Raw genomic sequence first — 115,343 nt, forward strand, 5'->3', positions numbered from 1 at the left:
TCTTTAGCAAGGTCGTTTTATCTCGCGATTTCTTTTATTTTCTAAAAGCACCCCCTCTTTCCAGAAAACAAGGAAACGAATATGATAAATAGCATGCTGACAGAATCAGGTGTTTGCGGCTGCTCGGCCGCGTATATAAATAGCGGGGGGATGAACGATGTATAAAGTGCTGCTGGTAGATGATGAAGAAGAGACGCGCAGCGGGCTGCTGCACGAAATTGCATGGGAGCGCCATGGCTTTGAAATTGTGGATACGGCGGCGAACGGCAGGGAAGCGATGGAGCTGATTGAGCGTCTGGAGCCGGATATCGTAGCGACGGATATCAGCATGCCGTATATGAACGGCTTGGAGCTGGCGGAATGGACGAGGAAGACGTATCCGCTGACGCGCATCGTTATTTTTTCCGGCTATGATGAATTTGAATATGCGAAGCAGGCAATCGGCTTGCAGGTGGATGAGTATATTTTAAAGCCGTTTTCCGCGCAGCAGTTGCTTGAGGTGATGGACAAGGTGAAGGAGCGGCTGGACGATGAGCGCGAGAAGCGGGAAAATATGCAGCTTTTGCAGGAGCATTACCGTACGAGCCTGCCGGTCGTAAAGGAGCTGTTTCTGTCGTCGCTGCTCACCCGCAAGCTTCCGCTGCGGCATATTGAGGAGAAGGCAGAAAAATATGAGCTGGATTTAGCGGGCGAGGCGTACATGGTGTCCGTGCTGCACACGCATGTATTGGAAGCGCTTCCTGGATTGCCGCTCCGTGCAGCGGAAAGCTCGCTTGCGGCCTCCAGCGATCTCGACCTCAAGCTGTTTGCCCTGCGCAATGTGGCGGAGGAGGTGTGGGGCAGACTTGGGCTGGGCAAAGTTTTTCTGCATCAGGATCAAGTGGCACTGCTCGCAGTTGGACGGGGAAGTAGCGCGCAAGAGCTGATGGAACGGACGCTGGGCGGGCTTGCTGAAATGCTGCAAAATATTCAGAAATACTTGCGTTTTCCCGTAACGATTGGGGTCAGCTCAACGCTGGCGGATGTTGCGCAGCTAAAGCAGGGCTATGAGGAGGCGCAGCAGGCGCTCGATTATCATAATTTGGTGGGCAGCAACCGGATTATCTGCATTGACGATGTTGAGAAGCGCTATGTGGAAGAGCTGCAATTTGACGAGCTCAAGGAGCAGGCGCTCATTCGCTGCCTGCGGGTAGGCACGCATGAGGAGCTGGAGCAGCTGATGACAGCGCTGTTTGACGAGATTGAAGGCGTCCATGCCGCTTACCGGGAATACCAGCTTTACATGCTGGAGATGATGACGGCGGTCATGAAGCTGGTGAGGGAGGCAGGGCTGAACCTGTACGATATCGCGGGATACGAGCTGCAAATTTATGCGGAGCTGCAGCAGCTTAGCGGGCTGGCGGAGACGAGAAGCTGGTACATGTCGCTCTGCGAGAAAATTCGCCATCATATCGCCAGCCGCAGGCAAAGCTCCTACAAGCAGCTGGTCGAGGAAGCGGTGCGTTACACGAAAGCAAACTTCCATGACAGCGAGCTGTCGATAGCCCGGCTGTGCAGCCATCTGCATATTAGCGCGGGATATTTCAGCAGCCTGTTCAAGAAGGAGGTGAAGCTGACATTCGGCGGTTATTTGCTTCAGCTGCGGATGGAGGCGGCGAAGGAGCTGCTGCGGGCGACGGAGCTGAAGACGTTCGAAATTGCCGAGAAGGTCGGCTTCTCGGACCCGAATTATTTTTCACTGTGCTTTAAGAAAAATGTCGGCGTCTCTGCCAAGGAATACCGCAATCAGGCGATGAATGCGGATGCGCCATGAGGAAGCGCAGCATCCAGTTTCTCATTTCAGTGGCGCTGTCGGTGTTTGCCGCGGCGGCGATTATTATGGTCAGCGTGCTGCTGTTCAACAAGTTTTCGCAGACGGCAGAGACGAATGCACTGCGCAATACCCAGCAGGTCGTCGATCAGGTCAGCTACAATTTGGAGGATTATATTCAGGGCATGTCGGAAATTTACGGCGTTCTCCACGATACAATTAGCCGCAGCGGCGATGTGAACGAAGAAGAGCTGCGCAGCCAGCTGAATACGATCATCGGCATTCGGGGAGAAATTGTGTCACTGGCCGTCATTGGGCATGACGGAGAGGTGATGATGAGTATCCCCGGCGTTGCGCTCAAGGAAAATTTGAGTCTTTACAATCAGCGCTGGTTCCAGAGCGCGCTGCAAACGCCGAACCATCTCAGCTACTCGCTGCCGCATGTGCAGAACATGTACAAAATGCAGTACAAATGGGTCGTCTCGCTGAGCAAAGGCATTACCGTAGTAAGGGGCGGGAAAACGGAGCATGGCGTGCTGCTTCTGGACGTCAATTTTAACAAAATCAATCAGCTGTCCTCGCGGGTCGTGCTCGGGAAGAAGGGCTACGTCTACATTGTGGACGAAAGTGCGGGCAATATGGTGTACCATCCGCAGCAGCAGCTCATCTACGCCGGGCTGAAAAGCGAAAACGTCGAGCAGGCGCTGAAATATACGTTCGGCAGCTTTCATGACGAATCCGGCGACGAGGATAAAATGATTACCGTGCAGACGATCGGCAACATCGGCTGGAAGGTGGTCGGAGTGTCCTTTACCGATGAGATTATTACGACAAAACGCGAGCTGAACGATTATTTGCTGAATTTGCTGCTGCTTTTGCTTGTATTCGTCATTGCGATGTCATGGCTTATTTCGCGCATTATTGCCCGTCCGATCCGGCAGTTGGAGAAGTCGATGAAAAATGTCGAGCGCGGCGATTTCCATACGATGACCGCCATTCGCGGGCCGCTGGAGGTAGAGCGGCTATCCACACGCTTTAATCTGATGGTAGCGCGAATCCGCGAGCTGATGCAGCAAATTGTTGTGGAGCAGGAGGCGAAGCGCAAATATGAGTTTGAGGCGCTGCAATCGCAAATTAATCCGCATTTTTTATACAACACGCTCAATACGGTCGTGCGCATGGTCGGCATGAACCGCAACGAGGAGGTGGTGACGACGATTACCTCCTTGTCGAAGCTGTTCCGCATCAGCCTTAGCAAAGGCAAGCCGATGATTCCGCTGGCGAGCGAGCTGGAGCATGCGCGGAACTATCTCATCATTCAAAATATCCGTTTCAAAAATAAATTCGATTATGTGTTTGACGTCGAAGAGGCCGCGCTGCCCAGCTTGTCGCTCAAGCTGATTTTGCAGCCACTGCTGGAAAATGCCATTATGCACGGCATTGAGCCGTCTGTCGATAAAGGGCTGATTACTGTTCGGGCATGGATCGAGGCTGGGCAAGTGTACTTGCAGGTGAGCGACAATGGGCTCGGGATGAGCGGCGAGCAGCTGGCGGCGCTGCTCACGGGAGAGACCGACGGCAGTACCGCCAAGCCGTCTGGATATGCTGGAGACCGAAAGGCTGATCGTGACGGCACCATTGGAGGGACTGCTTCAGAGGCTCCTAAAAGGCCAACCTCCGCCAATTTTGCATCAAGTTCTGCAACCAGTGCGGCTTCCGGTGCGGGCTCCGGCGTAGGCGTGCGCAATGTGCATGAGCGGATTCGGCTGTTTTACGGCGAGCCGTATGGCTTGCAGTTTGAGAGCGAGCTGGAGGAGGGAACGACCGTAACGATACGTTTCCCGTTCAAGCAGGCCGGCGATGAAGCGGACGAGAGGAGTGAGGAAGGATGAGCGTAAAACACAAGTTGGGACGGCTCGCATTACGGAGCATGGTGGCTGTGTTTGCGCTGCTGCTGGGCTCCTGCACGACGCATCCGGCAGAGGACAGCGCCATTCAGCGGGAAAATATCGACATCAGCCTGCTGCTCAAGCGGCTGGACGGCGACTACTGGAACTCCGTCGTCATGGGCGCCGAAGCTGCATCGAAGGAGTTTAATGTGACGCTGCATATTTCCGGACCGGATAAGCAGAGCAGCCCGGAGCAGCTTTTGGAGACGGCAAAGCTTGCGCTGGTACATCATCCTGATGCGGTTGTATTTGCCTCCGGAGACGAGGCGGTTACGACCGGCATTGTCGAGGCTGGCAAGGCAGCGCGGATTCCGCTCATTGCGATTGACACGGAGACGGAGGACGCTGGCATCAGCTCGGTCATCACGATCAATCATCATCAGGCGGGACGAGCGGTTGCCCTCAAAATGAGCGAGCTGCTGGCAGGCAAAGGCAGCGTCGCCCTGCTGACGGACGGTCTTGGGGACAACAACCAGCTGCGCCGCGAGGAAGGCATTAAGGAGGCGCTTGCCGAGGAAAGCGGCATGGCGCTTATCGGCATCGAGCCCTGTGTGGAGGCTGACGGCAACTGCCGAAGCGTCGTCAGCAGCTTGCTGGACGAGCAGCAGGTGGATGGCATATTGGCGCTTAATGTCCAAGCGGCCGTATCAGCTGCCCTTGAGGTAAAGCAGCGGGGGCTCGGCGGCAAAATTAAAATTGTCGCCTTTGACAGCTCCATGGAGCTGCTTGAGCTGCTGCAGGAAGATCAGCTGCAAGCGGTGCTGGTGCAAAATCCGTTCAGCATCGGCTATCTTGGCATCAAAAACGCCGTACTCGCTTTGCGGGGCGAGGAAGTGCCGCTGCATGTAGCGATGGAAGCCAAGCTGGTGAATAGCGACACGATGTTTTGGCCTGAAAATCAGCGGGTGCTGTTTCCCTTTATCCAGAAGTAAGGAGGATTTTAATAAAAATGATGAGGATTTTACATTCGTTTCCGGCCCCGTTTCAGCCATAATGAGGACACGAAAGAGAAACAGAGCTGCACACGCTCATCAGCATGAACTAAAAATGGGGAGGTCATGATGAAATGAAAAAGGTAACGGCTGCGCTGCTGATCGGCGCATTGACGGTAGCGGCAGGCTGCTCGGCATCAAACGGCAACGCAGGGGGAAGCGAGGGCGACCAGCCGAAGGTTGGGGTCGCGATTTACAAGTTTGACGATACGTTTATGACAGGCGTCCGCAACGCGATTACGGAAGCAGCGGCAGGCAAGGTGCAGGTGGATATCGTAGACAGCCAAAACTCGCAGCCGACGCAAAATGACAAGGTTGACCTATTCATCACGAAGAAGGTCAAATCGATGATCATTAACCCGGTAGACCGCACAGCAGCGGGCGTCATTATTGATAAAGGCAAAGCTGCGGACATTCCGGTCGTCTTCGTTAACCGCGAGCCGCTTGCGGATGATATGGCGAAATGGGATAAGGTGTATTTTGTCGGAGCGAAGGCGGAGGAATCGGGCACGATGTCCGGCGATCTCATCGTTGATTACTGGAAGGCGCATCCGGAAGCGGATAAGAACGGGGACGGCGTGCTGCAATACGTCATGCTCAAAGGCGAGCCGGGCCATCAGGATGCCGAGCTGCGGACGAAATTTTCCGTGCAGGCGATTGAGGATGCAGGCATCAAGGTCGAGAAGCTGGCAGAGGATACAGCGATGTGGGACCGGGTAAAAGGCCAGGAAAAAATGGCGGCGTTCATCGCTTCCCATGGCGATAAAATCGAAGCCGTCCTCGCCAACAACGATGATATGGCGCTCGGTGCAATTGAAGCGCTGAAGGCGGCGGGCTATTTTACAGGCGATAAATATATTCCGGTTGTCGGCGTAGATGCTACCGCTCCTGCGATTCAGGCGCTGGATGAAGGCACGCTGCTCGGCACAGTGCTCAATGATGCGGTGAACCAAGGCAAGGCGACGGTCGAGCTGTCCCGCGTACTCGCTGCTGGCGAAACGCCAAGCAAGGACAACACCGGCTTCGAAATTACCGATGGCAAATACGTGTGGATTCCGTACCAGAAGGTAACGAGCGAGAACAAGGATCAAGTTCTGAAATAGGCGCCTGAGAGGGCGAATGGAATAAAGCGGTACGAAAGGAGCAAGGGAAGCATAAGGCTGGCGCTGCCCTTGCTTTTTTTTAACGCAGCTTTGCCGCCAGAGGACGGCGACAGCCGTTTACGCTTGCAGCAAAACGAGCATTGCCTCCAAGAGGCTGGCAGTGTCGTTTAAACATGGCTTTTTACTGGATAACTTTAACTTAATTGTTTGTAAAGGGGTGTTATACAAATGCCAGAGCATCCGGCTTATGTGCTAGAGATGAATAACATCTCCAAATCTTTTCCCGGCGTGAAGGCGCTCGACGATGTGACGCTGAAGCTGCGCCCCGGTACGGTACATGCCTTGATGGGTGAAAATGGTGCAGGAAAATCGACGCTGATGAAATGCCTGTTCGGCATCTACAAGCCCGATGGGGGCGAAATCATGCTTGCCGGCCAGCATGTGCACATCAACAGCTCAAAGGACGCGCTGGCTCTCGGGGTGTCGATGATCCATCAGGAGCTGAACCCGGTGCCGCAGCGCGACGTCATGGAAAATATCTGGCTCGGGCGATTCCCGACCAGAGGTCTAGGGCCTTTGCAATTCATCAACCACCGCAAAATGCAGGAGGATACGGTGAAGCTGCTCAAAGATCTGGAGATGGATATTCATCCGAAACAAAAGGTAGGCGACTTGTCCGTATCGAAAATTCAATCGCTGGAAATCGCCAAAGCGGTGTCGTTCCACTCGAAGGTCATCGTCATGGACGAACCGACCTCCTCGCTCACCGGAAATGAAGTGGAGCAGCTGTTCCGCATCATTAATGAGCTGAGGAGGCGTGGTGTATCGATTATTTATATATCCCACAAAATGGAAGAAATATTGCGCATTTCAGATGATGTAACCATTATGCGAGATGGCAAGCATGTCGGCACATGGGAAGCGAAGGAGCTGACGATTGATAAAATCATTACCCGCATGGTGGGCAGGGATTTATCGAATCGTTATCCAGAGCGGACGAACGTGCCGGGCGAGGTGCTGCTGCGGGCAGAAGGCTTGACCTCCGTGCATCCGCATTCGTTTAAGGATGTTTCGTTCGAGCTGCGCAAGGGCGAGATTTTGGGACTCGGCGGGCTTGTAGGAGCGCAGCGGACCGAGGTGATAGAAGCGCTGTTCGGGATGCGGGCGCTTAAGCGGGGCAGCATTCATCTGCATGGCAAAAAAATAAAGCTGAAGGCGCCATCGGACGCCATTCGCCAAGGTATTGCGCTGCTCACCGAGGAGAGGCGGGTGACGGGGATTTTTCCGGTGCTGACGATTGCGGAAAATACAGTCATTGCGAACTTGGGCAGGTTCAAGACGCCCTATGGCTTAATTAGCAATGCGCGGATAGGCGAAGTGTCGCAGCAAAGCGTAGAGAAGTTCCGGGTCAAAACGCCATCGACCAAGCAGCTCATTCGCAACTTGTCCGGCGGCAACCAGCAGAAGGTGCTGCTCGCCAGATGGCTGCTGACTGACCCGGAGGTGCTGCTGCTGGACGAACCGACGCGCGGCATCGATATCGGAGCGAAATATGAAATTTATTCGTTCATGATCGAGCTTGCCAAGCAGGGCAAAAGCATCATTATGATTTCCTCCGAAATGCCGGAGCTGATCGGCATGTCCGACCGCATCATCGTCATGCGCGAGGGGCGCATATCCGGCATCGTAGACGGCAAAGCGGCGACGGAAGAAGAAATTATGCGGCTTGCCGCACAGTAGTAGCGGGCAGGACAACTTGGAGGAGTGAATACGATGAATGCACTGGATGCAAAAGGAGTTAAGCATTTTTTCTCCCAAAATGCGATTTATATTATATTGGTTCTGCTTATTATTGGCATAGCAGTTGCTGACCCGAATTTTATCGGCATTACGACGCTGCGGGATATTTTGCTGCAATCGTCGACGCGGGTCATAATCGCTCTAGGCGTAGCGTTTGTTCTGATTACGGGCGGAACGGATTTGTCTGCTGGGCGGATAGTTGGCCTGAGCGCCGTCGTCTCTGCGTCGATGCTGCAAATGTCGGATTATCCGCGCAAGTTTTTCCCGAATTTGCCGGAGCTGCCGATTATCGTGCCGATTATACTGGCGATTGTCGTCGGCTTGATTTTTGGCTTGATCAACGGCATTATTGTCGCAAAATTCCATGTTCCACCGTTTATTGCGACGCTCGGCTCTATGGTTATCGTGTATGGCGTAAACTCGTTTTACTTCGATATGAAGCCAAACCAGTCGCAGCCAATCGGAGGCTTAAGCAAGGAATTCAGCAAGCTGGGGACCGGGTATATTGGGCCGAACGGCACGTATTCGATCCCGTATATCGTCATCATAGCGATTGTCGTCTCATTTATCGTCTGGGTCATCTTCAACAACACGCGGCTGGGCAAAAATATGTACGCCATCGGCGGCAATATCCAAGCCGCTAATGTATCGGGCATTAATGTATCGCGCAATTTGATTTATATTTATGCGATTGCTGGCGCGCTGTATGGGCTGGCAGGCGTGCTGGAGGCTGCCCGCACGGGGGGAGCTACGAACAATTATGGCAATATGTACGAGCTGGATGCGATTGCGGCCTGCGTCGTCGGCGGCGTATCAACCGCAGGCGGTGTTGGGCGCGTGCGCGGCATACTCGCCGGAGTGCTCATTTTCAGCGTCATCAACTATGGTCTGACCTTTGTCGGCGTAAGCCCGTACTGGCAGCTCATTATTAAAGGAATGATTATTGTTGCTGCGGTTGCATTTGATATTCGCAAGTATGTGGCGAAGAAGTAGCGGCGCGGCGATTTGACGGGGCAGTAGCAGGAGTAGTTTTTGCTTTCTAGGTGAGGAATGCGGTCTTGGGGCCGCATTCTTTTTTGTGTTATATACAGGTTTAATCCGTGTCGTAGATCAGCAGTATTTTCTTTTAGCATTTCTTCAGATTCATTTAACGCTGCTTTCATCTTGCCTTCCTATACTTAGCTAAACTACAACGAGTAGGGCAGGTGGAGAAGGATGAGCGGAAATTCGAAATGGTTAAAATGGCAGCTTGGAGCCGCAGGCGCGGCAGGCATTTTTATATTATTCAGCACTGTGCAAAATACAGCGGCTTTTCAGGCGGCGCAAACGGCGGCGGCTGGAGGCAGCACAACCTCCGGAACGGAGCAGCAGGGCGATCAGCAGGATACGGTAGATCAGTGGATGTCCTCAGGCTCTTCCGGCAGCGGCAGCTCGGATTGGAATAACGGCAGCAGCGATAGCACCTGGTCAGACAGCTCCAGCGAAAGCGGATCGGATAGCTCCAGCTCAGGCAATCGCGGCAGCGTGGACAATCGGAGCAGCAGTGGAAGCGGCAGCTCCAGCAGCTCGGGCGGCATGCGCTCGCAGTCAGGCAGGTCCTAACGATGAGCGGGCGGGGGACGATACGGTTTCGGGCGATGAATACAAATGTCGAAATTATGCTGGATTACGCAGCGGATGAGCGCCGCACGACAGCCTATTATGCAGACCGCGCTCGCGATTGGTTTGAGGCGGTGGAGCAGCGGTTTAGCCGCTTCCGCCCGGATAGCGAGTGGAGCAGGCTTGGCCGCTCGGCAGGCAGCTGGGTCGTCGTGTCGGACTGGCTGTTTGAGGTTATTGCAGCGGCGGAAAGCTATCGCCGTCTGACGGCAGGGGTGTTCGACCTGCGGATACTGCCGGGGCTGGAAGCGTCCGGCTATACGGAATCTTTCGAGCATGCGGCTGCGTTCCAGGCGGGAGCTGGCGGGGCTGAACTGCGGAAGCTGAGCCCGGCTAGCGAGCTGGAGCTGGACTATGGCATGAAGGCGGTGAAGCTCGCCGAGGGAACGAGTATCGACGCCGGCGGCATCGCCAAAGGCTGGGCTGTGCAGAAGCTCGCCGACTGGCTGAGGCGCAGCAGGCGGATTCCGGCAGGCATCGTCAATGCCGGAGGCGATCTGTATGCGTGGAACAGCGGGGACGCAGCCGCGCCAGCCATTATTGATCTCCAGCATCCGTGGGAAGCTGGAGCCGCAATCGGGGAGCTGCTGCTGGCTAACGGCGCAGTTGCGACCTCTGGGACGCTGGGCAGACAGTGGGGAACGGGCAGCTCGGCCGCGCATCATTTGATCGATCCGCTGACGATGCAGCCAAGCGTCAGTGATGTCGTTCAAGCAACGGTTGCAGGCCCCGATGCCGTCGCTTGTGAAATATGGGCGAAGACGCTGTGCATCGCCGGTCTCGATCAAGGCTTGCGGCTGATGGACGAGCATGCGCGAGACTGTGAAGCGGTTATTTTTATGAGCGACGGCGAAATTGTGAAATACGGCAACAGACGCCAGTCTGGCTTGGCGTGGAATATCCGCGAGCCGCTGCATAGAGCGGGAAACGCGGCGGCTAGGGCTAGAGCCAATAGCAGAAGCGAAATCGAATGCGAAAAGGAGGAGTCGGCATGACAGAATGGATTTTGAGCTGGCCGACATGGCAAATGACGCGGGTGCTTGGCATTGGCTCATACTTGATGCTGTTCGTCGGCATGTCTCTGGGCATGCTGTACAGCTATCCGTTTGTGAAAGGGCCAAACAAAGCCCGCGTGTACAATTGGCATATCCGTTTCACGAATGGGGGAACGCTGCTGGCGCTGCTGCATATGGCGGTGCTTGTCATTGATACGTACACGCCATTTACATGGAGCGAGCTGCTGATTCCTTTTACCGCGCATGAGCATCCGGTGATATACGGTATAGGTACGCTTGCGCTCTATGGCATGCTCGTGCTGATTTTAACCTCGGACCTGCGTCCGAAGCTGAAGCGGAAAGTGTGGCTCGCTATCCATATGCTCGCCTACCCGATCTATTTGCTGGCTTTGTTTCACGGCATTTTGGCTGGAACGGATACACAGCTTGGCCTTGTGCAGTTCATGTATGGTGCGACGTTAATCGTTACCGTAGGCTTGTTTTTGGGAAGGGCGACCGTCAAGAAAAAGCCAGGCGCTGCGAAAAATCGGGGTGTCGCGGCAAAAAGCGGGTAACTTATCCTGTTTTTCCTGTAGGATCGTATAGGTTTAGACAGCTTGCGGAGAAGATAGTAGAATGAATGGGAACTGGTATGAACAGGCGGCTGGTGCGAAGAGCGACCTTCAAAGCTGCTGGATATGGAGGAAACCAAGTGAGCAATCTTCTAGTTATTTTCACGGGCGGGACGATTGGCAGCAAATCTGGCGCAGGAGCGATTAGCGTGCATGAAGCAGGCTCCTATGCGATTATTGAAGGCTATCAATCGGGCCCCCGTTACCGCGAGTCTGTAAAGCTGGAATGTGTGGAGCCGCTGAATATTCTCAGCGAAAATCTCGTGCCAGACGATTGGAATGTGTTGATTGAAACGATCCGCAGCGCGGACCTGTCCCAATATGACGGCATTATCATCACTCATGGCTCGGATACGCTTGCTTATACGGCTGCAATGCTTAGCTATATTTTGTGTGATAGTCCCATCCCGATTGTGCTGGTGGCGAGCAACTATCCGCTTGGCGATCCGCGCAGCAATGGACTGCGCAACTTCGCTTCGGCTGTTGAGTTCATAGATGAGAAGCTGAAGGGCGTCTACGTCGTCTATGAAAATAGTGCGGGCGAGGCGATCGTGTATTTGGGTACACGCGTCACGCAAGCAGTGTCGTTCACTGACCAATTGGAATGCCCGTATGACGTGCATTACGGCATCATGAGCGGGGGCAAGCTGATCGTAAATGAGCATCCTTTCAACCCGCCTGCACAGGAGCTGCGTGCTCGCAAGCCTGCCCCGAGCCCATTCATCGCTGGCAAGGATAAGCTTCAATCGGGTCTGCTGTATGTGAAGCCGTTTTCGGGCATGACCTATGACTATTTTGATTTTGGGCAAAAAGCGCCGAAGGCAGTCGTTCACGATCTGTTCCACTCCAGCACGGCGAATACGAGTGCGAGCGAGCGCCATTCCCTGCTTGCATTCGCCGGGTATTGTGCCAAACATAGTGTAGACTTATATTTGTGTCCGCTCAAGGACAGCTCGGAAACGCTATACGCGTCGTCGGTCGCTTTGCAGCAGGCGGGAGTGGCCTTTATCGAAAATATGTCGGTGGATGCGGCGCTTATGAAGCTGACGCTTGCTTATTCCCTTTATGCCGATAAGCAGCAAATTCGCGAGTTTGTGATGAATACACCGCTTTTCTATGAGTTTGTAGCATCTCGCTGATGGACATGCTATCGTTGTTTGAGTAAGCAAGTGGAAATATCCAATACAAAGGAGCTGATTGGACATGACGCAAGTGCAAATTGGACAACAGGTTGAGAATTTTACATTGCCAGCCTCGAATGGCAAGGATGTATCGCTGCAGGACTATAAGGGCAAGAAGCTGGTCATTTATTTTTATCCGCGGGATATGACACCGGGCTGTACGACGGAATCATGTGATTTTAGAGATTACAATGGACAATTCAAGACGTTCAATACCGAAGTCATTGGCATCAGCCCTGACGATCTGGCGTCGCATGATCAGTTCATTGCTGCTCATGAGCTGCCTTTCCTGCTGCTCTCGGATACGGATAATCAGGTTGCCGAGCAGTTTGGCGTATGGAAGCTGCGCAGCCGTAATGGCGAGGAATTTATGGGCATCGAGCGTTCAACCTTTCTGATCGACGAGGAGGGCAAGCTGGCGAAAGAATGGCGCAGTGTCGTCGTTGAGGGCCATGTGCAGGAAGTGCTGGAGGCGGCGAAATAGGCCTAATAGGCGCAGCAGGCAAACAGCATAATAGATGACTAGCGATTTTGTGAAAAATAAAGCGGCAGGCAGGATTAGAGCATTATGCTCTGATCCCGCCTGCCGCTTATTTGCGTCATTTCTGCGGTTCGCGGTCTGGCAGCTGGCTAACGTAGCTGTCGGAGAGCTGGAGCAGCTCCAGCGCGCGGTTGTATTCATCCTCGGTTGCCTTCTTGGCGCTTTCCATGCCATCGCCTGCGAGCGGGTGATGGGTGCCATCGTCGTAGCCGCTGCCGGACAGGAACAGCTCTTTGCTGCTGACAAAGGAGCCTGTCGGCAAATAATAGCGCTGTGGCAGCAGGTTATACGAGCTGCTGTTCAGCAAATCTTGGCCAAAATGAATTTGCTTATCCAGCGAAACGCCAAGCAAGTTCGAAACCGTCGGCAGCAAATCAACCTGCCCGCCAAGCTGGTCAAACTCCTTCGGCGAGGTAATGCCCGGAGAAGCAATAATAAGCGGAATATTAATCATATCGGTATAGCTGTACTCATAGCCATAAATTTCTTCCATTAATGCTTTATCATCGCGATCCAGCGAATAAATCGGCAAGCCCAGATGGTCGCCATACAGAACGATCAAGCTGTCATCCCAAAGTCCGCGCTGCTTGAGATCGTCAATAAATTGGCCGAGCGCATAATCCGCATAGTTCTGTGCTCGAATGTAGTCGCCGACGAATGTGCCTTCGTAACGCTCGGGCAGCTCCATTTTATACTTCGTATCCGGAATGGTGAAGGGGTGATGAGCGGTCATTGAAATGACTTGAGCATAAAATGGCTGTTCCTTGCTGTCCATTTTTTCCAGCTCATCCGCTGTTTTCTTATACAGCACCTCATCCGAAGCGCCGAAAAATACCGTATCGTCTTCACCGAAAAAGGCTTTATCATAATAGCGATTGAAGCCAAGCGCCTGATACAGCTCGCCGCGGTTCCAAAACTCCACGACATTCGTATGGAACGTCGCCGTATCATAGCCGTTTTCCGTCAAAACCCGCGGCAGGCTTGGCAGCACCTTGCCAGCATACACTTGGGTAGCTGCGCCATTAGGCGGAATATAATAGGACGTGTTTACAATGAATTCAGCATCGGACGTATTGCCCTGGCCCACGCCTTGGTAAAAATGCTTGAAATAATAATTGTCCTTCGCCAGCTTATTCATATTCGGCGTAATTTCCTTGCCGTCGATGGTGAGGCCGATGAGAAAATTTTGAAATGATTCCAGCTGGATAATAATTAGGTTTTTGCCTTTGGCAGCCCCTTGCAGCTGCGGCGCTGCGACAGGCTCAAGCGTCTTGAGGCTGTTGATCTTCTCCTGCGTAATGGTAGAGGAATCAACCAGCTCGGGTTCTTTTTTGCCAAAAATCGTATAGGCCTCATAATTCAGGATGCCCATTTGCTCGGCTTTCACAATTTCATTCATGCTCGCGCTATTCGGCAAAATGTTGAATAGGCATAGACCGAGCGATACCGCGAAGACAGTCGTCAGCATTCTTTTGCTCACACGAGTCTGGCTGGCGGTTTTCCAATACTGCGCCTTCTGCTTGCGAACGAGAAAATAAAACATAAGGATTACATCGATAAAGACGAGCAAATAATACGGGTCCATCAGTGAAAATACGCTGTTGCTAACCGCCGTTACCTGATTGACCTGCTTTAGGGCAGAGGTGGTGACGATGACGCCGTAATATTTATAGTACATCAGCACAGCAAAGAGAATGGCTGTTATTAGTAAATTCGCTGTTAAGTAATACGTCAGCTTGCGTTTCGTTGCGAACCACTCAATGAGGCAAAAGACGATTAACGCAAATGGAACCTCCTTGAACAAGGTGCTCCACGACGGGCTTCCGAATACAACCATCCAAGTAAGAAAGCTTTTGAAAAGAACAATAATGGAGAATACAATAATCGGTCTGGTGCTGAACAGACGTTTTGGTGCAGATAAAGTCAAAGTATCGCCTACCTTCCCTCGACAAATTAAGGCCGAGTCCCTCGTAAATTTACGATAAATTCATACTTATTATGCCTCTTCCTATAGTAGAATGTCAAAATGCAAAATTAGCCCTATGCCGCATAATCGCAGAGGAGGCTCACAAAAATTACATAGGAAATTTCGGCAACCTTTTAAGACAGAATGAAGTCTATTAGGTATAGTGTAAAAAGAACAGACTAATCGTTTATTACCCTTTTTTCCTGTACTAAACCCTATAAGGAGTGCATCATGAAGAGAAAACGCAGAAGAGCGGTCGTTATTTTGTTATCTTTATGCCTAATTGCGATGGCTGTTATAGTTATTGTGAAGTTTGATAAAACGGCGGTTCAAGCGCCAGGTGATACAGCGGCTGTCGTTACGCCAACAGCGGAAGCGAGTGCCGAGGTGGACGCTTCGCCATCCGTATCGCCGATCGAGGAAAGTACGACGCCGGAGGCGACAGAAACGGCAACAGCGGAAGAAACACCAACAGCAGAAGAATCGCAAGCGGCAACGCCTGCTCCTACACCGTCTCCGACTGTGAAGCCGACCCTAGAGCCGACAGCAACGCCGAAGGCAACAGCAAAGCCTTCCAGCGGCAGCTCTTCTGGCGATTTGGATGAAGGCTTAGCCGTTGTAGCGGAGCCGGAAAGCGTCACGGCGCTAGTGAATAAACAAAACAAGCTGCCGGATGATTACGAGCCTTCCGAGCTGGTATATCCGGATGTGGCATTTATTTTCAGCGAGAAAATCGATAAGCGCAAAATGCGCAAAGTAGCGGCGGACGCGTTGGAAGAGCTGTTTGCAGGAGCGAAGAAGGACAAAATTTATTTAGCGGGCGTGTCGGCCTACCGTTCGCAAGCGACCCAAAAGGCGCTGTTCGACCGTTATGTGAAAAAGGATGGCCTGGAGAAAGCCAGAACGTACAGCGCTATCCCGGGGACGAGCGAGCATCAGACGGGACTTGCGATTGACGTGTCTGGAAGCGACGGCAAATGTGCAGCCGAAAGCTGTTTTGGCGGTACGGATGAAGCGGTATGGCTTGGCAAGCATGCCTATGAATATGGCTTTATAATTCGTTATCCTGAAGGCAAAGATAAAATTACCGGCTACAAATACGAGCCGTGGCATCTTCGTTATGTAGGCAAGGCGCTGGCGAAGGAATTGACGGATAACGACGAGACGCTTGAGGAATATTACAACGCCATTCCAGTAAGCAAATAATAGCGGAAATGCAGCGTTTACCGAGTCTGGGCATGAGCTCAGGCGGGTACACGCTGCTTTTTTCTGTGAAAATATTGCCGCTTTGCTATCCGCTTCCGAACGATATCTAGATCTTTGCCTCGAATGTGCGGCAGTCTGTTTTCGCACATTCGGATGCCCGTTTTCAGCGGTTGCTTGCTACAAAAATTGAAGCAGCTCCACAGTGGTTGCTGGCAGTCCAGAACTTGCAGGAATTGACGGAAGCACAATACGTCCTTTGCCATTGACAGCTCGCCTTCTCAGCTATAGGATGGACAAATTAAGGATCAATTTATACAAGTGAAGGGAATGGATGCTGATGGGAACCAGGCTTTATTACAATCATGATGCGGGAGTAGATGACCTCGTTTCTTTATTTCTTGTGTTGCAAATGAAAGAGGTAGAGCTAGTCGGTGTATCGGTCATCCCTGCGGATGGCTATTTGGAGCCCGGCATGAAAGCCAGCCGCAAAATCATTGACCGCTTCGGACGCGGCGATGCCTCGTCAAGCGTCGAGGTTGCGAGATCCAATTCTCGCGGGCGCAATCCCTTTCCTGCGGAATGGCGGATGCATACCTTTTTCGTCGACGCGCTGCCGATTCTAAACGAGCCGGAGCAGATTAAGACGCGTGAGGCGGAGCTGCCGGCCCATCTTCATATGATTGAAGCGATTCGCGCCTCGGATGAGAAAACAACGCTGCTGTTCACTGGGCCGCTGACGGATCTAGCCCGTGCATTAGATGAGGCCCCGGATATTGAAGCGAACATCGAAAAGCTCGTCTGGATGGGCGGAACGTTCAATGAGAAAGGCAATGTGCAGGAACCGGAGCATGATGGAACCGCAGAGTGGAATGCGTTCTGGGACCCGGAAGCAGTAGAGCGGGTATGGGCCAGCAAAATTCCGATCATCCTCGTTGCTTTGGAAAGCACGAATAAGGTGCCGCTGACGGTGCCGATCCGCAATCGCTGGGCTTCGCTGCGCCGTCATGAGGGCATGGATTTTGTCGGGCAATGTTACGCCGCCTGTCCGCCGCTTGTTTATATGGAGACGAATTCGACGTATTACCTATGGGATGTTCTAACAACCGCAACGGTGGGCGATTCAAGCCTCGTCTCAATGAGGACGGTCCACAGCAAGGCGATCGCGCATGGCGCGAGCCAAGGGAGAACCATTGAAGCGGAGGATGGCCGTCCAGTCAGCCTCGTGTACGATGTGGAGCCGGAGCGTTTCTTCGACTATATAACGGAGCTGGCTTGCAGTGCTGAGATTAATCCAGCGTAAAAAGACAGCCTAGTAGGATTTTAGAAACAGGAAGGATACATGGTTTGCTTTTGCTGCATTGTTTTTGCTGCATCTTTCAATGTAAGAGTGACCGTGAATAAAACGTTTCAAGACTTGTCGTGCGGTTTATTAATATGAAGAGGCTTCCGAATTTATTTTGGAAAAAAGAAAGAGATGAGGCTGACGCGCTTCATCTCTTTCTTGCTTAAGTAACATACTTAAGCGGCATATTTAAAATGTTTTTCTAGAAGCATGGTGAAAAAGGCGGAGCGGAATGAAAAGGCAGGCCTTGCGAAGCGTCAGCGTTCGCTTTTGCCCTTGAATGTCCACTTGTGGTGGCTCATTCGATGACATTCAAGGGCAATGGCGATCGGAAGCCAACCTTTTCATGCAGCGCAGCCACTTTTCACCAAAAGCACTAGAACGACGCTTTAAATTAACGCTAGTCCATTTCATAGATCGAGCCCGATTTGCTGGCATAAAGCTCAGCGTAGACCTTCTCCGCATAAGCATCGGTCATGCCGGAAATATAATCCGCGACGAAGCGCGGCCAAGTCCAGTTCTGCTTATGCTGCTCATAATTGGCAATCCAGTCTGGCGGAATGATGAGCCGTCCGTGCTCAGGGATACGGAAGCTTTCCCACAGTCTGCGAATCATAATTTCGCTGCGTTTTTGCAGTCGTTGGACGCGGAAATCTTTAATCAGCGTCACCCATGCCAGCTTCTTGAGAATTTCCATCGTCCGCAGCAGTTCCAGATCCTGCTGTCCATCCTTGACGAAGGTGACCTTCTTCCAGCCTGGGGTAGAGGAGTCAATAATGCCGACCTTTCCGGCAAAAACGCTGACCCAGCGCGCTTTCATCTCCCTGCGCGTGCGCGACGTTTCCTGATCGTACAGCGCATACAGCTCTTCCCATTGCTCCAAATAAGCGGCGAGCACCTTCTTCACCATCGCAGGAATGTCTACCTGATGCCAGCCAACCTCCATATTGCCTTGGTCCTCAACAATTTCCTGTACCAGATGGTCAATCAGGCGCTGATCTTCAAAAAACGTGCGATTCATCTGGATTTTGCCTGCACGGATGCCATCCTCGATATCATGGGTGGAATAAGCGATATCATCGCATAAATCCATTAGCTGTGCTTCGAGGGTGGAACGGCCCTTGGGCATTTTCCAAGAATGGCGCAGCTGCTCAATATCTGCCCATTCGGAGCTGTACAGCCCTTTAAGCCTTCCGGGCTCATCCAGCGAATAAGGGTATTTATTTGTAGCCAGCAGCACGGCTGCAGTCAGATCAAGCCCGCTGCCGCTGCCGGCGCGCTTCTCCAGAAACATGAGGATGCGGAAGTTTTGCGCATTGCCTTCATAGGTCATGCCATGCTCTTCATGAAGCAGGTGATCAAGCACCTCTTCGCCTTTATGGCCGAATGGCGGATGGCCGAGATCATGGGCGAGCGCCGCAATTTCGACGACGGCGGGGTCGAGCATCAGGCCGGGATGTTCTTTTTTAGCTAAAAAGGCATATTGCTTGCCCAGTCTCCGAGCGACCTCGCGGGCGATTTGGGAAACTTCAAGCGAGTGCGTCAGCCGTGTGCGGTAATAATCGCCAGAACCAGCGCCGAACACCTGTGATTTTCCCTGCAGCCTGCGAAAAGCGGGGGATTGAATCAAGCGGGCATAATCCCGTTCATATTCGTCTCGTTCTTCACTGAAAGTTCCCAGCGCAGGTTCGTCCAATCGTAGCTTGCGTAAGTCCATTGTTGTTCCTCCCATGCCGCTCCAGCAGTTCTTTTGAAAAATTGTAGCATACTTTCATGTTTGAACATATACCGCCCATAGAGTATGATTTGATTAATTATAAAAAAATGTGCATGTTGTAAAAGGCATATCGGGGGAGCTTTAGCGATGACTATGTTTCAAGACTTTTATTTCATCTTCACCTTGCTGAATATATTGCTCGCTTTCGCCCTTGTCTTCTTGGAGAGACGCAACGTCAGCTCTACTTGGGCTTGGATTATGGTATTATCTTTCATTCCTGTATTCGGTTTTATTCTTTATTTGATTCTCGGCCAGCAGCTGCGCAAGCGCAAATTGTTCAAGCTGCTCGGAGACAGCCAGCGCATCATAGAAGATACCGTGGATCGGCAGAAGTTTCAGCTTATGGATCGCAACACCGTCTTTCATGATGCCGAGACGAACGACTACCGGGATATGATTTTTATGAATTTGGTCAGCAGCTACGCCTTGTTCTCGCAAAATAACGCCATTCGTATCTATACGGAAGGCAACGAAAAATTCGACGCGCTAATTGCGGATATCGCCTCCGCAGAGCATCATATTCATCTGGTGTATTACATTGTGCGTAATGATGTGCTGGGCAACAGGCTGCTTCGAGCATTGGTAGCGAAAGCGCAGCAAGGCGTAGAGGTCAAGTTTCTTTATGATCACATCGGGAGTTCGGGACTGCCGCGGTCGTTTTTCAACAAGCTGCGGGAAGCAGGCGGCAAAGCGCAAGCCTTTTTCCCCTCGCGCATTCCGTATGTAAATTTAAAGCTGAACTATCGCAATCATCGCAAGCTGGCCATCATCGACGGCATGACCGGCTATATTGGCGGATTTAATGTGGGAGACGAATATTTGGGCTTGGACAAGCATTTCGGCGAGTGGCGGGACACGCATTTGCGGGTGAATGGACATGCCGTGCATCAAATGCAGGCTCAGTTTCTCATGGATTGGAATCTTGCATCGTCAGGCACGGTGGAGCTGAATCGCAGCTATTTTCCGGTAGTCAAAGAAGGCGGCGGCATTGGGATGCAGGTTGTAGCCAGCGGACCAGATTCCGAGGATCAGCAAATTAAAGATGCTTATATTAAAATGATTTATTCGGCAAAACGGTCGATTTGCTTGCAGACGCCTTATTTTGTGCCAGACGAGAGCCTAATGACCGCCCTGAAAATTGCCGTCCAATCCGGTGTGAAGGTGCAGGTTATGATTCCGAAAAAACGCGATCATTTCTTTGTTTATTGGGCGACACGCGCTTATATTGCCGAGCTGCTGGCAGGCGGCATTGAATGCTATTTGTATGAAAAAGGCTTCCTGCATGCCAAAACCATTGTCATCGATGGCAAGATCGCTTCAGTGGGAACAGCGAATATTGATATTCGCAGCTTTAAGCTGAATTTTGAGATGAACGCTTTTATTTATGAGGAAAGTACCGCGGGACAGTTAAAGGAGATATTCGAGGCGGATATTGAAAATAGTATCAAGCTCCAGAAAGACGAGTTTGCAAAACGTCCGCTGTTTGAACGCTTCAAGGAGTCGATCAGCCGGCTGCTCTCGCCGATTCTGTAGGCAGCATAAAGGGATTCCGCTTATCGATGATAACCGGAATCCCTTTAACTTTCTGACTCACTTCTATTCAATTTATTCAAACGCTCCATTCCAAAGTTCGCATTTCCATGTACAACTTCCATTCATTATTGCACTTGCCATAACCGAATGAACTCTCATTGAAAACCAAACTATCAAAGTTAAGTATTGCTTGAATTACTCGTATTGCTAGACTGGGTGACGGTGCAGCCTTCTCGCTTGCTCATTATGGTGAGTTCCCGCATGTCCGAATGATCCTTGCAATCTCCTTTCCGCTTAAATGGGTGACATGCTTCGCTTACGCTACTCCAATGGGCTATCCCCTCTCGTTTAGGATAGGTTCATCATATCTTATTATTTGAAATTTGTAAATATTCAGAATATTACAATTCCTCAATTTTCGCAAAATGATTACAAAGTCGTGAGCACTTGGATTCAGCTTGCTTTTGGCAATAGGCCATAAGGGCATAGAGGTGGGGTTGACTGATTTTGACAACATAATTATACTTAGTCTAAATTGAAAATTGAAGGAATGAAGGCCTTATGGCAAAACTAAACTTAACGGTTCAGCGCAAAGCGATTTTGGACGTGATCCAGCAATCTCACGACCATCCTGCAGCAGCTGATATTATTGAGCGTTTGCGGGGTAAAGGCTTTAACTTTGCTTACGGAACGGTATACAATTCGCTTCGTTATTTAACCGATGCAGGGGTGATCCGCGAGCTCAAGCTTGGTGAGGCTGTTAGCCGTTATGATGGGCGTACGGAAGAGCACCAGCATGTCATGTGCAGCAAATGCGGGCGTATTGAAGAAGTGATGATTGAGGTGCCGCAGGAATGGACGCGCCAAGTTGCGGAGGAAACGAGGTTCATTATTCACCATTCACATATTGTATTAGAGGGGGTTTGCGAGTCATGCGCGAGCCAATCGTAACGAATGAGGACAAACCAGCTTTAAATGGAAATAAGCTTGCCGGGCTGAATCAGGATAGCTTTGAGCCGGGTTTCACGGAGCAGGCGGACACAAATATCTTGCTGGAAGGTGCAGTCTGTTCCATGACGAAGCGTGTTATGGTTGTCAGTCCGTTCCCCCAGCGGGTGCATAGCCTTCTGCAGCTGCTTGCCGCAGATTGCTTTGATCTATTTACGCTGCATGATTTGAATAAAGCGTTCGTGCACAGCTTGCAGCCCGAGCTGCTAATCTATGATGCGACGCCGTATATCCAAGGCCACACGGATGCGGTAGAAGCGCTGCAGGCTGCTTTGCAGCACACGGCCCATCTTAAGGGAGTGCCGATTTTGTTCCTCGCAGGCGCTTCGGCGGGGGTGATCCGCCATCTGCTGCCTGATGCCGCTGCTATGATTGAATGGCCAGCAGCGCCGCAGGAGGCCGTTAACCAAATCAACCGCATGATGGAGCAGCAGCCGCAATCGAGCCCAGTGGTCGTATCCGGCTACCATTATAAAGATTTGACGGTCGACCTGAAAAGAATGGCTGTGTACCGCGGCGAGCAGCGCATTGATCTGACTAAGACGGAATACGATCTGCTGCTCATGTTTATTACGTCCGACGGCTCCGTGCTCTCGCGCGAGACGATGTTCGATTCCGTATGGGGCAGCCAGTTTCTCGGCGGCAGCAACGTAGTAGATGTGCATATTAAGTCGCTCCGCAAGAAGCTGAAAGACAGCGCAGTAGCGCCGAAATATATCGTGACGGTGCGCGGCGCGGGCTATCGGCTGGCGGATGAGGCAGTATCATCGTAATGAAAATACCACTGGGGGTATAGCAGCCTTCAGTGGTATTTTTTTATATGAAATGGTGTTCATCCGATCTTCATCATACGTTCATCTAATATTCATGACAGGCATCGTTTGGCCTCGCTATAATAAGGGTAAATATTTAGACCAAGTCTAAATCCAACTCGGAGGTAATAACGATGACCAATAAGACGAATGTAACGAATACGAATCATCAATCTAATGCGAACTACATGACGACCAATCAAGGCGCGCCTGTTACTGATAACCAAAATTCACGCACGGCCGGGCAGCGCGGCCCTACGCTGCTGGAGGACTATCATCTGCTGGAGAAGCTGGCGCATTTTGACCGCGAGCGTATTCCAGAGCGGGTTGTCCATGCCAGAGGCGCTGGCGCGCATGGCGTATTCCGCGTAGAGAACAGCATGGCTGCTCATACGAAAGCTCATTTCTTGCAGGAGGCGGGAGTGGAGACGCCGGTATTTGTCCGGTTTTCGACCGTCATTCATGGAACGGGTTCACCTGAGACGGCGCGTGATCCGCGCGGCTTTGCGGTGAAGTTTTATACGCAAGAGGGCAATATGGACATTGTGGGCAACCATCTTCCGGTATTCTTTATTCGCGATGCGATGAAATTTCCGGATATGGTGCATTCACTGAAGCCGTCGCCGCAGACGAATGTGCAGGAGCCTGGCCGCTATTGGGATTTTATGACGCTGTCGCCGGAATCGACGCATATGCTGACATGGCTGTTTTCCGACGATGGCACGCCTGCCACCTACCGTGAAATGGACGGCTTTGGCGTGCATGCGTTCAAGTGGATTAATGCCGAAGGCAAGCTGACCTACGTGAAATACCACTGGAAATCGAAGCAGGGGGTGCGCAATTTCACCGCTGAGGAGGCTTCGGAGATGCAAGGGCGCGATTTTAACCATGCGACAAGGGATTTGCACGATTCCATTGCAAAAGGAGATTTCCCGGAATGGGATTTGCATGTGCAGCTGCTGCCTCCTGAGCATATGGAGCGCTACTCCTTTGATCCGCTCGATCCGACCAAGACGTGGCCGGAGGATATGTATCCGCTGCATAAAGTCGGCACGATGACGCTTGATCGCAACCCGGAAAATTATTTTGCCGAGGTAGAGCAGTCGGCATTCTCGCCGAGCGCTTTGGTGCCGGGCATTGAGCCGTCGGAGGACAAATTGCTGCAAGGCCGCTTATTTTCCTATCCGGATACGCAGCGTTACCGTCTGGGCGCGAATTATTTGCATATTCCAGTCAACTGCCCGTATGCGCCTGCCCGCAACCATCAGCGTGACGGAGCGATGACGATGAAAGCCGATTCCTCCAGCGTCAATTATGAGCCGAACAGCTTGAGCACAAGCCCGCAGGAAGCTGGGCAGGACCACGCTGACCATGCAGTTCCTGTTCATGGCTTTGCCGGACGCCAGAAAATCGATAAAACCGACGATTTTACGCAGGCAGGCGAACGTTATCTTTCCCTTGCGGGACCACAGCAGGACAACTTGGTGAAAAATTTGATTAATGATTTGGGGCAGACGAACGCGGATATTCAGCTGCGCGCCATTTGCAACTTTTTCCGGGCCAACGTGGAGCTGGGGATGAGACTGTCCGAGGGGCTGGGCGTAGATATTCGCAAGCATATGCCGCAGCGTTAAGACGACTCAAGGTACAGCGGAAAAAGATGCTTTTATATGGAATAGAAGAATGAAGCAGCAGACAAATGGCAGAAAAACGGCCAGAAAAACAGGCGGATACCCTAATCAATGGGGGCTCCGCCTGTTTGCTTTTATTTATTTTTCTCCTGCATCAAGCAGTCGGGGAATGCTAGTAAACAGCAGCCTTCTCCTGATCGCTATCGGGAAAAGGCTCGTTGATTGGAGTAGACGGGTTTTTTATGAGTGGGCCACTAAGGAGCAATGCTGCCATCGCGAAGGGGCGGAAATCAAAATGCCTATTTTCACAAACTTTATAAAGGTGTTGTAATATATGCGTTTTATGGTTAATATTGTTTCGAAAATGGCGATTATAAAAGAACGGGATGTGAACAGCGATGAGTACTGAGAACCCGTATGCCGGGCATGTAGTTTCAAACAAGAATGATAGCGTGACTACAGGATCAAAGGTTTATACTTTAGTATCCTTGATTGTTTTGGGTATCGGTTTATTGATGGCATTGGTTGGCTTTGGGAAAGAAATCATGATGAGCATGAAGGATTATAAACCGTTTGCTGGCATGGCGGACTCGGCTTGGGTGGGGCTTCAACATTTGCGAGCTTTAATGGAATCATCTGAGTTTATGCATGTCGTAGGCAACACAATCACCTTTAACCTGAAGTTTGCAGGCCTCGTATTTGTGCTTGGGGCACTAGCGGGGTATGCTCTGCATGTCCTGCCTTCCAAGGTGCGGCAGGGAGTCGTTTTGCTGGGAGCCTTGATTGTTTTTGTGCCTGCTAGCGTCTACAGCCATTGGTGGATGTATGTGCTAGGCAGCGAGCCTTTTTTGCAGGAATCGGTAATGAGCATCCTGCATCCGCTGCTCAGCGCTTTGAAATATGCGGGTATACCTATCGCTATCATCTTTGCTGCGGGTGAGGGCCGGAGCCGCAGGGATGCTTGGCTGCCAGTCAAAGGGGCAGGCCTGTTTGCCCTCTCATCGCTTGCCTTTATGGGCAGCGGTTTGTTTTCCATGACCTTTCTGTTGTCGAATCCGGTGACTATGGGCTCAACGGATGTGTTGGACACGTATATATTAAGATCAGGACTGATGCAGGCCAACTTCAGTTCCAGCGCCGCCGCCAATGTGCTGCAAATGCTGCTGTCGGCCGTGTCTTTGCTGCTCCTGTTCATTCCGCTGCGCCTGCTTTACAAGGTGACTTTCCGCGGAGAACGAGAGCTAGAGAAAACGGTAGGTTATGCGGGACGCGCCATTACAGCAGCAGTGGTTTTTGCACTATTTACAATTATTTATTTTCTGCCTTACTGGGTGGAAGGCGGCTCGTTTGAGCCATTGCCAGCGCAGGGATGGCCGTCTTTTGGCTCCTCTATTTTGTTATATTTCCTCATTTCGCTGGCAGGAGCAATTCCGGCGGTCGTGATTGCAATGGCGATGGCTGGGGCCTTTAGATCCAAGCAAAAAATAATCGTGTGGTCAGCTTCTATTGCCCTTTCAATTATTACCCTGTTAACTATTCAACCGTTTAAAATATCCAATTATATGACCATTCGAGAGATGGGAATGTTAAATACGTTGTTTGCCGTTGTAACAGTCACCAGCTTCTCGGCAGCGGCAGTTTGGGCGGTCGCCGCTGTGCTGCGGCTGGAAGCCAAGCTGTCTATTCTCACGCTGCTGTCCGTTGCAGGCGGCATGCTGCTGCTTCAAACAGCGCTGAATTATGGCAACTTCGTGCCTTCCTATCTGTACATTACAGATACTCATCGGTCGCCTGTAATGATGTTTATGCAAATGACACGAAGCGCAGAGATAATCAGCCAATCAGGAGAGGCAGTCATGAGGACAATTGGGGGGCTGTACGGCTATTGGATTGCCCTGCCGCCATTGCTCCTGTATGTGGCCGCGCATATGTTCCTTCCCAAACGGCAGCTGCTGCTCATTTTGTCAGGCGGATTTAAAAAATAGAAGCAACTGTGAACGATTTTATCAAATAGGCAAACCTGGCTGAAAATAAAGCAAAGAAGGCGAGCGGAGATTACTCCGCTCGCCTTCTTTGCCCTTGCTTGCGGCTCTAGCCGCTGCGCTGGAATTGGCTCATATAAAGCTCATAGTAGAAGCCTTTCTGTTCTAACAGCTCGCCATGCGTGCCGCGCTCTTTAATGCCGCCGTCGGCAATGACGAGAATTTGATCCGCCTGGCGAATCGTGCTGAGACGGTGGGCGATCACAAAGCTGGTACGCCCCTCCATCAGCTTGCGCATGGCGGCTTGAATATGCATTTCCGTCCGCGTATCAATGCTGCTTGTCGCCTCATCCAGTATGAGGATGGACGGATCGGCAAGCACGGCGCGGGCGATCGTAAGCAGCTGCCGCTGCCCTTGGCTGAGGTTGCCGCCACCAGCGGTAAGCGGCGTATCATAGCCCTCAGGCAGCTTGCTGATAAAGCTGTGGGCGTTCGCCAGCCGCGCCGCCTGCTCAATTTCCGCATCGGTGGCATCAAGCCGTCCGTAGCGCAGGTTCTCACGCACCGTATCGGAGAATACGTAAGCGTCCTGGAGCACAATGCCGAGCTGGCGGCGCAGACTATTGCGGTCCAGCTCGCGAATATTGGCATCATCGATTGTAATTTTGCCTTGGTCAATATCATAAAAGCGCGTTAGCAAATTAATGATCGTTGTTTTTCCGGCTCCGGTCGGACCAACGAGAGCGATCATCTGTCCAGGCTTGGCCTCGAGCGATACATGGTTCAAGATTGGATGGCCTTCGCGGTAGCTGAACGATACGTCATCAAAGCGGACATGGCCGCTGCATGCTTCAAGCTGCTTCGTGCCGTCTCCCTCGTACTCCGTATCGGTATCGATCAGCTCAAATACGCGCTCGGCGCTCGCCACAGCAGATTGCAGCAAGTTAAACTGATTCGCAAGCTCGTTCAAAGGGCGCTGGAATTGCTTTGAGTAGTTCAGGAAGCTGACAATGATGCCGACGGTCGTCCAGTCATGCAGCGCCATAAAGCCGCCAACGGCAGCGATAAGGGCGAAGCTGAGATTGTTCATGACGTTCATGAATGGGCCGATTGTTCCTGAATAAATTTGCGCTTGAATGCTCGCATTCGTCAGCTCGCCGTTCATTTTATCGAATTGCTCCGCAGCCCGCTGCTCGCGGCGGTACACCTGCACGACCTTTTGCCCAGCGACCGTTTCCTCAATAAAGCCATTCAGCTCGCCCAAATGCTGCTGCTGCTTGGAGAAGAAACGGCGGGTGAAGCCCGCCACCTTCTTAGTGAATAGCAGCACGAACGGTATCGTTACCATGCTAAGCAGTGTCAGCCATAGATTGAGCGACAGCATAATGGCGAGTGATCCGGCAAGCATGATGACGCTGGATAACAGCTGCGTGACGCTTTGGCTGAGCGTGCTGGACACATTTTCAATATCGTTCGTTGTCCGGCTCATCAGCTCGCCGTTTGTCTTGCCGTCGAAGAAGCGAAGCGGCAGCAGCTGCAATCGGCCGAATAGGTCGCGGCGCATGTCCAGCACCGTATTTTGGGATGCGCTTACCACCAGCTTCTGCTGGAGCCAAGTCAGAATGGAGCTGCCTGCATATACAGCAAGCAGCAGGAAGCATAGCGACAGCAGCCCGTCATAGCTGCGCGGAATGATGTATTGATCGATGGCGTGGCCAATTAGATACGGCGCGGCGAGCGACAGCAGCGTTGCGCCTATCGTAGCAAGCAGCACGCTTATTAACGTTGTGCGGTAATGGCTCAAGTAGTTCCAAATACGGCGCAGCGTCTGAAGTGTATTTTTGGGCTTGGCTTTTGCAGTTGGGATGCCCGGAGGACCGCCGCGCATTCCAAGGTTCGGCAGAGCCGGCGCTGACGCCGGCGGGCGCTCGCTAGGAGAGAAATGCTTAGAATCAGCCATGAACGGTCGCCTCCTTGCCAGCCTGCGACTGGTAAATTTCTTGATAAAGCTCTGAGGAGCGCAGCAGCTCGTCATGAGTGCCCTCTGCGGCAATTTGCCCCTCATCGAGCACAATAATATGATCGGCGTCGATGACGGAGGAAATGCGCTGCGCAATCATAATGCTGGTGCGTCCGTGCATCAGCTGCCTCAGCGCCGCTTGGATCTGCGCCTCCGTTCTCATGTCGATGGCGCTCGTGCTGTCATCGAGAATGAGCACCGATGGCTGGAGCAGCAGCGCACGAGCGATCGACAGCCGCTGCTTCTGCCCGCCGGACAAATTGACGCCGCGCTGGCCAAGCTGCGTGTCGTACCCTTCGGGAAGGCGGGCAATAAAATCATGCGCCGCCGCGGCCTTGGCGGCGGCAAGCATTTCGGCTTCGGTGGCCTCTGGCTTGCCGAAGCAAATATTTTCACGAATGGTGCCCGTGAACAAAATCGACTCCTGAAGCACGATGCCAATGTGGCTGCGCAGGCTATTAAGCTCAATGTCGCGCACATCAACGCCGTCCAGAAGCACGCGCCCTTGTGTGGCTTCGTACAACCGGGGAATCAGGCTGACCAGCGTAGACTTGCCTGATCCGGTTGCTCCAATCAGCGCAAGCTTCTGTCCCGGCTTCGCCGTAAAGCTAATGTCGCGCAGCTCATAAGCCTTCTCTGACGCAGCTATGCCCGCATAAGCGAATGAAACATGCTCGAACGCCACTTCTCCCGCTGTATCGTTATGCTGGGCAGCCGATGCAGCCGAGCGAATTTCCGATGACGTGTCCAGCACCTCCTGCACGCGCTGTGCAGAAACCTTCGCCGTTGAGAAGCGGACGAGCATCATGCCGATCATCGACAGCGAGAGCATGACCTGAGTCACATAATTGATGAAAGCAATTAAGTCGCCGACGGGCAGCGTACCTTTTTGCACATCAAGACCGCCATACCAGAGTACGGCAGCAATCGCTGCATTCAAAATAAAAGTGAGAATCGGCATATTAATGGCGACCAATTGCATCGCCTTAATAGCCGAGCCCGTATAATCCCGATTCGCACGGCCAAACCGTTCGTTTTCATAGGTGGAGCGGACAAATGCTTTGGCGACCCGGATGCCGGTAAAGTTTTCTTGCAGCACCGTATTTACCGCATCCAGCTTCGACTGCATGCTCGCAAACAGCGGCAGAGTAGAGCGAATCAGCGCAAACATAACGATGAACAGCAGCGGAACGACAATGGCGAGAATGAGTGCCAGCTTCGGGCTAATCGTAATCGTCATAATAATGCTGCCGATGGCGAGCATTGGCGATCTGACAAAAATGCGCAGCAGCATTTGCACCATCGTCTGGAGTTGGACAATATCGCTCGTAAGCCGCGTAATCAACGATCCGGTCTTAAGCTCATCCAGGTTTCGGAAGGAAAACGTCTGTACCTTGCGGAACAAATCGCCGCGCAGATCGGCTCCGAATTTTTGCGAGGCAATGCTGGAGTATACGGTGCAGCCAACCCCGCCTATCAGGCCAATTAATGCAGCTGCAAGCATATATAAGCCTGTTATTTTGATATGGCTTAAATCGCCTTTAATGATGCCTTCATCGACAATGCTTGCCATCAGCTTAGGCTGGAGCAGGTCCATGCATACTTCCAAAACCATCAGCAATGGGGCAAGCAATACAGCGGCCCAGTGAGGTTTTAAATATCGCGCAAGCTTGATCATCGTCCACTTCCTCTAATCTTGATTTCCCTCGGCAGGGTTCATCGCGTTTATATTATCGCCAATCCGGTTCAGCATCCCTTTCAGGATTTGCTTTTCTTCCTCGCTGAAGCCTTGCAGCGACTGCTCCTCCAGCAGGTGAAGCGTCTCGCGCAGCTTGCCAAGCATCGCTTTTCCTTTGTCGGTCATAAAAATGCGCGACACGCGCTGGTCACGTTGATCGGCTTCCCTGCGGACAATGCCGTTCTTCTCCATCCGGTTCAGCATCACGGTCAGCGTTGCCGCTTTAATATCAAGCTCCTGTGCGAGCTCGTTCTGGCTCCGTCCTGGCCCGCGCTCCAAGGCGAACATAAGCGGCGGCTGCCCCGGATAAAGATCATAATCCTGGAGCTGGGCATGCAGCTGCTTCTGATGCTGGCGGGTTAAATGGCGGAAAATCCGCGTAATATGGTCAGGCCCTCTGCGAAATGGCATAGCGGCACCCCTCTCTTTTTGAACATCATGCAGAAATTAGTTTGTCGACTAACTATATTTTAAAACGGGGCTGGAACCGCCGTCAAGCTTTATCCTTAGTGAAATGCAGCCTAATCCTAGTAATCATTGTGGTATGATAAAAAGTATATTTGTATAAATTTGTATTGAATGTTATTGGTAACTATATTAAAATATGAATTGAGATTAACATAATTTCCTTATTTTATAACATAATTGATTGGAACCTAATAAGCAGATAAGGGAGGGGTATATTTTTTAGTGGGGAATAATCAGTTATGGAAGCGTGCTGGACGTTTTGCAATAATAAAAAAATGAAACAAGATGGAGGAAAAAAACCATGACAAAGAAAAGAAAGTACGTGACTACGCCTTTTTTAGTTCTCATGCTGTTTTTCGTAATGGCTCTTCCCATTTCAGCCGAAGCCGTCACTTCTAATCAACCCGAAATGCTGCCCGCTATTCAAGCAGAACCTGAATTACTTGGGGAAGTAGAAAGCATTCAGACCGATTGGGAAAGCGGTGTAGCGCTCAGTCCGTCCGATCTGTTGAAAAAACCGAATCCAGCGAATGCGGCAAGCCGCTTAAATTATAATGTGGAAGGAGATATCCTGTTCCATAGCAGCTCATTAACGGCGAGCAATCCGCAAAATTTTTATTTCTTTAGTTTGCCGACGGCACGCAGCATCATTTTTCGGACTCAATCTGCCAATGCCGGCTACCGTGTAGATTTGTACCAGATTGATTGGAGTACGGGAACGGCTTATCCGACAGGCATCGGCAATACAAGCGGCAATCTGTCAGCTGCCAACAATTTGCCGGCTGCCGACTTTGGACTATTAGTTACTTCTACGGGCACAGTAGGAGACACCTATAACATCCAGTCCAATGCTTCCGCTCCAAATGGCGCCATATCTTTTAATAGCGTTTCAAATCTTTTGCAATCCGTCGTATGGAAGTATTCGAATAATGATTTATATCTCAACAATAAGCGGATTGCCAATACAACCAATGCTGCAAATACGAACCCGCACTTGGATTGGGAGAGAAAGTATTATTTTTCTTATGGAGGCAACTATCAATCACGTACTCATAGCATTTCAGATGCACGAGTGAATTATATTACAACGGCGGTAGACTATCATTCTACTAATGCAAGCTCCAACAATGCCGTACTTATAGTATTGAAGGAAGATACTTTATTCATGTATCACTATTCTACTTTCGCATCAGGGCCTCCGACACAGTATTTTCAAACCTTTGTTGATACGAAAGGGTATACAACGCCAAGACGGTTCGGCTTGCTGGACATGCTCGGAAATCCCCAAATTTTAGTTTATGACTTGAATACGAACAAGGTTATTGATTTTGTCAGCGACTTGAATTACTATTATGCAAATGGAATCGAGCCTGCGCCTACCGTTAATTACTATAACTAGATTCGTATAAATACTGCCTAGAGCTAATATTGAATACAAGGCTGGTTATGACAAAAGCTATCCCCTACACCGTTTTTGAACGGATTCAGGGATAGCTTTTTCTATTATTTGATGAAGCATTATTTATCCCCATAATGTGTGCGAAAAGCATAGAATTCAATCATGCCATTTTGAATCCGGTAGACTAAGCGATTGGTATCATCAATGCGACGACTCCAATATCCGGATAGATCCCCGCGAAGCGGCTCTGGCTTTCCAATCCCTTCATAGCCATTGCGTTCAATGTCTTTAATGAGCTGATTGATCCTTTTCAAAGTTTTTCTGTCTTCGGTTTGCCAGTACAAATAATCTTCCCAAGCGAAGCTTGTAAAAACAAGATTACTCATCAGCCATATGCTCTAAACCGCTCATCGTTTGCGTCACGGTTTTTCCTTGCTCCATTTGCTGAATGGATTGCTTCAACCTTCTCAGGTTGGCCGGGTTATAAAAAGGATCGGTTTGGGTTGTGATTTCAAAAGGAATTCCACCTTGGCGTATGGACTGACGAACAAAGATATTTACCGCCGTAGTCATATTCAGCCCCAAATCCGAAAATAGAGACTCCGCTTCTTTTTTGAGGTCTTCATCCATACGAATATTGATATTGGTTTGTGCCATTTTCAACACCTCTTTCTATTAATATTATTTACATTGTATTATATATTATGTACATTATGAATACAATGTGCGCATTATTTTATCTTTTGATTCAAAATGATTGTTATGGTTTGACGGTTTGAATGAACGTGCACCAGTTGAATTAGTACGCGTTGATTATATAGCTTTTTCTATTATTTGTGGTTTCAATGCTGTTACAACCGCCCTGGGTTCCTTATTTTTTTTCACAAATGAGCGCCATCCAAGGTGTTGGCTGCTTCATTCAGAAAGCGCTAGAACTGGCGGTTTTAAGAGATTAGACAATATTTGCAGCGGCCTGTTTTTTGAAGTAGGATAAAGAAAGAAAAGGCATTCTTTTAAGAGCAAGGGGGAAAAGATCGGTGCAGCTGTCTACTGAAATGCTTCAGGTAGGCTTCATTATAATGTCGGCTATCGCAGGGCTTATGCTCATCTTATTGCGTATCCGGGCAGGCAAGCAGCCGACTACCCTTCGTAAAATCATTATCCCGCCAGTCGGCATGTCGACCGGTTTTATGATGTTTCTGGCGCCTATGACTCATATTCCATGGGGCTGGGGATTAGCTGCCTTCGGGACTGGCCTATTGATATTTTCTTTCCCGCTGGTCGTTTCGACCCGGCTTGAGCGTATTGATGCCGATATTTATGTCAGGCGTTCCAAAGCTTTTATTTTCATCATGCTGACCTTATTCATTATTCGCATGGCGCTGCATAGCGTTGTGGAGCAATATATGTCGATTCCGCAGACAGGGGCGTTGTTCTATCTCGTGGCCTTCGGCATGATTATTCCGTGGCGGCTGGCCATGGTCAATGATTATCTCAGATTGTACAAGCTTTCTTCATAGATGAAGTCGGATAAAGGATAGAGCTGCCTAAGGGGGAACCGAAATGGATGGATCATTGACAGAACGTGTAAAGCTTACGCAAAAGAGGCTTCGGAAACGGACGATTACCGCCGTTCTTAATGAATTTGATCATAAAATCATGAGACTGGGCAGCGAGAAGCGCGAGGAAAAGTACCGCAAAATGTCGCTAAGCCCGTTTTCCTTTTTTCGCGGCAGCGCCTATTTATTTTATATGGATGTCACAAGGGAATGGTTTCCCTATCACACGCCGGCAGAGCGTCCGACCTGGATTCAGGGCGATTTGCATTTCGAAAATTTCGGGGCTTTCCGTAACGAGCAGGGGACGCTTGTCTATGATGTGAATGATTTTGACGAGGGCTATTTGGGCTCGTATTTATATGATTTGCTGCGCATGTCGGTCAGCATCGCACTTGTAAGCCGCATGAAAGGCGAGTCGGAGGAAGCCCAGAAAGAACAAATGGAAGCTTATCTGCGTGCCTATGTGAAACAAATGTGGAAATTCGTTAAGGGCAAGGATGATCCGGCTTCGTTCACGATGGATGAAGGGCGGGCAAGCGGCAAGATCAGGAAGCTGCTTCGCAAGCTGCAGAAGCGTCAGGAGCAGCATTTTTTGGAAAAGGTTACGGCGCTCGTTCAGGAGCATCGCAAATTTGCCCATACGGACGAGATCGTCGCTCCAACGGAAAAAGAGCGCGCTGCGCTTCTAGAAGCTTGGCCGCAATATGTGGAAAGCCTGCATGCTGATGATGCGCAGGAGGCTGCCCATTATCACATTAAGGATATAGCGGTTAAGCATGGCTCTGGAACAGCCTCGATCGGGCTGGACCGTTTTTATGTACTGATTGAAGCGGGCAGCGGCGAGCAAGGGCACGAGGATGATATTGTGCTGGAAGTGAAAGAGGTGCGCGTTGCGGTTCCGGCATATTTTCTGCCCTATGATGATTCGTTCTGGACAGCGTTCGAGCATCAGGGCAAACGCGTGACGATGACCCAGCAGGCGATGCACCATGAGGCTGATCCATATCTCGGTCACCTGACAATTGGCAACCGGCAGTTTTATGTGCGTGAGCGCTCCCCTTATAAGAAGCGGCTCAAGCTCGATTCGCTGGAGACCGCTGAGGATATGCGAATCGTGACAGAGACGATGGGCAAGCTGACCGCGAAGCTGCATGCGCGGGCAGATCGGGATGTGCAAAGCGGCGTTCTGGATTACCACAGCGAGCAGGCCATCGTCAAAGCGATGGGCAGTGACGAAGAGGCCTTTAGCCGCTTCATTGCAGAGTGGGCGATGTGCTATGCGGATCAAGTCGAGCAGGATTATGGGCTGTTTGTAGATTGGCTGGGCAATAAGGCAAATGCGGACTAGCGGATATTGTGTTCCGAAATAATAAATAAACCTACTAATAGGAGTGTGCATTCATGTCTATTTATGCTTATCAAGCGGATACGATAACAGGAAAGACGGTTAGCCTGGAGGCGTATAAAGGCAAGGTTGTTATTATTGCCAATACGGCAAGCAAATGCGGCTTTACGCCCCAATATGCTGATTTGCAAAAGCTTTATGAGCAGTACAAGGATCAAGGCCTGGAAATAATCGGATTCCCGAGCAATCAATTTGGCGAGCAGGAGCCGGGCGAAAACTCGGATGTACAAAGCTTTTGCCAGCTGAACTACGGCGTAACCTTCCCGCTGTTCGCGAAGACGGATGTGCGGGATGAAACAGCACACCCGCTATTCAACTATTTGACGGCAGAGGCGCCGTTTAACGGGTTTGATACATCGGAAGCAAGCGGCAAAATGCTAAGCGCATTTTTGACTGAAAAGCTCCCGCATTTTATGGATGGAGACTCGATCAAATGGAACTTCACCAAGTTCCTCATTGACCGTGAAGGCCATGTCGTCAAGCGTTTCGAATCGACCGAGGAGCCGCTCAGCATGAAGGAAGATATTGAGAAGCTGCTATAATAAGCTGTTATAACAAAGGAAGCGGCTTCCGTCCTAAGTTCCATCGGACGGAGGCCGCTTCCTTGTTCAATTCAACCTATTTCCCCGTTACTGCAGCGACAACGTCATCGACTTCCCGGCTCTCTGCAATTGGACCAGATGACATCCAGTGCCTGGCGGATACTTTAAAAACATGGCTTTGCTTTACAGCAGGCATCTGCTGCCATAGGCTGAGCTTCTCAATGCCCAGTGCAACTCCTTCTTGCTTGTTGTATTCCTCTTCTGTTTCAAGGGATCCGCCGTAAATGGCGAATACGTAATCGGCTGTAATGGAAGGCAGCTCCTCGAGAGAGGTGGTAATGCCCCAATCGTCGGAGGTTTTTTTCTGGAACATCGCGATACTGGCATCCGGATTCAAGCCCAAATCATTGTAAACCAGATTAAAGCTAGGGAAAAACACCTGCAAATCCTTCTCTGAAGGACGCATAAACACGACGGTTTTATCTGCTCCTACTGCATTGATAATCGTTTCTTTAGCCTGCTTGATTTTGCCTTCATGCGCTTGGAGCACTTGTTGCGCTTTATCTTCCATGCCAAGCACCTGGCCAATTTCAGCAAGGGCTTTTTTCCAATCATCTGGGGCAAAAGTTATGGTCGGAGCGATTTTGCTAAGCTCTGCGTAAGAATTGGCATCGACCGAATATTGCTGCACGATAATCAGATCCGGCTGTGATTTCAAAATAGCTTCCAAATTCGGCTGGAAATTCGTGTTGTTGGACAAAGGAATGCCAAGCTTTTGCAATTGATCATCCAAATAATAGCCTTTAAAGCTGTTTGCATAAACCATAGGGGCTTCCAGCGAGAGCATGACATCCTCAAGTCCGTATACGGCTACGCGCTTCGGCTTTATAGGAACTTCCGTTTCGGCATAGGCATGCTTAATCGTAATCGTTTGTGGTGCTGCTGCCGTAGGCTCGGCTGATGGTGCACTACTGGCCAGTCCAGCTGAATTTGAAGCGGCTGCGTTGGCTGCCGTATTCGCGCCATTGTTATTCCCGCAAGCGCTAATCATAGCTGCAAGCAGCATAAGCATCAGGAGCGTGAAACCTCTAAGTGTATATCGACCGCGTCCCATAGTCTTTTCTGAACCAAACATTTTTTAACCCCCATAAATGATAGTGATAATCATAGTCATTATAGTGGTAATGATTCGGGTTAACAATATGAAAAGATGCTGACTTTAGCCGATTAGAGGGCACGAAATAACAAATTCATTTCCTGCAGCAGATGATAATGCCGATTAGCTGTATATTCGAGAATGGGCTCTGCCTGCCACGTTTGGCCAGATGTGTAATAGACATTGTTATTGCAAACAGCCTTCAGCTCTTGATAGGGCTCTGATTTCTGGAGCTTGTCCCATAACGCTTGCGCCTGCTTGTCCTTTAAAATACTGACGAGAAGCACATCCGCATTATAAGCAGGGAGTTGCCCCGCTTCTACCGATTCTGTAAATTCAATTTCCTCGACGTTATCCGCGCATGACAGCTGCAAGTCATCGTACAATACGGTTCCAGCTCTGCGTCCCCATGCATATATGCCATGGGGCGAAACGCTGAGCATGAGCACCCGCCCTTTGAAAGCGGGAGGAATGCGGTATCTAATGGCCTCCGCTTGCTTGTCATACCTAGCGAGCCAGCGCTCCGCTTGCTTTTCCCGATTCAGAAACTGGGCTGTCCTCTGCAAATGCATCCGCCAGCTCTCCGTATGCCATGGCAAAAAAAGCACAGGGGCAATTTTTCGCAGCTGCTCCCTTTCTTCCTCTGGCACCATTTCGTCCAGGGCAACAATATAATCCGGGCAAGCCCGCTCCAGCGCCTTTCGGTTAAAATCGTAATCATGACTGAGCGGAACTTTGACGTCGAAACGGTATTTTTTACGGTAATCATCTGTCCAGAACTGGTCAATGGGCGCCGCGTAAGGAATGATTTGCAGCGTCAGCAGAAGACCGATGTTCGGCCAACTGTAGGCCGCAATTTTCTGCTTCTGGTTTTCTACATAGCTTTTTGGGGATAAGCCAACATGCTTCTGGAACTGGCTGCTGAAATAGGGAGGGTCCATGTATCCAATTTGGCTGGCCACGTCGCTAAACGCATGTCCTTCACTTAGCAGCTGCTTGGCTTGATTGACGCGCAGCATAGTCAAATAATCCATCGCGCTTTGGCCAAACCTTTCTTTAAAGGATCGCATAAAATAAAACCGGCTCATGCCGGACAGGGCTGCCAAGCTTTCAACGGTAATCGCTTCACTATAATGGTGCTTCATATATTCATAAACCTGATCCAGCGCTGCTTCGTGCTGGCCTTGCTTTTTATACAGCAGATGCAGCAGCTCTTGGAATCCCGCTTGGCTGGCAAACTGGTCTACCGGATCGCCGCTATGCCAATGCCTGACTATTTTGTCGCAGAGGGCAAGCAAGGAGGGGATAGATGAGGAGGGGACGATGTCAGGTATGGGGAGCGCATGGTTCAAAGGCAGCGGCGCTTGTTCCAAGTCTACTATTTCAAAATGGAATACATAAAAGTCCCGTTCTTCTCTATATGGAGAAATGACTTCGACCCGCTGTCCGGGGAGCGCAAGATGCACCTTGCCCGGTGCTGCCGGATGCAGAAGTCCGTCAATGACTGTGCTGCAAAAATCCCCCTTCAGAATAATGAGCATGTGGGAGGGGGAGCTGGCATCTATTAAACGGTGCAAAAAAGAGCTATTTTCTTCTTTAATAGCTTGCTTCAATTTAATCCAAGCTTGCTGAAACCATTGTGTTCCTAACGGCTCGGCAGGAGGCTGGTGGGATCTGCTTGTCACATCATGACATCCTTTCGATTATGAATGGCATGATGATTGTAGTTGAAAAGGTTTCATAGCGTCAATGATTTGGAGCTAGGCTGCCCGTGTCATTCTCCCTTTGATATCCCGCGCTCCTCCCAGCGAACAAGCCGGGGGTTCGGATCAAGAATCGAGGCATAGTGGGCAAGGCTGCGCCATTTGCCATCCGGGTCAAACTGCATATGCCGCTCATATTTGCGAAGGCGCTCCTCCGCGCTTCCTGCCCAGCCGAAATGCTTGATGCGCAGTTCGGTCTGCGCTCCGGGAAGCGCGCTGCAGGTAAGCGGAAGACGAGGCGCATGCTGCGCCCATTGCGGGTACGCATAATGGTAACCTGGCAAGTAGCGAGCGAGCGCCACCGTCGGGCGTTGATGCAAATTCCACAAGGCATCCTCCCGGTAATGCGTTGCTGAGCCCCAGAAATCATACTTCCGAAAAGCAAACCAGTCGTACTCGCCCTGATTTATCAGGCTCCTCATCTCAGCCTTGGCGGCATCCTCATAAAATTCGTCCGCATCGACCGCAAGCAGCCAATCCGGCTCGGTTTCTTCGGCTGCGCGCCAGAGCATTTGGCGCAGCCGCCATTCGCAGCCGAACAATCGCCCCTCGTTTTCTACCAGCTTCACCACTTTGCGGCTGGCTTTGCAAATCGCGACGGTTGCATCGGTGCTGGCATCGTCCACAATGACAATTTCATCGACGAAGCTGGACAGGTCGGCAAGCAGCGTCTCCAAATAACGGCCTTCCTCATTGCGTACCTGCATGATAGCGGTGAGCTTATTGCCTGAAATTTTGCGAGGAATACGAAATGGCTCCAAGCCGCTCATGGCTGATCCTCCCTGCCGCGATGGTGCGCCTGCTCCATTATAATGCTATCGAGCTTGGCGAGTTCAATGATGCTGCTAAGCGCTTTGCTGTTAGTTTCCGCCGCGATAAGGCAGCTTTGAATCGCCTCATGGCGCTTGCCCTGCAGCAGCAGCACCGTGCTGGTCATCAGTTGAAACTGCTCGCGTTCGGCTATGCTGCCGAGCGGTTCCTTCGCCAGCAGCAGGTAGGCACATTCCAGCCTGCCGCTTTGCAAATAAAGCTCCGCAAGCAGCCTGCTGGCTTCCGGCTCGGCTTGCTGTGGCTCAAGCAGGGCAATTGCGGAGCGATAATCAGCGTTGAGCCGGTACAGCAGCGCCTCGGCTAATAGGCGCTTGCCACTATCCATCCATTGGAGCAGCCGCTCGCCCTGCCGCTGCTCCTCTTCGGTGAGCGCAGTATACAGATAGGTGCGCACCGCATCATCCGTCAATCCCAGCTCCAGCTGCATGGCGGAACGAAACCGGTAAATATGCTGCAGCGCCTGCTCGCGCCCATCCAGCACAGCTTGCTCGAAGGCGGCGAGCAGCTCGCCCTGCGCTCGCAAGCTTTCGCCGGTCAAGTAACGGTATAACGCATGGGAAAAAAGCTGATCTGCCAGCCGCTCTCTTGCTACAGCAGACGGGCCAGCCGCACGCGTCCTGTCGGCTTGCTCCTCATGCCATATCGCGCGGTAGCGCTGCTGCAGCCGTATGAGCGTCTGCGAGGCATAGCCGTCCAAATGCCATTCAATCGCTTGTCTCGCCAGCAGATCGGACGTTTCGTCGGTGCCATCAAGCAGAAAAACATCGCCACGGCAAAAGGCCTGCTCCAAATAAAATGCCTCCGTATAGGCAATGACGAGCGTCGCCCGCGCGCACAGCCAACTGCGGTAGGAGCGCCATCGCTCTTCTTCCTGGGGCTCTGAATCGGGAAAGTAGGCAATCAGGCTTCGCGTTGCCAGCGGTGCTGCAATATGCGTCCAGCAAGGATGGAGCACTAGCGCGCAAGTGCTGTCCCAATCCAACTCAGTCAGGCGAGCGAGCGATAGGGGAGCAATAGCTGAGGTGATTGCCCAGTCAGGGAGCGCATCCTCGGCGACCATATAGATTTGGCGCTGCTTTCCGAGCTTATTCAGCCAATCGCGCTCCGCCGCCGGGAACGCTCCAAAACGGCTGTAGGGAAAAATAACGATCGGCTTCCCAGTCATGATGTCTTCACCATCCGTTCAGGTTGCCCCAGCCTCTGGCAGCGCACGCCGTGCCGCGAGCAAATACATGATTAATAGAACCTATGAAAACAAAGGTTGAACACATGCCATCTATTTTATTAACCGGTCGGTTGATCTTATAATTTTGCGGGATTTTGTGTATTATAGAAAGATATCTATTTTTCGTGGGAAAGGTTGGTCACAATGGAAAACAACGTGGACACAAAGCTGTCATCCTCTAACTTTATAAAAAATATTGTGAGCGAAGATTTGAAGACCGGCCATGTCCAGGAAATCGTGACGCGCTTTCCGCCGGAGCCGAATGGCTATTTGCATATTGGACATGCGAAGTCGATTTGCCTGAATTTTGAGCTGGCTGACGATTTCAAGGGCAGAACGAATCTGCGCTTTGACGATACGAACCCGGTCAAGGAAGATACCGAATACGTCGATTCGATTCAAGAGGACGTGAAGTGGCTGGGCTTTGATTGGGACGAGCTTCGTTTTGCCTCGGACTATTTTGAAGAGCTTTACAATCGGGCGGTGCTGCTCATTAACAAAGGCAAAGCCTACGTATGCGACTTGTCCGCCGAGCAAATTCGCGAGACTCGCGGAACGCTGACACTGCCGGGACAAAACAGCCCTTACCGTGAGCGCGACGCCAAGGAAAATCTCGATTTATTCGCCCGTATGCGTGCCGGAGAATTTCCTGACGGCTCCAAGGTGCTGAGAGCAAAGATCGATATGGCTTCGCCGAATATTAATCTGCGTGATCCGGTGCTGTACCGTATCGCTCATGCCCACCATCACCGGACTGGCGATGCGTGGTGCATCTATCCGATGTACGACTATGCGCATCCGATCAGCGATGCGATTGAAGGCATTACCCATTCCATCTGTACGCTGGAGTTCGCCGATCACCGTCCGCTCTATGATTGGGCGATTGCTGAATGCGAGATGCCAGCGGTGCCTCGTCAATACGAGTTCGCTCGTCTGAACGTTACCAATACCGTGATGAGCAAAAGAAAGCTGAAGCAGCTTGTGGACGAGAAAGTCGTAACCGGCTGGGATGATCCGCGCATGCCGACGATTAGCGGTCTGCGCCGCAAAGGCTTTACAGCGGAAGCGATTCGCGCCTTCTGCCGCGAAATCGGGGTTGCCAAGGCGAACAGCACGGTCGATGAGCGGATGCTGGAGCATTTTATCCGTGAGGATCTTAAGCTTAAGGCGCTTCGTACGATGGCTGTATTGCGACCGCTCAAAGTCGTCATTACGAACTATCCAGAAGGCCAAACCGAGTTGCTGGATGCAGAAAATAACGCCGAGAACGAAGAAATGGGCGTGCGCCAAATTCCGTTTGGCCGCGAGATTTATATTGAGCAGGACGATTTTATGGAAAACCCGCCGAATAAATATTTCCGCTTGTTCCCTGGCAATGAGGTGCGTTTGAAGCATGCGTATTTCATTACTTGCCAAGAGGTTATAAAAAATGAAGCAGGCGACGTGATTGAGCTTCGCTGCACCTACGATCCGGCAACGAAAAGCGGCTCGGGCTTTAACGCCCGCAAGGTGAAGGGCACCATTCACTGGGTTGAGGCGTCGCAGGCGGTGCCTGCGGACTTCCGCTTGTTCGAGCCTCTGATTACGAATGAAGCAGAAGAGGATGGCAAGCCATTCCTTGAATGCATCAACCCGAACAATTTGGAGCTGCTTCAAGGCTTCGTAGAGCCGAACATGAAGGATGCCGAAGGACAAGCGAAGTTCCAGTTTTTCCGCCACGGCTATTTCAATGTGGATCCGAAGGATACGACGCCAGAGAAGCTTGTTTTCAACCGCATCGTTTCGCTGAAGAGCTCTTTTGATCCAGCGAAAGCATAATAACAGCGGTCGAGCAATAGGATAAGCCGTGAATGCCTGCCTTATGGGGGTATTCGCGGCTTTTTGCTTTTTTTGAGCTGCAAGCAGGAATTTGTCACTTTTTGGTGAATTTTACCTAGTGGCTGCTGCGAAAAAAAGAAAGCACAAAAACATAACTAGGAGCTGAAATGATGAAAAAACTGGAAATTAAAGGGATAGGTACGGTCAGTGCTTTTAAAGCGACGGCGTATATGATGATTATTCCTGCAGTGCTGTTATTTTTACTCGGTATTATTTTTACATTGATAGGAGTAGTTGCTCAAGAGCCTACCTTACTGGCAATAGGAATTCCGTATATACTGATGCCGGTTTTTCTAATCGGTATTTATGGTGCAATTAGTATGTTGGTTGCCCTTCTGTATGGCGTATTGGCTAAGAAATTCGGCGGCTTGGAGCTGATCGTTGAAGAGAAGACTGAGCTGGATCTAACAAAGGGACCAGCAGGAAACGGCTATGCGCCGGGGCCGCAGTCCAATTTTGGCCCGTCCAGCAGCCCGGCCAATAACGCAACCAACAACCCGTTCAACTCTGGAAGCGCGAGCCCGCAATCCAATATGACGCCGCCTCCACTGCCCAATCTGCCTACAGGCCCTGATCAAAACAACAATACGTAGGTGCTGTTTTGATTTATTGCCCCCATTCGAAATAGGAGTCCGGAAATAATCTCAACCACGAAATCCTTCTGATCTCCAAGAAGGATTTTGTTTTGTCTTCTTAGATGCAAGATGTCCAGTTCAACCAATACACGAAAATAGGGGGATGACATTTGGATACAACGATCGTAAGAGAAGCACAGCGAGTGGCAGTTTTGGCGGCGAGGGAGGCGGGAGCGCTGCTGAAAAAGCTTTTTGAAAAGCTGGATTCCAGTGCCTTTCAGCATAAAGACGACTCCGGCGACTTGGTGACCGAAGCCGACCATCAGGCGGAAGCGATCATTTTGGGCAAAATTAAGCAGGCGTTTCCGGGACATCAAGTGATTTCGGAGGAGTCGGGGGACAACCGTTTGGCCAGTGACTGGCTGTGGCTGGTTGATCCGCTTGATGGGACGAATAATTTTGCGGTCGGGATGCCGTTATTTGCCGTATCTATTACGCTTATGTATCAGCGCGAAGCGGTTATGGCGGTCATTTATGAGCCGCTGACGGACCGCTTGTATGAGGCAGCGGCAAGCGGCGGTTTTCGCTGCAATGGGCGGATCATTCGAATGGGCGAGCCGCGTCCCTTTAAGAGAGCGACGGTCGGCTGGATTCAAGGGCATAAAGTACAGCAGGAGCAGCGGGCAGTAAGGCTGCGCCAGCATATTGATGCAAACACGAAGCGAATGATGCGGCTATGGGCGCCTACTTTGCAATGGAGCATGCTGGCGAAGGGCGATTTGGATGCGATTATTTTATACAATTCGGAGGGCGAGGATCTTTATTCGGGGATGCTTATGGTGCGCGAGGCTGGCGGCGTCATTACCGACTATGACGGCAGGCCATTCAAAGGCATGAGCAAGGAGCCGTACCTTATTGCATGCCATCCGCAGCATTTGCCTTTTTTTCGCGGGCTTGTGCATAATGGTCTTGTTGGGAAGTAGGCGAAGCTGGTTTACGAAACCGCTGCACCAAGCTGGCAGCAGCAGGAGGTTTGCGAAATGAATCTATCTATTCAAGCAGGGTTAATAGGGCTTTGTATTGGGGATGCATTAGGCGTTCCCGTGGAGTTTAGCAATCGGAAGACGCTAGAGAAGGCACCTTTAACGGACATGGTCGGTTATGGCTCTCATCAGCAGCCGCCAGGCACTTGGTCGGATGATGCGTCCTTGACCTTATGTCTGGTGGAGAGCCTTGCCTATTGCAAAAGCGTAGAGGTGCATGATATTGCGAGCCGCTTCGTAGAATGGAAGCGGGGCGAGCGCTGGACGCCGCATGGCGAGGTGTTCGATATTGGCATAGCGACGAGCGAGGCGATCGACCGGCTTGCGCGTGGGGTAGAGCCTGAGTTGGCAGGCGGCAGCGGCGAATACAGCAATGGCAACGGTTCATTGATGCGTATTTTGCCGATGGCCTATTGGATGCTTGATGCTGGCATAGAGGAACGGTCAACTGCGGTTGGCAGGGTTTCATCGCTAACCCACAGGCATCCTATATCGATGATGGCCTGCGTCTATTACACGGAGTATGCCGTGCAATTGTTGAGGGGCCACAGCCCGCAGGAGAGTTATGCGGCAACGAATCGGACAATCCAACTTTTTTATGCGGGCAACAGCGATCTGGATCGTTTTGAACGTCTGCTTAGCGGGCAGCTGGCAAGCCTGAAGGTGGACAGCATTGCTTCGTCAGGCTATGTCATGCACACGCTGGAAGCCAGTATCTGGAGCCTGCTGACGACCGGCAGCTATGCCGCAGCGGTACTTCGCGCTATTAACTTGGGCGAGGATACGGATACGACAGGTGCGGTAACAGGCGGTCTTGCAGGCATCTATTATGGTCTTTCGTCCATTCCCTCGCATTGGCTGAAGCAGCTTGCGCGAGCGGATGAGCTATTTCAGCTATGCGACAGCTTTAACGAAGGGCTTGCAGAGCTGAAGCGATAGGGCCATTTGGGGCTGGTTAGGCTCCCACAGCTCCAAAAATAAATATAAATAACCGCCGCCGACTCCCTTAGCTCTACCTAGGGGCGGCGGTTTTGCTTATCAATGGCTCGTTGCTTTAGTAAAGCGATTGCGCGGCAGCGGCAGGTTGAAATGCTCCCGGAGGGTAACGCCTTCATATTCGGTGCGGAAAAGGCCGCGCTGCTGCAAAATCGGCACGACACGATCGACAAACAGCTCCAGTCCATCCGGCAGCAGCGGAGCCATAAGCATAAAGCCGTCAGCCGCCTGCTCGGCGAACCATTCCTCCAAAGTGTCTGCGATTTTCTCGGCGGTGCCAACGAGATGATCCCCGCTGAAGGAGCCTGTGAGAAAGGAATACACCTCGCGCAGCGTCGGGTTTTCCCTTGCAATAACCGGCTGGTGCTTGAGGTAGTCCGTTTTGTTCAGCTTAATGCGGTCGAGCCCAACCTCGCGGGCGCGTGATTCCAGCGTATAGCCAGAGAAATCGATCGCCTGAAAATAATCCGCCAGAAAGCCGATGCCCTGCTCCTCTGTAATCAACGCCTCTAGCTGCTTGAGCTTCGCCCGCGCATCCTCCTCGGTATCGCCAATAATCGGCGATATGCCTTGCAAAATATATATATCCTCAGGTGCGCGCCCCCATTTAGCGGCTTTCCCTTTAAACGATTGATAGAATGCCTGCGCTTCCTCCTTGCTGTGCTTGATAGAGAAAATGACTTCCGCCGTTCGCGAGGCAAAATCCTGCCCGGCCTCAGAGTTTCCGGCCTGCACGAGCACAGGATGCCCCTGCTGCGAGCGGCTAATATTTAGCGGCCCTTCCACCGAGAAGAACTCTCCTTGATGCTGAAGCCGATGCAGCTTCTCCTTGCGGAAAAACTGCCCTGATTCCTTGTTGCGGACGAAGGCGCCGTCCTCCCAAGAATCCCATAACCCTTGCACCACCTCGAGAAATTCCTCCGCCCGCTTGTAGCGAAGACTATGCTCGAAATGCTCATCCCGGCCAAAATTGCGCGCCGTATTCCCGGACAGATCCCTTGTAGTTACGATGTTCCAGCCAACCCGTCCCTTGCTGATCTGATCGGCAGACAGAAGCAGCCGAGCCAGATTGAACGGCTCAATATAAGAGGTTGAGGCGGTGGCGACTACGCCGATATGCGTCGTGGCGCATGCTAAAGCCGTGATCAGTGTAATCGGCTCGAACCGGTTTAGTATGTTTGGATGAGACTGCTCGTTAATTGCCAGGCTGTCCGCGATAAAAGCGATATCGAATTTCCCGCGCTCAGCGGTTTGGGCGAGCTTCCGGTAATAGTCGATGTCGATGCTCGCATCCGGCTGTGCATGGGGATGGCGCCAGCCCGCCACATGCATGCCTGTGCCAACCAAATAAGCGGATAATTTTATTTTCTGGCTTTTTCCCGCAGGTTGTTGGGACATGTCAAGCTCCTCCTCGATAAATATGTATAATATAAGTGAACAGGGTGGTTTAGTTTGTTTTAATTAATTTATCACCTTCAATTTCTAGCGTCAATCCCGATTATTGCCAAAAAAAGAAGTTGACACCGCCGGGCATTTGCTTTAAATTTATAAAACAAATAGGAATAGTTGGTTTTTGGGCAATCAGCCCATAACTAGTTGACCAGAACACTGGAAACTAAACTCTCCACCGAGCAGATTGAACGGTGCTGTAGTTTGGTTTTTTTTTATTTAAATATAGGAAAGTATATGATTTCGCCAACCTTTCTCTATATTTCTCGGACTGAAACGCGCCGCGCCGCCAAAGGATGGCTTTCGGCCGTTTCGCCTTATCACGGAGGAGAGGAGTTTTTTCGCATGATCGTCATAAAGGATTTGCACAAAACCTATACAAGCGGAAGCAGCACGATTACCGCCTTGAATGACATTAACCTGACGATTGATAAGGGGGATATATTCGGCATTATCGGCTTTAGCGGGGCAGGCAAATCATCATTGATCCGCTGTCTGAACCGGCTCGAGGAGCCTGATTCGGGCTCGATCGAAGTTGGCGGCAAGGTGCTGACGGATCTGTCTGGCAAGGAGCTGCGGCTGGCCAGGCGGAAGATTGGAATGATTTTTCAACAGTTTAATTTGCTGGATTCACAAAATGTGTTTCAAAATGTCGCGTTTCCGCTTCAAGTGGCTGGTTATCCAAAGCCGTTCATTCAAGAGCGCGTGCGGGAGATGCTGGAGCTGGTCGGGCTGACCGACAAGGAGCATATGTATCCGTCCCAGCTCAGCGGCGGCCAGAAGCAGCGGGTGGGCATTGCCCGGGCGCTTGTGAATGAGCCGGATGTGCTGCTCAGCGATGAGGCGACCTCGGCGCTCGATCCGCAGACGACCTACTCCATTTTGGAGCTGCTCCAGGATATTAACCGCAAGCTGAAGCTGACTATCGTCTTAATTACACATGAGCTGGATGTGCTTCAGCATATTTGCCGCCATATGGCGGTCATTGAGCATGGCACTATCGTCGAGACAGGGACGGTCGACAAGCTGTTTATGAACCCCGTCAGCTACACCGCCCGGCGGTTCGTCAGCATCATCGATTATTACCGAGACAAACGGTCGATCATGGAGGGGCTGGGAGCTGGAATATGAGAGATGATCTGTTCGAGCTGCTATGGGAGGGACTGCTGGAGACGCTGTATATGGTTGCTTGGTCGTCGGTATTCGCTTTAATCATTGGCATTTTGCTAGGCATTACGCTAGTCGTCAGCGAGAAGGGCGGCATTTTGGAGGCGCCGATTATCAACAAAATGATTGGGACGGCGATTAATGGCGTGCGCTCGCTGCCCTTTATTATTTTAATCGTGCTGCTGCTGCCGTTGTCCCGGCTAATTGTAGGCACCTCGCTTGGCCCGACAGCAGCCATCGTCGCTTTATCGATTGGGGCCTCGCCGTTTCTGGGCCGCATTATTGAAAACTCCTTAAAGGAGGTGAGCGCGGGCAAAATAGAAGCGGCCAAAGCGATGGGAGCGACGCCGCTAACCATCATATTCCGCGTGCTGATTCCCGAAGCGCTTCCGGCCCTTGTTCGGGGGATAACCATCGCCGTCATTGCGATTACGGAATTTACAGCGGTAGCAGGAGCGATTGGCGCAGGGGGACTTGGCAGTCTGGCGATCCGCTTCGGCTATCAACGGTTCCGCGAAGATATTTTAATTGCTACTGTTATCGTCATTATTTTATTAGTGCAGGCAATTCAGCTGTCAGGCGATAGCGTAGCTAAAGCGATTTTGAAAAAGCGTCATCTAGGGTAGCTATAACGGCCCTCAAACCTAAATAGAGAAAGCAGGAGTGTAACGATGAAAACAACGAAATGGACCTTTATATCCGCCCTTATTCTTATATTTAGCCTTATCGTCTCAGGCTGCGGCACCGCAGCCAATAATGCCCCGGCAAGCTCGCCGGAAGCGAGCGCAGCTGCTAGCCCTGCCGAGCAAACCCAGTCGCCGGAAGCTTCCGCTTCGGCAGCCCCGCAAGAGGCAGTGACGCTTAAAGTAGGCGCTGCTCCAGTGCCGCATGCTGAAATTTTGGAGTTCGTTAAGCCGCTGCTTAAGGAGCAGGGCGTTAATTTGGAAATCGTTGTGCTTGATGATGAAGGCCAGCTCAATCCTGCGCTATTTGAGAAGCAGATTGATGCAAACTACTTCCAGCACGTTCCGTATCTGGACTCGATTAAAGGGGAGAAGGGGTATGATTTTGCCGTAACCGCGAAGGTGCATGTCGAGCCGATTGGCTTTTATTCCGAGAAGCTGAAAGCGAAGGATGACATTGCGGATGGCGCAACGATTGCGATTCCGAACAACCCGTCGAATGAATACAGGGCGCTGGTGCTGCTTGAGCAGCAGGGGCTGATCAAGCTGAAGGAAGGCTTGGAAAATACGTACGAGGCAACGCCGAAGGACATCGTAGACAATCCTAAAAATCTTAAGTTTGAGGAAGTAGATTCGGCAACTTTGCCAAGGGTATTGCCTGACGTAGATGGCGCCATTATCAACACGAACCTGGTTTTGGAGGCGGGCATCGATCCGAACACTGCGCTGTTCCGCGAGGATGCAGACTCGCCTTACGCGAACATTATCGTCGTCCGCAGCGGGGATGAGAACCGCGAAGAAATCAAGAAGCTGGATGCGGCGCTCGTATCGCCCGAGGTGAAAAAGTTCATTCAGGACAAATACGGCGTGGCGGTTGTGCCAGCTTTTTAAACAAAAATAAAAGAGGCCAAACGGCAAGCTGCGCTCGGCCAACCCTTGAAAAGCATGTTCCGTACCGCTGCTGCGGGAAAGAACATGCTTTTTATTTAAACCAGCCCTTCTCCTTAAAACGGGTAATCGCCTCAATACGATTGCTCACGCCCAGCTTATCCAAAATGACCGAAATATAATTGCGCACGGTGCCATTGGTCAAATAGAGCTGGTCGGCGATTTCCTTCGTATTTTTGCCGTCGGCGATGAGGCCGAGAACTTCCTTCTCGCGTTCGGTGAGCGGGTTCTCCTGCCCGTAGGCGTCGTCCACCAGTTCGGGCGCATAAATGCGGCGGCCTGTCATGACGCTGCGTATGGAGCTCGCCAGCTCCTCGCTAGGGCTGTCCTTGAGCAAATAGCCGCACACGCCGGCCTTGAGCGCACGGTCGAAATAACCGCTTCTGGCGAAGGTGGTCAAAATGATGACCTTGCAGCCTAGCTGGCGGATTTCTTCCGCTGCCTCCAGCCCGTTCTTGACCGGCATTTCAATGTCCATAATGCAAATGTCCGGCTTGTGAAGCTGGACGAGCGTGATCGCTTCTTCGCCGTTGCCAGCTTTGCCAACTACGGTCATATCATCCTCCAGATCAAGCAGGGAAGCAAGCGCCCCCAGCAGCATTCGCTGGTCTTCGGCGATAACAATTCTTATCATAGCGTGGGCTCCTTTTCCGGCTTCTGGACGACATTGGGCGCTTTAATGACGAGCATCGTGCCGTCTCCGCAAATAATGTCCAGACTGCCATTAATAAACTCCAGTCTTTCCTTCATGCCTCTAAGGCCATTTCCCCGGTAATAGCTGCGCGACTCCTTGCCGCCTGTAGCAATGCCCGTGCCATTATCCTGGACGCGGACAATAAGCTCTGTGCGGGTCGGTTCAATCTCGACCAGGCACTTGGTGGCGGAGCTATGCTTGACGATATTCGTAATAGCTTCCTTGAGGCACATGCTGACGACATTTTCGGCAAGCAGTGAAGTGTCGGTATGCGCCGGATCGCCTTCTACCAGAAGCTGAATATCGGCAGCCTTCAAAATTTGCTTTACCCGAAAAAGCTCATCCTCAAGCCGTGTTCCACGCATTTCAGTGACAAGCTCCCGCACTTCCTTGAGAGCGGTGCGCGCCGTTTGGCGCACATCATCGATTTCCTCCTGCGCCTTGGCCGGGTTTTTGTGCATCAGCTTGCCCGCCAGATCGCTTTTCAGCCCGATAAGCGACAGCTTCTGTCCAATCGTATCATGCAGGTCGCGGGCGATCCGCTGCCGTTCCTCCAGCTTGACGAGCTCTGAAATCCGCTTGTTGGCATGCTCAAGCTCCCCTTCGAGCTTGTCCCGCTTGTTGCGGTTGTACGTATTGACCGGAAGCAGAATGACGCCGATCAAGCTAATGAGCACGAAGGGGAACTGCGCGAGAAAGACCGGATTTTGCACAGCCAGCCCAAAGTTGATGCTCAGGAAGGTCGTGACGATATGAATGGAATACAGCGTAAAGAAGCCGATGCGGTTCTGGATATTGCCGATAAAATAAGCGAGAAAAATCGAGAAATACACATAACCGAACATGAGCGTCATCGCAATGGAAATAATAATTTGGATGCTGGTCCAGAAATAAACCTGCCAGCCCTTGGATACGAAGGAGAGCATATAACAGATGAAAAATAAAATGATCATCACAATGCCGGACGTCGCTTGGTAGGGCGATGAATTGCGGAAAATAAAGTAGAAGGGCAGGATGTAGAAAACGACCCAAACGTAAGGGCTGATTCCCGTATTTTTATGAAAAATATGATGCCATTTTTGCATATGCGTCCCGCCTTTTTAAATCGCTGTTGCAGCAATAAGAGCTGCTTTGAAGCTATTTTAACATAAAAGAGGCTCGCGCATTTGGTTCGGCGCAGCCTCTATATATGCATTTGTTCCTTGCTTGCTAGCCTACGCGTCTTGTATCAAGCTTGGTGCTTGCTCCCTTCGGCTTGCGCAGACGGTGCTTCAAGCCTTTGAAGCTGACGAACATTTTGTTCTCTTCATCCCACAAGCGGAAACGCAGGGCGGTCAAGCTTGTTTTCAAAGTGATTGTCGTAGCCTGTTGAAGCGGAACGGAGGAGTTATGCGCATCCTCCAAATAATAGTTGGGAACCTTAGGGCTCAAATGATGCACATGATGGAAGCCAATGTTTCCGCTCATCCATTGAAGGATACGGGGAAGCTTGTAATAAGAGCTGCCTTCAACGGCTGCTTTCACGTAGCTCCACTCATCGTCATGTTCAAAATACGTATCTTCAAACTGGTGCTGGACGTAGAACAGCCAAATGCCGAAAAATCCTGATAAAAACATAACCGGCAGTTGAACCATTACGAAGGCCTGCCAGCCCAGCATCCAGCCCAGACCTGCATATAAAGCGACAATCGACGCATTGATTAAATAGGTGTTGATGCGTTCCGGGCGTCTTGCATCTTTGCGGTTAAAACGGTGCTGAATTAAGAAGACGGCAATGGGACCAAGGCCGAACATCACAATCGGATTACGATAAACCCGGTAATAAAAACGTTGCATAGGCGTTGCTGCGATATATTCATCCACCGTCATAATCCAGATGTCGCCAACGCCTCTTTTATCGAGGTTGCTGCTGGTTGCATGATGGATGGAGTGGCTGCGTTTCCACTGCTGGAAGGGGACGAGCGTAATGACGCCGGTAATGTTGCCGACAATAGCGTTTGCCCGTTTGCTTTTGAAAAAAGAACCGTGGGTGCAATCATGGCAAATAATAAAGGCCCGAATGACAAAGCCGGCGGTAATCAAGGAAAAAAGAATCGTCAACCAATAGGAGATTGGCATGACGGCATATGCCGCGTACCAGAAAAAGACGAGTGGGACTAGTGTATTGATTAATTGTTGTATGCTGGTTTTCATATTCACTTTTTCGTAAGGGGCAAGGCTCTTTTTCAAGCTCGCTTGCTTGGCTTTCTGATCCATAATGAAGCTCCTCCTTCAATAACAAGACGTACATCCTCTGTTCGAGATGCTCGCATCCTGCTAGCTATATTTATATTGTAAAGAAAAACGTCATGAGCCATAAGTCATAAACGTCAGTTCAGCTATATGACATATGTCATATGAACACGCTTCTGCATGCCCATAAATGCATGTTTTTAACAATATTATTGCAGGGACTGGAATAGATAGAGGGCAGTTGGATGGGGGCTGGACGAATAGGCTGAGCCGATAGCGTTTGTATAAGAAAATTGTAGCGTATGTGCATTGTAGGCAGGATGGGCGATGGGCTACACTTGATCAAGTTGTTTGATAATGATAATCACTGATTTAGAGGGGAGTCGAACAGAGATGTTGCGATGGGGAAAAAAGAGGTTCAAAGGTAAAATGACGGCGCTCACGTTAGTGGCATTAGCCGTTATCATAGCGCTCGCGGGTTGCGGTTCGCAAGGCGAGACAGCTGTTAATACGGAGGCTAGCGATGCAGCGGCTACTGTTAGCCCATCTCCTGCGGCAGCGGATGAGCCGGCAGCTGCCGAGCAGGAAGCGGAAACGCGAGTACTGAAGGACGAGTTTGGCGAGGTGACGGTTCCGGCGCATCCGAAGCGCGTTGCGGCGATTTATTTGGAGGACTATTTGACGGCGCTTGGCGTAACGCCAGTTGTCCAATGGTACCATCCGAGCTGGGGCACACAGGAGTATTTGAAGCTGGATTTGCCAACCTTTGATATAACGGGCAATATCGAGGCACTGCTTGCCTATGAACCGGATCTGATTATTTTAGATGGCTGGGCGGACAAAACCAAATATGACATGTTTTCGAAAGTAGCGCCTACTTACCGCTTGCCAGAAAATATTTTACAGGATACCAAAGCGGTAATGCAGACGGTTGCTGATGTATTGAATATGAAGGAAGATAGTGAAAGCGTACTGAGTGCTTACGAGCAGAAAATTGCCGATGCCAAGGACAAGCTGACCCAATCGCTTGGCGAAGAGACGGTCGCGGTTGTGCGCTTGAATGTCGATGACCAGACGCTCTCCCTGTTCGGAATCAAAAACCGCTATACCGGCTTTATATTCTCCGATCTGGGCTTGAACCCAGATAAGTGGACGAAGGAGATGACCGATTACCACCAGGTGCTTTCGGAAGAAAGCATTCCAGATATCGATGCTGACCAAATTATTATTTTCCCATCGAACGGCGCTTGGGACTCTCCTGAAAATGCGGAGGCCATTAAGCTGCTGGACGGAAACATGTGGCAGGCTGTGCCTGCAGTGAAAGCTGGACATGTGCACCGTGTAGAAAGATCACATTGGCAATCCGGAGCAGTTACAGCTAACTCGATGAAAATTGATGATATTTTGAAAATGTTCGTGAAATAAGCAGCGCCCCTAGCAAGCGTGCTATTGAAGAAATAAAGAGGAAGGCCCATCGGTGCATTGATGGGCTTTCTTTTTTCATTTATACTAGTTGTGAAAATCATTCTCATTTACTTCGGCATGTGCAGGCATAACGCATGCGGTGTGCCCAAGACATCCTAAGGGGGATATGAATTGAGCGACGAGGGGAATAAGCCGCAGCTGTGCCATACGATTTTCTATAGGCTGGCTGCGATACAATATAGGAACGTAAAAAATGGGCAGGAGCAGGTGCTGCCCACCGCTGATGAACATATCATCATGATCGTGACGGGTGGAACGGGAACGCTGTACGTGAATAGCGAGCAGCATGCTCTGGGCCATGGCGCCTGTTTTATTTTTGGCCCGGGTACGAGGATGGAGTTTGCAGCTGGCGGATTTGAGGGCGGAGAAGAGGGGCTGTCGTTCTACTATATTGCCTTTGATGGAATTGGAGCGGAACCGGGGAAAGCCTCCTTTCCATGCCTGGGCGAGGTATCCTGCAAGCCTTTCTCCTACTGCATAAGTGAGCTGCAGGCGCTCCATGATAAGCGGGAGGTGGAGGACGAGCTGGAGGCTTTCCGTCATGCGATCCGTTTTCAGCAGCTTTTATTGTTCATCATGCAGCAAAACTTGTCTCTGCGCTCAGAAAGCGGCGAAAGGCGAGCGATGGAACAGTCCATTGCCCATATTCGGCAAAACTTCCGGGAAGAGCTGACGGTAGACAGGCTTGCTGACCATGCAGGCATCGTGCGCTGGCGCTATTCCCGTCTTTTCAAGGAGCTGACGGGCGAAATTCCGCTGCATTATTTGAATGGCGTACGTGTGGAGCAGGCGAAAAAAATGCTGGCAAGCACGGATGAACGGCTGTTCAGCATCGCGCAAAGCGTCGGCTACAGCAATGAATATTATTTTAGCCGCCGCTTCAAGCAGTCGGTTGGCCTTACACCAGGCCAATATCGCCGCCATCAGCGGGAAAATATTCGGGTCTTTGCTCCTTTCATCGAGGATTATTTGCTTGCGCTTGGCATTAGGCCCATCATGCAGTTCTCCCATGATCATTGGGGGCGGCAGGAATATCTTGGCCTCGATGATGTGCCAGAATTTAATGTGGTTACCGATAACGAAGCGACCTTATCTGGCTTTGCACCGGAATTTATTTTGATGGATACGGGCATTGAACGTTGGGGCATGGACAAGCTCGCCAGCCTTGCACCGAGCATTCAGCTTTCCTATAAAGGCGAGGAATGGCGTACAACGCTGCACAGCATTGCGGATTTGCTCGGAAAGGCTGAGGAAGTAAGCCCTGTTATTGCTGATTATGAAAATAAAGCGGCTGCCGCAAAGGCAAAGCTGCTGCGGGTGGTGAAGCGGCAGACGGTCGCCTGTTTGCGTTTGTCAGCCGATAGAGTGCAGTTATATGGCGGTCCTGATCATGGCTACACCGGCCCGGTGCTTTACCGCGATTTAGGACTGAGCCCGCATGCGCTCGTAGAGAAACTGGCTAAAGGGCTGCGGTTCGTTGAGCTGACGATGGAGGAGCTGGCGCTGCTTGACGCTGACCATTTGTTTATTACAATTGATCCGACTGCAGGCAGGCAGATCGAGCTGCTGCATTCGCCGCTCTGGCGGTCGCTGCCCGCTGTGCGCAGCGGCAGCGTGCATGAGGTCGATTTTTTGTCGTGGATGAATTATGGCGTGCTGTCCCATCATCGAAAAATCGACGATGTGCTGCGCGTATTGTGTTAAAATGGTGATATTATGACGCTAAGGAGAGCGGTTTATGGCAAAGGAAACGTATCGAATTCGCGATGCCGTGCAAGAGGATTTGCCCGGCATTGTAGCTATATATAATTCAACGGTTGCGTCGCGCCAGGTGACGGCAGATTTGGAGCCTTCAACGGTGGAAGCGAAGCAGGCTTGGTTTGACGAGCATGCGCCGGATACCCGGCCGCTTTGGGTGGTGGAAGAGGACGGGGAGCTGCTGGCTTGGTTCAGCTTTCAGTCCTTTTATGGCCGTCCTGCTTATCAGGCGACAGCCGAAATCAGCATCTACATAGCGGAGCAGCATCGTGCGCGCGGATTGGGAAGCATGCTGCTGAAGCATGCGCTTGAGGCATGTCCGGCGCTGCATATTCGGACGCTGCTCGGCTTTATTTTTGCCCACAATGCTCCTAGCCTTGGCTTGCTCGGCAAGTTCGGCTTTGAGCAATGGGCGTACATGCCGAAAGTGGCGGAGCTGGATGGGGTGGAGCGCGATTTGGTTATTATGGGGCTCCGAGTTGGAGAAAGGGCGAAAGGGGAAAAATGATGCAGCGAGGAAATTGGAAATATTGGTTTCGCGTATGGATTCATCCCCGTCAGACGGTTAGGCATTTTCTCAAACATCCGGGACCATTCTGGCCGCTTGTTGTAATAGCTTTATTCAGCGGCATCTTTCAGTTTTTGGATACCGGCGCGGATAATGAGTGGGGTAATCATATTTATTTGGGCTTGATATTGCTGCTGGCGGTTTTAGTTGGCGCACCGCTTGGAATCGGGGGGTTATTTTTATCCGGCGTTTTGTATAAATGGGTGGGCTCATGGTTCGGCGGCACTGCCACCAGGCATCAGATGTACATTGCATTTGCCCGTGGCGTTTTGGCGCCTTCCGTATTAATCGGGCTGCTTTGGATTCCGCAGTTTGTGCTATTAGGAAGAGGCAGCTTTACCGATACGCTTGTATATTCGGGTGGACTGGCCTCAGGGCTTGACCTTCCAGGCGGCGTGCTGATGGCTCTTAGCCTGCTGTTCGCTATTATCAAAATTATCTTGAGCATATGGGTGTTCATTATTATGCTGCATGCGGTCGGCGAGGCCCATCAGTTTTCCGCTTGGCGCGCACTTGGCGTTTCATTAATTATTACGTTCGCCTTATTTGTACTTATTTTGATTCTTGTATTGCCTTTTTTAGTCATTGGCATAATCGCAAATTAGTGGATGCATTCGGCAACAAAATGTTTTATGCTGAATGAGGATGAATAAAGCGGACAAACGGCAGGGGCCGTTAATCGAAAAGAAGGGAGCTTGACTCATGAGTAAGTTCTGGAGCCCACTTGCGGCATCGTTAGTACCTTATGTGCCGGGCGAACAGCCAAAGGATAAGCAATACATTAAACTCAACACGAATGAAAACCCGTATCCGCCTTCACCGAAGGTAATCGAGGCGATCCAAGCGGCGGCTAATGAGGATTTGCGCTTATACCCTGATCCGACAAGCGGAGCGCTGGTGCAGTCGCTGGCTGCTTATTTTAAAGTTTCCCCGAGCCAGGTTTTTGTAGGCAATGGCTCCGATGAGGTGTTGGCGTTTGCTTTCGCAGCATTCTTCGATCCTGCAAAGCCGGTGCTGTTTGCCGATATTACATACAGCTTCTATAAAGTGTATGCCGAGTTTTACGGGCTGCAGGCAGATTTAATTCCACTGGATGAGCAGTTCCGCATGCCGCTGGAGCAATTTAATACGCGTGAAAATGGCGGCATTGTCATTCCAAACCCGAATGCTCCTACAGCGATGCTTGTTCCAGTTGACGAGTTCCGCTCAATCCTTGAGCATAACCGCGACCAAGTCGTCATCATTGATGAAGCTTATATTGATTTTGGCGGCGAATCGGCCGTTAAGCTGGTTGCCGATTATCCGAATGTGCTCGTCATTCAGACGTTATCGAAGTCGCGTTCGCTTGCCGGCTTGCGGGTAGGCTGGGCGATCGGAAGCGAGGAGCTTATCGACGGCCTTAATCGTGTGAAAAATTCATTCAACTCCTATACGATCGACCGCTTAGCGCTTGCAGGTGCTGTTGCCGCTATAGAAGATGATGCTTATTTCCATGAGATTACGGCTAAAGTGAATCAGACTAGGGATCAGACGGCTGTGCGTCTGCGGGAACTCGGCTTTGCCGTGACCGATTCCACAGCCAATTTCCTGTTCATTTCCCACCCTGACCAAGCGGCGGAGCACCTTTTTCAAAAGCTGCGCGAGCAGGGCGTACTCGTTCGGTATTTCAAGCAGCCTCGCATTGACCACTATTTGCGGGTAAGTATTGGTACGGATGAGGAAATGGATGTTTTTCTTAACGTAATCGCTGATATTGTAAAGTCGTAATGACCAAGGAAAATCGATCGTCGTTCGGCCCTGCTATGCGGAGGGCAATACTTCTTAGCTTAATTTTCTCGTTAATCGGCAATACTTTGTATTATGCGACAGCGTACAGCGTGACAGTTTTGAATGGCGTAATCACCTTGCTGGTCCTGATTGGCGTACTTTATACGATAGCCATCGTTCGAAGCTTTAGCGGGCGTTATTGGTATTTTCCGCTATTTATTCCGGTGCTTTGGGTACCCCTTACGGTCATTTTAACGTATGGGCTAGGACTGTTGTTCCCTTTATCCGATGAAGCGACATCCAGAGGTTTGCTCGTTATTTATATTCACGGGCTGAATTTATGCACGGTGGCCGCATCGGCTTTTATGGGAATGTTTGTTAAAGGCTTGCTTTACATTTTGGGTCGAATGAACAAGGAATAAAAGGCGAATAAGCCTATTTCCTTTTTATTAAATTTTCGTGCTATAATGGTGACAAGTGACTGGTTCGGATCTTTTTAGTTTGATGTATATTAATCGTCGTCAGTCTTATAAAATAGGAGGATTATTTTGAATAACAGAACAGAAAACAAACTATCCATTTTTGCCTTGGGCGGCGTAGGTGAAATTGGGAAAAATATGTACGCAGTACAATACGCTAACGATATTATTGTCATTGATTGCGGTTCCAAGTTTCCCGATGAAGAGCTGCTGGGCATCGATATTATCGTGCCGGACATTTCTTATCTAATCGAGAACAAGGACAAGGTCAGAGCGCTGCTTATTACGCATGGCCACGAAGACCACATCGGTGGATTACCTTATATTTTGAAGCAGCTTAGCCTGCCTGTCTACGCAAGTCGTCTGACAATGGGACTGATCGAAGGCAAGCTGAAGGAAGCTGGCCTGCTGGGCGCAACGGAAAGACATCTGATTCATGCGGAATCCGAGCTTAAATTCGGGACGCTAACTGCAAGCTTTTTCCGTACGAACCACAGCATTCCGGATTCCCTCGGTGTTGTACTGGATACGCCTGAAGGTGTCGTAGTACACACAGGCGACTTCAAGTTTGATCAGACGCCGGTTAATGATCACCATGCTGATCTTCACCGCATGGCTGAAATTGGCCGCAAGGGCGTGCTGGCGCTTCTATCGGAGAGTACAAATGCAGAGCGTCCGGGCTTTACGCCTTCGGAAAGAAACGTCGGAGCGAACTTCATAGACGCTTTCCGCAAAGCAGAGCGCCGTGTTATCGTATCGACGTTCGCATCGAACGTATACCGTTTGCAGCAAGTTATCGACGCGGGTGTCGCGACGAACCGCAAGCTGGCGATTATTGGCCGCAGCATGGTCAATATGATTACGATTGCTTCTGAGCTAGGCTATTTGAATATTCCAGACGGGATGCTTATTGAAACGAATGAAGTGAACCGTTATGCTGACAATCAGGTCGTCATTTTGTGCACGGGCAGCCAAGGCGAGCCGATGTCGGCGCTTACGCGCATGGCGCGTTCCAATCACCGCCAGATTGAAATTCTGGAAGGAGATACGGTCATCATTTCCGCTACGCCGATTCCAGGCAACGAGCGGAGCATTGGCCGTACTGTAGACGAGCTGTTCCGCCTTGGCGCGAACGTGATCTACGGTCAGGGCGCTGCTACCGGCATGCACGTATCCGGCCATGCCAGCCAAGAAGAGCTGAAGCTGATGCTTCACCTGATGGCTCCGAAATATTTTATTCCGATTCACGGCGAATACCGGATGCAGCTTCACCACAAGAAGCTTGCTGAAGCAGTAGGCGTTGCGAAGGAAAATATTTTCCTTGTCGATAACGGCGAGGTGGTCGAGATTGCGAATGGCCAAGCACGCAAAGCGGGCAAAGTTTCGTCCGGCAATACGTATATCGATGGCCTAGGTATTGGCGATGTCGGCAATATTGTATTGCGCGATCGCAAGCATTTGTCGCAGGACGGCATTCTCGTTGTCGTAGTAACGATCAGCAAGCAGGACAAAACGATTAAATCAGGTCCGGATATTATTTCGCGCGGTTTCGTCTATGTACGTGAATCGGAAGGTCTGCTCGACGAAGCAGGCCGCATCGTATCCCGCACCATTACTAAATCAATTAGCGATAATGTCAACCAATGGACAACGCTAAAATCTAATGTAAAAGACGCGCTCGGACGATTCTTATATGAGCAAACGAAAAGAAAGCCGATGATTCTTCCGATCATCATGGAAGTATAATCGGCGCCTAACCAGTCCACTTCACTTTGCTTAGTGAGCCGATCATTGAATAGATTTATGAACAAGAAGACCGTATAACCGGCCTGTTTCGTCAGGCGGCTATACGGTCTTCTTTGCGTTTATTCTAGAGCTGCGGTCTTAATAACGTTCCAATACAAGCTGCGTTTTCAATCCGTCTGCCGGCACGAGCCAGCCGAGGTTGTTCAAGCTGTTAATGAGCGCAGTACGGTTCGTATTAGCGATGCTGTATTCATCTGTTTTGAAGGAAATTTCCACAATTGGGTCAATGCCTGTACCGGCAGCATTGCGGATTGGCCAAATTTCAACATCTACCTCAAGGCCATTCCAAGTGCCTGTGTGCTTCGTTGTGAGGACAGGGCCGTATGCACGCGAGTTTTGCAGCTGCGTCTTGCCCCAATTGCTTGTCCCCCAGTTTTTCAGCTTGCCTGGCAGCTCGTCGAGCAGCATTTGGCGGGCGGCTGATTCGGATGGAAGTCCAAGTGCGCCGTTTAGCGATTGGCTTACCTTTTTATCGACGGACATGCTGAGCGTCTGCTTGCTGTAGCCCCAATCAATCTCCGCTTTGTAATTGTCATCCGTAATGTCAAAGCCTTCTGTGTTTGCAAGCGTCAGCGCCGCGTCAATATTGCCGTTTTGCACAGCATAGCGTTTTTTGTACGTGAGCTCGTAGTTGTTTTTATCCTCTTTTTTGCGAAAACGTGCGTTCCAGCCTGCATCATCCAAACCAAGACTGTTGGTATCGAAATATTCCACATTGGTTTGTCTCGAAGTAGTCAGATTGAACTGGGAGGCAGCAGCGGAACTCAGCGTCAAATTGCTGTTCAACACCTTCGTAGAATCCAGCAGCAGCTTGACCTCATAGGATGGGACCATATTCGCTTCCTGCTTTTTTGCCTGTACAGTGTCCGGTGCCTGGAACGCCGACAGCAGCAGCGTCGCACTCAAAACCATCGTTCCTGCTTTCGTTAACCAATGTTTCATTATCTCATCTCCTCTTCATAATGGACCTACAACCTTTACTTTAGGGAGCCATTGTTCGCGAGGAATCAAGCATGGAAACGGATTATGTTAATTTTTCCAATAATTAATGGATGGAGCCGGAGAATTTTTAAAGCTTCTATGGAGGGTATCAATAAATTGTTCGGTTAGCCGGGAGTCATAGCGATCCTTGTTATAGCAGCAATAAATCGAGCGCTGAAAGCGGGTATTGGGAATTTTGCGCATAAGCAGCTGTCCCTTTCGAACTTCCTCCTGTACGGAAAGCTCCGAAATAAAAGCAATATGTCCGCCCTGCTGCACCGTCTGCTTGATGGCTTCAATCGAATCAAGCTCAATCGGCCCGATGAGGTCAATGCGGTGATTGTTCAGCCATCTCGTCGTCATTTCCCGTGTACTGGACTGCTCGCCATGCAGCACAAAGTTGGCTGTAGCAATAAGCCCCGGATTAAGCGTCTCATAGGCTGCGAGATGATGATTAGGAGCAAAAATAACGACCAGCTCATCTTCGCAAATGCTATGGGTGGACAAGGAGGGCTGCTCGAACGGCTCGGAGGAGATAAGGCCAAGATGGATGTCATGGTTCCACAGCTTTTCCTTAATAATAGGCGCTGGCTTCACCAGCACGGAAATTTCAATGCCCGGATGATGTTTGGAAAAATCGCTCAGCACCTCCGGCAGCACATAGGTGGCCGGGACGTAGCTCGCTCCAATGGTCAGCTTTCCGCGGGCCAGGCTGCCATATTCCATAACGACACGCTCGGCTTCCTGCGCCAGCTTATTGATGCGCACCGCATAATGAAGCAGCGCCTTGCCGGGAGCGGTCAGCAGCATTTTATCCGCCCGCGCCTCGAACAGCTTGACGCCCATTTCCTGCTCCAGGCTTTTCATATGATAGGTAATGGTCGGCTGCTTGAGATCCAGCTCGTGGGCAACAGGGGTAATTTTCTTATGCTTGTCGAGCAGCTCAATAATTTTCAGCTTCAATAAATTCACAGGCGGTTGCCTCCTACTATCGGATACGTATAAAAGTAGCATAGAAAAATTCGATGAATGTTAAAACAAATCCACTAAAAAGTTAATCTTTCATTTACACAGCTCAAATAAACAACGAATAGTCGGAGGCTATACTGAGGTCAAGCTTAAAGCCTAGCGGACAAGGAAGCCTCGGCTGCTTGCTCCGCCAGTCATTTAATAGACAGGCAGGTTAATGCATATGGGACATATCGTAATGAATCATTTGGAAAAGTCTTTCGGCGCTGTTCAGGCGCTGCGGCCTTCCAGCTTATCGATTGCCAAAGGCAGCTTTACGACGCTGCTCGGCCCGTCAGGCTGTGGCAAAACGACGCTGCTGCGAATGCTTGCAGGACTTGAAACGCCGGATGGCGGCGAGATTCATGTGAATGGAGAGTGCTACTATTCCAAAGTGAAGCGGATTAATAAGCCGGCTCATCAAAGGCAGTTCGGAATGGTTTTTCAAGACTTTGCGCTTTGGCCGCATATGACGGTGTTTGAAAATGTCGCCTTCGGCCTCCGTGCTGCGGGCATGAAGGCTGGACTTCAGGAAGCGGTGCTAGGCGCGCTCCAGACCGTCCGTCTTGGGGGCATGGAGAAGCGTTATCCGCATCAACTGTCGGGCGGACAGCAGCAGCGCGTCGCATTTGCAAGAGCGATCGTTATGAAGCCGCAGCTCGTGCTGTTCGACGAGCCGCTCAGCGCACTGGATGCGCTGCTGCGCGATGAAATGCGGGCGGAGCTGCTCCATCTGGTGAAGGAAGCCGGCGTGACGGCGCTTTACGTCACCCATGACCAGACGGAGGCGATGAGCATGTCGGATGAGGTTGTTGTGCTGCAAGGCGGCGAAATTTTGCAGCAGGGGACGCCGGAGCAAATATACAGCGCCCCGGAGCATCCATTCGTTGCCCGATTCATCGGCAAGTCGAATTGGCTGATGAAGGATAAGTGGATGCTGCGGCCGGAGCATGTACGCTTTCGAGAGGCGGATGCGGAGGACCACCGCTTTGAGGCGGAGGTGCGACATGCCAGCTACATGGGCGACCGCTATGAGGTAGAGCTTGAGATGCAGGAAAATCTGGGCATTTGGACGGCCTACTCTCCGTCGAGGCTGCTCGTTGGCGATAAGGTGCAGGTTTACGCCTCGCCGGAGCATGTGCATGAAGTGGTGTCCTAAACGAGCGGGTTAAATGTTTTGACAAATAAAAAAATGAGAACAATCGGGAGGCCCTACCAATGAAATTAGCTAAAAAAGGCATGATGCTTGCATTAACCGCATTTATGGGAGTCAGCTTGGCAGGCTGCGGAACAGCAGCAAGCAATGGACAAGCAAGCAGTGAAGCTTCTGCGTCACCTTCGGCGCCAGCCGCTTCTACAGCAGCAGAGCAGCCGCAGCAAACAGAGGTTAAACTGAGCGGCAGCGTAGTCGTATACAGCGCAGGACCAGAAGGGCTTGCGAACAAAATTAAGGAAGGCTTTGAAGCGAAGACCGGGGTGAAGGTCGAAATGTTCCAAGGCACAACGGGCAAAATTTTGGCCCGCATGGAGGCGGAAAAATCGAATCCAGCGGTTGATGTGCTTGTACTGGCGTCGCTTCCGGCGATGCAAGGACTGAAAGAGGAAGGCATATTGATGAGCTACCCGGAAGCGGCTAATGCGGACAAGCTAATTGCCGACTGGTCGGATAAAGACGGACAATATTTCAGCTACAGCGCCTCTGCGCTTGGCATTGTGTATAATACCAAGCTTGTACAGACGCCTCCAGCTTCATGGGCGGATCTGGCTAAGCCGGAGTGGAATGGCAAGGTCAACATTCCAGATCCATCCTTGTCCGGCTCGGCACTTGATTTTATTTCCGGCTATTTGAGCGCATCGGGCGATAGCGGCTGGTCGTTATTCGAAAGCTACAAGCAAAACGGCGTAGCGATGGCGGGCGCGAATCAAGAGGCGCTTGATCCAGTCATTACAGGAGCGAAATCCGTTGTAGCTGCCGGCGTCGATTACATGGCATACAAAGCGAAAGCGGCTGGCGAGCCGGTGGATATTGTTTATCCAAAAGAGGGCAGCGTCATTAGCCCGCGTCCGGCTGCTATTGTCGGCACGGCCAAAAACGCCGACAATGCTAAAGCTTTTATCGATTATCTGCTTTCCGATGATGCTCAGCAAATGGTTACTGGCGCATATTTGCTCCCAGGCCGCTCGGATGTGGAAGCGAAGGATCGCGCAAGTGTGGACGAAATTCCTACCTTCAACGTGAACTGGCAGTGGATGAACGAAAATAGCGACAGCGTAACGACGAAGTTTACCCAATTGTTTAAATAAAGCGAACACCAGCCGCCTGATATCTGCTGCCCTAAGGCATCAGGTATCGGGCGGTGCTGGCAATAGACAGGTAATAGACGGGTGGTCTGACGATGCAATCCTCTTTATTTAAAAACTATGTTTGGCTCGGCATGGGGCTGGCGCTGGCGCTTCTCGGCATGCTGGTGCTCGCGCCGCTGCTGATCGTATTCGGCACGAGCTTATATACGGACCAGAAGCTGGATTTGCTTGCTCCGCTGCAAATCATTAGGCAAAGCGAGCTTAGCGAGGTGCTGTTCAATTCGATTTGGCTTGGACTTTGCGTCATCGCGGCTACGACGGTGCTTGCTTTCCCGCTCGCTTGGATCATGGCGAAGACGCCGCTGCGCCGCCACAAGTGGCTGGATATCGTGCTGCTTATCCCCTTCATGACGCCGCCTTACATCGGGTCAATGGGCTGGATGCTGTTCATGCAGACGAATGGCTACATGGAGCAGTTCATTCCGGCATCTAAGGCGATCACGCCTGCCTTCTTCAGTTTTGGCGGCATGGTGGCGATTATGAGCCTGCATTTATTTCCGTTTCTGTATTTGCTGCTGCGCAATGCGCTTCTGCAAATCGGCGGCAGCATGGAGGAAGCTGCGGCGGTGCATGGCGGCGGCTTCCTATACCGCCTGCGGCGCATCGTGCTGCCGCTGCTGCTGTCCAGCTACGTCATGGGCAGCCTGCTCATTTTTGTAAAAACGATTGCCGAGTTCGGCACGCCCGCCACCTTCGGGCGCAAAATCGGCTTTTACGTTATGACCTCGGAAATCCATAAATATATTTCCAGCTGGCCGATTGATTTTGGCAAGGCGACTTCTCTCGCTTCGGTGCTGCTCGCGGCTTGTCTTGTGATGTGGTATATCCAAAGCACGATAAGCAGCCGCTATTCGTATCGCTTAGTCGGCGGCAAGGGCGCTATCAAGCAGACAGCGACGATGAGCCGCTGGGGCCGGATATTGTGCTCGCTGTACATTGGGGTACTGCTCCTTGCCTCTATCGGTATTCCGTATTTTTCGATTATTACGGCATCGCTCTTGAAGCTGCGCGGCGTAGGCCTCGCATGGGACAATTTGACGCTTCAGCATTATGTGGAGCTGCTTACGCCGGGGTCTTCGAGTCTGAATGCGCTGCTTAACAGCTTCGGCCTGTCGATTGTCGCCTCCACGATTGCCGTCGTGCTGGGCACATGGTTCGCCTTGACGGTGCAGCGCTCGCGTACGCCGGGGCAGAAGCTGGTCGATTTATTCAGCTTGCTGCCGAATACAGTACCTGGCATTGTTATCGTCGTAGGGCTGATTTTGTTATGGAATGCGAAGTGGATGCCGATTCCGCTTTACAATACGTATGGCATGGTCGTACTGACGTATGTTATTTTGTTCCTGCCTTATACTGTGCAATATGTGAAAGCAAGCTACGGGCAAATCGACCCGATGCTGCTGCAGGCGGGACAAGTGTTTGGCGGACGCAGGCTTTATGTGCTGCGGCGGATTTTGCTGCCGCTGCTGCTGCCCGGCATGCTGGCGGGCTGGATGATGACGTTCACGATATCCAATCGGGAGCTGGTGGCGTCGCTGCTCGTCCTGCCGCCGTCGATGAAAACGTCGGCGACGTATATTTTTGCCCAGTTTGAGCAGGGAGAGGTGTCGATGGGGATGGCAATGGCCGTCATCTCGGTTGGCATCACGACGGTGCTGCTGCTGGCGATGAATGTTTTTAGCTCACAACAGAAAGTGGAATAGCTGATGATGCAACTGACCATTTGGGGTGGAGCGGGCGAACACGGCCGCTCCAGCTATTTGCTGCAATATAAAGACGAAGCGGTTTTGCTGGACTGCGGCGGGAAAAAAGAAGGCGGAGGACAATATCCGCTCATTCGTCCGGAAGTGATTCCGCAGCTTAAAGCGGTATTTTTATCGCATGCGCATGAGGATCATTCCATGGCGCTGCCGCTGCTGTATAAGCACGGTTATGAAGGTGAAGTATGGACGAGCCGCGTGACGGAGCAGCAGCTTCCGGGCTATTTTCAGGCATGGCGCCGTTATGCCCGCTCGCAGGCTGCCGAGCTCCCCTATACGGATGAGCATATTGCGGCCATCCGCTATGCCTATTTAGAGGAGCGATCCATCGCGGCTGAATGGAGCAGCGTGTTCCCCGGGCTGCGCATAAAATGGGGCCGCAGCGGGCATTTGCCAGGCGCCGTTTGGCTGGCGCTCGATTGGCATGGCAAGCTGGTTTATTTCTCAGGCGATTACACGGCTGAATCGGGCCTGCTTGCGGCAGACGAGCCGCTGCTGTCAGCGATTGGCGAGGGCGGCGAAGGAGCGGATGCCGCCCGCCGCCCGATTTCTGAGACAAGGCGCATCGCCGATCTTGCGATCATCGATGCGGCTTACGGGGCGAACCCGGATTCGCAGGCGGTTCGGCTGGCGGAGCTGGAGCGGGCGACCGAGGAGGTACTGCGGGCGCAGGGCTCGGTGCTGTTTCCTGTGCCGACGAGCGGGAGAGGGCAGGAGCTGTTGGTATGGGCGAGCGAGCGCTTCCCAGAGGCGCAGCTTATAGTGGAGCGGGCGCTAATGGAGCCGCTCCGCCAGCTGGCTGCGCTGCCGGAATGGCTGGGCGGCGGAGCGCTGGCCCGTATGGAGCCGCTGCTGGCGAGTGGCAGGCTTACGATTGTCGCAAATGAAGAGGAGCGGCTAAGGGCGCTTGCTCGCAAGGGCAGCTCCCTGATTTTTACGAATGATGGCATGATGCAGTCTGAAGTTGCCCGGTGGTATTATGAGCAGCTTTCGGGCGCCGCCCGCCATGCCGTATTGCTGACCGGACATCTGGCCGCAGGCTCTTATGGCGAAATGGCGCTGCGAAGCAGCGAGGACAGTGGCGGCAGCAGCGGGGACCGCGCCTCTGACTTCCCAATTCCAGTACAGCATATCCGCTATAAGGTGCATCAAGGCTTGCCGGATGTCAGGCAAATGATGAAGCGGGTACCAAGCCGCTCTGTCGTGCTGGCGCATGCCGTTAAGCCAAGAACCGATCAATTGCTTGAAGTGTTGGAGGAAGAGGGCTATGAGGGCGTGTATTCGCTGAGCCCGGGTGACCGGTTGATTTTTTAAATGAAAAATGAAAAATAGAAAACAGCTGAGATTCGCGGCGGCAAAATGTCGTAATGAATCGATGCTGTTTTTTTGCGGTCTGCTAAAGTTTTCATTCGTGTTGGAATTGGGGAATATTATTTACAAGTTAGATACAAGCTGGACATAGTCTTGAGATATTCGCTTTATATACTGTATTCATCAGGAGGACGCAGCAGCGGCAAACAAGGAGGGACAGCAGCAACGTCCAGCTAGAGCGTCCAGTTATTGAAATTATAAAAATAGAGATAAAAAAAACGGAGTATTCAAAAGGAGATTATAAAGATGAAAAACAACATGAAAAAAGGAATCGTATCGATGGTAGTTGTCGGAATGACGTTGACGGGCGCAGCGGGCGTATATGCTGGAGCGAGCCTCCAAAAAATTTCAGCGTATTTGAACGGCAATATTAGTATTAAAGTCGATGGAGCTGCTTATACCCTTAAAGATGAGAACGGCCACAAGCTTTCGCCAATTATGTATCAGAATAAAATGTATTTGCCTGTCCGCTCGCTAGCGGGAGCACTTGATACACCGATTCAATATGATTCGAAAAATAACCAGGTGCTAATTGGCAAAGGGCAGCAAGCATCCGAGCAGTATGTCGAGGTCAAATACAGCGACGCGCAAATCAAACTCATTAAGAAGGAGTTTGCTGCATTTGAAGGCTTTGAAACGGCATATGCGCCTAAGCAGATGGCAGCCGGAGATGCTTATGTCAAATCGTTTGCCGGGGGCGACGGCGTTAGTGTGATTTTCAAGCATATGAACGTCAATGTATCTCCAAGAGACTATTCGGACGGTTATGAAAGCAAGGAGGTCGTGCTGTCGAACGGGGTAAAAGCGAAATGGTATACGCCGAGCGACCTGCCGATGCTGAGCTTCCAGCTCGATGACCGCACGATTACGATTAGCTCCCCTGATAAAGCGTTGACCGAAGCGCAAATGGAGAAAATCGCAGTTAGCGTAGCAAAATTGTAAGCTTAACCTAAGTCATAATTATTCCGTGACACCTACAAATAAAAATAAGCCGCCTCTGCCGCATGAAAGCCGCAGGGGCGGCTTATTTTTATTGGCCCCGCGAATTTGGCTTTCCGAAGGAGTCTTGACTTTTTATCTGGGGTATTTTACAATAGCATGATTCTAACTAACGTTCGTTAGGTAAAACCTTTGCCGATTGAAAAGGAGGGATTGCAATGGCGGAAAAACAGGAGCGTGTGCCGCGAGCTACGGCAGAACGCCTGAAGCAGGCGGCGCTGACGGTGTTCACGGAATTTGGCTATGAAGGAACGTGCATGTCTGATATTGCCAAGGCGGTCCAGATTAAGACACCTTCTATATATGCTCATTTTGCGTCAAAGGAGCAGCTGTTTTTAGAGCTTTGCGGCGACGTGATGGCCGAAGAGGGCATGTTGTTTGATGCGCTTATTGGGCAGTCGCAAGGCAAGCCTGTTATCGAGCGGATGCGCGAGGTGTATGATTTTTTCACTGATTTCCCGCATTTGACGGCCGGGCAGTGGTTTTTGAAACGCATGATGATAGTGCCACCAAAACATTTGCAGCAGCAGTTCCGGATTGATTTTTTGGCGCATGAACATCGGATAGATGCGGCAGTAGGTGCGCTAATCGTGGAGGGGCAGCAGTCGGGCATCTTTTCTAAGCAGGAAGTGGATCATATGATTGCGGTTTTTTATACGCTGCTTGATGGCTTGCTGGTTGCCAACCAGATTTATGAGCAGTCGGTATTTGTTTCACGCAAGCAAGTCGTTTGGGAAATGCTAATGAAGAGCTGGACGACAGCTTAAGCAAGGCGGATTTAACGGAGGGTACAGAGAGGGGTTTTTATGATGAAGGCTTGGCTTTATGTCATTTTCGGGGGCATATTTGAAGTGTTTTGGACCTTCGGTCTTAAATATTCGAAAGGATTTACAGACCCGCTAGTGAGCGTCATTACTGTTATTTTGATTATTATCAGCTTTGTGCTGTTCGCCCGTTCGATGCAATTGCTGGAAATCGGCACAGCTTATGCGGTATTTACTGGAATAGGTACGGCTGGTACGGTCGTATTCGGCATTTTGGTATTAGGCGAGTCTGCGGATATTAAACGCCTGCTGCTGGTCGGAACGCTGATTATCGGCATTATCGGGCTTAAGCTCGTATCCAGTGAGAAGCCAAAGGAAGAGCAGGCGGCAGATGCAGGGATCGAGCAGAGTGCGCAAGCGGCACAGGTCGTGCAGGGAAGGGGCGGAAAATAAGATGGCATGGATCTTTTTAATTATTTCCGGCCTTGGCGAGGTCGGCGGCGTAACATTCATGAAGCTGTCGGACGGCTTTAAACGCTGGAGAGGGACGGTCGGAGCCATTGTTTTCGGCTTCATCAGCTTCTACTTTCTGTCGCGGTCGCTTCAGGACATTCCAATCAGTACCGCTTACGGCATTTGGACGGGAATCGGCTCGGTCGGCAGCGTTATTCTGGGGATGATTTTTTTCAAAGAATCGCGCGACTGGCGTAAAATCTTCTTCGTCCTCATGATTATTGGAAGCGTCATTGGTCTCAAAATGGTAGGCTAATAATTGCGATATGGATAATAGTAGACAATAAACCTAAAGAAGGAGAGTGAACCTATGTCGCTCTTCTTTTCTTTTCGCCGTTTCCGATTTAAAATAATAGAATAGAGTATAGACATGGCGAGAGAGGCAGGCATAGGGCATGGAAGTGAAACGGCTGGAGAAATGGATTGAGATGACAGAACGAACGCTGCTTGAAGAAGTGAGGCTCCAAAGCGTTAACCATGGCGAGCCCATTCAAGTGGATGTTTTGCCGGAAGGCTGGGAGCTGCTTGGAGCGGGCAATTACGCTGGCGTATTCGTCCATCAAGGTGCGCAGGATATAGCGGTGAAGGTGTATGCGCCGGGCAGAGAAGGCTGGGAAGCGGAGCGGGAAGTTTATCGCCGTTTGGGCGATCATCCTGCATATTCGACCTGCTACCATGCTTCCACAAGCAATGGGCTGGAATATTTGATGCTGCGCAGGCTTGAAGGGAAGACGCTGTACAAGTGTGTGCTGGAGGGTGTGATCATTGAGGATCGCATTATCGCGGAAATTGATGCTGCTTTGGATTACGCTCGTGAGCAGGGACTGTTTCCACATGATGTTCATGGCAAAAATGTCATGGTATCCAGCGATGACCGCGGCCTTGTCGTGGATGTATCCGATTTTCTTAAAGAAGAGCCTTGCATGATGTGGGATGATTTGAAAAAAGCGTACAACCGGATTTATATGCCGTTTCTATCCAAGCATTCCATGCCCGTGCCTGAGTGGGTCATGAATGGTGTGCGCAAAGGCTATCGCTGGGTGCGTGCTTCATCCAGATAGCTGTGCGCAGCCGGGCACCCGCATAGATGATGCGTGCCCGGCCCGCGCCTGTGCTTAAGGTTCGGAGTCGAAAGCGTCCAGCTGTTGCTGAGCGGCTTCAACGTCCTTCTTAAGTACATGAAGCCGTTTCAAATTGCCTTCCAGTGTAATTTTTGCCTTAATGCCGCTTGCCTTCAAATGAGCCTCCAATCGGTCAATGATATCCGCCCTAGAACCGCTTTCGGTTCTAATGGCAACCCATCGCCGCCACAGCAGCCCCATCCTATGCACCTCCGAGTTCTGCACAGATTATCCGTTCAAGCTATATATATTCCGGATCCTCCCGCTGCCATGACAGATTTATTCAAAGGGCCGGAGGATAAGCTCGCATTTCCCGGAAGCGGCATTATAAGCTTTCCAGAAATGACATGACATAGTATACTAGGTGGATATGTATAATCATGACATCGTCCCGGTACGACCAAATAGATGCTGAAGGTGAATGTATAATGGAAGGCATGAACGCTTTAAAGCCTAGATATGAACAAATGTATCTTATGCTGCGCGAAAAGATCCAAATCGGAGATTATACGGTCGGTGACCGCATCCCTTCGGAGAAGGAGCTGATGGAGGAATTTTCCGTCAGCCGGATTACCTCCAAGAAAGCACTGGATATGCTCGTTCAAGACGGCTATATTATGCGTCAGCCGGGCCGCGGCTCGTTCGTCATCGAGCATGCAATTCAGGAGCAGGGCGAAGCTCTGCCTGCACAAGACCAGGCCGCTCAGGCAGTTGCTTCAGTGCGCACACAGCAGATTGTATTAGGGCTCATCATGGAGGATTTCAGCGACAGCTACGGCAAGGAAATGCTGTCGGAGATGGAGCGGACGGCGCAGGCGCTCGGCGTTTATTTGATGCTGCGCATCTCTTTTTCCCAGCCCGATGTAGAAGAGAAGGCGATTCAGATGCTGCGCCAATACGGCGTAGATGGCCTGATTATTTATCCGACACGCGGTCAAAACTTCAGCCCGGAAATTTTAAAGCTGGTCATCGACAAATTCCCGCATGTGCTGGTAGATCGTTATTTGAAATGGACGGATACAACGGCAATCAGCTCAGACAACGTAGAAGCGGCGCGGATGGGTGTCCAGCATTTATTCAACTATGGCCATCGCCATATTGGACTGCTTGCTTCGCGGGTGACGGACAATGTGGCCATTGAGGAACGGATTGAAGGGTTTGTGCAGGCGCATGCTGAAGGCGGCATTTTGCTGGACCGCTCGTCCTGGCTGACCGATATGAACTGGACGTCCAATGACAATTCCAGCAGCCACCTCATCGACAAATATGTAAAAATCATTCAGCAGATGCTGCGCGAGCACCCGCGGATTACCGCATTGTTTGCAATGGAATATGAGCTGGCGCTCATAGCGAAGGAAGCGGTAGAGAAGATGGGCCTGCAACTTCCGCAGCAAATTTCGATTATTTGCTTTGACAGTCCGCAGAGCACGTCGGCGCTGTATCCGTTCACGCATTTGGAGCAGAACGAGAAAGAAATTGGCCGCCTCGCTGTCAATAATGTGCTGGAACTGATTCAGGGCGCTACGCTTCCTAGCAAAATATCGCTGCAAGTAAAGCTTGTCCAAGGCAAATCGACAGGGCCAGCCCCCCAATAGGCAAGCATGCTGCTGAGCAGCTTTTGCGTGCTTGGCATATTTTTAAGCTCGCGTGGGAAACTAAATGCAAGTATAGAGATAAAGCCCTTCTGTCAATTGGGACAGCAAGGGCTTTGTGTTTATATTTCATTATAATTTAAGGACATGGATAGGGAATTTGCCCAGCAAACAATTAACATGCTATTTGTTTTTAAATAATATAACATAGTATATTGACATACCATGAAATATAGATTAATATCGGTACATAAACTACTTGAAAGCGCTTATATAGAAAGGGATGCTTGAAATGACTGAAGTAATGGAAACGCTGCCGACATCGGTGCAGTCGTTGATCCAGGAAGTAGAAGGGAAGCTCGGTTCGCGTACGAAGCTGGCCCGGATGTTTGCAAACTGTTTCTCCAATACGTTGACGACGACGTTGAAGCCTCAGCCGGACGGTGCTATTTTCGTCATTACGGGTGATATTCCAGCGATGTGGCTGCGGGATTCGGCAGCTCAGGTTCGTCCGTACTTAATTTTAGCGAACGAAGATGCAGAGATGGCGCGCTTAATTGAAGGCGTTGTCAAACGGCAAATTCAACATATATTGCAGGACCCTTATGCGAATGCGTTTAATGAACATGCCAACAGCAAGGGGCATCAGAACGATTTAACGGAAATGACGCCTTGGCTATGGGAGCGCAAGTATGAAATTGACTCGCTCTGCTATCCGATCCAGCTTGCTTATCTGCTGTGGAAGACAACGGGAACTACAGCGCATTTTGATGAGGCGTTCACTGAAGCCTGCTTCAGCATTTTGCGGGTGTGGAGAACGGAGCAGAACCACGATGGGCAGTCGAGCTACCGTTTCCAAAGAACGGATTGTCCGCAGTCGGATACGCTGCTGAATGAAGGCAAAGGAACGCCAAGCGCAGTAACGGGCATGACCTGGTCAGGCTTCCGCCCAAGTGACGATGCTTGCGACTACGGTTATCTCATTCCATCGAACATGTTTGCTATCGTCGTACTGGATTATATGGCTGAAATTGCGGTTGAAGTGCTTGACAATCAAGAGCTCGCGAAGCAAGCGGCTGCTCTCCGTCAGGAAATTCAAGCGGGCATTGAGCAGTATGCGACAGTCGAGCATGAGCAGTTCGGCAAAATTTTCGCTTATGAGACAGATGGCCTTGGCGCTTACAATTTGATGGACGATGCGAATGTGCCAAGCTTGCTGTCCTTGCCGTACCTTGGCTGCTGCAAGCTGGATGATCCTATTTATTTGAACACAAGACGCTTCGTGCTGAGTGAGGGGAATCCCTATTACTTCACAGGTACGGCGGCGCAAGGAATTGGCAGCCCTCATACTCCGGAAAACTATATCTGGCACATTTCGCTTGCTATGCAAGCGCTGACTTCACAAGATGAGGCAGAGGTTGAACGACTTCTGAACGTGCTGGAGAGCACGGATGCCGGAACTGATTTTCTGCATGAAGGCTTTCATAAAGATGATCCAAGCGAGTATACTCGCGAATGGTTTTCTTGGGCCAATGCCTTGTTTAGCGAATTGATTTTGACGTATTGCGGCTTTAAGGTTCCATCGAGCATGAATGCTCGTTCAATATAGGAACAAATAATAAGCGTAACAGACGGACAATAAGGGGAGCGATCAAGATGGCAGGTAAAAAAACAATTCTGGCAGGTACGGTTGCAGCTTTAACTGTTTTCACAGCAGCATGTTCAGGAAATGCAGGCACAAACAGCACGGAAAGCCCAAGTGCATCTTCTGCTAGCGGAGCGACAAAGACGGTTAAAGTCGCTTATGGCAAATGGAATGAGACGGATAACTGGGGCAAGTGGCTGACGAGCGTGAAGGCGGATTTTGAAAAAGCGAACCCGGGTGTTACCGTTCAACTGCAGCCGATTGAAGGCTCGCAATATGCAACGAAAATTCCGCTGCTGATGATGGATGAGAAAACAGCACCTGAAGTGCTTGCAGAAGATTCCTTCATGATTAATGCTGACAGCGAAGCGGGCTACCTGCAGCCGCTAGATGTGGCTTCATGGGAAGATTGGGGCAAATTCAACGAGGGCATTAAAGCGGCTGTAACAGGTACGGACAGCAAAATTTATGGCGTGCCTTTCTCCACGGACGTTCGCGGCTTGTACTACAATAAAGAGCTGTTCAAGCAAGCAGGTCTGCCTGTGCCTTGGGAGCCGAAGAGCTGGGATGATGTACTGAGCGCTTCCCGCACGATTAAATCCAAGCTTACGGACATTATTCCTTTCTGGATGAACTCCGGCAAAGCGGGACAAGAAGCAACAACGATGCAAACCTTCGAAATGCTGCTATACGGAACTAACGACACACTTTATGAAGATGGCAAATGGGTGACGCAAAGCCCAGGCATTCTGAGCTCGCTGAATTTCATTCACTCCATCTACTCCGAGGGCATGGGTCCAAAAATGTCGCAAGTACTGACTGCTCAAGCAGGCCAAGTATTGGAGACCGATCTGATGCCGAATCAAAAAGTCGCTATCGTTCTTAACGGCAACTGGCTGACAGGCAACTGGTCCGCTAGCGGCGGCAAGCCTTGGCCGGAAGCGCTTGATGTATATGATTTCGTGAAAATGCCGACTGAGAAAGGCCAAGAGCCTGGATTCACTTCGATGTCTGGCGGCTGGACGCTTAGCGTTGGCGCGAAATCCGCTGAAAAAGAGCTTGGCTTCGAATTTATTAAAATGGCTATCAATGAGCAGCACAACAAAGAGTTCGCTATGCTGGACGGCGCTCTAACGCCTCGTACTGACGTAGCTGCTGATACGGAATACACGGGCCAGCCTGGCACGTTGTATGGCGTAGCTGCTGAATTTATTACGTACACGCATGTTCGTCCTACTAATGCGAACTATCCAGCCGTATCAACTTCGATTCAGGAAATGGTTGAGAAAGTGGCATCGGGCTCACTTGCGCCTGAGGCGGCAATGAAAGAATATGCAACAAGCGTAGAAAGAACAGTAGGCGCTGATAAAGTAGCGACGAAGTAGCACACAGCTGGGAAGCCGATTGTTGCTTAACAACAATCGGCTTGTCTTTTTCAAATTCAGTCAGGAGGATACCAGATGGAAGCGATAAACTCGCGATTTCCCAAAGCGAAAAGGAAAGGGAACGGAAGTGAACAGTGGAGGGCGGCGCTATTTTTATCGCCTAGCTGGCTGTTGCTTTTACTCTTTTTCTTCGTGCCGGCAGTTTTAACTTTTTATTTCGCGTTTACAAATATGGCTTTGACCGGAGCGGCAGCAGCGAATACGCAGTTTGTCGGGTTCCAAAACTTCACGAACATGTTTCAGGATGCGACATTCCGCACTTCTGTAGGCAACACCATCGTATTCCTCATTTTCTCGGCCGTTGTTGGCCAGCAAGTTATGGGTTTTCTTATCGCTTTTTTAATGAATGGCAGAAACCGCGTATTCCGCAGTGTTGTCGGCTCCATCGTTATTTCGGGCTGGGTAGCACCAGAAGTGGTATGTGCGTTTGTATGGTTCGCTTTTCTGAATGATACCGGAACGGCTAATGCGGTCATTCAAGGCATCGGCTTTGAGCCTATCGCTTGGCTGTATACGTTCCCAATGGTATCCGTTATTATTGCAAACGTATGGCATGGAACAGCCTTCTCGATGATGGTATTCCAGGCTGCACTAGGCGATGTGCCTAAAGAGGTTGAGGAAGCGGCAATGATCGATGGCGCTTCGGCTTGGCAGAGACTTATCCGCATTACCATTCCAATGATTAGCGGTTCAGTTGTAACGAATATGGTACTTGTAACGCTTCAAACACTAGGCTCCTTTACACTCATTTATGCGCTGACAGGTGGCGGTCCAGGAAATGCAACGGAAACGCTGCCGATCTATATGTATCATCAGGCCTTTGTCAACTATCAGCTTGGCTACGGCACAGCTATTTCTCTTGTTCTGCTGTTGATCGGTATTATTGCCAGTCTGTTGTATATGAAGCTTCTGAAAGTGAAGCTGTAGTTCCAACGCAAAGCTTGGATAATGGTTTATTAAAAGGAGGACGCGCAAATGAGCAGCAACGTACGCAAGCGCCCCAGAATGAATCGGTTTATGGTCGGCCGGGTGCTTCCTTATATTATTTTGAGTTTTATCGCCTTATTGTTTCTGCTTCCTATGCTGTGGCTCGTATTGGCTTCGTTCGACGGAGCAGCCACTCTTGCTCTGAAGGTGCCTGATGAGGTAACGCTGAGCAATTATACCTCTACGCTGTCGAGCTCGGACAATCAGCGCTCTTTCGGCAATGGCTTGCTTCTGGCTCTTGGACAAGCGCTGCTTGTCGTCACTGCGGCGGGGCTAGCTTCTTATCCGCTGTCACGTTACCAGCTGCGGTATAAGCGTCCGTTTATGTACGTCATCCTGTTCGCAACAGGCTTGCCGATTACGGCAGTTATGGTTCCGGTTTATCAGTTTTTCCTTTACATGAAAATTCAAGATTCCCTGTTTTTCACCATTTTGTTCTTGGCCGCATCCGCGCTGCCATACTCCATCTGGATGATGAAAAACTTCATGGATTCCGTACCTTTGGAGCTGGAGGAAGCTGCTTGGGTGGACGGCGCGTCCATCTGGACGACGCTTCGCCTTGTCGTTGCTCCACTGATGCTGCCAGGCATTTTCACCGTCGGCATTTTCGCCTTTGCAGGCAGCTGGGGGAACTTCCTCGTTCCATTCATTTTGCTGCAAAGCCCGCAGAAGCTTCCTGCTGCCGTTACCATTTACCAGTATTTTGGGCAAAATGGCATCGTGCAATATGGCAAGCTGGCGGCCTTCTCGATTATTTACACGATCCCTGCGGTCGCGCTTTATGTGTTCGGCCAACGCTTTATGTCCCAAGGCTTTAGCTTTGGCGGGGCGAACAAGGGTTAATTACGGAGTAATAGTTTTAAATGAAAAAGCAGCAAGCCCCACCACTTAGTCGGATGGGCTTGCCGCTTTTTTTGGTATTCGTAACATTAGCGCTCGTGGCGTTTTTGTTTCATGTTTAAGATTTCGGATTCAGTAAGACCGGATGCTTTAGCAATAATATGCGCTTCAACTCCAAGAGCTATAAGCTCGGAAGCAATTTCGATTGTTTTTTTTCGCTCGCCGCGGGCCTCCCCTTCTGCTAAAGCACCTTCAATCATGGAAGCCTCGTCGTGCAAATACTTTTGCCGATCCTCATACAGGCGACGCGCTTCTGTATCCTGGCTAAGAAACTCAAGTGTATTCATAGCTTTCTTTAATACAGGATCGTTCATGGTGAGCACCTCCCAATTGGATTTATTCGTACTCTTTAGAAACAGCAGCCAATTGACCAATCCTCCATTTCCAACAGGTACTGCGAGGCCATCTAGCTTGGGCAATTCTAAAAAATGCAGTTCTATATCATCGATTAGGGAAATGCCACTGCGATCTTCTCGAAGGTGAAACACGTTATGATACTGTTCGTTAGGCAAAAATGAGTAATTAAGAATATTGATTGTGACACATTTTTTGAGCAGCTTATAAGATTGACCTTCTTGCAATTGTCCATTGTAGAGCTTACTCCAATAAAAAAGAGTGCGCTTCTCAGTGTCATATTTATTGAACAGTTGCATTTCAACATTAATTAGTTCACCTTCGGCGGTTTTACCCCGAATATCTAAGATCGATTGTTTGTCTCGTGGAGCATCTTATTCTGTATAGGGATTGAGAAGAAGTCAAAGGAATAGGTTGACCCATCCGTCTTTTGTTGTTACTATTTTGTGGAAAATACTTTTACGGCAATCGTTCATCACTTTTCTCAAGGTGAAACGGCTGTCGCCGTCCTTTGGCGGCGCGGCGCGTTTCATTCCGAGAAATATAAGCTTAATGATAAGTGTGAAGCTTATGCAAGCTTATATTTTAAAAAAGAACAGGAGGAACAAAGATGACTAAAGCTGCAATAAGCACAGAAGTAACGACGCTGAATAACGGGGTGCAAATGCCGCGGCTGGGGCTTGGCGTATACTTGTCGAAAGAAGGCGATGAGGTTGAGCACGCTGTGCGTTACGCCATAGAAGCAGGGTATCGCAGCATCGATACGGCAAGCGCTTACAACAATGAAACGGGCGTAGGCCGTGCCATTGCCGAGAGTGGGATTGCGAGGGACGAGCTGTTCATTACGACGAAGGTATGGAACCGGGACCAAGGCTATGAGACGACACTGCAGGCATTCGAAGCTAGCCGCAAGCGTCTAGGGCTCGATATCATAGATTTGTATTTAGTACATTGGCCGGTGGCGGGCAAGTTTACAGAAACGTACCGCGCGCTGGAAAAGCTTTATAAGGATGGTTACGTTCGGGCTATCGGCGTGAGCAATTTTCTGCTGCCGCATTTCGACGAGCTGCTGCCGGGCTGCGAAATTAAGCCGATGGTCAATCAGGTGGAATTCCATCCGCTGCTGACACAGCCGGAGCTGCAAAGCTTCTGCCGCGAGCAGGGCATCCAGCTTGAGGCTTGGAGCCCGCTCATGCAAGGGAATTTAGACGTGCCGCTGCTTCAGGAGCTGGCTGGCAAATACGGCAAAAGCCCGGCACAAGTCGTCATCCGCTGGGATTTGCAAAAAGGCGTTATTACGATTCCGAAATCGGTTCGAAAAGAGCGCATTATCGAAAATGGCGATGTGTTTGATTTTGAATTGACGGAAGCGGAGGTTGCGGCGATTGATGGGTTAAATGAAGGCCGTCGTTATGGCTCCAATCCGATGAATTTCAATTTTTAAAGGTAGGTTGGACGGCCCGTGCATAATAGATGAAGAGTCATCGCATCCTAATGATGAATATTAGCGGGAACGGACTATTGACAGTTTGAACTGTAATTGATAAAATTACAGTACTAAACAGGGAGGCCGTTCACATTGAACAGCGAATTTACAATTGCCGTACACAGTCTTGTATATTTAGCTCATTTGCCGGAAAACATGGCGAGCAGCGAAATGATTGCCGTCAACGTAGGCACTCATTCAGCCCGCGTTCGCAAGGTGATGAGCGGCTTGCGCCGCAGCGGTTATGTGGATACGCGCGAAGGATCGGGAGGCGGCTATCGGCTGACGATTGATCCGAGTGTAGTAACGCTTGCCGATGTTTACCGAGTGATGGCGCAAGGTTCGCTTATTCCAAGCTGGTGCTCGGGCGATCCGGGCATGGAGTGCGTCGTCGGCTCCAATATGAACCAGGTGATGTTCCGGATTTTTTGTGAGGCGGAGAAGCAGCTGGAATCGCATTTCAGTCACACGACCATTCAGGATGTGCTTGGCCAGATTCATGCGTGTGAATAGGCAACTGATTATAAAGACGGTGTGAGGGGTATTCCCTTAGCATACACAACTGGAGAGGATGATTGAAATGGCAGTAGCATTAACGAAAGACAACTTTTCATCTAACGTAGAGAGCGGCGTATCTCTGGTGGATTTCTGGGCACCATGGTGCGGACCTTGCAAAATGCAGCTTCCAATCGTTGAAGAATTGGCAACTGAGCTTGCAGGCCAAGCTACAATTGCAAAAATCAATGTCGATGAAGAGCCTGAACTGGCTTCGCAATTCGGCGTAATGAGCATTCCAACCCTTATTTTGTTCAAAGACGGACAGCCCGTTGACAAAATGGTAGGTCTGCAAAGCAAAGATGCTTTGAAAGCAAAAATCAGCAATCAACTGTAAGACCTTTGGTCGCACATTGATTCAATGAAGGGAAGCTGCATCGCCGATGGTTCATCGGTGTGCGGCTTCTTTTTTTATTGTGCAAAAATTGTTTCAAAAGACGCAACTTCCCGCAAAGCTTGGGCGTCTATAGGATATTCAGGAATGTATTGGAGGGGGAAGCAGGAGATGGGAAGCAAAAAAAGGTTGATTGCATTTGTTGCGTTGGTCGCGATAACAAGCAGTGTGCCTACCGCCGCTTTTGCAAACGGAGCGAACGTGGCGATTGATCGCCAGACTAATCTGGCAGACCGCATTTCCGGGGAGGGCTCCATGGAAGCTGCTGAGAATGTATCGGTTTCAAAGGATAAGGCTGAGAAGCTGGCCCGTGAGCGTGTGAGTATTCCGAAGGAATATACGCTGCAGGGCGCGTCTTTGGCGGTCACTGTGCTGGCGCAGGGCAAACGCAATGTGTGGGGGCTTGATTTCGTTAAGAAAGTGAATGGCAAGCATAAGGGCAGCATTTATGTGCAAATTGATGCTGACGGCGGTCAGTTGCTTGCTTTTAGCTCCTATTTAGAAAATGCAAGCTCCAAGCCGACGTATCCGCTCAAGGTAGAGCGTTCGGCTGCCCAGGATATTGCTGCTTCCTTCATGAAGCAAATTGCTGCTTCGTACGCAGACCAGGTGCGCTACAACCCCGAATACGGGGCTCAGGTGCTTCCCCCACTGACAGGCGAGGTAGTTCATAAAATTCGCTATGACCGAATCATTAATGATATTCCTTATGTAGACAACTATATTGAACTCGATGTGGACAGCGAAGGCCATATTACTAATTATAAATTGCAATGGGACGACACGCTGCAGTTTCCAAAAGCAGACTCGCGCATTACGCTAGCTGAGGCCAATGCCAAGCTTCGTGAGCTTGCCCAGCCCGAGCTGCAATACATTGTGCCCTATAGCCCGCAAGGCCAGCGTTTCCCAATGCTTAGCTACGAGATGGGCAGTCTGGCGATTGATGCACTCGATGGCTCGCTGATTAAGAAGCTATACGATCAGACAAGCAGCGTATCCGCTACTCCAATTGCGCCAGCAGCGCTTGGCGAAGCGCCCAAAGCAGGCAATATGACGGACAAACAGGCGATTGCGCTTGTAGAGACTTCTTTCAAGCTGCCAACAGGCGCTGTGCTGTCCAATTCGAGCTACAATGAGTACAACGACGATACAACAGGCCATAACGAATCGTATTGGAACCTCAATTGGACGACGAAGAGCGGATCTAGAGAGACCGGCTCTGTATCGGCCACTGTGGACAGCAAGACGGGGATTATTCGCAGTTATTATGCCTATTCTTACGATGGCGGGGATACTTCGGTAAAGCCTTCCTTGACCTACGAGCAGGCGGAGAAGATTGCAACCGATACGGTGAAAAAGCAGCTTTCTTGGGCGGCTGACCAGCTTTACGTTGTAAAGCCTGATCCGAAGCAGTACAGCGATGCGCCAGCAGGCACGATTAATTCCTATTATATTTCCTTTGTCCGCAAAATTCAGGGTGCTACGGTGTCCTACGATCGGGTCAATGTCAATGTCGATGCCCGGACGAATGAAGTGACGATGTATGACGCCCAGCTCGCTTCCTTCAACTACCCGGCGCAAGCACCCAAGGTTATTGAGAAAAAGGAAGCGATTGAAAAATGGCTTAGCTACTATCGTACAGAGCTGACTTATTATGTAGAGCGGGAATATTCCCTCCAAGGCCAGCCGATCCCTATTGATAAATATAACCTGATGCTGGCGGCTGGCGAGCTGGATTCCGAGCAGGTGGAAAGCAAGACGGATGTGAAGCTTGTTTACCGCCTTGTGCCGGCTGCGATTGATGAATCCGTATTCCTGGATGCCCAAAGCGGGCAATGGCGGAATCGCGAAAGTGGCGAGGTTACGGCGTTAGAGAAGCCTAAGGCGCTTGATGTCGAAGGCCACTGGGCGCAGCGCCAGCTGGAGCTGATGGTTGCCTACAAGGCGCTGGATGTGAAGGATGGCAAGGTGCGTCCAAATGCGATTGTGACACGCGGCGAATTGATTAAAATGCTCGTGCTTGCTATGAATAGCGGCCGTGGGCCGGTTGTGATGGCGAATGCTGAATCGGGCAGTGCGGCTTTTAGCGATGTAGCGGCGGGTTCAGGCTATTATGTATATGTCCAAAGCGCGCTTGAGCAAAATCTGATTGATATTGGCGACGGCACCTTTAATCCGGCAGGCGAGGTAGACCGTGAGGAAATGGCCGAGCTGATCGTCCGGGCATTGGGCTACAATACGCTGGCAAATTATGACCAGCTGTTCAATATCAATTTTAAAGATGCGGACAAAACAGAGAAAAAAGGCCAGGCGGCAATCGTGGTCGGCCTCAACATTATGTCGCTGTCGGACGGAAGCTTCCTTCCGGAACGTAAGGTGACGCGGGCCGAGGCGGCGACGGCATTTTTCCGTTACCTGCAAACGCGGGCGGATTTAAAGGAAGCGCCGATTCGCAACTAAGAGCTGAAAGCTATCCCTAGCTCAGCAATTCGAGGCATAGCCTACGGGAAGCAATGAACAACGGAAGAGCCTTCGGCCAAGCAGCTAATTGGCTGGAGGCTCTTCTGTGTTCTTTTTTACCGGAAGAATAGATGGGTTTAGGGATGGTTAGTCGGTTTTTTTCTTCTTGTCTGTGAAGTTGGATACGGATTTCGTATCCTTAATGTTATCGTTTACGAATGCCATGTCCTGATTTTTCGCATGCATTTTCGTTGTGCCTTTGTAATTGCCTTTATGAGTGTTGTTTTCCACGGCGCTTCACCTCCTGACTGCGGGTAACCCCAGCTATAGTATGACCGAAGCGTTCTGAAGCATGCGTGAAAAAAAGGACATGAGGGGCTGCAAAACGGAGTTGTACAAGCATAATAATGTATAAATCATAATTCCATGTGTGTATTCGCTGCTAGTCATTTTGTGGCTCTGTTAGCTGTGTTTCCATCAAGGTTACAAGGTGCATACAACGATTTCGATTTCCGTCTCAGCAAAAACATTTTTAATAATTTCTTTGACTTGCCCCCATTGCAGTTTATCGAGTCCGCAACCGATTTGCGGCATGGCGAGCTGGGTGATGCCCTCCTGCAAGCAAATGTCCTTCATGGATACGATGGCTTGGGTAAGCGTTTGATAGGTGGGCTTGTGAAAATATTTTGTTTTTGTAACTAAATTCAAAGCTCTGTCGACTTTATAGCAGGTTCCTACAGCTAATGGGCTATTGTCAGCCATATTTTGCAAGGGTTTGAGTTTAAAATGTTTACGGAATAAAACGGCGATTCCAGCGCCCATTTTAGCATCGGCAGAAATGCAATGGGCAAGGCAATAGGTTTCTGGCATCGTAAATAAGTCCTTTTTCATTTCGGTAAAATGCATGTAACGTCACTCCTCTGCTCTGATTTTATCACAAGGTCAAAGCGGCGGGGATTAATCGGCGGAAATCAGACAAAAGCTATGGGAAGAAATAAACAGCAAATATGAATTTGAATACGGATTCTAATTTAATGCTCTTGCCCGAACGCTGGCTGGAACAGGGTGTATGAACACCACAGCAGGGGCATTTTGCTAAGCGGGTAAGCGAACTCGCCCTTTTATTGTTTATACGCATCGGGTATAATGACGAGAGCTTGTTACTTCGGAAAATGGGGTGTCTTTACGCATGGCTTTAAAAGCTGGTATCGTAGGCTTGCCGAATGTCGGCAAATCGACTTTGTTTAATGCAATTACGCAAGCGGGTGCTGAATCCGCTAACTATCCTTTTTGTACAATTGATCCTAACGTTGGTGTTGTAGAGGTGCCGGATCCGCGTCTGAACAGGCTCGTTGAGCTTGTAGTGCCGAAAAGCATCGTGCCTACAGCATTTGAGTTTGTTGATATTGCCGGTCTGGTAGCAGGCGCGAGCAAGGGCGAAGGGCTTGGCAACAAGTTTTTGGCGCATATCCGTGAAGTCGATGCGATTGTTCATGTCGTTCGCTGCTTCCAAGACGAGAATATTACGCATGTAGCGGGCAAAATCGACCCGATCGACGATATTCAGACGATTAATCTGGAGCTTATATTGGCGGATATTGATTCCGTTGATAAAAAGATCGAGCGCTCCCGCAAAAATCTCAAGGGCGGCGACAAAAAAGTTGTGCAAGAGGTTGAAGTGCTTGAGCGTGTAAAAGAAGCGCTCTACAATGATATGCCAGCGCGCAGCCTGGAGCTGTCCGAGGATGAGAAGCTGCTCATTCGCGATCTTCACTTGCTGACAATGAAGCCTGTGCTTTATGCAGCCAATGTAAGCGAAGCTGAAGTGGCTGACACGGACAATAACGAATTCGTTAATAAAGTTCGCGAGTTCGCTGCTGCTGAAAATGCAGAAGTGGTGCCTATTTCCGCGCGCGTTGAGGAAGAAATTGCCGAGCTGGAAGGCGAAGACAAGGCGATGTTCCTTGAGGAGCTTGGCCTTGCGGAGTCGGGCCTTAACCGTCTGATTCGTGCGGCGTACAAGCTGCTTGGCCTTTATACGTATTTTACGGCAGGCGTGCAGGAAGTTCGCGCTTGGACGATTCGCAGCGGAACGAAAGCGCCGCAGGCAGCTGGCGTTATTCATACGGATTTTGAGCGTGGCTTTATTCGCGCCGAGATTGTATCGTTTGACGATTTGTCTGCTGCCGGTTCGATGAACGTGGCGAAAGAGCGTGGCCAGGTTCGCCTGGAAGGCAAAGATTATGTCGTAAAAGACGGCGATGTTATCCATTTCCGCTTTAACGTTTAGATTTTTCACAGAAGAGGGAGCTTTCGATCTGCTATTTAAGCGGATTCGGAGGCTCCTTCGTCTAGGTATGCGAACTTAATAAGCGGAAAAGTAGAAAACTGGGCGCGGCGGCAGTAATTCGCTTGTCGATAGAATGCTGCGCATATGTTATAATGGAGTATCAAAGTGTGATAACAGAGGTGAATGATGGTGTTGGACCGTTTACAAGCACTGGCTGATCGTTACGAGAAGTTGAGTGAGCTGCTGTGTGATCCAGATGTAGCAAGTGATCCGAAGCGTCTGCGGGAATATTCCAAGGAGCAGTCCGATCTGCAACAATCTTATGAAGCTTATACTGAATATAAACAAGTGTCGGAGCAGTTGGACGATGCGAAGGTTATGCAGGGCGAGAAGCTGGATGATGAAATGCGCGAGATGGTCAAGATGGAGATTGATGAGCTGTCTGACCGCAAGGAAGAGCTGGAAGAAAAAATTAAAATTTTGCTTCTGCCGAAAGATCCGAACGATGACAAAAACGTTATCGTGGAAATTCGCGGCGCAGCTGGCGGCGATGAAGCGGCTTTGTTCGCTTATGAGCTGTACCGCATGTACACGAAGTTTGCGGATACGCAAGGCTGGCGTGTAGAGCTGATGGATTTTAATGAAAATGACTTGGGCGGCTTTAAAGAGGTTATTTTCATGATTACGGGCAAAGGCGCCTACAGCAAGCTGAAATTCGAGAGCGGCGCTCATCGGGTACAGCGTATTCCGGTAACGGAATCAGGCGGCCGTATTCATACGTCCACCTCAACCGTTTCGGTTATGCCGGAGGTTGAGGAAGTGGAAGTCGAGATTTTCGACAAGGATATTCGGGTAGATACGTTCTGCTCCAGCGGCGCAGGCGGCCAGTCGGTTAATACGACAAAATCCGCTGTCCGGGTGCTTCACGTACCGACGGGCATTATGGCGACTTGCCAAGACGGCAAATCGCAAAATGAGAACAAAGCCAAGGCGTTGCAAGTATTGCGTGCGCGTATTGTCGATGTACAGCGTCAAGAGGAAGAAGCAAAATATGCTGGCGAGCGTAAAAGCAAAGTCGGAACGGGCGACCGCAGTGAGCGGATTCGCACGTATAATTTCCCGCAGAGCCGCGTGACGGATCACCGTATTGGTCTTACGCTGCATAAGCTGGATTCGGTTATGAACGGCGACATGGCGGAAATTATTTCGTCGCTGACGATTGCTGAGCAAGCCGACATTATGGAGAGAGAACTGAACTAACTGAAGTGCTTTCCCAAGATGGCTGCCGGATCAGGCATGCTGCGTGAAGAGGCAGGATTTTCGAGCATCAGTGCTTGGAGACCCTGCCTTTTATGCGGCTATGCGTTTTATTGGCGGGCATTTAGGGAAGTAAAGAAAGGGACGTTGGATACATGGGCGACAATAGCAAGGAGTGGAAGGTTTTGCTGCCTTGTACCATTAGAGAAGCCTGCTTGCAGGCTTCTTCGTTTTTGGCGGGGCAGGGCGTCGAGGAGCCGCGCAATAATGCGGAGCTGCTGCTCCTGCATCTGCTGGGCATCGGCCGCATGGAGCTGCTGCGAGACGGCGGCGATTCTTTTCCGAGCGAGCTTGCTCCAGCATGGGACGAGCTCATTCGGCGTAAAGGGAATGGCGAGCCGGTGCAATATATCATCGGCGAGCAGTGGTTCTACAGCAGGCCGTTTGCGGTTACGCCGGCCGTGCTGATTCCGCGGCCCGAGACGGAGCTGCTCGTCGAGGCTGTGCTTGAGGCGGCGGATCGCCTGTGGCCGGAATCGGCACAGGCGGACGCAGAGGGCGCGCCAGCGGAAGGCGCGGCCGAGGCGGGGGATGCCGCTGCGAGCAATAGCGCTAGCGAGCAGGCGGAGCAGGAGGGAGAGTCAGCGATAGCGGCTGGCTCGGCTAAGGGCTTGGCTGCGCGGCCGACGGTGCTTGATGTCGGCACGGGCAGCGGCGCCATCGGCGTGACGCTGGCTGCGCTGCGTCCGCTCTGGCGCGTATGCGCGTCCGATCTTTCGCCGGACGCGCTGGTTGTCGCCCGCACGAATGCGGCCCGCCATGGAGCGGCGGGCCGCATGGCGTTCGTGCAGGGCGACCTGCTGGCGCCGTTCCTCGGAACGGGCGGCGCCGCCGCAGCCCAGGCACTCGGCGCGGAAGACCTCCGCGTCGATGTGCTGGTATCTAATCCGCCGTATATACCGGCGGATGACCTCCCTGGCTTGCAGCGCGAGGTGCGGGATTACGAGCCGCACCTCGCGCTGGATGGCGGAGCGGACGGGCTAGACCCGTACCGCCGCATGGTAGAGCAGCTGCCGCTGCTGAGGCAAATGCCGCGCATCGTCGCTTTCGAGCTGGGCATGGGCCAAGCGGAAGCGGTGGCGGAGCTATTAAGGAAAGCGGATATGTGGGACGAGGTACGGACGATTACAGATTATGGCGGCATTGACCGCCATGTTATTGCGGTGCGTACCAACGGGTAGGCAGGATGAATAATCTCCCTTGTGAAGCACACCTGCGGCATGCCACTTCTGCATGCCACGAGTATGCATCAGCATAATGCAAGTTCGCTCTGCATGCCACGAGTGTGCATCAGCAAACTGAAAGTTCGCTCTGCATACCACGAGTGTGCATCAGCAAACTGCAAGTGCTATGCATGTCACAAGTGTGGCATCAGCAAACTGCAAGTTTGCTCTGCATGCCACGAGTGTTTATCAGCATACTGCAAGTGCGCTCCTGCAGGAGCGCACAGCTCCGAAAATTGCTAGAGGGCAGTAACAATAGAATAGCCCAGGGGTCTGTTTATTTTTGAAATATAAGAAAGTATATGTTTCCTTACTGAGCTTCAATTTCTCTGTCTGAATAGCAACGCTAAAGGGCGGCGACAGCCGTTTACGCTTGTCTATTAAAATTTAATAGGTTTGAGGTTTATAGAACGGGAATCGCGGACATACTTACGGATAGATACGTTCCGGAACGCAAGCAGAGGTACCGACGGGTGCCATCGAGAGGAGCTTGTGTATGTCCCGCAATTATTCCCGTATTTCTTATCGTAGATCCGTCGTTCTTATTATGGTGGTGCTTGCTGTACTTGTAATGAGCTGGGAGCTGCAAAAAGTAGATGCCGCTGTAGCTGGCAGTCAGATTCCGGAGGAGTCGATCAGGCTCCGCATATTAGCTAATTCCGACGCCCCTGCCGATCAGGCAGTTAAACGTGTCGTTCGTGATGCTGTGGTCGAGGCAATGAACAGCTGGGTAACTGGACCGCAGACGATAGAAGAAGCTCGTGCCACGATGCGCGAGCATATGGATGAGATGGAGCTTCTGGTTGGCAAAGTATTGAGCAGCCGGGGTTTTGATTATGCGTTTCACATTGAGCTTGGCCAAGTTCCTTTCCCTACTAAAATGTACGGAAGTGAAGTATATCCTGCTGGCAACTACGAAGCGCTGCTCATTACGTTAGGCGAAGGCAAGGGGCAAAACTGGTGGTGCGTGCTGTTCCCGCCATTGTGCTTCATCGACGCAGCTTCCGGCGAGGCGGTAGCCGCCGATGGCGAGGTGGAGGCAGCAAATGCAGCAAGCAATGAAGAATCCAAAGAAGCGAAAGCTTCTGTAGAAAAGGCATCTGTACAAAAAGAAAATGCCGGCGAAGTTGTCCATGCGAAGCAGGATTCTGCTCCTAGCAAAGCGGAAGGCGAAGCGCCGGAAGCAAAGTTTTTCCTTTGGGAAATGCTGCAAAAGCTGATTGCTTGGATGCAAAGCCTGTTTGCCTAGGGCGTGTATGCAAGCCAGCTCAATACTCTTCATTTCAGGGCTTTAGTCCCTGTAAAAAATTAGACTTGGCGGACACAGCAGCCGCTATTTTAATAGAATTACGTGTTAAGGCATAGGTTGCGGACTCAGAAGCAGCTAATGCGATGCCACTAGCCATTTTGACGACAAAATGAGGACGATAGCGGATTTCCTGTCCACTTATGGCCTGAAATGGATTCAAAAGCCAAAATAGCGGAATCTCAGTCCTCAAAAAGAAATGAGTGCCCCGAGCTCCCGAGCTCCCAAGCTCCCGCTCGTCCCGAGCACCCGAGCACCCGAGCTATGAGGTCTTTGCAACAATGCTCTCAGCTACAGGCGGTCTCAGTAGCAATTGCATGCTTCGGTTCTCAGGCCCACGGTTCTCAGGCTTCGAATCGCCAGATGAGATTGCCGCGATTAAGCTCTGAACAAGGGGTGGCAGAGCTGCTCCTGTTTACATACACACTCTAGCATCCAACAGCTAATAGCCAGATTTGGGCCAGTGAGCATCCGCGGGCTGCGGTTATGCTGCTGGCTCCGTTTTTATCCAAGCGTATGGTATACTTACGGGAGTATACAGACTAGAAGGATGACTATAACAGAGCAAGGATTGAAGGATAGAGATGACTACGACGAAGGTATGGGGCATGACGGACGAATATGCGGAGGCGTCTATCGCGGAAGCAGCAGAATTGCTTCGCCGTGGCGAGCTTGTAGCTTTCCCGACGGAGACGGTATACGGGCTAGGTGCCGATGCTCGCAGCTCGGAGGCGGTGGCGCAGATTTTTCAGGCCAAAGGCCGTCCCTCCGATAATCCGCTTATTGTTCACATCGCAATGATTTCGCAGCTTGATGAGCTGGTACTGCCTTACTCGGCACTTGCGAAGCAATTGATGGAGCAGCTGTGGCCAGGACCGCTTACGCTTGTGCTTCCCGTTCAGCCGGGAGCGGTGTCGCCGCTTGTGACGGCTGGCTTATCCACTGTTGGCGTTCGGATGCCTTCCCATCCGGTGGCGCTGCGCCTCCTTGCAGCTGCTGGCTGTCCGGTTGCCGCGCCGAGCGCTAATCGTTCAGGCAGGCCAAGCCCTACGCTCGCCGAGCATGTGGCTGAAGACCTCAGTGGCCGGATCAGCGGCATTGTCGATGGCGGCGCTACAGGCATCGGCCTTGAATCGACCGTCATTGAACTGACGGGCGAACAGGCGCTTCGCATTTTGCGCCCAGGCGGCGTAACGGTGGAGCAGCTGCGCAAGGCGGCGCCGCAAGCGGAAATTGACGCGCCTGCGGAAGCTGGGTCGGCAGTGGAGGAGCTGAGTGCGCCACGTTCGCCAGGCATGAAATATACGCATTATGCACCGAAGGGCGAGCTAAGCGTTGTACAAGGAAGCTCAGCTGCCAAGCGTGTGGCTTATATGCAGGAGCAGGTGTCGCAAGCCGCGAACGCCGGACTGAAAGCAGGCGTTCTTGTATTCGATGAGCAGGCCGCTGCTATGGAGGACGGCTCCGCTCTCGTGCTGACCTACGGAAGCGGGCAGCAGCTGGAGCAGGCTGCCCACCGCCTGTATGCAGCATTGCGGAAGTTTGATGCTGCTGGCGTTCAGCGAATTTGGGCAGAAGGCTGCGAGCCAGATGGTATCGGAGCCGCACTTATGAATCGGCTGCTCAAGGCAGCCGGTCATCGTACCCATCAGGTATAAGACCAGACCAGCTTAAGCCGGCGAACTATTTTTTTACTACAAAAATTGAAGGTCGTGCCGGTTATACCGGTCGTGCCTGCCATGCGATTTTTTGACTTATGTTTTGCGGTTTGCCTGGCGCTTTACAAGGGTAAGAATATCTCCAAGACCGATTAAACAAGCTATAGTATGTTTGTCCCCATTGCCGCATATGTTGGGTTAAGAATGTTTGCGGACGTGGGGGGAGATCATTTTGTGGAGTAGCCATATGCTTGGAGGGCAATTTTTCACACTGCTGCTAATGGCGGTTGCGCTTGGCATGGATGCTTTTTCGCTAGGAATTGGAATTGGGCTGCGCGGTATTCGCTGGCTCCATATAATAAGATTAAGTGTTATTATCGGTATGTTTCATATTATTATGCCGCTCGGAGGCATGTATGCCGGGAGCTTCGTTAGCGGCTTGCTGGGTCATGTAGCAACTGCGGCTGCTGGCGTGCTGTTAGTGCTGCTCGGCGGGCATATGATTTATAGCTCCTTGCGGGGAGAAGATGTGCAAGCCTTCGATCACCGTACCATTTGGGGGACGCTGCTGTTCGCGCTGGGCGTCAGCGCCGATTCTTTTTCCGTTGGCGTTACGCTTGGCATGTTTGCAGCCGATTTGCTGCTGACGGTGCTGCTGTTCGGTTTTTTTGGCAGCTTGATGTCGATTATGGGATTGCTGCTTGGAAGAAGAGTCAGCCATCGGCTAGGCGGCTATGGCGAAGCATGCGGCGGCGCGGTGCTGCTGGTGTTCGGTTTAATGTTTATTTTCTGAAAATATAAGAATTTATAAGTTTACATGTATAAATAGGCTTATATTTCATCGCGAAACGGAAGCTTTGCCATCAAAGGATGGCTTCAGCCGTTTACGCTTGAAATATAAGAATTTATAGGTTGGACATCTATAAATATGCTTATATTTCTCGGACTGAAACGAGCTGTACCGCCAGAGGACGGCGACAGCCGTTTCATCTTGATACACATAGAAAGGGGCATGCGGCGTGAAGCGCATTTTGTTCATTTGTACGGGAAATACTTGTCGTTCTCCGATGGCGGAGGCGATGCTGAAAAATATGGCGGCCCAGCAGGGCGTAGCAGTAGAAGTGCGTTCGGCAGGCATCTCCACCATTGACGGTTTGGCCGTTTCCGGCCATGCGACAGAGGTGCTGCGCGGTTATGGCATAGAACATCAGAGCTCTTCATGCGCGCTGACAGGAGAAGCGGTAAAATGGGCGGACCTCGTGCTGACGATGACCGCCAGCCACAAAAGAGGACTGCTCCAATGGTTCCCGGAAGCCGTAGATAAAGCGCACACGCTCAAAGAGTATGTCAATCAAGATACGGGCGTACTGGCAGACATTAAGGAACTGGAGCGGCTGTATACGGAGCTGCACATGAAGCAGACGCTGGGACAGCAGCTGACGGATGGCGAACGCAATCGCCTGCTGGAGCTGGAGCGCCGTATACCAAGCTTTGATATTATAGACCCGTTTGGCGGAACACTCGGAAATTACAAAAGCTGCGCCGAGGAAATTCGCAGCTGCTTGCAGCAGCTGCTCTTGCAGTTAAAGCAGGAATAAGCGGATGGCTGCGGCACAGCAAATGTAAAAGCGCGAATTTAGGCGCGGAACCGATTGATTTTTCATAAAAATTCGGCTATGATGAGTACAGATATACGGTTTCCGATGTGACTGGCGACGGAAGTGGGTAACCACGGTGGAGCATCGGAACATACGGCCGGTCGCCTGGGCAAAGAGCAGCATGCTGAAGAGCATGTCATGCTCTTTTTTCGTCTTTTAGGACAAATTTAGGTATAATAAAAGCGTCAAATTGCGGAAGCGGAGTTATGTGCCGAGCGCCGCAAGTATCATTGCAAGTGCAGCATCGTCATACTTTGGAGGAGGTTTATACGTGAAAATTGCCATTGGCGCGGATCATGCCGGCTACCGGCTGAAGGACGAAATTGTACCATTTCTGCTATCGCTTGGTCACGAAATTGAAGATTTCGGTTGCGACTGCAATCAATCGGTCGATTACCCGGATTATGCACTGCCTGTAGCAGAAAAGGTGGCAAACGGGGAAGTGGATCGCGGTATTCTCATTTGTGGAACAGGCATTGGCATGTCGATTGCCGCTAATAAGGTTAAAGGCATCCGCTGCGCGCTGGTGCACGATTTATTTTCCGCCAAAGCGACGCGCGAGCATAATGATACGAATGTAATTGCACTGGGCGAGCGGGTCATTGGTCCGGGGGTGGCACAGGAAATTCTTCGTATTTGGCTGGACACGCCATTCTCCGGCGGCGAACGTCATGCGGGACGCATTCATAAAGTAGGCCAAATCGAGCAAAAATATAACGCTTAAGCTAAATCAGCAAGTAAGAAGGCTTTGTTCCATGCTTGCATGGATACGGTTAGTTAGACAAGGAGGCCGCCTGCTATGGAAGCAAACGAGAAAACGATAGCGATAGCAAGCGCAGTAGAGACGATCGTTCGCGAGCTTGCGGCAGCGGGCAGCCTGCGGGCTGGACAGCTTCTCGTCATCGGCACGAGCACGAGCGAGGTGCTGGGCCGGCGTATTGGGACGTCAGGCACGCCACAAGCTGCTGCGGAAATTTACGCTGGAGTAGAGGCTGTGCGCCGCGATATTGGTTTTTATCCGGTGTATCAATGCTGCGAGCATTTGAACCGTGCGCTCGTTATCGAGCGTGCAGCGGCTGAACGTTACGGACTTGAGCTGGTCGCGGCGATTCCCGTTCCGAAGGCGGGCGGCTCCATGGCGGCTTATGCGTATCGTCACATTAAAGATGCTTGTCTCGTCGAGACGGTAGCCGCGCATGCTGGAATAGATATCGGCGATACTTTCATCGGTATGCATTTGCGCAGAGTGGCGGTTCCGGTGCGGCCTTCGATTCGCAGCATTGGCGAGGCGCATGTCACGATGGCGGTTACGCGGCCAAAGCTTATTGGCGGTGTACGAGCGGTGTATGAGCTGGACGGTGTGGCAGACAGCCGTGATGCTGTTGTCTTGTCTCCGGAGCAATCCGCTGGGACATGCGATTAATCGCAAGCATTCTATAAAGATTTTATTATTGGCGGATGGAGCATGCAGCCCGTTGAACAAATATCTGACGAGTCTATCATGCTTAATCCTTATCTATATAACAAGCACACACAACTAAGGAGGCATTTATTATGGAAAATCTACGTAAACAAGATCCGGAAGTTTTGAAAGCAATGGGACTGGAATTGCAGCGTCAACGCGATAACATCGAGCTAATCGCATCGGAAAATATCGTAAGCGAAGCTGTGCTTGAAGCATTGGGTTCTGCTTTGACGAACAAATATGCAGAAGGCTACCCAGGCAAACGTTTCTACGGCGGCTGTGAGCATGTCGACATCGTGGAAGATATCGCACGCGATCGTGCAAAAGAACTGTTTGGCGCAGACCATGCCAACGTACAACCGCATTCCGGCGCACAAGCGAACATGGCTGTTTATTTGGCGGCGCTTAAGCCTGGCGACACGGTACTGGGCATGAATTTGGCTCATGGCGGCCACTTGACGCACGGCAGCCCGGTTAACGCATCCGGCTTGCTTTACAACTTCGTAGCCTACGGTGTAAATGAAGATTCCTTCACGATTGATTATGAAGAAGTTCGCAAAGCGGCCTTCAAGCACCGCCCTCGCATGATCGTAGCTGGTGCATCTGCGTACCCGCGCATCATTGATTTCGAAAAAATGGCTAAAATCGCCAACGATGTAGGCGCACTATTTTTCGTAGATATGGCTCATATTGCAGGTCTTGTAGCTGCTGGTCTTCACCCGAGCCCAGTGCCTCATGCGCATTTCGTTACAACGACAACGCACAAAACGCTTCGCGGTCCTCGTGGCGGCTTGATCCTGTGCCGTAAAGAGTGGGCAGCTGCGATCGACAAAGCGGTATTCCCAGGCACACAAGGCGGTCCTTTGATGCACGTTATTGCTGCTAAAGCAGTGGCACTGGGCGAAGCTTTGCAGCCATCGTTCAAGACGTATGCGCAAAACGTTGTGAAAAATGCGGCGGTTCTTTCCGATACACTCGTTGCAGCAGGCATTAACATCGTATCCGGCGGCACAGACAACCACCTGATGCTGATCGACACGCGTTCCCTGAACATCACAGGCAAGGAAGCCGAGCACGTATTGGATTCAATCGGTATTACTGCTAACAAAAACGCGATTCCTTTCGATCCGACTAGCCCGTTCATTACTAGCGGTATCCGTCTTGGCACACCTGCTGCGACATCGCGCGGCATGGATGAGAAAGCGATGAAAGTGATCGGCGAAGTGATCGCTGTAACGCTGAAAAATCCGAAGGATGAGGCGACGCTTGAAAAATCCCGTCAAATCGTTCGCGATCTGACTGCGCAATACCCGCTTTATCCAGAATTGAAATACTAATTTTAAGTTTTTGAAAAAAGCCGCATAGGGCCTCGGCCCCTATGCGGCTTTTTTGCGTGTAAACAAGCGTTTGAAGGCTGCCGTCACGTTATTAAAAAGGGATTTTTATTCATTTATGGTAGATATAATATGCAGAAAATCCATTTGGCATGCTACAATAGTACTGACAATGCTGAATGGAAGGTGATGGTACAGCCATGGGCAATACGATTCTTGTTGTTCTGATTTTTGTTGTATTCCTGGTAATCATAAGCATAACTCAATCCAATCGTTCGCGAAAAAGAAATGATACGGGCCATTCGCCGGGCAAGCGAAGCTTGTCGTTAGCTTCATGGCCGTCTGAGGAGCCGCCGCTTGCATTAGGCGTGCCTTACGAGCATCCTGCCCGTCCAGCTGCTGAACGTCTTGAGGCCGCCCTTACGAGTGACTTTGAAAGCCGGATTAAGGATCGCGTGCTCAAGCAGCTGCCGACCCTGTCCGATAAGGAATGGAAATGGACCTTCTTCGAGCTGAAGCGCTTCTTCCTAATGTGCGGCCTCTTGCGCGGCGTGCCGATGTATAGCAGCAGGGCAGATGTCATGTGGCATGAAATGCTCATGTTTACACGGGAGTACGAGCAGTTTTGCACCGCCTTCTGCGGCGGGCTGATTCATCATGCTCCGCATGCCGAAAATGAGCGCCCAAATGTCGATGGCCGGGCCTGGTTTGACTGGGTATACGGCGAGCTTTTCCAGCAAACGCCGGCAAGCGGACGGGTGTGGGGCGCATTTTTCAAGACGCCGCTTCCTCGCGATTGGACGGATGAGTTTGCCGGGAAATCCGAGCAGGCACTGACGGAAAAATGGTTTAATGCCAAATCCGCAGGGGCCTATCCCGATATGCAGAAGACGATCGATTATTTGCTGTGGCGCTTGAAATCGCAGCTTCATAATAGCGATGATGAGCAAGTTAAGCCTTATCCGGTAGGCGCCTCTTCCTCCTGGAAAGGCGGTTATGATCCTGTAATCGGAGCGACGGGCATGCTGTCCGGTATGCTCGTTCTCCACTCCATCTCCGCTTCATCTCCTAATGATTTTACCGAGCAGATGAATGCAGCGCAGACAAAGGCCCAGAGAGAAGCAAATGGCAGCGGGTCCTCGACATACGGCTGTGACGGCTTGGGCTCCACACATGACCGTCATGATTCTGACGGGGGTCATGATAGCGGTGGCCATGATAGTGGCAGCGATTCATCCAGCTCCTGCGGAGGCTCCAGTGGAGGAGACGGAGGGGGAGGCTGTGGCGGTGGCTGCAGCAGCTAAAAACGGACGATTTTTCGAAGTGAAAAATCACAGGATGCAACAGGCCTTTTACAATGCTATAATATACGGGATTGTGTCTACTGATACAGAAATAAGTTATCACACAGGAGGAATAACGCTCCATGAGCAAATTGGTCATCTGCGACCATCCGTTAATCCAGCATAAGCTGACCTTTATTCGGAATAAAGATACGAATACGAAAGATTTTCGGGAACTGGTTGATGAAGTAGCAACATTAATGGCATATGAGATTACAAGGGACATCCCGCTTGAAACGATTACCGTACAGACGCCGGTTGCTGAGACGCCATCGAAGGTCGTATCGGGACGCATGCTGGGGCTTGTTCCCATTTTGCGCGCCGGCCTTGGCATGGTAGAAGGCATTTTGAAGCTTATCCCTGCTGCGAAGGTTGGCCATATCGGCTTGTTCCGCGATCATGAAACGCTCCAGCCAACGGAATATTATATCAACCTGCCGACGGATGCTCCGAATCGTCTGCTCGTTGTTGTAGATCCGATGCTGGCAACTGGCGGCTCCGCAATCGCGGCTATTACTGCGCTCAAAAAACGCGACTGCGAGCATATTAAGCTGATGTGTCTAATTGCCGCGCCTGAAGGCGTGAAGGCAGTACAGGAAGCGCACCCGGACATCGATATTTATATTGCTGCGCTTGATGAGTGTCTGAACGAGAAGGGCTATATTGTTCCAGGTCTTGGCGACGCGGGCGACCGCATGTTCGGCACCAATTAGCGCCTGCCTGGCGCAAGCAGATTATAGGAGTGAATTGTTTTGTCCAAATTAAAAGTAATGACTATTTTCGGTACGCGCCCGGAGGCAGTTAAGATGGCGCCGCTTGTTCTCGAATTGAACAAGCACTCGGACGATATTGAATCTATCGTCTGCGTAACTGCGCAGCACCGTCATATGCTCGATCAGGTGCTAGATTTTTTTGAAATCCAGCCGAATTATGATTTGAATGTGATGAAGGACCGCCAGACGCTGACGGAAACGACCGTGCGCGTTTTGGAGGGCCTTGATCCGATTTTGACGGAAGCGAAGCCGGATATCGTGCTTGTCCATGGCGACACGCAGACGACGTTCCTTGCCAGCTACGCGGCTTTCCTGAAGCAAATTCAGGTTGGCCATGTGGAAGCGGGGCTTCGGACTTGGAATAAGCTGTCCCCGTACCCGGAAGAGATGAACCGCCAGCTTGCAGGCGTGTTGTCCGATGTGCATTTTGCCCCAACCTCTTGGTCGGCAAGCAATTTGCTCAAGGAGAACAAGTCGGAGTCGACCATTTATGTTACGGGCAATACGGCAACGGACGTATTCCAGTACACGGTTGATCCTTCCTTTGCTCATCCGGTTATCGACTGGGCGAAAGGCAAACGGATGATTTTGATGACGGCGCATCGCCGCGAATCGCTGGGCGAGCCGCATCGCAATATTTTCCGTGCGGTAAAACGCATTGCCGATGAGCATGAAGATGTTGCCATTGTGTATGCCGTTCACCCGAATCCGGCTGTCAAAGAGCCGGCAACGGAAATTCTCGGCGGACATCCGCGTATTCAGCTTATCGATCCGCTGGATGTGTTCGAATTCCACAATTTTTATCCACATGCCTACATGATTTTGACCGATTCCGGCGGCCTGCAGGAGGAAGCTCCTTCGTTTGGAGTGCCAACGCTCGTGCTGCGCGATACAACAGAGCGTCCTGAGGGCATTGAGGCGGGTACACTTGAGCTTGTGGGTACGGATGAAGAGGTTGTTTACAGCCGGGCAAGCGCCTTGCTGAACGATGCTTCCTTGTATGAAAAGATGAGCCATGCGGCAAATCCATACGGTGATGGACAAGCTTCGACACGTATCGTGCAAGCTTTGCTGCATCATTTTGGAAGAAATTCTGAGCGTCCCGATCCGTTCACACAACGTTCATAGTTTACACATGGTCTTATAAATAGCGGCGCAATGCACAGCATACAGTTGTACTGTATGGTTTTGTCGGCTCTGAGGGCTTGATTTGACTGGCTTTTGGGCAATCTGTACAGTAAATCTATACAGGATTATCAATTGACAAACCTTGCGCCGCTTGGATAAAATAAATGAGGATTGACAGGGGTATGGGCCATGGATAAAAAGAACAGAAGAGACAATCCGCTGTTTGCCGCAGGTCTTGTCGGCGGACTAGGACTGCAAGTCGCTATTTGTATCTTTTTAGGGTACTTTCTCGGATCGTCGCTCGGTGAACGCTTTGGCGGAGGTTCGGGTTGGACGGTTGGAGGCATACTGGTCGGTCTGGCTGTCGGTCTTCTCTCAGGCATTCTGCTTGTGAAGAAGGTAATGGAGGATGCCGATGGATAAAATAATGAACACTGCAGTAAGGTCACTGCTCTTCGCGATGGGTGCATGTCTGCTTGTCTGGGCTTTAATGCCGAACTGGCGAACAGTCGCACTCGGTCTTCTACTGGGACTTGCAGCGAGTTTCATGAATGCGTTTTTACTGAGGCGCAGAGTGGAAATGATTACGCTTAAAGCAGCAGGAGGAACCTCTCGCAGAATGGGTATGGGACTTGGAAGCCGCATCGCTATGGTGCTGCTGGTTGCCATGGTTGCTTATCGCTTTCCGGAAGACTTCAGCATGCCAGCCGCATTAATTGGCTGTATGGTTATGCCTTTTATTCTTCTGGTAGCAGCTTATATTCATAATAGAAATAAACTTTAGTGGAAAGGGGTGAGAATTTTACATGCATGAATTTCCGGTGTGGCAGCTCGGATCGCTACAGATCGACATTTCAACGTTTATTGCGATAACGGTTTCCGCCATCATCACCTTTGTTGTGGCGAGACTTGCTGTGCGCAATTTATCGGTGGACAACCCTTCCAAGATGCAAAACTTTTTGGAATGGGCCGTCGAATTTGTTCACAATCTGATTTCCAGCGCAATGCCGCTTAACCGCGTCAAGCCTTTCATTTCCTTGGGTATGACGTTGATTATGTTTATTTTCATCTCCAACCTGCTTGGTTTGCCTTTCGGTATCGTGACAGATGTCCATCACGCTTACCCGGCACTAGGTATTACAGAGCAGCTGCTTCAGGAGAAGGGCGGACATTTGGAGCTGGCTTGGTGGAAATCGCCAACGGCTGACCTTTCCGTAACGGCTGGTCTGGCGCTGATTGTATTCATACTCGTGCATTATCTGGGCGTGAGATTGAACAGCAAGCATTACGTGAAACATTATTTCCATCCGTTCCCAATCTTTCTGCCGATCAACTTGATCGAGACAATCTCGAAGCCAGTAACTTTGGCACTGCGGCTATTCGCCAACATTTATGCGGGCGAAGTGCTGATCTCGACCATATTGATGCTGGGGGTTATCGGAACACCGTTCCTCGCCGCTTGGCAAGCATTTAGTATCTTTGTCGGTGCGATTCAGGCTTTCTTGTTCACTATGCTTACGATGGTGTACATTTCACAGGCTGCAATTCACGAGGAAGACCATTAATTTAAGCTTTATGCCTAGGATTTAATTACCCCCTAGGTCAGCAATACAAAACCAAAACGAGATATTATTGAGGAGGATTTTTAAAATGGAAGTATTGGCAGCAGCACTAGCAGTTGGTTTGGCCGCAATTGGCGCAGGTGTAGGTAACGGTATGATCGTCAGCAAAACAGTTGAAGGTATCGCTCGTCAGCCTGAGCTTCAAGGCAAACTGCAAACAACAATGTTTATCGGTGTAGGTATCGTCGAAGTTGTGCCGATTATCGGCGTAGTTATCGGCTTCCTTGCATTCTTTAAATAAGTTCAAATACGTATCTGGCGGGGAAGGCCTAGCCCTCTTCGCCTTCGTTGTGATTTAGACAATTTTATGGTAGGAAAGGAGTGTCTTTAATGGGATGGCATTGGGAATCGACAGTATATGCGATAGTAGCTTTTCTAGTATTGTACTGGTTGCTGAACAAGTACGCATTCGGTCCGCTGCTCAGCGTTATGGAGAAACGGAGACAACTCGTGCTTGAACAGATGAATACAGCTGAATCTAGCCGTAAACAAGCTGAGCAGCAAATGGTAGAGCAGAAAGCGGCTCTTGAGCAGGCTCGTAAAGAGGCTTACGAAATTATTGAGCAATCAAGAGTTACAAGCAGCAAGCAAGCCGATGAGATCGTGAACACTGCTAAGACAGAAGCGTCGCGCTTGAAAGATGATGCTCTTAAAGACATCGAAAGTGAGAAAAACAAGGCAATTGCAGCCCTTCGTTCTGAAGTTGGCGGTATTTCCGTTCAAATCGCTTCGAAAATCATTGAGAAGCAAGTTGACGAGAAATCGCAAGAGCAGCTTGTTAATCAATACCTGAAAGAAGTAAGCGGCAAATGAGCCGGGACGCAGCGGTAGCGAAGCGCTACGCCAAAGCGTTGTTCGAGCTTGCACAGCAAGGCGGCATTATTTCTGAGGTAGAGCAGCAGCTGCAAGCTATTGCACAAACGCTTGGAGAAGATTTGGAAATCCGTAAATTTCTAAGCTATCCGAATATTGATGCTTCGAAGAAGCTGGCCGTTCTTAAAGCCGCTTTTGGTGGAAGCATTTCCGAATTGCTGCTAAATACGCTGGAGCTGGTTTTTGTGCGCGGGCGTCAGGAGCTAATTGTGGAAATCTACGAAGCATTTACAAAAATCGCAGGCGATGTGCTTAAGCAAGCGCATGCGACGGTATATACAGCTCGTCTTTTGAATGACGCGGAACTGGCAGAGGTTGCAGCACAGTTTGGCGGATTGACAGGCAAAACTATTATTGCTGATCAAGTTGTAGAGCCTGCCCTTCTGGGTGGAGTGAAGGTCCGCATTGGCGACCGCCTTTACGATGGCAGCTTGTCCGGCAAGCTTGAACGGTTAGAAAAACAGTTAAAATCTAAAGCACTGTAGATAGGGGTGAGCGAATTGAGTATCAGACCTGATGAAATCAGCACGCTGATTAAGCAGCAGATCGAACAATATAAATCCGAAATTCAAGTCGTGGATGTTGGCACCGTTATTAGCATCGGTGACGGTATCGCTCGCGTTCACGGTTTGGAAAATGCGATGCAAGGCGAATTGCTCGAATTCTCCAACGGTGTTGTCGGCATGGCATTGAACCTTGAAGAAAGCAACGTCGGTGTCGTTATTCTCGGTCCTTACAAGGACATTCGTGAAGGCGATCAAGTAAAACGTACAGGCCGTATCATGGAAGTTCCAGTTGGCGAAGAGCTGCTGGGCCGCGTCGTGAACCCGCTTGGACAGCCGCTTGACGGCAAAGGTCCAATCAACACGAAGCATTCCCGTCCGGTTGAATCTCCAGCTCCAGGCGTTATCGACCGTAAATCGGTTCATGAGCCTATGCAAACAGGTATTAAAGCGATCGACGCTATGGTTCCAGTTGGCCGTGGCCAACGTGAGCTTATTATCGGCGACCGTCAAACAGGTAAAACAGCTATCGCAATTGATGCGATCATCAACCAAAAAGGCAACGGCGTTAAATGTATTTATGTCGCTGTCGGCCAAAAGCAATCCACTGTTGCTAACGTTGTAGAAACGCTTCGCCGTCATGGCGCTTTGGAATATACAATCGTTGTAACTGCGGGCGCTTCCGAGCCAGCTCCACTCTTGTTCCTGGCTCCTTATGCAGGCTGCTCGATGGGCGAATACTTCATGTATAAAGGCGAGCATGTACTCGTTATTTACGATGACTTGTCGAAACAAGCGGCAGCATACCGTGAGCTTTCCTTGCTGCTTCGCCGTCCACCGGGTCGGGAAGCTTACCCAGGTGACGTATTCTATCTTCACTCCCGTTTGCTTGAGCGCGCAGCTAAGCTGAGCGATGCAAGAGGCGGCGGTTCCTTGACTGCCCTTCCTTTCATCGAGACACAAGCTTCTGACGTATCAGCATACATCCCGACGAACGTTATCTCGATTACTGACGGTCAAATCTTCCTGGAAGCAGACCTGTTCTACTCCGGTCAACGTCCAGCGGTTAACGTTGGTATCTCGGTATCCCGTGTCGGCGGTTCCGCACAAATTAAAGCGATGAAAAAGGTTGCCGGTACGCTCCGTCTTGACCTTGCGGCTTACCGTGAGCTTCAAGCGTTCTCGCAATTCGGTTCCGACCTTGATAAATCAACGCTTGCCCGTCTGAACCGTGGTGCTCGCACAATGGAAATCCTGAAACAAGGCGTTAACCAGCCGATGCCGGTTGAGAAGCAAGTTATCTCGATCTACTCCGCGGTTAAAGGCCATCTGGATGAAATTCCGGTTGCCGACATTTTGCGCTTTGAGAAAGAATTCCTGGCGTTCCTCGATTCCAATCACCCGGAAATCGGCAATTCGATCCGCGATACGAAGGATCTGGTTGCTGACAACGAGAAAGCCCTTGTTGATGCGATCAACAAATTTAAGAAAAGCTTTGCCGTAACGGCTTAATTTTGGAGCTTGCGAGGAACGATAGGTTCCTCTAAGTTCTTATATATGCTGCTCGTACCAATCATTAGGCTTCGCAGCCATCCCTTATAGCTTGCGTGGCTCTATATCCGAGCTTGCTTACAGGAAAGCTGCGAGGCAACAAAGGCGGGTGAAACCAAATGGCTAAAGGTATGCGCGATATTAAACGCGAAATCAAGAGCAAACAAAATACGAAGCAGATTACGAAGGCGATGGAAATGGTCGCGGCTTCCAGGCTGAGAAGAGCGCAGGAAGCTGCACAGGCATCCCGCCCGTACTCTGAGAAGCTGAAGGAAGTTGTGGCTAGCATCGCTGCTGGTACGAAAGACGTTAAGCACCCGATGCTGGAAACCCGTCCGATCAAAAAGACAGGTTATCTTGTCATCACGTCTGATCGCGGTCTGGCAGGCGGCTACAACGCCAACGTGCTTCGTAAGGTAACGGACACGATTCGCACCAAGCATAAGTCGAACGACGATTTCGTATTGTTCGTCATCGGCAAGAAGGGCCGGGATTATTTCCGCCGCCGCAATATGCCGATCGTAGAAGAGGTAACCGGTCTTCCGGATGCTCCTACGTTTGCTGACATTAAAATCGTTGCTTCAACAGCAGTTCAGAAATTTGCCGACGGCACTTTTGACGAGCTGTACGTGTATTACAATAAATTCGTTAATGCCATTACCCAAATTCCTACGGAAATGCGCCTGTTACCGCTTGATTCGGTAGACGGAAGCGCAGCTTCTACAGCAGCTTACGAATACGAGCCATCGCCGGAAGGCGTGCTGGAGGCATTGCTGCCTAAATATGCGGAGACGCTTATTTACAGTGCATTGCTGGACGGCAAGGCAAGTGAGTTCGGTGCTAGGATGACGGCTATGGGCAGTGCGACGAAAAATGCGACGAAGATGATCAGCGGTTTGACGCTTACGTACAACCGTGCTCGTCAAGCGGCAATCACACAGGAAATTTCCGAGATCGTTGCAGGAGCAAATGCTCAATCTTAGGTAACACACTACGCTGGCAGAAGCCCTGATAGAGGCTGCTCCGCCAGCTAGTAACAAGAAGGAACCAGGAGGGAATACCATGAAAAAAGGACGCGTTGTATCCGTCATGGGTCCGGTCGTCGATCTAGAGTTCGAACGCGGCAACCTGCCGGAAATTTTGAACGCTGTCAAAATCGAGAAGAAGGGCGAAAATGGCGGTGTAGATATTAATCTGACGCTTGAAGTCGCTGTTCACCTCGGTGACAATAAAGTCCGTGCTGTAGCGATGAGCACAACGGACGGTCTTGTACGCGGTACTGAAGCCATTGATACTGGCGCTCCAATCACGATTCCGGTTGGCGCTCCAACACTTGGCCGTGTATTTAACGTACTGGGACAACCGATCGATGAAGCTGGCGATGCTACTTCTTCAATCAATCTTCCTATTCACCGTGAAGCTCCTGCTTTCGACGAATTGTCGACACAATCGGAAATTCTCGAAACAGGAATTAAAGTTATCGACTTGCTGGCACCATACGCAAAAGGCGGTAAAATCGGCCTCTTCGGCGGCGCGGGCGTAGGTAAAACGGTAACGATTCAAGAGCTGATCAACAACATCGCACAAGAGCACGGCGGTATTTCCGTATTCGCAGGTGTTGGTGAGCGTACGCGTGAGGGTAATGACTTGTACCACGAGATGAAAGACTCCGGCGTACTTAGCAAAACAGCAATGGTATTCGGACAAATGAATGAGCCGCCAGGCGCACGTCAGCGTGTAGCTCTAACGGGTCTGACAATGGCTGAATATTTCCGTGATGAGGAAGGCAAAGACGTGCTTCTGTTCGTCGATAACATCTTCCGTTTCACACAAGCAGGCTCCGAGGTTTCGGCCCTTCTAGGCCGTATGCCTTCCGCGGTAGGTTACCAGCCAACGCTGGCAACTGAAATGGGCCAACTGCAAGAGCGTATTACTTCAACGAAAAAAGGTTCGGTTACATCGATCCAAGCGATCTATGTACCTGCCGATGACTATACGGATCCAGCTCCAGCAACGACGTTTGCCCACTTGGATGCAACGACTAACCTCGAGCGTAAAATTTCCGAGATGGGTATTTTCCCTGCGGTAGATCCACTTGCTTCATCTTCCCGTATCCTTAGCCCGGATATTCTTGGCGAAGAGCATTACAATGTAGCTCAAGGCGTTAAGAAAATTCTTCAACGTTATAAAGAGCTTCAAGATATTATCGCGATTCTTGGTATGGACGAGCTGTCCGAGGAAGATAAATTGACCGTTGCTCGCGCACGTAAAATTCAACTCTTCTTGTCCCAGCCGTTCCACGTTGCCGAGCCTTTCACAGGCATCAAAGGTAAATATGTACCAGTTAAAGAATCCGTGCGCAGCTTCAAAGAAATTCTCGAGGGCAAACATGACGACCTTCCGGAAGAAGCTTTCCGGTATGTAGGTGTGATTGAAGAGGCCGTGGAGAAAGCCAAAACGCTGTAGTAGCGAAAGGCGGGAGGAATCCACATGAGTACCTTTTTGGTAGAAGTCGTTACTCCTGAGCGTAAAGTGTACGCGGAGAATGCGAATATGATTAGTGTAAAAGGTGTTGAAGGTGAGCTAGGCATATTGCCAAACCACATTCCACTCGTAACACAGCTTCGTATTGCACCAGTTGTAATCAAGCGCGATGGAAAAGTTGATGTTATTGCTGTAAATGGTGGTTTTATCGAGGTTCGTAAAGATAAAATCGTTATTTTGGCGGAAAGCGCCGAGCTTGCGACCGATATTGATGTTGATCGTGCGAAGGCAGCGAAAGCACGCGCGGAGCAGCTTCTGTCTGCCAAACGCGATGAGATCGATTTCCGCCGTGCGGAGCTTGCTTTGCAGCGTGCAATGAATCGTATCGGCATAGCGCATAAATAATATTTGTTACCCAAACACCGTTAATGTCCTGTAAGAGGCGTTAGCGGTGTTTTTTGTAAATAAAACAGCAGGGAGGAGCCCTCCACTATGATTGATATTCATACACATATTCTTCCTGGTATTGATGATGGTGCGGCCCGCCTAGAGGATTCGCTTGCGCTGGCAAGAGCGGCTGCTGCCGAGGGAATCAGAACCATTATCGCAACCCCCCATCACCATAACGGTCGTTATGTGAATCCGGCTCAAGTTGTAGAGGAGCTGACCCGTACGCTCAATAAGCTGCTGCAGGAGCTGGACATTCCGCTTGTTGTACATACCGGACAAGAAGTGCGGCTGCATCAGGACCTGTTGGACCATTGGCGGGAGGGAAGCTTGCTGACGCTAGCGGGTTCATCCTACATGCTGCTGGAGCTGCCTTCCTCCCATATTCCTAAAAATACGGAGCAAACCGTCTATGAGCTTGGATTGCTTGGCATTCAAGTGGTGTTCGCTCATCCAGAGCGGAACGCAGCTATCATTCAGCAGCCTGAGCGGCTGGCTGAGCTTGTACGGTTGGGGGCATTTGGCCAAGTGACGAGCCATTCCTTGCTTGGCGCTTTCGGCAAGACGGTAGAGCGGGCTTCCTGGAAGCTATGTGAAGCGGGCCTCATTCATCTTGTGTCCTCTGATGCGCATCATGTGGAGCGCAGAGGCTTTAGGTTGAAGGAAGCTTATGACCGGATACAGAAAATGATGGGCACGGAGTGGTCGGACTATTTTCAGCAAAATGCTGCTTCGCTGTTAAGGGGCGATGCTCTTGCTGATGCACCAGAGTGGCAAGGCGGGGCAGTGGCAAATCGCTGGCAAGCATTGAAAGCTTTTTTCAAGAAATAAGCGTTTTTTCGTTTATCTATATCAAATGAGCCTTTTGAACTAATCATTCAATTTAATGAGTAAACCAATCAATTGTACGGAATTCGTACAGATGATTGGTTTTTTTTCACTCATGTCACATTTAAATCAACAATTTTGGTTATAAAAGCTAACATTCTCCTAGGAAAACGGTTCAAATGTATGTTAATATACTTTACATACAAGAAAATTAAGGAAGGGCATAGGGGGAGTGCGTATGTTTGATTGGCTAGGTACAAGGACGGGGTTTCCACTGTGGGTATCATGGAAGCTCAATTCTGGCATTAAGGAAGATGTCGAGCACATTTTCGAAGGCGTTGCAGATACTCGCAAAGAGCTGCTGCTGCAATGGGCGGATGAGTATTGGGGGCATATGGAGCGCCTGTCGAATCAATTGTCGGATGGCCTATCCGCATTGCAAGCTGCTGCATTTTCTAAGGACCAGCAGAAGTGGATAGCTCCTTTGCTCGAACGATCCTATGCGAGGGGTATGGATTTTACGGAGCTGTTCCTCCTAGACAACCACAATCATGTAGCTCACTCCACCTATCCCACCCATATAGGCACCCATTATGGAGAGGGCAGCGCGCTGTCTCCGGGCATGCAGTATTCCCAAGAAGGCGCTTCAGCAGGCAGCCGCTGTTTTTTTGGTCCTTACGAAGACGGGATTACACTTAAGCTAGGGGCCCGAACCTCCTCTTTTCACGACAAAATGACGATTATGTTCATGCAGCCGCTGCTTGTGAACGGCAGCCGGGTCGGAACGTTATGCGGGAGAGTGCCTAATGATGTGCTGGGCGATTTGATCCAGCGCGAGTCAGGACATGTCTATCCGGATTCGGGCGATAATTATTTGTTTATGGCCGAGCCTAGTTTGCAGCGTAATATCGTACCTGGTACAGCGTTATCCCGCAGCCGTTTTGAGGACCGTACGTTCACTCATGGCGAAAATCTAAAGGATGGCGTAACGACAGACTGGGGTACCGTGTCGATTAAGGAGCATACCGAGCTGGAAATTGTTTTCACCGATCCGGCAACGGGGGAGCTGCATCCTGGCGTCGCAGGAACCATTCGCAATGGCAGCAATTTATTCGCTCAGTTTCCTGGCTACTCGGATTATCGCCATATTGCCGTCATCGGCAAAGGCGTCACTTTCCGAATGCCGCATTGCCCTGATCTATGGGGGATGATGTGCGAGGGCGATCTGGAAGAGGTGTATCGGCTGCGCAGTATTGGCTGGCGGCAGCGCAAGCTGCAAATGTATGCAGCGCTGCTGCAAAGCGTTCTCACGTTTCTGCTTGCTTCTCTAGTCATTGGCTATATGCCGCTATGGGGAGCAGCAGCTGTGCTTGGCGGATTTAATTTGCTGTTCGGTGTTTTGTTTGCGATGTCGGTGCAGCGCAAGGAATCGCAGCGGGTAACTGGGCATCTAGAGCGGATTAATCGTTTTATTCGCATTAATGCCGAGGGGAAGGGTGATTTGACCCAGCGGCTGTCGACGAAAGAGTTCGATTGCGACGAGACGCAGGAGCTGGCAAAATGGATTAACAATATGATCGATTCACTCGAAGGCATTATGCTGCAGGTGAAGCTCACCGCTGCCGAGGTGCTGAGCAGCCAGTCCGTCATGAATGAGTCGTCTGCCCATACCGCCTTGTCAACGGAGCGTGTAGGCAGCAAGGTGGGCCATATGATTGGCAGCATTCGTCACCAGCTGAAGGATATCGACAAGGCAAAAAATGCTGCGGGTGAAATGCGCGATACGCTATCTGTACTGGAGCGCCAAGCGGCAGAGCAAATTGCGGTGGCGCAAACCGAGGTTGGCCGCATTGGGGAGAAGATGCAGCATATTTCCACCAAGGTAGAAGATACGAACGGTACGATTCGCAAGTTCATGAAGACGGTGGAGGAAATTCGCGATGTGCTTCAAGTAATCGAGGAAATATCGTCGCAAACCAATTTGCTGGCACTTAATGCTTCTATTGAAGCGGCGCGTGTTGGCGAGCAGGGCCGAGGCTTCGCGGTCGTTGCTTCCGAAATCCGCAAGCTGGCGGACTTGACGAAGAAATCGACAGAGGAAGTGCACGGCATTACGCGGCAAATTTATTCAGAAGCCGAGCAGGCCTATCATTCAATGGACGAGGGTACGAAGGTTGTAGAAGAGGGTACTGATCTCGTTGCTGCTGCAGCCCGCACCCTGCAATCGGCGCAGGCGGACGATCAGCGCAAAACGCAGGTTGTAGAGGAAGTGGTAAAACTGATGGAGCAAATTGCCGAAGTCAGCTTGCAAAACCGCTCGGTTTCCTCTGATGTGGAAGGACAAGTGCAGGAGTTGATTGTGGAGATGGACAACGTTCGCCATACCTCAACGAATGTCGAATCTATTACAATGCTGCTTCAACAGCTCGTGGGCCAATTCAAATTAACAGAGTCTAGAGTCAGATAGTGGCCCAGCCCAGAGCGTCCCGATAACAGAATAGTAGAGTGGAAAAAGGCTTGCAAATCGCGGATTACAGCGGTTTGGCAGGCCTTTTTGCTGGGGGTGCACCTAAAACTCCATCATAGACGGTAGTGGGAGCATTTGTTATAATTGTAACTATTATTAGATTAGAAAAGCAGCAAAATTCAACCCTTTTTCATCAGATAGTTGAAGGTGACGCCAAGGGGACGATAACGCCAGGTTAAGCAGGCATGCATTGGCGAGGCAAATCCCTTTTTACAAGGACCGACGCTTATGATTAGCTCGGTCCTTTTGTGTTAAACTTAGGAGAGGGAGAGTGCGGTTCATTGTTTAATGGATGGTTTACGGCAGAAACAACCGCGTTCTTCCTTTATTCGGCCCTTGTTGTGACGGGCTCTATCATTATGATTCATGCCAGAATGCTGCCTAGGCTGGCTCTGGGCGTAGTGTTGACGATTATTGGAAATTCAGGGCTGCTCGTCCGGCTAGATGCCGGTCTGATTGCGCTTTTTCAGGCACTTCTATATGTGGGTACAATGGGAATTTTGCTAGGGTCAGAGATTAGGAGGCATTCGGAAATAGGCCGGCATAACCGGTCGATTGGAATCGCTTCCCGCGAAATGGCAGCTGCTGCAGGCATTCCGTTTTTGCTCGCTATTCTGATGTATGTCATTTTGAAGCTGCCCTATTCTGGCGAAGAAATGCCGCTGCTCCCTGCCCATTTGATGACAGCGGCGACGCTGATGGCTATTGGGGTGTACGGGGCAATTGTCAAAAGAAATTCATTGGTGGCCTTGCTGTGTGTAAGTATCATTTTATGCGGAGCCCAGTTGAACATTGCTGCTTTAAGCTTATATGTACATGGAATAGAGGAAGGGCTTGGAACTCTTCCTTTGGTGGTTTTTTTCGCGCAGGCTTCAATTGGAGCGGCCGTATTAATTGTATTATACAAACGAGACTCCACCACCTCTAATCATGAATAATAGTTAAACAGGAGGTGATCGTAGCAGATGCAAATGTATGCTGAGGCTGCTTTTCTTATTCCGCTGCTGCCGCTAGCTTCTTTTTTGATCCTGCTGGCGCTTGGCCGAGGGTCTCATTCTGCTGGCGCCTGGGTTGGAACAGGAGGCGCAGCTGCTTCGCTGCTGTTGTCGCTTCTGGTATGGATTGAGCGGTTCCGCTATAGGGCAGTCGATTATAATGATAGCTTTAACTGGATTTCGATAGATCGGCTTACGCTGCGAATTGGATTTGAGGTTACTAACATGAGCGCGCTGCTGCTGGTAGGTGTCAGCTTGCTGAGCATGTTGGTTCATATTTATGCCGCTGGTTATATGAAGAAGGATGAACGCTTGACGGTGTTCTACAGTTATATGTCCTTATTCACCTTCTCGCTGCTGGCACTCACTCTCGCAGATAACGTACTGGCGTTTTATTTGTTCTGGGAGCTTGCCTCCGTCAGTCTATTTTTATTGTTTGGTTTCTGGTACGCGAAGAGCGCGGCGCGTGCGGCTGCCAAGAAAGCTTTTATTATGATGCGTTTAGCGAGTGCGGGATTGCTGCTTGCAACGCTGATGCTGTTTTGGTTTATGCCGGAGCATGCGCTTGATTTTGCTGCTATACATAACGTTTTTGAAGGGCAATCCGGTGCGATTGCGAAAAATATAACAGCATTGATCGCAAGCTTGCTGCTGCTTGCGGCGGCAGGAATGGCTGCGCAGTTTCCGCTCTACGCTTGGCTGCGCAGTGTCGAGCAGGCTCCTGCTCCAGCGAGCGCGCTGCTGCAAGGAGCAGGCATGATGGCAGGAGCGCTGCTTCTGTCCAAAACGACAGAAATCTTCCAATCGGCTCCAGCCGTAACGGACGCGGCGCTTTATATTGGCGCTGCGACAGCGGTTTATGCTGCTGCCAGGGCGCTAATGGAGCGGAATGTGAACAAAATATTGATTTATTCGACAATCAGCCAGCTAGGTATCGTTCAGCTTTCGCTCGCCCTCGGTGCCGCCACAAGCAGCATGCTTTATGTGCTAGTCCATGCGATTTGCAAAACGCTGCTTGTATTGGCAGCAGGCCAACTATTGAAGGCAGTTGGAACAGCGGATATAGGGAGCATGGGTGGTTTGCGCAAGCATATGCCGCTTGCAGCGTGGACGTTTTTCATTGGCGGTGTGGCTTTATGCGGCATTCCCCCGCTCACGGGCTTTTGGCTGCAGCAGTCGATTTGGGCGGAAGCATCAGAGCGGAATCTATTGTGGCTGGCTGCAATTATGCTTGTACTGCTTTTGACCGCGGCTTATATGTCCCGCATGTATTTTCTTATATTTGAAGGGAAGCCGCGTTCAACTGCAACGGCCATGCTTGATCAAGGCCATAAGCGTTCGCGCCTTATGAGCTATTCGATATTTGCGCTTGCCGCGATCGTTGTCCTTTCAAGCTTCTTTCAATTGGTCTGGGGCAGCTTGCCTGAACGATGGCTCGATGGGGAAGCGGCTGGCGCGCAAGGCAATATGTCCTTAGCATCAATGCTGGCCGCTACTGCAATCCTTCTAGGTGGCGCTTGGCTCGGATGGCTCAAAAACAAACGTGAGGCGAACGCGACGGGCACTGGCCCAAATCAGCTGAAGGATGCTTCTGCTGGATGGGCGGCAGGCAAAGCGAGTGCGATCAAGCAGCCGTTTGCCGCTGCCGGTGAGGCATTAGCGGCGATTGAACATGCGATGGGCATGCCGCTCCAGCTGGCGGCTCGACTGTTGTATGCGATCGGGAGGCTGGCTGTTAGCTGGAGCCTTCGCAGTACGATTCGGGGAATGGGACTAGCGATCATTTTTGGACTGGTCATCACGATCATCATCATGGCTGCAAAGGGGGAGTGGTAAAATGGCATTTTTGACAGAGCTGCCGCTTTTGTCTTTAATGTGGCTGGCCCCTGCTGCCGGCATGCTGCTTATCCTGCTCACGCCATCCGGTCAAGGAAGAGCGATGCAGTCGCTTGCCGTGCTTGCGGCACTGCTCCCGCTGCTTTTCGCTGCTTTTTTATATGCGGCATTTAATCAACAGCAAGGGGGCGGCGCTTATACGGAGCAGTATACGTGGATTGAGATTCCGCTCCCTTTTGCTTCAACTGTAGGACAAGTATATAGCGAAGCAAAATTATCCTTTTCCTACACGGTTGCGGTAGACGGGCTATCGCTGCCGTTGCTGCTTGCCGCCGCGCTGGTGACGGGGCTCGCTGCTGTGACCGCTGTTCAGCTTAGGAAGCGGCGCAAAGCGTTTTATTTTTGGCTGCTGTGGCTGGAAGCTTCACTGCTGGGGCTTTTTATCGCCAGGGATGTTTTGCTGTTTATCGTATTTTTACAGGCCGCGCTGATCGCTCTTTATTTTCTGCTGGGCATATGGGGCAATCCGGACGGCGAGCGGACGGCGAATCGGCTATTGGCTGGGGCAGGGCTAGGTTCTGTGCTGCTGCTTGTCGTATTCCTTATTTTGACCTGTACGGCGGGCCTTCGTATTGAAAAGGCTGGCGAGCAGCTTCATGCGGTATACAGCGGATCATACGGCGGAATCGCCCGTGGGCTGCTTGCAGGAGAGACGGCAATGAGCCAAGAGGTGCCGGATGGGAGAGCGGCAGCCGCAGCGCCATTGTCCGAAGGTGTGAAGATGGCGCTGTTTATTTTGCAGCTTATCGGCTTCGGTTTGTTTATGCCGCTTCTGCCATTTCATACATGGCTAATGAAAGCGCAGGCCAGCGCACCAATACCGGTCGCAATGATTATTTCGGGTCTGCTTCCGGCCGCCGGGTCGTATGGACTGCTGCGCTATGGCGTATTTTTGTTTCCAGAGCAAGCGGAGAAAATGGCCTCGGCTCTTGCTGTTCTCGGCATTATTCAGCTTCTGTACGGGGCTTTGCTGGCTCTGCGCCAGACGGATATGAGGCAGCTGCTTGCTTATGCCTCGCTTAGCCAAATGGGATTGATTTGGCTTGGAATTGCCGCCTTTAATGAGACAGGGCTGCAGGGGACGATCTTTCAGCTCATGGCGGGCAGCTTATGCTTTGCCCTGTTATGGCTCGTTGTCGGCAGCTTGCAGGAGCGAGCTAAAACAACGGCAATTTCCGAGCTTGGCGGCTTGGCCCGCTCGCTTCCGTTTATTTGCGGCATTTTCATGGCCGCGGGGCTGTCGATTATCGGCATTCCCGGCTTGGCTGGCTTTCCCGGGATTTTACTGTCGCTGCTCGGCTTATTCGATTCGCTGCCATGGCTCGCTGCTGCCGCAATACCGGGAATCGTACTCACTGCCGCTTATATGCTGCGAGGACTGCTGAGCGTAAGCTTCGGGCCGATTGATGAGCGGCATGCGGCATTCAAGGATGCCCGCCTTATTGAGGCAGCGCCGATGATTATCTTGCTTGCTTTTATCGTGCTGCTCGGCTGCTTCCCGTCATTTTTGACCGATACGGTGCAGCAAAGCATTACGGGGCTTTATAGTCAATTGCTGGCAGGCAGGATGGAGGGATAGCTCATGACAAATAGTGAAGCGCTGGGTTCGCAGTTTTGGTTAGGTACGGTGCAGCTTATTCCTGAGCTGCTCCTCCTTTTGCTGCTGATTACACTTGCTGCTGGCCCCCGGTTTCGCTTGTGGCACCAAGCGGGACCGGCGCCAGGGTGGTTGACACTGCCTTGGCTGGTCGTCGTATTTGCAGCGGCCTTATGGCGGATGGTAGCGAACGGCACAGAAGCGGCGATAGCGATTGCCGAGGGCAGACAGCCTGGCGGAGTGGCGGGAATCCCCTATCTGGGCTTAAATGCGGAAAGCTTCATGTTTTTGCTGGTCATGGCGGGAGCTATCATAGCGGTGCTGCTCAGTCTGGGAGAAGAGCGGGAGCAGCGTATTAACGTTTATTTATATATTCCTGCTGCGCTGCTTGGCATACGTTTGCTGCTTGCGCCTTCCAATCTTATTACGCTCTATGTGGGACTTGAGCTATTTAGTTTGGCGGCATTGAGCCTGATTTTGGCCACGTTGAAAAAGCGGCATAAGCATTTGTCTCGGCCTGAACGCCCGGCAGTGCGCTTCTCGGCCCGTTCTGGCGTTGGAACTGCCCTGCTGCTGTTCGGCATGTCTTATCTTTATGGCTTGACTGGCGAGATGGACTTAGCTGCTATTCGTGCATCCATTTCTGATATGCAGTCGTATGCTTCGCTTGCATACTTGGCCATTTTGCTCATGGCATGCGGTTTGGGCGTAAAAGTGGCGGCCCTGCCATTTAGCATTTGGATGTCCAACGAGAATGGAAAAAACACGGGCTTTCCTTATACGGCTGGCGCGATGTTTCTAGTAGTAGCAGGCCAAGGCGCAGCTGCGGCTGCATTGTATCATCTGCTCCATGAAACGGAGATAGTCCAGCTATTGGGTTTAAACAGCGCTTATATCGGCTTGCAGGCAATTGCAGCCTGCCAAATCGCTTGGGGCACATTCGCGATGCTGAGGCAAAAGCAGGCTGCTAACCTATTAGGCTGGGCGAGCGCCATCAATAGCGGCTATTTGCTTGTTCCGGTCGCACTTAGTCTTGCACCCGCTCATAGCAGCTTATTCGCACCGCTCGGCTATCAATTCGCTGTGCATATGCTGGCCATGTTTGGGGCTACAGCTATTTTGGCAGCTGTTCGGGAAGCGACAGGGCATGGAAAGCTCAGCGGTCTGGCTGGTTTGTATCATCGGTCGCCTTGGCTTGCGGCAGCGATGGCTGTTTTCGTGCTGTCGCTTGCAGGCTTGCCGCTAACGGGCGGCTTTTTTGCCAAAGTGTATATATGGCTGGGCAGCGTTGCAGCAGAGGCCTATTGGCTGCTGGGCATTATGGCTGTATGCAGCCTCGTTGCCGCGTATGCTTATTTCGGCTTTATCCGGCAAATGTTCATGAGAACGGGCAGCGACGAGCGTGCGCTTTCGCTTCCGTTTGCCGCATCTGTAGGCATTGCTATTTGCGCCGTCGCACTTGTCGTGCTGGGCTTGTTCCCAGGCTTGTTAATGAAGTAAACAGCCCCTGATTGGAAGGAGCCCAATAGGGTAAGAAAACAATATGGATTCAGAAAGCTGGGCCTTTGGTCGCTATATTAAACCGGAACAAGGACAAGCCTGCTCCAAGCGCGAAAGTTAATGGGAGAGATAGCAGATCCAACAGTATGCGAATGAGAGATTTAGCAGATACAACGGCAAGCAACAGGTTAAGGTGCAATGGAATATGAAGCAATGTGATGATGTAGGTAGGGATAAGTAAACGGAATTAAGTGCGAATATAAGTGCGGAAGTTAAGTGCGGATGTAAATGCGAGAATTGCATGAATCGTAAGTGAGAATGCCAAGTGCGGATGTAATTGCAAGAATTATACGAATGGTAAGTACGAATGCCAAGTGCGGATGATTAGGTATAAATGATAAGAGCGAATGATATGCACGAATGAAAAGTGTGAATGAAAAGTACAAAAGATAGGCACGAGAAAAATACGAATGCAAAGGCAGAATAAATAACATGAAGTTTAATCATGGTAGGTTCCGCAGTTTGCGCCGCCAGCTTGCTGCGCTGCTGGCGGTTATGTTGCTCTGCGGCGTTGTATCCGCCGCAGAGCCTTGGGCGGCGGAGCGTATTGACGCCGCCCCAAGTGCAAAAGAGGAGCCGCCGCAAAGCTGGCTCCTCAAATGGAGCGACCCCGCGCAAGCAGCTGAGCTGCGCGGGACGCTCGTGATCCGCCGCCAGGCTGAGGCGGCGGTCGATGTTGTACGTCCGGCCGAAGCATCGGCGGACGTCGAAGC

Annotated in this window: 105 protein-coding genes, 1 pseudogene and 1 riboswitch (1 of these 107 only partly in view); of the genes and pseudogenes, 84 read left to right on the plus strand and 22 right to left on the minus strand. The window is 50.9% G+C overall.

Annotated features, from left to right (window positions below; all coding sequences use genetic code 11):
• The first annotated feature begins 157 nt into the window (after positions 1 to 157).
• The 11 genes from BBD42_RS10490 to bcp all read left to right on the plus strand — a co-directional run bounded on the left by BBD42_RS10490 (position 158) and on the right by bcp (position 12,605).
• On the plus strand, positions 158 to 1,813 hold the full coding sequence (locus BBD42_RS10490) for a response regulator (RefSeq protein WP_099518121.1): 1,656 nt from the start codon (positions 158 to 160) through the stop codon (positions 1,811 to 1,813).
• Entirely contained in the window at positions 1,810 to 3,702 is a 1,893-nt protein-coding gene (locus tag BBD42_RS10495; RefSeq protein WP_099518122.1) for a cache domain-containing sensor histidine kinase, read from the plus strand. The genes BBD42_RS10490 and BBD42_RS10495 overlap by 4 nt, the downstream gene beginning before the upstream one ends.
• Positions 3,699 to 4,691: a substrate-binding domain-containing protein gene (locus BBD42_RS10500; RefSeq protein WP_099518123.1), complete on the plus strand. Its 993-nt coding sequence runs from the start codon at positions 3,699 to 3,701 to the stop codon at positions 4,689 to 4,691. The genes BBD42_RS10495 and BBD42_RS10500 overlap by 4 nt, the downstream gene beginning before the upstream one ends.
• Before the next feature lie 134 nt (positions 4,692 to 4,825).
• Positions 4,826 to 5,854 carry a galactose ABC transporter substrate-binding protein gene (locus BBD42_RS10505; protein WP_099518124.1) on the plus strand — a complete coding sequence of 343 codons (1,029 nt, stop codon included), beginning with the start codon at positions 4,826 to 4,828 and terminating at the stop codon, positions 5,852 to 5,854.
• A gap of 228 nt (positions 5,855 to 6,082) precedes the next feature.
• A complete protein-coding gene (locus BBD42_RS10510; protein ID WP_099518125.1) occupies positions 6,083 to 7,594 on the plus strand; it encodes a sugar ABC transporter ATP-binding protein in 1,512 nt (503 codons plus the stop codon).
• 33 nt (positions 7,595 to 7,627) lie between these two features.
• The gene (mglC, locus tag BBD42_RS10515) at positions 7,628 to 8,647 is read left to right on the plus strand and encodes a galactose/methyl galactoside ABC transporter permease MglC (protein ID WP_056036623.1); all 1,020 of its coding nucleotides are present in this window, start codon (positions 7,628 to 7,630) and stop codon (positions 8,645 to 8,647) included.
• Positions 8,648 to 8,869: 222 nt separating this feature from the next.
• Positions 8,870 to 9,256 (plus strand): hypothetical protein, encoded by a 387-nt coding sequence (locus BBD42_RS10520; protein WP_099518126.1) that lies wholly within the window; start codon positions 8,870 to 8,872, stop codon positions 9,254 to 9,256.
• 2 nt (positions 9,257 to 9,258) lie between these two features.
• Positions 9,259 to 10,308 (plus strand): FAD:protein FMN transferase, encoded by a 1,050-nt coding sequence (locus tag BBD42_RS10525; RefSeq protein WP_099518127.1) that lies wholly within the window; start codon positions 9,259 to 9,261, stop codon positions 10,306 to 10,308.
• Entirely contained in the window at positions 10,305 to 10,883 is a 579-nt protein-coding gene (locus BBD42_RS10530) for a ferric reductase-like transmembrane domain-containing protein (protein WP_172455448.1), read from the plus strand. Before BBD42_RS10525 ends, BBD42_RS10530 begins: the two co-directional genes overlap by 4 nt.
• Positions 10,884 to 11,020: 137 nt before the next feature.
• Positions 11,021 to 12,079, plus strand: a complete 1,059-nt coding sequence (locus BBD42_RS10535; protein WP_172455449.1) for an asparaginase — start codon at positions 11,021 to 11,023, stop codon at positions 12,077 to 12,079.
• Positions 12,080 to 12,143: 64 nt separating this feature from the next.
• Positions 12,144 to 12,605 carry a thioredoxin-dependent thiol peroxidase gene (bcp, locus tag BBD42_RS10540; protein ID WP_099518130.1) on the plus strand — a complete coding sequence of 154 codons (462 nt, stop codon included), beginning with the start codon at positions 12,144 to 12,146 and terminating at the stop codon, positions 12,603 to 12,605.
• A 115-nt stretch (positions 12,606 to 12,720) separates the two neighbouring features.
• Here the strand turns inward: bcp and BBD42_RS10545 are convergent, their stop codons facing one another.
• Entirely contained in the window at positions 12,721 to 14,589 is a 1,869-nt protein-coding gene (locus BBD42_RS10545; RefSeq protein ID WP_099518131.1) for an LTA synthase family protein, read from the minus strand.
• A 270-nt stretch (positions 14,590 to 14,859) separates the two neighbouring features.
• Between BBD42_RS10545 and BBD42_RS10550 the strand changes: the two genes are divergently transcribed.
• On the plus strand, positions 14,860 to 15,834 hold the full coding sequence (locus tag BBD42_RS10550; protein ID WP_099518132.1) for a D-alanyl-D-alanine carboxypeptidase family protein: 975 nt from the start codon (positions 14,860 to 14,862) through the stop codon (positions 15,832 to 15,834).
• A gap of 163 nt (positions 15,835 to 15,997) precedes the next feature.
• Here BBD42_RS10550 and BBD42_RS31530 read toward each other — a convergent pair whose 3' ends face one another.
• A complete protein-coding gene (locus tag BBD42_RS31530; RefSeq protein WP_481855973.1) occupies positions 15,998 to 16,120 on the minus strand; it encodes a DUF1540 domain-containing protein in 123 nt (40 codons plus the stop codon).
• 51 nt (positions 16,121 to 16,171) lie between these two features.
• Here BBD42_RS31530 and BBD42_RS10555 point away from each other — a divergent pair, with 51 nt between their 5' ends.
• Entirely contained in the window at positions 16,172 to 17,134 is a 963-nt protein-coding gene (locus tag BBD42_RS10555) for a nucleoside hydrolase (protein WP_099521557.1), read from the plus strand.
• A 442-nt stretch (positions 17,135 to 17,576) separates the two neighbouring features.
• On the opposite strand, the gene BBD42_RS10560 is transcribed toward BBD42_RS10555, so the two are convergent.
• A complete protein-coding gene (locus BBD42_RS10560) occupies positions 17,577 to 18,893 on the minus strand; it encodes a deoxyguanosinetriphosphate triphosphohydrolase family protein (RefSeq protein WP_056036644.1) in 1,317 nt (438 codons plus the stop codon).
• Positions 18,894 to 19,040: 147 nt separating this feature from the next.
• Here BBD42_RS10560 and cls point away from each other — a divergent pair, with 147 nt between their 5' ends.
• The 5 genes from cls (at position 19,041) to BBD42_RS10590 (ending at position 25,922) form a co-directional block, all read left to right on the plus strand.
• Complete coding sequence (gene cls, locus BBD42_RS10565; protein ID WP_099518133.1) at positions 19,041 to 20,486, plus strand: cardiolipin synthase; 1,446 nt, start codon at positions 19,041 to 19,043, stop codon at positions 20,484 to 20,486.
• A 561-nt stretch (positions 20,487 to 21,047) separates the two neighbouring features.
• A complete protein-coding gene (locus BBD42_RS10570) occupies positions 21,048 to 21,437 on the plus strand; it encodes a Fur family transcriptional regulator (protein ID WP_046231262.1) in 390 nt (129 codons plus the stop codon).
• Positions 21,419 to 22,267 carry a winged helix-turn-helix transcriptional regulator gene (locus BBD42_RS10575; RefSeq protein ID WP_172455450.1) on the plus strand — a complete coding sequence of 283 codons (849 nt, stop codon included), beginning with the start codon at positions 21,419 to 21,421 and terminating at the stop codon, positions 22,265 to 22,267. The genes BBD42_RS10570 and BBD42_RS10575 overlap by 19 nt, the downstream gene beginning before the upstream one ends.
• Before the next feature lie 173 nt (positions 22,268 to 22,440).
• A complete protein-coding gene (locus BBD42_RS10580; RefSeq protein ID WP_269467263.1) occupies positions 22,441 to 23,940 on the plus strand; it encodes a catalase in 1,500 nt (499 codons plus the stop codon).
• 395 nt (positions 23,941 to 24,335) lie between these two features.
• The gene (locus BBD42_RS10590; RefSeq protein WP_099518136.1) at positions 24,336 to 25,922 is read left to right on the plus strand and encodes a hypothetical protein; all 1,587 of its coding nucleotides are present in this window, start codon (positions 24,336 to 24,338) and stop codon (positions 25,920 to 25,922) included.
• 106 nt (positions 25,923 to 26,028) lie between these two features.
• Here BBD42_RS10590 and BBD42_RS10595 read toward each other — a convergent pair whose 3' ends face one another.
• Genes BBD42_RS10595 through BBD42_RS10605 form a run of 3 tightly spaced genes read right to left on the minus strand, consistent with a single transcriptional unit; the run spans position 26,029 to position 30,088 of the window.
• On the minus strand, positions 26,029 to 27,879 hold the full coding sequence (locus tag BBD42_RS10595; RefSeq protein WP_099518137.1) for an ABC transporter ATP-binding protein: 1,851 nt from the start codon (positions 27,877 to 27,879) through the stop codon (positions 26,029 to 26,031).
• Positions 27,872 to 29,617 carry an ABC transporter ATP-binding protein gene (locus tag BBD42_RS10600; RefSeq protein WP_099518138.1) on the minus strand — a complete coding sequence of 582 codons (1,746 nt, stop codon included), beginning with the start codon at positions 29,615 to 29,617 and terminating at the stop codon, positions 27,872 to 27,874. The genes BBD42_RS10595 and BBD42_RS10600 overlap by 8 nt, the downstream gene beginning before the upstream one ends.
• 12 nt (positions 29,618 to 29,629) lie before the next feature.
• The gene (locus tag BBD42_RS10605; RefSeq protein WP_099518139.1) at positions 29,630 to 30,088 is read right to left on the minus strand and encodes a MarR family winged helix-turn-helix transcriptional regulator; all 459 of its coding nucleotides are present in this window, start codon (positions 30,086 to 30,088) and stop codon (positions 29,630 to 29,632) included.
• Between the two features lie 358 nt (positions 30,089 to 30,446).
• Between BBD42_RS10605 and BBD42_RS10610 the strand changes: the two genes are divergently transcribed.
• Positions 30,447 to 31,544 (plus strand): hypothetical protein, encoded by a 1,098-nt coding sequence (locus BBD42_RS10610; protein WP_099518140.1) that lies wholly within the window; start codon positions 30,447 to 30,449, stop codon positions 31,542 to 31,544.
• Between the two features lie 119 nt (positions 31,545 to 31,663).
• Here BBD42_RS10610 and BBD42_RS10615 read toward each other — a convergent pair whose 3' ends face one another.
• Entirely contained in the window at positions 31,664 to 31,930 is a 267-nt protein-coding gene (locus tag BBD42_RS10615; protein WP_099518141.1) for a Txe/YoeB family addiction module toxin, read from the minus strand.
• Positions 31,923 to 32,201 carry a type II toxin-antitoxin system RelB/DinJ family antitoxin gene (locus BBD42_RS10620; protein ID WP_099518142.1) on the minus strand — a complete coding sequence of 93 codons (279 nt, stop codon included), beginning with the start codon at positions 32,199 to 32,201 and terminating at the stop codon, positions 31,923 to 31,925. The genes BBD42_RS10615 and BBD42_RS10620 overlap by 8 nt, the downstream gene beginning before the upstream one ends.
• 380 nt (positions 32,202 to 32,581) lie before the next feature.
• Here BBD42_RS10620 and BBD42_RS10625 point away from each other — a divergent pair, with 380 nt between their 5' ends.
• The 3 genes from BBD42_RS10625 to BBD42_RS10635 are packed head-to-tail and all read left to right on the plus strand — an operon-like array spanning position 32,582 to position 35,050.
• The gene (locus BBD42_RS10625; protein ID WP_237163442.1) at positions 32,582 to 33,064 is read left to right on the plus strand and encodes a CcdC family protein; all 483 of its coding nucleotides are present in this window, start codon (positions 32,582 to 32,584) and stop codon (positions 33,062 to 33,064) included.
• Between the two features lie 43 nt (positions 33,065 to 33,107).
• Positions 33,108 to 34,451, plus strand: a complete 1,344-nt coding sequence (locus tag BBD42_RS10630; protein ID WP_099518143.1) for a DUF2252 domain-containing protein — start codon at positions 33,108 to 33,110, stop codon at positions 34,449 to 34,451.
• Positions 34,452 to 34,504: 53 nt separating this feature from the next.
• The gene (locus BBD42_RS10635) at positions 34,505 to 35,050 is read left to right on the plus strand and encodes a glutathione peroxidase (protein WP_099518144.1); all 546 of its coding nucleotides are present in this window, start codon (positions 34,505 to 34,507) and stop codon (positions 35,048 to 35,050) included.
• Between the two features lie 76 nt (positions 35,051 to 35,126).
• On the opposite strand, the gene BBD42_RS10640 is transcribed toward BBD42_RS10635, so the two are convergent.
• The 4 genes from BBD42_RS10640 to BBD42_RS10655 form a co-directional block, all read right to left on the minus strand.
• Positions 35,127 to 36,185 carry an ABC transporter substrate-binding protein gene (locus BBD42_RS10640; RefSeq protein WP_237163443.1) on the minus strand — a complete coding sequence of 353 codons (1,059 nt, stop codon included), beginning with the start codon at positions 36,183 to 36,185 and terminating at the stop codon, positions 35,127 to 35,129.
• A 92-nt stretch (positions 36,186 to 36,277) separates the two neighbouring features.
• On the minus strand, positions 36,278 to 37,891 hold the full coding sequence (locus BBD42_RS10645) for an AraC family transcriptional regulator (RefSeq protein WP_099518145.1): 1,614 nt from the start codon (positions 37,889 to 37,891) through the stop codon (positions 36,278 to 36,280).
• A gap of 89 nt (positions 37,892 to 37,980) precedes the next feature.
• A complete protein-coding gene (locus tag BBD42_RS10650; RefSeq protein WP_099518146.1) occupies positions 37,981 to 38,739 on the minus strand; it encodes a glycosyltransferase in 759 nt (252 codons plus the stop codon).
• Positions 38,736 to 39,965, minus strand: a complete 1,230-nt coding sequence (locus tag BBD42_RS10655; protein WP_099518147.1) for a hypothetical protein — start codon at positions 39,963 to 39,965, stop codon at positions 38,736 to 38,738. The genes BBD42_RS10650 and BBD42_RS10655 overlap by 4 nt, the downstream gene beginning before the upstream one ends.
• A gap of 204 nt (positions 39,966 to 40,169) precedes the next feature.
• Between BBD42_RS10655 and BBD42_RS10660 the strand changes: the two genes are divergently transcribed.
• The 4 genes from BBD42_RS10660 (at position 40,170) to BBD42_RS10675 (ending at position 44,460) form a co-directional block, all read left to right on the plus strand.
• Positions 40,170 to 41,843, plus strand: coding sequence for a glutamine--tRNA ligase/YqeY domain fusion protein (locus BBD42_RS10660; protein WP_172455451.1), 1,674 nt, complete (start codon positions 40,170 to 40,172; stop codon positions 41,841 to 41,843).
• Positions 41,844 to 42,010: 167 nt separating this feature from the next.
• Positions 42,011 to 42,496 (plus strand): hypothetical protein, encoded by a 486-nt coding sequence (locus tag BBD42_RS10665; protein ID WP_150131535.1) that lies wholly within the window; start codon positions 42,011 to 42,013, stop codon positions 42,494 to 42,496.
• A 152-nt stretch (positions 42,497 to 42,648) separates the two neighbouring features.
• Complete coding sequence (locus tag BBD42_RS10670) at positions 42,649 to 43,461, plus strand: inositol monophosphatase family protein (protein WP_099518149.1); 813 nt, start codon at positions 42,649 to 42,651, stop codon at positions 43,459 to 43,461.
• 57 nt (positions 43,462 to 43,518) lie between these two features.
• Complete coding sequence (locus BBD42_RS10675) at positions 43,519 to 44,460, plus strand: ADP-ribosylglycohydrolase family protein (RefSeq protein WP_099518150.1); 942 nt, start codon at positions 43,519 to 43,521, stop codon at positions 44,458 to 44,460.
• Between the two features lie 99 nt (positions 44,461 to 44,559).
• Here BBD42_RS10675 and BBD42_RS10680 read toward each other — a convergent pair whose 3' ends face one another.
• Positions 44,560 to 45,915 (minus strand): LLM class flavin-dependent oxidoreductase, encoded by a 1,356-nt coding sequence (locus tag BBD42_RS10680; protein ID WP_099518151.1) that lies wholly within the window; start codon positions 45,913 to 45,915, stop codon positions 44,560 to 44,562.
• A gap of 396 nt (positions 45,916 to 46,311) precedes the next feature.
• Here BBD42_RS10680 and BBD42_RS10685 point away from each other — a divergent pair, with 396 nt between their 5' ends.
• Genes BBD42_RS10685 through BBD42_RS10695 form a run of 3 tightly spaced genes read left to right on the plus strand, consistent with a single transcriptional unit; the run spans position 46,312 to position 48,707 of the window.
• A complete protein-coding gene (locus tag BBD42_RS10685) occupies positions 46,312 to 47,097 on the plus strand; it encodes a methionine ABC transporter ATP-binding protein (RefSeq protein ID WP_099518152.1) in 786 nt (261 codons plus the stop codon).
• Positions 47,094 to 47,759: a methionine ABC transporter permease gene (locus BBD42_RS10690; protein WP_099518153.1), complete on the plus strand. Its 666-nt coding sequence runs from the start codon at positions 47,094 to 47,096 to the stop codon at positions 47,757 to 47,759. The genes BBD42_RS10685 and BBD42_RS10690 overlap by 4 nt, the downstream gene beginning before the upstream one ends.
• A 45-nt stretch (positions 47,760 to 47,804) precedes the next feature.
• On the plus strand, positions 47,805 to 48,707 hold the full coding sequence (locus BBD42_RS10695; protein ID WP_099518154.1) for a MetQ/NlpA family ABC transporter substrate-binding protein: 903 nt from the start codon (positions 47,805 to 47,807) through the stop codon (positions 48,705 to 48,707).
• Positions 48,708 to 48,798: 91 nt separating this feature from the next.
• Here the strand turns inward: BBD42_RS10695 and BBD42_RS10700 are convergent, their stop codons facing one another.
• The 3 genes from BBD42_RS10700 to desA all read right to left on the minus strand — a co-directional run bounded on the left by BBD42_RS10700 (position 48,799) and on the right by desA (position 51,714).
• Positions 48,799 to 49,398, minus strand: a complete 600-nt coding sequence (locus BBD42_RS10700) for a response regulator transcription factor (RefSeq protein ID WP_099518155.1) — start codon at positions 49,396 to 49,398, stop codon at positions 48,799 to 48,801.
• A complete protein-coding gene (locus tag BBD42_RS10705) occupies positions 49,395 to 50,543 on the minus strand; it encodes a sensor histidine kinase (RefSeq protein ID WP_099518156.1) in 1,149 nt (382 codons plus the stop codon). Before BBD42_RS10705 ends, BBD42_RS10700 begins: the two co-directional genes overlap by 4 nt.
• A gap of 124 nt (positions 50,544 to 50,667) precedes the next feature.
• Positions 50,668 to 51,714 (minus strand): Delta(5) desaturase DesA, encoded by a 1,047-nt coding sequence (desA, locus tag BBD42_RS10710; protein ID WP_099518157.1) that lies wholly within the window; start codon positions 51,712 to 51,714, stop codon positions 50,668 to 50,670.
• 369 nt (positions 51,715 to 52,083) lie between these two features.
• Here desA and BBD42_RS10715 point away from each other — a divergent pair, with 369 nt between their 5' ends.
• The 7 genes from BBD42_RS10715 to BBD42_RS10745 all read left to right on the plus strand — a co-directional run bounded on the left by BBD42_RS10715 (position 52,084) and on the right by BBD42_RS10745 (position 59,493).
• On the plus strand, positions 52,084 to 53,115 hold the full coding sequence (locus BBD42_RS10715) for an ABC transporter substrate-binding protein (protein ID WP_237163444.1): 1,032 nt from the start codon (positions 52,084 to 52,086) through the stop codon (positions 53,113 to 53,115).
• A 171-nt stretch (positions 53,116 to 53,286) separates the two neighbouring features.
• The gene (locus tag BBD42_RS10720) at positions 53,287 to 54,879 is read left to right on the plus strand and encodes a helix-turn-helix domain-containing protein (protein WP_099518159.1); all 1,593 of its coding nucleotides are present in this window, start codon (positions 53,287 to 53,289) and stop codon (positions 54,877 to 54,879) included.
• 34 nt (positions 54,880 to 54,913) lie between these two features.
• Entirely contained in the window at positions 54,914 to 55,441 is a 528-nt protein-coding gene (locus BBD42_RS10725) for a GNAT family N-acetyltransferase (protein WP_099518160.1), read from the plus strand.
• Positions 55,438 to 56,106: a YIP1 family protein gene (locus tag BBD42_RS10730; RefSeq protein WP_172455452.1), complete on the plus strand. Its 669-nt coding sequence runs from the start codon at positions 55,438 to 55,440 to the stop codon at positions 56,104 to 56,106. Before BBD42_RS10725 ends, BBD42_RS10730 begins: the two co-directional genes overlap by 4 nt.
• 97 nt (positions 56,107 to 56,203) lie before the next feature.
• Entirely contained in the window at positions 56,204 to 57,268 is a 1,065-nt protein-coding gene (hisC, locus tag BBD42_RS10735) for a histidinol-phosphate transaminase (RefSeq protein ID WP_099518162.1), read from the plus strand.
• 110 nt (positions 57,269 to 57,378) lie between these two features.
• The gene (locus tag BBD42_RS10740) at positions 57,379 to 57,690 is read left to right on the plus strand and encodes a hypothetical protein (protein ID WP_150131536.1); all 312 of its coding nucleotides are present in this window, start codon (positions 57,379 to 57,381) and stop codon (positions 57,688 to 57,690) included.
• Between the two features lie 195 nt (positions 57,691 to 57,885).
• A complete protein-coding gene (locus BBD42_RS10745) occupies positions 57,886 to 59,493 on the plus strand; it encodes a ribonuclease J (RefSeq protein WP_231594243.1) in 1,608 nt (535 codons plus the stop codon).
• Between the two features lie 138 nt (positions 59,494 to 59,631).
• Here the strand turns inward: BBD42_RS10745 and BBD42_RS10750 are convergent, their stop codons facing one another.
• Both BBD42_RS10750 and BBD42_RS10755 read right to left on the minus strand, forming a co-directional pair.
• Positions 59,632 to 60,495, minus strand: a complete 864-nt coding sequence (locus BBD42_RS10750; RefSeq protein WP_099518164.1) for a hypothetical protein — start codon at positions 60,493 to 60,495, stop codon at positions 59,632 to 59,634.
• 87 nt (positions 60,496 to 60,582) lie between these two features.
• Positions 60,583 to 61,506 (minus strand): LysR substrate-binding domain-containing protein, encoded by a 924-nt coding sequence (locus BBD42_RS10755; protein ID WP_237163445.1) that lies wholly within the window; start codon positions 61,504 to 61,506, stop codon positions 60,583 to 60,585.
• 220 nt (positions 61,507 to 61,726) lie between these two features.
• On the opposite strand from BBD42_RS10755, the gene BBD42_RS10760 reads away from it, so the two are divergent.
• From BBD42_RS10760 to BBD42_RS10800, 9 genes are all read left to right on the plus strand, one after another.
• Positions 61,727 to 62,701, plus strand: a complete 975-nt coding sequence (locus BBD42_RS10760; protein ID WP_099518166.1) for an ABC transporter ATP-binding protein — start codon at positions 61,727 to 61,729, stop codon at positions 62,699 to 62,701.
• 59 nt (positions 62,702 to 62,760) lie between these two features.
• Positions 62,761 to 63,846, plus strand: a complete 1,086-nt coding sequence (locus BBD42_RS10765) for an ABC transporter substrate-binding protein (protein WP_099518167.1) — start codon at positions 62,761 to 62,763, stop codon at positions 63,844 to 63,846.
• A 92-nt stretch (positions 63,847 to 63,938) separates the two neighbouring features.
• Positions 63,939 to 65,609 (plus strand): ABC transporter permease, encoded by a 1,671-nt coding sequence (locus BBD42_RS10770; RefSeq protein WP_099518168.1) that lies wholly within the window; start codon positions 63,939 to 63,941, stop codon positions 65,607 to 65,609.
• Positions 65,610 to 65,612: 3 nt separating this feature from the next.
• Positions 65,613 to 66,980, plus strand: coding sequence for an MBL fold metallo-hydrolase (locus BBD42_RS10775; protein ID WP_099518169.1), 1,368 nt, complete (start codon positions 65,613 to 65,615; stop codon positions 66,978 to 66,980).
• Positions 66,981 to 67,283: 303 nt separating this feature from the next.
• Positions 67,284 to 67,979 (plus strand): stalk domain-containing protein, encoded by a 696-nt coding sequence (locus BBD42_RS10780; protein ID WP_099518170.1) that lies wholly within the window; start codon positions 67,284 to 67,286, stop codon positions 67,977 to 67,979.
• Between the two features lie 215 nt (positions 67,980 to 68,194).
• Positions 68,195 to 68,803, plus strand: a complete 609-nt coding sequence (locus BBD42_RS10785; protein WP_099518171.1) for a TetR/AcrR family transcriptional regulator — start codon at positions 68,195 to 68,197, stop codon at positions 68,801 to 68,803.
• Between the two features lie 39 nt (positions 68,804 to 68,842).
• Complete coding sequence (locus BBD42_RS10790) at positions 68,843 to 69,253, plus strand: DMT family transporter (protein ID WP_099518172.1); 411 nt, start codon at positions 68,843 to 68,845, stop codon at positions 69,251 to 69,253.
• A 1-nt stretch (position 69,254) separates the two neighbouring features.
• Positions 69,255 to 69,569: a DMT family transporter gene (locus BBD42_RS10795; protein WP_099518173.1), complete on the plus strand. Its 315-nt coding sequence runs from the start codon at positions 69,255 to 69,257 to the stop codon at positions 69,567 to 69,569.
• A gap of 139 nt (positions 69,570 to 69,708) precedes the next feature.
• Positions 69,709 to 70,374, plus strand: coding sequence for a serine/threonine protein kinase (locus BBD42_RS10800; protein ID WP_172455453.1), 666 nt, complete (start codon positions 69,709 to 69,711; stop codon positions 70,372 to 70,374).
• 54 nt (positions 70,375 to 70,428) lie between these two features.
• Here the strand turns inward: BBD42_RS10800 and BBD42_RS10805 are convergent, their stop codons facing one another.
• Positions 70,429 to 70,635, minus strand: coding sequence for a hypothetical protein (locus BBD42_RS10805; RefSeq protein ID WP_056036713.1), 207 nt, complete (start codon positions 70,633 to 70,635; stop codon positions 70,429 to 70,431).
• Between the two features lie 227 nt (positions 70,636 to 70,862).
• Here BBD42_RS10805 and BBD42_RS10810 point away from each other — a divergent pair, with 227 nt between their 5' ends.
• From BBD42_RS10810 to BBD42_RS10830, 5 genes are all read left to right on the plus strand, one after another.
• Positions 70,863 to 72,029, plus strand: a complete 1,167-nt coding sequence (locus tag BBD42_RS10810; protein ID WP_172455454.1) for a GntR family transcriptional regulator — start codon at positions 70,863 to 70,865, stop codon at positions 72,027 to 72,029.
• 289 nt (positions 72,030 to 72,318) lie between these two features.
• Complete coding sequence (locus tag BBD42_RS10815; protein WP_172455455.1) at positions 72,319 to 73,635, plus strand: glycoside hydrolase family 125 protein; 1,317 nt, start codon at positions 72,319 to 72,321, stop codon at positions 73,633 to 73,635.
• 47 nt (positions 73,636 to 73,682) lie between these two features.
• Positions 73,683 to 75,056 carry an extracellular solute-binding protein gene (locus BBD42_RS10820; protein WP_099518175.1) on the plus strand — a complete coding sequence of 458 codons (1,374 nt, stop codon included), beginning with the start codon at positions 73,683 to 73,685 and terminating at the stop codon, positions 75,054 to 75,056.
• Between the two features lie 75 nt (positions 75,057 to 75,131).
• Positions 75,132 to 76,043 carry a carbohydrate ABC transporter permease gene (locus BBD42_RS10825; protein WP_099518176.1) on the plus strand — a complete coding sequence of 304 codons (912 nt, stop codon included), beginning with the start codon at positions 75,132 to 75,134 and terminating at the stop codon, positions 76,041 to 76,043.
• Between the two features lie 48 nt (positions 76,044 to 76,091).
• Positions 76,092 to 76,946 carry a carbohydrate ABC transporter permease gene (locus BBD42_RS10830; RefSeq protein WP_481855930.1) on the plus strand — a complete coding sequence of 285 codons (855 nt, stop codon included), beginning with the start codon at positions 76,092 to 76,094 and terminating at the stop codon, positions 76,944 to 76,946.
• An 86-nt stretch (positions 76,947 to 77,032) separates the two neighbouring features.
• On the opposite strand, the pseudogene BBD42_RS10835 reads toward BBD42_RS10830, so the two are convergent.
• Positions 77,033 to 77,758, minus strand: a pseudogene (locus BBD42_RS10835) (Rpn family recombination-promoting nuclease/putative transposase); the annotation flags it as partial.
• Positions 77,759 to 77,967: 209 nt separating this feature from the next.
• Here BBD42_RS10835 and BBD42_RS10840 point away from each other — a divergent pair.
• The 4 genes from BBD42_RS10840 (at position 77,968) to BBD42_RS10855 (ending at position 82,252) form a co-directional block, all read left to right on the plus strand.
• Positions 77,968 to 78,801: an aldo/keto reductase gene (locus tag BBD42_RS10840; protein WP_099518178.1), complete on the plus strand. Its 834-nt coding sequence runs from the start codon at positions 77,968 to 77,970 to the stop codon at positions 78,799 to 78,801.
• A 135-nt stretch (positions 78,802 to 78,936) separates the two neighbouring features.
• Positions 78,937 to 79,356: an RrF2 family transcriptional regulator gene (locus BBD42_RS10845; protein ID WP_046231306.1), complete on the plus strand. Its 420-nt coding sequence runs from the start codon at positions 78,937 to 78,939 to the stop codon at positions 79,354 to 79,356.
• A gap of 67 nt (positions 79,357 to 79,423) precedes the next feature.
• On the plus strand, positions 79,424 to 79,735 hold the full coding sequence (gene trxA / locus BBD42_RS10850; protein WP_056036730.1) for a thioredoxin: 312 nt from the start codon (positions 79,424 to 79,426) through the stop codon (positions 79,733 to 79,735).
• Between the two features lie 168 nt (positions 79,736 to 79,903).
• Positions 79,904 to 82,252 (plus strand): S-layer homology domain-containing protein, encoded by a 2,349-nt coding sequence (locus tag BBD42_RS10855; protein WP_172455456.1) that lies wholly within the window; start codon positions 79,904 to 79,906, stop codon positions 82,250 to 82,252.
• Positions 82,253 to 82,399: 147 nt separating this feature from the next.
• Here the strand turns inward: BBD42_RS10855 and BBD42_RS31725 are convergent, their stop codons facing one another.
• Both BBD42_RS31725 and BBD42_RS10860 read right to left on the minus strand, forming a co-directional pair.
• Entirely contained in the window at positions 82,400 to 82,543 is a 144-nt protein-coding gene (locus tag BBD42_RS31725; protein ID WP_172455457.1) for a hypothetical protein, read from the minus strand.
• A 192-nt stretch (positions 82,544 to 82,735) separates the two neighbouring features.
• Positions 82,736 to 83,158 (minus strand): macro domain-containing protein, encoded by a 423-nt coding sequence (locus BBD42_RS10860; protein WP_099518180.1) that lies wholly within the window; start codon positions 83,156 to 83,158, stop codon positions 82,736 to 82,738.
• A gap of 283 nt (positions 83,159 to 83,441) precedes the next feature.
• Here BBD42_RS10860 and ychF point away from each other — a divergent pair, with 283 nt between their 5' ends.
• The 30 genes from ychF to BBD42_RS11010 all read left to right on the plus strand — a co-directional run.
• On the plus strand, positions 83,442 to 84,542 hold the full coding sequence (gene ychF / locus BBD42_RS10865) for a redox-regulated ATPase YchF (RefSeq protein WP_056036739.1): 1,101 nt from the start codon (positions 83,442 to 83,444) through the stop codon (positions 84,540 to 84,542).
• A gap of 189 nt (positions 84,543 to 84,731) precedes the next feature.
• Positions 84,732 to 85,802 (plus strand): peptide chain release factor 1, encoded by a 1,071-nt coding sequence (gene prfA, locus BBD42_RS10870; protein ID WP_046231406.1) that lies wholly within the window; start codon positions 84,732 to 84,734, stop codon positions 85,800 to 85,802.
• A 152-nt stretch (positions 85,803 to 85,954) separates the two neighbouring features.
• Complete coding sequence (locus BBD42_RS10875; protein WP_099518181.1) at positions 85,955 to 87,040, plus strand: N5-glutamine methyltransferase family protein; 1,086 nt, start codon at positions 85,955 to 85,957, stop codon at positions 87,038 to 87,040.
• Positions 87,041 to 87,578: 538 nt separating this feature from the next.
• On the plus strand, positions 87,579 to 88,331 hold the full coding sequence (spoIIR, locus tag BBD42_RS10880) for a stage II sporulation protein R (RefSeq protein WP_099518182.1): 753 nt from the start codon (positions 87,579 to 87,581) through the stop codon (positions 88,329 to 88,331).
• Between the two features lie 641 nt (positions 88,332 to 88,972).
• Positions 88,973 to 90,046, plus strand: a complete 1,074-nt coding sequence (locus BBD42_RS10885; RefSeq protein WP_099518183.1) for an L-threonylcarbamoyladenylate synthase — start codon at positions 88,973 to 88,975, stop codon at positions 90,044 to 90,046.
• A gap of 247 nt (positions 90,047 to 90,293) precedes the next feature.
• Positions 90,294 to 90,839: a manganese efflux pump MntP gene (locus BBD42_RS10890; RefSeq protein WP_099518184.1), complete on the plus strand. Its 546-nt coding sequence runs from the start codon at positions 90,294 to 90,296 to the stop codon at positions 90,837 to 90,839.
• A gap of 226 nt (positions 90,840 to 91,065) precedes the next feature.
• A complete protein-coding gene (locus BBD42_RS10895) occupies positions 91,066 to 91,644 on the plus strand; it encodes a low molecular weight protein arginine phosphatase (protein WP_099518185.1) in 579 nt (192 codons plus the stop codon).
• A gap of 97 nt (positions 91,645 to 91,741) precedes the next feature.
• Positions 91,742 to 91,822: riboswitch (ZMP/ZTP riboswitch) on the plus strand.
• A 153-nt stretch (positions 91,823 to 91,975) separates the two neighbouring features.
• Positions 91,976 to 92,428, plus strand: a complete 453-nt coding sequence (gene rpiB, locus BBD42_RS10900; protein ID WP_056036754.1) for a ribose 5-phosphate isomerase B — start codon at positions 91,976 to 91,978, stop codon at positions 92,426 to 92,428.
• A 75-nt stretch (positions 92,429 to 92,503) separates the two neighbouring features.
• Positions 92,504 to 93,127, plus strand: coding sequence for a TIGR01440 family protein (locus BBD42_RS10905; RefSeq protein WP_099518186.1), 624 nt, complete (start codon positions 92,504 to 92,506; stop codon positions 93,125 to 93,127).
• Positions 93,128 to 93,258: 131 nt separating this feature from the next.
• Positions 93,259 to 94,506 carry a serine hydroxymethyltransferase gene (locus BBD42_RS10910; RefSeq protein WP_172455458.1) on the plus strand — a complete coding sequence of 416 codons (1,248 nt, stop codon included), beginning with the start codon at positions 93,259 to 93,261 and terminating at the stop codon, positions 94,504 to 94,506.
• A gap of 197 nt (positions 94,507 to 94,703) precedes the next feature.
• Positions 94,704 to 95,807 carry a glycine-rich domain-containing protein gene (locus BBD42_RS10915; protein WP_099518187.1) on the plus strand — a complete coding sequence of 368 codons (1,104 nt, stop codon included), beginning with the start codon at positions 94,704 to 94,706 and terminating at the stop codon, positions 95,805 to 95,807.
• Between the two features lie 122 nt (positions 95,808 to 95,929).
• Complete coding sequence (gene upp, locus BBD42_RS10920; protein WP_046231319.1) at positions 95,930 to 96,559, plus strand: uracil phosphoribosyltransferase; 630 nt, start codon at positions 95,930 to 95,932, stop codon at positions 96,557 to 96,559.
• Between the two features lie 39 nt (positions 96,560 to 96,598).
• Positions 96,599 to 97,747 (plus strand): non-hydrolyzing UDP-N-acetylglucosamine 2-epimerase, encoded by a 1,149-nt coding sequence (wecB, locus tag BBD42_RS10925; protein WP_099518188.1) that lies wholly within the window; start codon positions 96,599 to 96,601, stop codon positions 97,745 to 97,747.
• Positions 97,748 to 97,936: 189 nt separating this feature from the next.
• Positions 97,937 to 98,170 (plus strand): AtpZ/AtpI family protein, encoded by a 234-nt coding sequence (locus BBD42_RS10930; RefSeq protein WP_099518189.1) that lies wholly within the window; start codon positions 97,937 to 97,939, stop codon positions 98,168 to 98,170.
• Complete coding sequence (locus BBD42_RS10935; RefSeq protein WP_099518190.1) at positions 98,163 to 98,531, plus strand: ATP synthase subunit I; 369 nt, start codon at positions 98,163 to 98,165, stop codon at positions 98,529 to 98,531. The genes BBD42_RS10930 and BBD42_RS10935 overlap by 8 nt, the downstream gene beginning before the upstream one ends.
• Before the next feature lie 22 nt (positions 98,532 to 98,553).
• A complete protein-coding gene (atpB, locus tag BBD42_RS10940) occupies positions 98,554 to 99,312 on the plus strand; it encodes a F0F1 ATP synthase subunit A (RefSeq protein ID WP_099518191.1) in 759 nt (252 codons plus the stop codon).
• 85 nt (positions 99,313 to 99,397) lie between these two features.
• Entirely contained in the window at positions 99,398 to 99,610 is a 213-nt protein-coding gene (atpE, locus tag BBD42_RS10945) for a F0F1 ATP synthase subunit C (protein ID WP_056036771.1), read from the plus strand.
• A gap of 89 nt (positions 99,611 to 99,699) precedes the next feature.
• Entirely contained in the window at positions 99,700 to 100,182 is a 483-nt protein-coding gene (gene atpF / locus BBD42_RS10950) for a F0F1 ATP synthase subunit B (RefSeq protein WP_056036774.1), read from the plus strand.
• Positions 100,179 to 100,727: a F0F1 ATP synthase subunit delta gene (locus BBD42_RS10955; RefSeq protein ID WP_099518192.1), complete on the plus strand. Its 549-nt coding sequence runs from the start codon at positions 100,179 to 100,181 to the stop codon at positions 100,725 to 100,727. The genes atpF and BBD42_RS10955 overlap by 4 nt, the downstream gene beginning before the upstream one ends.
• 15 nt (positions 100,728 to 100,742) lie before the next feature.
• Positions 100,743 to 102,257, plus strand: coding sequence for a F0F1 ATP synthase subunit alpha (gene atpA, locus BBD42_RS10960; RefSeq protein ID WP_046231327.1), 1,515 nt, complete (start codon positions 100,743 to 100,745; stop codon positions 102,255 to 102,257).
• A 158-nt stretch (positions 102,258 to 102,415) separates the two neighbouring features.
• Complete coding sequence (atpG, locus tag BBD42_RS10965) at positions 102,416 to 103,279, plus strand: ATP synthase F1 subunit gamma (RefSeq protein ID WP_099518193.1); 864 nt, start codon at positions 102,416 to 102,418, stop codon at positions 103,277 to 103,279.
• Positions 103,280 to 103,358: 79 nt separating this feature from the next.
• Positions 103,359 to 104,762, plus strand: a complete 1,404-nt coding sequence (gene atpD, locus BBD42_RS10970) for a F0F1 ATP synthase subunit beta (protein ID WP_046231329.1) — start codon at positions 103,359 to 103,361, stop codon at positions 104,760 to 104,762.
• A 24-nt stretch (positions 104,763 to 104,786) separates the two neighbouring features.
• Positions 104,787 to 105,185 carry a F0F1 ATP synthase subunit epsilon gene (locus BBD42_RS10975; protein WP_099518194.1) on the plus strand — a complete coding sequence of 133 codons (399 nt, stop codon included), beginning with the start codon at positions 104,787 to 104,789 and terminating at the stop codon, positions 105,183 to 105,185.
• Positions 105,186 to 105,272: 87 nt separating this feature from the next.
• Positions 105,273 to 106,058 (plus strand): tyrosine-protein phosphatase, encoded by a 786-nt coding sequence (locus BBD42_RS10980; RefSeq protein WP_099518195.1) that lies wholly within the window; start codon positions 105,273 to 105,275, stop codon positions 106,056 to 106,058.
• Between the two features lie 235 nt (positions 106,059 to 106,293).
• Entirely contained in the window at positions 106,294 to 108,522 is a 2,229-nt protein-coding gene (locus BBD42_RS10985; protein WP_099518196.1) for a methyl-accepting chemotaxis protein, read from the plus strand.
• Between the two features lie 341 nt (positions 108,523 to 108,863).
• Positions 108,864 to 109,520, plus strand: coding sequence for an NADH-quinone oxidoreductase subunit K (locus BBD42_RS10990; RefSeq protein ID WP_099518197.1), 657 nt, complete (start codon positions 108,864 to 108,866; stop codon positions 109,518 to 109,520).
• A gap of 27 nt (positions 109,521 to 109,547) precedes the next feature.
• A complete protein-coding gene (locus tag BBD42_RS10995; RefSeq protein ID WP_099518198.1) occupies positions 109,548 to 111,413 on the plus strand; it encodes an NADH-quinone oxidoreductase subunit 5 family protein in 1,866 nt (621 codons plus the stop codon).
• 1 nt (position 111,414) lies between these two features.
• The gene (locus BBD42_RS11000; RefSeq protein ID WP_099518199.1) at positions 111,415 to 113,052 is read left to right on the plus strand and encodes a complex I subunit 4 family protein; all 1,638 of its coding nucleotides are present in this window, start codon (positions 111,415 to 111,417) and stop codon (positions 113,050 to 113,052) included.
• 3 nt (positions 113,053 to 113,055) lie between these two features.
• Positions 113,056 to 114,570 carry an NADH-quinone oxidoreductase subunit N gene (locus tag BBD42_RS11005; protein ID WP_099518200.1) on the plus strand — a complete coding sequence of 505 codons (1,515 nt, stop codon included), beginning with the start codon at positions 113,056 to 113,058 and terminating at the stop codon, positions 114,568 to 114,570.
• Between the two features lie 492 nt (positions 114,571 to 115,062).
• Positions 115,063 to 115,343: the 5' end (the start) of a S8 family serine peptidase gene (locus BBD42_RS11010; protein ID WP_099518201.1), read on the plus strand. The gene runs 2,260 nt beyond the window's last position; only the first 281 of its 2,541 coding nucleotides appear in the window; its start codon is at positions 115,063 to 115,065; its stop codon lies beyond the right edge, outside the window.

It is taken from the genome of Paenibacillus sp. BIHB 4019, assembly GCF_002741035.1.
Classification (GTDB): domain Bacteria; phylum Bacillota; class Bacilli; order Paenibacillales; family Paenibacillaceae; genus Pristimantibacillus.

Excerpts from the sequence above, each read along its gene's own strand:
- BBD42_RS10800 (WP_172455453.1), top strand. The coding sequence starts at position 69,709 with ATGGAAGTGAAACGGCTGGAGAAATGGATTGAGATGACAGAACGAACG.
- BBD42_RS10580 (WP_269467263.1), top strand. The coding sequence starts at position 22,441 with ATGACCAATAAGACGAATGTAACGAATACGAATCATCAATCTAATGCG.
- BBD42_RS10785 (WP_099518171.1), top strand. The coding sequence starts at position 68,195 with ATGGCGGAAAAACAGGAGCGTGTGCCGCGAGCTACGGCAGAACGCCTG.
- BBD42_RS10825 (WP_099518176.1), top strand. The coding sequence starts at position 75,132 with ATGGAAGCGATAAACTCGCGATTTCCCAAAGCGAAAAGGAAAGGGAAC.
- BBD42_RS10805 (WP_056036713.1), bottom strand. The coding sequence starts at position 70,635 with ATGGGGCTGCTGTGGCGGCGATGGGTTGCCATTAGAACCGAAAGCGGT.
- BBD42_RS10495 (WP_099518122.1), top strand. The coding sequence starts at position 1,810 with ATGAGGAAGCGCAGCATCCAGTTTCTCATTTCAGTGGCGCTGTCGGTG.
- BBD42_RS10975 (WP_099518194.1), top strand. The coding sequence starts at position 104,787 with ATGAGTACCTTTTTGGTAGAAGTCGTTACTCCTGAGCGTAAAGTGTAC.
- BBD42_RS10795 (WP_099518173.1), top strand. The coding sequence starts at position 69,255 with ATGGCATGGATCTTTTTAATTATTTCCGGCCTTGGCGAGGTCGGCGGC.
- BBD42_RS10555 (WP_099521557.1), top strand. The coding sequence starts at position 16,172 with ATGGGAACCAGGCTTTATTACAATCATGATGCGGGAGTAGATGACCTC.
- BBD42_RS10790 (WP_099518172.1), top strand. The coding sequence starts at position 68,843 with ATGATGAAGGCTTGGCTTTATGTCATTTTCGGGGGCATATTTGAAGTG.
- BBD42_RS11000 (WP_099518199.1), top strand. The coding sequence starts at position 111,415 with ATGGCATTTTTGACAGAGCTGCCGCTTTTGTCTTTAATGTGGCTGGCC.
- BBD42_RS10810 (WP_172455454.1), top strand. The coding sequence starts at position 70,863 with ATGGAAGGCATGAACGCTTTAAAGCCTAGATATGAACAAATGTATCTT.
- BBD42_RS10765 (WP_099518167.1), top strand. The coding sequence starts at position 62,761 with ATGAAATTAGCTAAAAAAGGCATGATGCTTGCATTAACCGCATTTATG.
- atpD (WP_046231329.1), top strand. The coding sequence starts at position 103,359 with ATGAAAAAAGGACGCGTTGTATCCGTCATGGGTCCGGTCGTCGATCTA.
- BBD42_RS10730 (WP_172455452.1), top strand. The coding sequence starts at position 55,438 with ATGATGCAGCGAGGAAATTGGAAATATTGGTTTCGCGTATGGATTCAT.
- BBD42_RS10760 (WP_099518166.1), top strand. The coding sequence starts at position 61,727 with ATGGGACATATCGTAATGAATCATTTGGAAAAGTCTTTCGGCGCTGTT.
- BBD42_RS10605 (WP_099518139.1), bottom strand. The coding sequence starts at position 30,088 with ATGCCATTTCGCAGAGGGCCTGACCATATTACGCGGATTTTCCGCCAT.
- atpE (WP_056036771.1), top strand. The coding sequence starts at position 99,398 with ATGGAAGTATTGGCAGCAGCACTAGCAGTTGGTTTGGCCGCAATTGGC.
- BBD42_RS10915 (WP_099518187.1), top strand. The coding sequence starts at position 94,704 with ATGGGCAATACGATTCTTGTTGTTCTGATTTTTGTTGTATTCCTGGTA.
- BBD42_RS10600 (WP_099518138.1), bottom strand. The coding sequence starts at position 29,617 with ATGATCAAGCTTGCGCGATATTTAAAACCTCACTGGGCCGCTGTATTG.
- BBD42_RS10610 (WP_099518140.1), top strand. The coding sequence starts at position 30,447 with ATGACAAAGAAAAGAAAGTACGTGACTACGCCTTTTTTAGTTCTCATG.
- BBD42_RS10695 (WP_099518154.1), top strand. The coding sequence starts at position 47,805 with ATGAAAACAACGAAATGGACCTTTATATCCGCCCTTATTCTTATATTT.
- BBD42_RS10560 (WP_056036644.1), bottom strand. The coding sequence starts at position 18,893 with ATGGACTTACGCAAGCTACGATTGGACGAACCTGCGCTGGGAACTTTC.
- mglC (WP_056036623.1), top strand. The coding sequence starts at position 7,628 with ATGAATGCACTGGATGCAAAAGGAGTTAAGCATTTTTTCTCCCAAAAT.
- BBD42_RS10905 (WP_099518186.1), top strand. The coding sequence starts at position 92,504 with ATGGAAGCAAACGAGAAAACGATAGCGATAGCAAGCGCAGTAGAGACG.
- atpF (WP_056036774.1), top strand. The coding sequence starts at position 99,700 with ATGGGATGGCATTGGGAATCGACAGTATATGCGATAGTAGCTTTTCTA.
- BBD42_RS10770 (WP_099518168.1), top strand. The coding sequence starts at position 63,939 with ATGCAATCCTCTTTATTTAAAAACTATGTTTGGCTCGGCATGGGGCTG.
- BBD42_RS10680 (WP_099518151.1), bottom strand. The coding sequence starts at position 45,915 with ATGTCCCAACAACCTGCGGGAAAAAGCCAGAAAATAAAATTATCCGCT.
- BBD42_RS10745 (WP_231594243.1), top strand. The coding sequence starts at position 57,886 with ATGTACGCAGTACAATACGCTAACGATATTATTGTCATTGATTGCGGT.
- BBD42_RS10855 (WP_172455456.1), top strand. The coding sequence starts at position 79,904 with ATGGGAAGCAAAAAAAGGTTGATTGCATTTGTTGCGTTGGTCGCGATA.
- BBD42_RS10675 (WP_099518150.1), top strand. The coding sequence starts at position 43,519 with ATGAATCTATCTATTCAAGCAGGGTTAATAGGGCTTTGTATTGGGGAT.
- upp (WP_046231319.1), top strand. The coding sequence starts at position 95,930 with ATGAGCAAATTGGTCATCTGCGACCATCCGTTAATCCAGCATAAGCTG.
- BBD42_RS10650 (WP_099518146.1), bottom strand. The coding sequence starts at position 38,739 with ATGAGCGGCTTGGAGCCATTTCGTATTCCTCGCAAAATTTCAGGCAAT.
- hisC (WP_099518162.1), top strand. The coding sequence starts at position 56,204 with ATGAGTAAGTTCTGGAGCCCACTTGCGGCATCGTTAGTACCTTATGTG.
- ychF (WP_056036739.1), top strand. The coding sequence starts at position 83,442 with ATGGCTTTAAAAGCTGGTATCGTAGGCTTGCCGAATGTCGGCAAATCG.
- BBD42_RS10635 (WP_099518144.1), top strand. The coding sequence starts at position 34,505 with ATGTCTATTTATGCTTATCAAGCGGATACGATAACAGGAAAGACGGTT.
- BBD42_RS10815 (WP_172455455.1), top strand. The coding sequence starts at position 72,319 with ATGACTGAAGTAATGGAAACGCTGCCGACATCGGTGCAGTCGTTGATC.
- BBD42_RS10550 (WP_099518132.1), top strand. The coding sequence starts at position 14,860 with ATGAAGAGAAAACGCAGAAGAGCGGTCGTTATTTTGTTATCTTTATGC.
- BBD42_RS10525 (WP_099518127.1), top strand. The coding sequence starts at position 9,259 with ATGAGCGGGCGGGGGACGATACGGTTTCGGGCGATGAATACAAATGTC.
- BBD42_RS10955 (WP_099518192.1), top strand. The coding sequence starts at position 100,179 with ATGAGCCGGGACGCAGCGGTAGCGAAGCGCTACGCCAAAGCGTTGTTC.
- BBD42_RS10595 (WP_099518137.1), bottom strand. The coding sequence starts at position 27,879 with ATGGCTGATTCTAAGCATTTCTCTCCTAGCGAGCGCCCGCCGGCGTCA.
- desA (WP_099518157.1), bottom strand. The coding sequence starts at position 51,714 with ATGGATCAGAAAGCCAAGCAAGCGAGCTTGAAAAAGAGCCTTGCCCCT.
- BBD42_RS10500 (WP_099518123.1), top strand. The coding sequence starts at position 3,699 with ATGAGCGTAAAACACAAGTTGGGACGGCTCGCATTACGGAGCATGGTG.
- BBD42_RS10985 (WP_099518196.1), top strand. The coding sequence starts at position 106,294 with ATGTTTGATTGGCTAGGTACAAGGACGGGGTTTCCACTGTGGGTATCA.
- BBD42_RS10705 (WP_099518156.1), bottom strand. The coding sequence starts at position 50,543 with ATGCAAAAATGGCATCATATTTTTCATAAAAATACGGGAATCAGCCCT.
- BBD42_RS10685 (WP_099518152.1), top strand. The coding sequence starts at position 46,312 with ATGATCGTCATAAAGGATTTGCACAAAACCTATACAAGCGGAAGCAGC.
- BBD42_RS10890 (WP_099518184.1), top strand. The coding sequence starts at position 90,294 with ATGCTTGGAGGGCAATTTTTCACACTGCTGCTAATGGCGGTTGCGCTT.
- BBD42_RS10590 (WP_099518136.1), top strand. The coding sequence starts at position 24,336 with ATGAGTACTGAGAACCCGTATGCCGGGCATGTAGTTTCAAACAAGAAT.
- BBD42_RS10505 (WP_099518124.1), top strand. The coding sequence starts at position 4,826 with ATGAAAAAGGTAACGGCTGCGCTGCTGATCGGCGCATTGACGGTAGCG.
- BBD42_RS10575 (WP_172455450.1), top strand. The coding sequence starts at position 21,419 with ATGCGCGAGCCAATCGTAACGAATGAGGACAAACCAGCTTTAAATGGA.
- BBD42_RS10615 (WP_099518141.1), bottom strand. The coding sequence starts at position 31,930 with ATGAGTAATCTTGTTTTTACAAGCTTCGCTTGGGAAGATTATTTGTAC.
- BBD42_RS10830 (WP_481855930.1), top strand. The coding sequence starts at position 76,092 with ATGAGCAGCAACGTACGCAAGCGCCCCAGAATGAATCGGTTTATGGTC.
- cls (WP_099518133.1), top strand. The coding sequence starts at position 19,041 with ATGACTATGTTTCAAGACTTTTATTTCATCTTCACCTTGCTGAATATA.
- BBD42_RS10930 (WP_099518189.1), top strand. The coding sequence starts at position 97,937 with ATGGATAAAAAGAACAGAAGAGACAATCCGCTGTTTGCCGCAGGTCTT.
- BBD42_RS10655 (WP_099518147.1), bottom strand. The coding sequence starts at position 39,965 with ATGACTGGGAAGCCGATCGTTATTTTTCCCTACAGCCGTTTTGGAGCG.
- BBD42_RS10620 (WP_099518142.1), bottom strand. The coding sequence starts at position 32,201 with ATGGCACAAACCAATATCAATATTCGTATGGATGAAGACCTCAAAAAA.
- atpB (WP_099518191.1), top strand. The coding sequence starts at position 98,554 with ATGCATGAATTTCCGGTGTGGCAGCTCGGATCGCTACAGATCGACATT.
- BBD42_RS10665 (WP_150131535.1), top strand. The coding sequence starts at position 42,011 with ATGATGAAAAAACTGGAAATTAAAGGGATAGGTACGGTCAGTGCTTTT.
- BBD42_RS10660 (WP_172455451.1), top strand. The coding sequence starts at position 40,170 with ATGGAAAACAACGTGGACACAAAGCTGTCATCCTCTAACTTTATAAAA.
- spoIIR (WP_099518182.1), top strand. The coding sequence starts at position 87,579 with ATGTCCCGCAATTATTCCCGTATTTCTTATCGTAGATCCGTCGTTCTT.
- BBD42_RS10510 (WP_099518125.1), top strand. The coding sequence starts at position 6,083 with ATGCCAGAGCATCCGGCTTATGTGCTAGAGATGAATAACATCTCCAAA.
- BBD42_RS10750 (WP_099518164.1), bottom strand. The coding sequence starts at position 60,495 with ATGAAACATTGGTTAACGAAAGCAGGAACGATGGTTTTGAGTGCGACG.
- BBD42_RS10980 (WP_099518195.1), top strand. The coding sequence starts at position 105,273 with ATGATTGATATTCATACACATATTCTTCCTGGTATTGATGATGGTGCG.
- BBD42_RS10780 (WP_099518170.1), top strand. The coding sequence starts at position 67,284 with ATGAAAAACAACATGAAAAAAGGAATCGTATCGATGGTAGTTGTCGGA.
- atpG (WP_099518193.1), top strand. The coding sequence starts at position 102,416 with ATGGCTAAAGGTATGCGCGATATTAAACGCGAAATCAAGAGCAAACAA.
- BBD42_RS10700 (WP_099518155.1), bottom strand. The coding sequence starts at position 49,398 with ATGATAAGAATTGTTATCGCCGAAGACCAGCGAATGCTGCTGGGGGCG.
- BBD42_RS10630 (WP_099518143.1), top strand. The coding sequence starts at position 33,108 with ATGGATGGATCATTGACAGAACGTGTAAAGCTTACGCAAAAGAGGCTT.
- BBD42_RS11005 (WP_099518200.1), top strand. The coding sequence starts at position 113,056 with ATGACAAATAGTGAAGCGCTGGGTTCGCAGTTTTGGTTAGGTACGGTG.
- bcp (WP_099518130.1), top strand. The coding sequence starts at position 12,144 with ATGACGCAAGTGCAAATTGGACAACAGGTTGAGAATTTTACATTGCCA.
- BBD42_RS10725 (WP_099518160.1), top strand. The coding sequence starts at position 54,914 with ATGGCAAAGGAAACGTATCGAATTCGCGATGCCGTGCAAGAGGATTTG.
- BBD42_RS10570 (WP_046231262.1), top strand. The coding sequence starts at position 21,048 with ATGGCAAAACTAAACTTAACGGTTCAGCGCAAAGCGATTTTGGACGTG.
- BBD42_RS10910 (WP_172455458.1), top strand. The coding sequence starts at position 93,259 with ATGGAAAATCTACGTAAACAAGATCCGGAAGTTTTGAAAGCAATGGGA.
- BBD42_RS10875 (WP_099518181.1), top strand. The coding sequence starts at position 85,955 with ATGGGCGACAATAGCAAGGAGTGGAAGGTTTTGCTGCCTTGTACCATT.
- BBD42_RS10820 (WP_099518175.1), top strand. The coding sequence starts at position 73,683 with ATGGCAGGTAAAAAAACAATTCTGGCAGGTACGGTTGCAGCTTTAACT.
- BBD42_RS10885 (WP_099518183.1), top strand. The coding sequence starts at position 88,973 with ATGACTACGACGAAGGTATGGGGCATGACGGACGAATATGCGGAGGCG.
- trxA (WP_056036730.1), top strand. The coding sequence starts at position 79,424 with ATGGCAGTAGCATTAACGAAAGACAACTTTTCATCTAACGTAGAGAGC.
- BBD42_RS10490 (WP_099518121.1), top strand. The coding sequence starts at position 158 with ATGTATAAAGTGCTGCTGGTAGATGATGAAGAAGAGACGCGCAGCGGG.
- BBD42_RS10775 (WP_099518169.1), top strand. The coding sequence starts at position 65,613 with ATGATGCAACTGACCATTTGGGGTGGAGCGGGCGAACACGGCCGCTCC.
- BBD42_RS10530 (WP_172455448.1), top strand. The coding sequence starts at position 10,305 with ATGACAGAATGGATTTTGAGCTGGCCGACATGGCAAATGACGCGGGTG.
- BBD42_RS10690 (WP_099518153.1), top strand. The coding sequence starts at position 47,094 with ATGAGAGATGATCTGTTCGAGCTGCTATGGGAGGGACTGCTGGAGACG.
- BBD42_RS10935 (WP_099518190.1), top strand. The coding sequence starts at position 98,163 with ATGGATAAAATAATGAACACTGCAGTAAGGTCACTGCTCTTCGCGATG.
- BBD42_RS10640 (WP_237163443.1), bottom strand. The coding sequence starts at position 36,185 with ATGTTTGGTTCAGAAAAGACTATGGGACGCGGTCGATATACACTTAGA.
- BBD42_RS10860 (WP_099518180.1), bottom strand. The coding sequence starts at position 83,158 with ATGCATTTTACCGAAATGAAAAAGGACTTATTTACGATGCCAGAAACC.
- BBD42_RS10715 (WP_237163444.1), top strand. The coding sequence starts at position 52,084 with ATGTTGCGATGGGGAAAAAAGAGGTTCAAAGGTAAAATGACGGCGCTC.
- BBD42_RS10840 (WP_099518178.1), top strand. The coding sequence starts at position 77,968 with ATGACTAAAGCTGCAATAAGCACAGAAGTAACGACGCTGAATAACGGG.
- BBD42_RS10995 (WP_099518198.1), top strand. The coding sequence starts at position 109,548 with ATGCAAATGTATGCTGAGGCTGCTTTTCTTATTCCGCTGCTGCCGCTA.
- BBD42_RS10520 (WP_099518126.1), top strand. The coding sequence starts at position 8,870 with ATGAGCGGAAATTCGAAATGGTTAAAATGGCAGCTTGGAGCCGCAGGC.